The sequence below is a fragment of the Pseudomonas sp. TE12508 genome (assembly GCF_056279485.1).
This window is the reverse complement of sequence record NZ_JBWCCN010000003.1, coordinates 1-112,658: the sequence shown is the minus strand read 5'-3', so window position 1 is coordinate 112,658 and position 112,658 is coordinate 1. Positions and strand designations below refer to the sequence as shown.

108 protein-coding genes and 2 tRNA genes (1 of these 110 running past the window's edge) are annotated in these 112,658 nt (G+C 58.8%); 39 read left to right on the top strand and 71 right to left on the bottom strand.

Going from position 1 to position 112,658, the window contains the following annotated elements:
• The 8 genes from ACZ9IM_RS04850 to ACZ9IM_RS04815 all read left to right on the top strand — a co-directional run.
• A protein-coding gene (locus ACZ9IM_RS04850; RefSeq protein WP_476223466.1) for a penicillin acylase family protein crosses the window boundary here: on the top strand, positions 1-2,435 show its 3' portion. Its footprint begins 16 nt before the window's first position; the window shows 2,435 of its 2,451 coding nt (coding positions 17-2,451); its start codon lies off the left edge, out of view; its stop codon occupies positions 2,433-2,435.
• 343 nt (positions 2,436-2,778) lie between these two features.
• Complete coding sequence (locus tag ACZ9IM_RS04845) at positions 2,779-3,810, top strand: ligase-associated DNA damage response exonuclease (RefSeq protein ID WP_476223465.1); 1,032 nt, start codon at positions 2,779-2,781, stop codon at positions 3,808-3,810.
• Positions 3,807-5,495 (top strand): ATP-dependent DNA ligase, encoded by a 1,689-nt coding sequence (locus ACZ9IM_RS04840; RefSeq protein ID WP_476223464.1) that lies wholly within the window; start codon positions 3,807-3,809, stop codon positions 5,493-5,495. Before ACZ9IM_RS04845 ends, ACZ9IM_RS04840 begins: the two co-directional genes overlap by 4 nt.
• A 375-nt stretch (positions 5,496-5,870) precedes the next feature.
• Complete coding sequence (locus ACZ9IM_RS04835) at positions 5,871-6,653, top strand: transporter substrate-binding domain-containing protein (RefSeq protein ID WP_476223463.1); 783 nt, start codon at positions 5,871-5,873, stop codon at positions 6,651-6,653.
• A 56-nt stretch (positions 6,654-6,709) separates the two neighbouring features.
• Positions 6,710-7,438, top strand: a complete 729-nt coding sequence (locus ACZ9IM_RS04830) for an ABC transporter permease (protein ID WP_427625772.1) — start codon at positions 6,710-6,712, stop codon at positions 7,436-7,438.
• Positions 7,435-8,145, top strand: a complete 711-nt coding sequence (locus tag ACZ9IM_RS04825; RefSeq protein ID WP_007904660.1) for an ABC transporter permease — start codon at positions 7,435-7,437, stop codon at positions 8,143-8,145. Before ACZ9IM_RS04830 ends, ACZ9IM_RS04825 begins: the two co-directional genes overlap by 4 nt.
• Before the next feature lie 12 nt (positions 8,146-8,157).
• The gene (locus tag ACZ9IM_RS04820) at positions 8,158-9,276 is read left to right on the top strand and encodes a succinylglutamate desuccinylase/aspartoacylase family protein (protein WP_427625773.1); all 1,119 of its coding nucleotides are present in this window, start codon (positions 8,158-8,160) and stop codon (positions 9,274-9,276) included.
• Positions 9,277-9,289: 13 nt separating this feature from the next.
• A complete protein-coding gene (locus ACZ9IM_RS04815) occupies positions 9,290-10,054 on the top strand; it encodes an ABC transporter ATP-binding protein (protein WP_427625774.1) in 765 nt (254 codons plus the stop codon).
• A gap of 63 nt (positions 10,055-10,117) precedes the next feature.
• Here ACZ9IM_RS04815 and ACZ9IM_RS04810 read toward each other — a convergent pair whose 3' ends face one another.
• A complete protein-coding gene (locus ACZ9IM_RS04810; RefSeq protein WP_427625775.1) occupies positions 10,118-10,327 on the bottom strand; it encodes a hypothetical protein in 210 nt (69 codons plus the stop codon).
• A 107-nt stretch (positions 10,328-10,434) separates the two neighbouring features.
• On the bottom strand, positions 10,435-11,001 hold the full coding sequence (gene dcd, locus ACZ9IM_RS04805; protein ID WP_008030058.1) for a dCTP deaminase: 567 nt from the start codon (positions 10,999-11,001) through the stop codon (positions 10,435-10,437).
• A gap of 354 nt (positions 11,002-11,355) precedes the next feature.
• On the opposite strand from dcd, the gene ACZ9IM_RS04800 reads away from it, so the two are divergent.
• Positions 11,356-11,565 carry a cold-shock protein gene (locus ACZ9IM_RS04800; protein WP_002554837.1) on the top strand — a complete coding sequence of 70 codons (210 nt, stop codon included), beginning with the start codon at positions 11,356-11,358 and terminating at the stop codon, positions 11,563-11,565.
• A gap of 109 nt (positions 11,566-11,674) precedes the next feature.
• Here ACZ9IM_RS04800 and ACZ9IM_RS04795 read toward each other — a convergent pair whose 3' ends face one another.
• Entirely contained in the window at positions 11,675-12,682 is a 1,008-nt protein-coding gene (locus ACZ9IM_RS04795; RefSeq protein ID WP_427625776.1) for a DUF481 domain-containing protein, read from the bottom strand.
• Positions 12,683-12,849: 167 nt separating this feature from the next.
• Here ACZ9IM_RS04795 and ACZ9IM_RS04790 point away from each other — a divergent pair, with 167 nt between their 5' ends.
• The 4 genes from ACZ9IM_RS04790 (at position 12,850) to ACZ9IM_RS04775 (ending at position 17,635) form a co-directional block, all read left to right on the top strand.
• Entirely contained in the window at positions 12,850-13,203 is a 354-nt protein-coding gene (locus ACZ9IM_RS04790; RefSeq protein ID WP_007940587.1) for an MGMT family protein, read from the top strand.
• 44 nt (positions 13,204-13,247) lie between these two features.
• The gene (locus ACZ9IM_RS04785; RefSeq protein WP_427625777.1) at positions 13,248-14,807 is read left to right on the top strand and encodes an AmpG family muropeptide MFS transporter; all 1,560 of its coding nucleotides are present in this window, start codon (positions 13,248-13,250) and stop codon (positions 14,805-14,807) included.
• A gap of 141 nt (positions 14,808-14,948) precedes the next feature.
• Positions 14,949-16,664 carry a proline--tRNA ligase gene (locus tag ACZ9IM_RS04780; protein WP_123360588.1) on the top strand — a complete coding sequence of 572 codons (1,716 nt, stop codon included), beginning with the start codon at positions 14,949-14,951 and terminating at the stop codon, positions 16,662-16,664.
• Positions 16,665-16,681: 17 nt separating this feature from the next.
• Positions 16,682-17,635 carry a hypothetical protein gene (locus ACZ9IM_RS04775; RefSeq protein ID WP_008072742.1) on the top strand — a complete coding sequence of 318 codons (954 nt, stop codon included), beginning with the start codon at positions 16,682-16,684 and terminating at the stop codon, positions 17,633-17,635.
• Between the two features lie 116 nt (positions 17,636-17,751).
• Here ACZ9IM_RS04775 and dinB read toward each other — a convergent pair whose 3' ends face one another.
• Positions 17,752-18,813 carry a DNA polymerase IV gene (gene dinB / locus ACZ9IM_RS04770; protein WP_476223462.1) on the bottom strand — a complete coding sequence of 354 codons (1,062 nt, stop codon included), beginning with the start codon at positions 18,811-18,813 and terminating at the stop codon, positions 17,752-17,754.
• Positions 18,814-19,113: 300 nt separating this feature from the next.
• Here dinB and ACZ9IM_RS04765 point away from each other — a divergent pair.
• The 4 genes from ACZ9IM_RS04765 (at position 19,114) to ACZ9IM_RS04750 (ending at position 23,702) form a co-directional block, all read left to right on the top strand.
• Positions 19,114-19,190, top strand: a tRNA-Met gene (locus tag ACZ9IM_RS04765).
• A gap of 220 nt (positions 19,191-19,410) precedes the next feature.
• Positions 19,411-19,487 (top strand) — tRNA-Met (locus ACZ9IM_RS04760).
• 277 nt (positions 19,488-19,764) lie between these two features.
• Complete coding sequence (gene mprF, locus ACZ9IM_RS04755) at positions 19,765-22,407, top strand: bifunctional lysylphosphatidylglycerol flippase/synthetase MprF (protein WP_427626088.1); 2,643 nt, start codon at positions 19,765-19,767, stop codon at positions 22,405-22,407.
• Positions 22,407-23,702 carry a virulence factor family protein gene (locus tag ACZ9IM_RS04750; protein ID WP_427626089.1) on the top strand — a complete coding sequence of 432 codons (1,296 nt, stop codon included), beginning with the start codon at positions 22,407-22,409 and terminating at the stop codon, positions 23,700-23,702. The genes mprF and ACZ9IM_RS04750 overlap by 1 nt, the downstream gene beginning before the upstream one ends.
• A gap of 204 nt (positions 23,703-23,906) precedes the next feature.
• On the opposite strand, the gene ACZ9IM_RS04745 is transcribed toward ACZ9IM_RS04750, so the two are convergent.
• Both ACZ9IM_RS04745 and ACZ9IM_RS04740 read right to left on the bottom strand, forming a co-directional pair.
• Complete coding sequence (locus ACZ9IM_RS04745) at positions 23,907-24,194, bottom strand: type II toxin-antitoxin system RelE family toxin (RefSeq protein ID WP_123360592.1); 288 nt, start codon at positions 24,192-24,194, stop codon at positions 23,907-23,909.
• Positions 24,195-24,205: 11 nt separating this feature from the next.
• Entirely contained in the window at positions 24,206-24,496 is a 291-nt protein-coding gene (locus tag ACZ9IM_RS04740) for a Phd-YefM (RefSeq protein WP_008010129.1), read from the bottom strand.
• A 515-nt stretch (positions 24,497-25,011) separates the two neighbouring features.
• Between ACZ9IM_RS04740 and ACZ9IM_RS04735 the strand changes: the two genes are divergently transcribed.
• On the top strand, positions 25,012-25,338 hold the full coding sequence (locus tag ACZ9IM_RS04735) for a DUF3077 domain-containing protein (RefSeq protein ID WP_476223461.1): 327 nt from the start codon (positions 25,012-25,014) through the stop codon (positions 25,336-25,338).
• Positions 25,339-25,580: 242 nt separating this feature from the next.
• Here the strand turns inward: ACZ9IM_RS04735 and ACZ9IM_RS04730 are convergent, their stop codons facing one another.
• Positions 25,581-27,482 carry a potassium transporter Kup gene (locus tag ACZ9IM_RS04730; protein ID WP_476223460.1) on the bottom strand — a complete coding sequence of 634 codons (1,902 nt, stop codon included), beginning with the start codon at positions 27,480-27,482 and terminating at the stop codon, positions 25,581-25,583.
• A 290-nt stretch (positions 27,483-27,772) separates the two neighbouring features.
• On the opposite strand from ACZ9IM_RS04730, the gene rimO reads away from it, so the two are divergent.
• From rimO to tsaA, 6 genes are all read left to right on the top strand, one after another.
• Positions 27,773-29,110: a 30S ribosomal protein S12 methylthiotransferase RimO gene (gene rimO, locus ACZ9IM_RS04725; RefSeq protein WP_123499342.1), complete on the top strand. Its 1,338-nt coding sequence runs from the start codon at positions 27,773-27,775 to the stop codon at positions 29,108-29,110.
• Between the two features lie 104 nt (positions 29,111-29,214).
• Positions 29,215-29,688: a GNAT family N-acetyltransferase gene (locus ACZ9IM_RS04720; protein ID WP_427626091.1), complete on the top strand. Its 474-nt coding sequence runs from the start codon at positions 29,215-29,217 to the stop codon at positions 29,686-29,688.
• A gap of 187 nt (positions 29,689-29,875) precedes the next feature.
• A complete protein-coding gene (locus tag ACZ9IM_RS04715; protein ID WP_008072721.1) occupies positions 29,876-30,586 on the top strand; it encodes an rRNA pseudouridine synthase in 711 nt (236 codons plus the stop codon).
• A gap of 75 nt (positions 30,587-30,661) precedes the next feature.
• The gene (locus ACZ9IM_RS04710; protein WP_008010137.1) at positions 30,662-31,132 is read left to right on the top strand and encodes a YehS family protein; all 471 of its coding nucleotides are present in this window, start codon (positions 30,662-30,664) and stop codon (positions 31,130-31,132) included.
• A 163-nt stretch (positions 31,133-31,295) separates the two neighbouring features.
• Positions 31,296-32,066 (top strand): SDR family oxidoreductase, encoded by a 771-nt coding sequence (locus tag ACZ9IM_RS04705; RefSeq protein WP_476223459.1) that lies wholly within the window; start codon positions 31,296-31,298, stop codon positions 32,064-32,066.
• A 186-nt stretch (positions 32,067-32,252) separates the two neighbouring features.
• On the top strand, positions 32,253-32,957 hold the full coding sequence (gene tsaA, locus ACZ9IM_RS04700; protein ID WP_427626094.1) for a tRNA (N6-threonylcarbamoyladenosine(37)-N6)-methyltransferase TrmO: 705 nt from the start codon (positions 32,253-32,255) through the stop codon (positions 32,955-32,957).
• Between the two features lie 98 nt (positions 32,958-33,055).
• Here tsaA and fpr read toward each other — a convergent pair whose 3' ends face one another.
• Entirely contained in the window at positions 33,056-33,835 is a 780-nt protein-coding gene (gene fpr / locus ACZ9IM_RS04695) for a ferredoxin-NADP reductase (RefSeq protein WP_003443014.1), read from the bottom strand.
• A gap of 121 nt (positions 33,836-33,956) precedes the next feature.
• Here fpr and ACZ9IM_RS04690 point away from each other — a divergent pair, with 121 nt between their 5' ends.
• Positions 33,957-34,883, top strand: coding sequence for a LysR family transcriptional regulator (locus ACZ9IM_RS04690; protein ID WP_007907288.1), 927 nt, complete (start codon positions 33,957-33,959; stop codon positions 34,881-34,883).
• Here the strand turns inward: ACZ9IM_RS04690 and ACZ9IM_RS04685 are convergent.
• The 3 genes from ACZ9IM_RS04685 to ACZ9IM_RS04675 form a co-directional block, all read right to left on the bottom strand.
• Positions 34,880-35,242: a diacylglycerol kinase gene (locus tag ACZ9IM_RS04685; RefSeq protein WP_007907286.1), complete on the bottom strand. Its 363-nt coding sequence runs from the start codon at positions 35,240-35,242 to the stop codon at positions 34,880-34,882. The genes ACZ9IM_RS04690 and ACZ9IM_RS04685 overlap by 4 nt on opposite strands.
• A gap of 75 nt (positions 35,243-35,317) precedes the next feature.
• Positions 35,318-35,968 carry a response regulator transcription factor ErdR gene (erdR, locus tag ACZ9IM_RS04680; RefSeq protein WP_007907284.1) on the bottom strand — a complete coding sequence of 217 codons (651 nt, stop codon included), beginning with the start codon at positions 35,966-35,968 and terminating at the stop codon, positions 35,318-35,320.
• Positions 35,969-36,207: 239 nt separating this feature from the next.
• Positions 36,208-36,951, bottom strand: coding sequence for a tRNA-uridine aminocarboxypropyltransferase (locus tag ACZ9IM_RS04675; protein WP_427626096.1), 744 nt, complete (start codon positions 36,949-36,951; stop codon positions 36,208-36,210).
• A gap of 189 nt (positions 36,952-37,140) precedes the next feature.
• Between ACZ9IM_RS04675 and ACZ9IM_RS04670 the strand changes: the two genes are divergently transcribed.
• Complete coding sequence (locus tag ACZ9IM_RS04670) at positions 37,141-37,566, top strand: PA3611 family quorum-sensing-regulated virulence factor (protein ID WP_008072709.1); 426 nt, start codon at positions 37,141-37,143, stop codon at positions 37,564-37,566.
• Here the strand turns inward: ACZ9IM_RS04670 and ACZ9IM_RS04665 are convergent, their stop codons facing one another.
• On the bottom strand, positions 37,567-37,761 hold the full coding sequence (locus ACZ9IM_RS04665) for a hypothetical protein (protein WP_007907277.1): 195 nt from the start codon (positions 37,759-37,761) through the stop codon (positions 37,567-37,569).
• A 488-nt stretch (positions 37,762-38,249) separates the two neighbouring features.
• Between ACZ9IM_RS04665 and ACZ9IM_RS04660 the strand changes: the two genes are divergently transcribed.
• The gene (locus tag ACZ9IM_RS04660) at positions 38,250-39,368 is read left to right on the top strand and encodes an LOG family protein (protein ID WP_427626097.1); all 1,119 of its coding nucleotides are present in this window, start codon (positions 38,250-38,252) and stop codon (positions 39,366-39,368) included.
• 42 nt (positions 39,369-39,410) lie between these two features.
• Here ACZ9IM_RS04660 and recX read toward each other — a convergent pair whose 3' ends face one another.
• The 27 genes from recX to ACZ9IM_RS04525 all read right to left on the bottom strand — a co-directional run bounded on the left by recX (position 39,411) and on the right by ACZ9IM_RS04525 (position 60,697).
• A complete protein-coding gene (gene recX, locus ACZ9IM_RS04655) occupies positions 39,411-39,878 on the bottom strand; it encodes a recombination regulator RecX (RefSeq protein ID WP_201114285.1) in 468 nt (155 codons plus the stop codon).
• A gap of 8 nt (positions 39,879-39,886) precedes the next feature.
• Positions 39,887-40,939, bottom strand: a complete 1,053-nt coding sequence (recA, locus tag ACZ9IM_RS04650; RefSeq protein ID WP_007907270.1) for a recombinase RecA — start codon at positions 40,937-40,939, stop codon at positions 39,887-39,889.
• A gap of 83 nt (positions 40,940-41,022) precedes the next feature.
• Positions 41,023-41,523 (bottom strand): CinA family protein, encoded by a 501-nt coding sequence (locus ACZ9IM_RS04645; RefSeq protein ID WP_008072702.1) that lies wholly within the window; start codon positions 41,521-41,523, stop codon positions 41,023-41,025.
• Between the two features lie 80 nt (positions 41,524-41,603).
• Positions 41,604-42,122, bottom strand: coding sequence for a lysis protein (locus tag ACZ9IM_RS04640; RefSeq protein ID WP_476223458.1), 519 nt, complete (start codon positions 42,120-42,122; stop codon positions 41,604-41,606).
• Positions 42,104-42,667: a glycoside hydrolase family 19 protein gene (locus tag ACZ9IM_RS04635; RefSeq protein WP_476223457.1), complete on the bottom strand. Its 564-nt coding sequence runs from the start codon at positions 42,665-42,667 to the stop codon at positions 42,104-42,106. Before ACZ9IM_RS04635 ends, ACZ9IM_RS04640 begins: the two co-directional genes overlap by 19 nt.
• Positions 42,668-42,677: 10 nt before the next feature.
• Complete coding sequence (locus ACZ9IM_RS04630) at positions 42,678-42,875, bottom strand: hypothetical protein (protein ID WP_427626100.1); 198 nt, start codon at positions 42,873-42,875, stop codon at positions 42,678-42,680.
• Positions 42,876-42,887: 12 nt separating this feature from the next.
• Entirely contained in the window at positions 42,888-44,096 is a 1,209-nt protein-coding gene (locus ACZ9IM_RS04625; protein WP_476223456.1) for a carbohydrate binding domain-containing protein, read from the bottom strand.
• A 106-nt stretch (positions 44,097-44,202) separates the two neighbouring features.
• Entirely contained in the window at positions 44,203-44,649 is a 447-nt protein-coding gene (locus ACZ9IM_RS04620; protein ID WP_427626102.1) for a phage tail assembly chaperone, read from the bottom strand.
• Entirely contained in the window at positions 44,650-45,546 is an 897-nt protein-coding gene (locus tag ACZ9IM_RS04615; protein WP_063342661.1) for a gp53-like domain-containing protein, read from the bottom strand. It lies immediately after the preceding gene.
• An 85-nt stretch (positions 45,547-45,631) separates the two neighbouring features.
• A complete protein-coding gene (locus ACZ9IM_RS04610; protein WP_063342660.1) occupies positions 45,632-46,204 on the bottom strand; it encodes a tail fiber assembly protein in 573 nt (190 codons plus the stop codon).
• 7 nt (positions 46,205-46,211) lie between these two features.
• Complete coding sequence (locus ACZ9IM_RS04605; protein ID WP_427626103.1) at positions 46,212-47,252, bottom strand: phage tail protein; 1,041 nt, start codon at positions 47,250-47,252, stop codon at positions 46,212-46,214.
• Positions 47,253-47,389: 137 nt separating this feature from the next.
• Positions 47,390-47,905: a phage tail protein gene (locus ACZ9IM_RS04600; RefSeq protein ID WP_427626104.1), complete on the bottom strand. Its 516-nt coding sequence runs from the start codon at positions 47,903-47,905 to the stop codon at positions 47,390-47,392.
• The gene (locus ACZ9IM_RS04595; protein WP_063342657.1) at positions 47,902-49,050 is read right to left on the bottom strand and encodes a hypothetical protein; all 1,149 of its coding nucleotides are present in this window, start codon (positions 49,048-49,050) and stop codon (positions 47,902-47,904) included. The genes ACZ9IM_RS04600 and ACZ9IM_RS04595 overlap by 4 nt, the downstream gene beginning before the upstream one ends.
• Positions 49,051-49,061: 11 nt before the next feature.
• Entirely contained in the window at positions 49,062-49,661 is a 600-nt protein-coding gene (locus ACZ9IM_RS04590) for a YmfQ family protein (protein ID WP_007907236.1), read from the bottom strand.
• Positions 49,649-50,692, bottom strand: coding sequence for a baseplate J/gp47 family protein (locus tag ACZ9IM_RS04585; RefSeq protein ID WP_427626105.1), 1,044 nt, complete (start codon positions 50,690-50,692; stop codon positions 49,649-49,651). The genes ACZ9IM_RS04590 and ACZ9IM_RS04585 overlap by 13 nt, the downstream gene beginning before the upstream one ends.
• The gene (locus ACZ9IM_RS04580; protein ID WP_123719829.1) at positions 50,682-51,080 is read right to left on the bottom strand and encodes a phage GP46 family protein; all 399 of its coding nucleotides are present in this window, start codon (positions 51,078-51,080) and stop codon (positions 50,682-50,684) included. Before ACZ9IM_RS04580 ends, ACZ9IM_RS04585 begins: the two co-directional genes overlap by 11 nt.
• On the bottom strand, positions 51,080-51,589 hold the full coding sequence (locus ACZ9IM_RS04575) for a phage baseplate assembly protein V (protein WP_427626106.1): 510 nt from the start codon (positions 51,587-51,589) through the stop codon (positions 51,080-51,082). Before ACZ9IM_RS04575 ends, ACZ9IM_RS04580 begins: the two co-directional genes overlap by 1 nt.
• A 228-nt stretch (positions 51,590-51,817) precedes the next feature.
• Positions 51,818-52,861, bottom strand: a complete 1,044-nt coding sequence (locus tag ACZ9IM_RS04570; protein ID WP_476223455.1) for a phage baseplate assembly protein — start codon at positions 52,859-52,861, stop codon at positions 51,818-51,820.
• A gap of 3 nt (positions 52,862-52,864) precedes the next feature.
• Positions 52,865-54,103 (bottom strand): DNA circularization protein, encoded by a 1,239-nt coding sequence (locus ACZ9IM_RS04565; RefSeq protein ID WP_476223454.1) that lies wholly within the window; start codon positions 54,101-54,103, stop codon positions 52,865-52,867.
• A complete protein-coding gene (locus ACZ9IM_RS04560) occupies positions 54,090-55,865 on the bottom strand; it encodes a phage tail protein (RefSeq protein ID WP_427626109.1) in 1,776 nt (591 codons plus the stop codon). Before ACZ9IM_RS04560 ends, ACZ9IM_RS04565 begins: the two co-directional genes overlap by 14 nt.
• Positions 55,866-55,995: 130 nt before the next feature.
• Positions 55,996-56,292 (bottom strand): phage tail assembly protein, encoded by a 297-nt coding sequence (locus tag ACZ9IM_RS04555; protein WP_427626110.1) that lies wholly within the window; start codon positions 56,290-56,292, stop codon positions 55,996-55,998.
• Positions 56,289-56,636: a phage tail tube protein gene (locus tag ACZ9IM_RS04550; RefSeq protein WP_007907215.1), complete on the bottom strand. Its 348-nt coding sequence runs from the start codon at positions 56,634-56,636 to the stop codon at positions 56,289-56,291. The genes ACZ9IM_RS04555 and ACZ9IM_RS04550 overlap by 4 nt, the downstream gene beginning before the upstream one ends.
• A gap of 67 nt (positions 56,637-56,703) precedes the next feature.
• On the bottom strand, positions 56,704-58,200 hold the full coding sequence (locus ACZ9IM_RS04545) for a phage tail sheath subtilisin-like domain-containing protein (RefSeq protein WP_427626111.1): 1,497 nt from the start codon (positions 58,198-58,200) through the stop codon (positions 56,704-56,706).
• The gene (locus ACZ9IM_RS04540; protein WP_192344230.1) at positions 58,200-58,382 is read right to left on the bottom strand and encodes a DUF2635 domain-containing protein; all 183 of its coding nucleotides are present in this window, start codon (positions 58,380-58,382) and stop codon (positions 58,200-58,202) included. The genes ACZ9IM_RS04545 and ACZ9IM_RS04540 overlap by 1 nt, the downstream gene beginning before the upstream one ends.
• Complete coding sequence (locus ACZ9IM_RS04535) at positions 58,379-58,963, bottom strand: phage tail terminator protein (protein WP_192344229.1); 585 nt, start codon at positions 58,961-58,963, stop codon at positions 58,379-58,381. The genes ACZ9IM_RS04540 and ACZ9IM_RS04535 overlap by 4 nt, the downstream gene beginning before the upstream one ends.
• A gap of 129 nt (positions 58,964-59,092) precedes the next feature.
• Entirely contained in the window at positions 59,093-59,440 is a 348-nt protein-coding gene (locus ACZ9IM_RS04530) for a phage holin family protein (protein WP_427626113.1), read from the bottom strand.
• A gap of 522 nt (positions 59,441-59,962) precedes the next feature.
• On the bottom strand, positions 59,963-60,697 hold the full coding sequence (locus tag ACZ9IM_RS04525) for an XRE family transcriptional regulator (protein WP_008072692.1): 735 nt from the start codon (positions 60,695-60,697) through the stop codon (positions 59,963-59,965).
• A gap of 198 nt (positions 60,698-60,895) precedes the next feature.
• On the opposite strand from ACZ9IM_RS04525, the gene mutS reads away from it, so the two are divergent.
• Both mutS and fdxA read left to right on the top strand, forming a co-directional pair.
• Positions 60,896-63,475 (top strand): DNA mismatch repair protein MutS, encoded by a 2,580-nt coding sequence (gene mutS, locus ACZ9IM_RS04520; protein ID WP_476223453.1) that lies wholly within the window; start codon positions 60,896-60,898, stop codon positions 63,473-63,475.
• A gap of 142 nt (positions 63,476-63,617) precedes the next feature.
• Positions 63,618-63,941: a ferredoxin FdxA gene (gene fdxA / locus ACZ9IM_RS04515; RefSeq protein WP_008154011.1), complete on the top strand. Its 324-nt coding sequence runs from the start codon at positions 63,618-63,620 to the stop codon at positions 63,939-63,941.
• 485 nt (positions 63,942-64,426) lie between these two features.
• On the opposite strand, the gene rpoS is transcribed toward fdxA, so the two are convergent.
• From rpoS to ACZ9IM_RS04475, 8 genes are all read right to left on the bottom strand, one after another.
• Entirely contained in the window at positions 64,427-65,434 is a 1,008-nt protein-coding gene (gene rpoS, locus ACZ9IM_RS04510) for an RNA polymerase sigma factor RpoS (RefSeq protein ID WP_008072688.1), read from the bottom strand.
• A gap of 106 nt (positions 65,435-65,540) precedes the next feature.
• A complete protein-coding gene (locus ACZ9IM_RS04505; RefSeq protein ID WP_218398415.1) occupies positions 65,541-66,398 on the bottom strand; it encodes a peptidoglycan DD-metalloendopeptidase family protein in 858 nt (285 codons plus the stop codon).
• Between the two features lie 211 nt (positions 66,399-66,609).
• Complete coding sequence (locus tag ACZ9IM_RS04500; protein ID WP_177318845.1) at positions 66,610-67,245, bottom strand: protein-L-isoaspartate(D-aspartate) O-methyltransferase; 636 nt, start codon at positions 67,243-67,245, stop codon at positions 66,610-66,612.
• Positions 67,246-67,286: 41 nt separating this feature from the next.
• A complete protein-coding gene (gene surE / locus ACZ9IM_RS04495; RefSeq protein WP_427626115.1) occupies positions 67,287-68,036 on the bottom strand; it encodes a 5'/3'-nucleotidase SurE in 750 nt (249 codons plus the stop codon).
• Positions 68,024-69,082: a tRNA pseudouridine(13) synthase TruD gene (gene truD / locus ACZ9IM_RS04490; RefSeq protein ID WP_008072681.1), complete on the bottom strand. Its 1,059-nt coding sequence runs from the start codon at positions 69,080-69,082 to the stop codon at positions 68,024-68,026. The genes surE and truD overlap by 13 nt, the downstream gene beginning before the upstream one ends.
• A complete protein-coding gene (gene ispF, locus ACZ9IM_RS04485) occupies positions 69,079-69,552 on the bottom strand; it encodes a 2-C-methyl-D-erythritol 2,4-cyclodiphosphate synthase (RefSeq protein WP_038979164.1) in 474 nt (157 codons plus the stop codon). The genes truD and ispF overlap by 4 nt, the downstream gene beginning before the upstream one ends.
• Positions 69,553-69,605: 53 nt before the next feature.
• Positions 69,606-70,451: an S-formylglutathione hydrolase gene (fghA, locus tag ACZ9IM_RS04480; protein WP_427626116.1), complete on the bottom strand. Its 846-nt coding sequence runs from the start codon at positions 70,449-70,451 to the stop codon at positions 69,606-69,608.
• 8 nt (positions 70,452-70,459) lie between these two features.
• On the bottom strand, positions 70,460-71,572 hold the full coding sequence (locus ACZ9IM_RS04475) for an S-(hydroxymethyl)glutathione dehydrogenase/class III alcohol dehydrogenase (protein ID WP_007907184.1): 1,113 nt from the start codon (positions 71,570-71,572) through the stop codon (positions 70,460-70,462).
• Between the two features lie 106 nt (positions 71,573-71,678).
• On the opposite strand from ACZ9IM_RS04475, the gene ACZ9IM_RS04470 reads away from it, so the two are divergent.
• Positions 71,679-72,575, top strand: a complete 897-nt coding sequence (locus ACZ9IM_RS04470; protein ID WP_008072678.1) for a LysR substrate-binding domain-containing protein — start codon at positions 71,679-71,681, stop codon at positions 72,573-72,575.
• Between the two features lie 154 nt (positions 72,576-72,729).
• Here ACZ9IM_RS04470 and ispD read toward each other — a convergent pair whose 3' ends face one another.
• From ispD to rpsB, 23 genes are all read right to left on the bottom strand, one after another.
• Positions 72,730-73,437, bottom strand: coding sequence for a 2-C-methyl-D-erythritol 4-phosphate cytidylyltransferase (ispD, locus tag ACZ9IM_RS04465; protein ID WP_427626117.1), 708 nt, complete (start codon positions 73,435-73,437; stop codon positions 72,730-72,732).
• Positions 73,434-73,712 (bottom strand): cell division protein FtsB, encoded by a 279-nt coding sequence (gene ftsB, locus ACZ9IM_RS04460; protein WP_007907178.1) that lies wholly within the window; start codon positions 73,710-73,712, stop codon positions 73,434-73,436. Before ftsB ends, ispD begins: the two co-directional genes overlap by 4 nt.
• Before the next feature lie 171 nt (positions 73,713-73,883).
• A complete protein-coding gene (gene eno, locus ACZ9IM_RS04455) occupies positions 73,884-75,173 on the bottom strand; it encodes a phosphopyruvate hydratase (RefSeq protein ID WP_008072676.1) in 1,290 nt (429 codons plus the stop codon).
• 155 nt (positions 75,174-75,328) lie between these two features.
• Positions 75,329-76,174: a 3-deoxy-8-phosphooctulonate synthase gene (gene kdsA, locus ACZ9IM_RS04450; protein ID WP_008072675.1), complete on the bottom strand. Its 846-nt coding sequence runs from the start codon at positions 76,172-76,174 to the stop codon at positions 75,329-75,331.
• A 5-nt stretch (positions 76,175-76,179) separates the two neighbouring features.
• Positions 76,180-77,811, bottom strand: coding sequence for a CTP synthase (locus ACZ9IM_RS04445; RefSeq protein ID WP_008072674.1), 1,632 nt, complete (start codon positions 77,809-77,811; stop codon positions 76,180-76,182).
• Between the two features lie 274 nt (positions 77,812-78,085).
• Positions 78,086-79,414, bottom strand: coding sequence for a tRNA lysidine(34) synthetase TilS (tilS, locus tag ACZ9IM_RS04440; RefSeq protein ID WP_476223452.1), 1,329 nt, complete (start codon positions 79,412-79,414; stop codon positions 78,086-78,088).
• A gap of 147 nt (positions 79,415-79,561) precedes the next feature.
• Positions 79,562-80,509 carry an acetyl-CoA carboxylase carboxyltransferase subunit alpha gene (locus ACZ9IM_RS04435; RefSeq protein WP_007907168.1) on the bottom strand — a complete coding sequence of 316 codons (948 nt, stop codon included), beginning with the start codon at positions 80,507-80,509 and terminating at the stop codon, positions 79,562-79,564.
• A 152-nt stretch (positions 80,510-80,661) separates the two neighbouring features.
• Entirely contained in the window at positions 80,662-84,183 is a 3,522-nt protein-coding gene (gene dnaE, locus ACZ9IM_RS04430; RefSeq protein ID WP_008072672.1) for a DNA polymerase III subunit alpha, read from the bottom strand.
• 82 nt (positions 84,184-84,265) lie between these two features.
• Positions 84,266-84,907: a ribonuclease HII gene (gene rnhB / locus ACZ9IM_RS04425; protein WP_427626120.1), complete on the bottom strand. Its 642-nt coding sequence runs from the start codon at positions 84,905-84,907 to the stop codon at positions 84,266-84,268.
• Entirely contained in the window at positions 84,907-86,034 is a 1,128-nt protein-coding gene (gene lpxB, locus ACZ9IM_RS04420; protein ID WP_008072670.1) for a lipid-A-disaccharide synthase, read from the bottom strand. The genes rnhB and lpxB overlap by 1 nt, the downstream gene beginning before the upstream one ends.
• A gap of 2 nt (positions 86,035-86,036) precedes the next feature.
• The gene (lpxA, locus tag ACZ9IM_RS04415; RefSeq protein WP_063342640.1) at positions 86,037-86,813 is read right to left on the bottom strand and encodes an acyl-ACP--UDP-N-acetylglucosamine O-acyltransferase; all 777 of its coding nucleotides are present in this window, start codon (positions 86,811-86,813) and stop codon (positions 86,037-86,039) included.
• Positions 86,810-87,250 carry a 3-hydroxyacyl-ACP dehydratase FabZ gene (fabZ, locus tag ACZ9IM_RS04410; RefSeq protein WP_007907157.1) on the bottom strand — a complete coding sequence of 147 codons (441 nt, stop codon included), beginning with the start codon at positions 87,248-87,250 and terminating at the stop codon, positions 86,810-86,812. Before fabZ ends, lpxA begins: the two co-directional genes overlap by 4 nt.
• Before the next feature lie 108 nt (positions 87,251-87,358).
• Entirely contained in the window at positions 87,359-88,414 is a 1,056-nt protein-coding gene (lpxD, locus tag ACZ9IM_RS04405) for a UDP-3-O-(3-hydroxymyristoyl)glucosamine N-acyltransferase (protein WP_427626121.1), read from the bottom strand.
• 3 nt (positions 88,415-88,417) lie between these two features.
• Positions 88,418-88,921 carry an OmpH/Skp family outer membrane protein gene (locus tag ACZ9IM_RS04400; protein ID WP_007907155.1) on the bottom strand — a complete coding sequence of 168 codons (504 nt, stop codon included), beginning with the start codon at positions 88,919-88,921 and terminating at the stop codon, positions 88,418-88,420.
• Positions 88,922-88,966: 45 nt separating this feature from the next.
• A complete protein-coding gene (gene bamA, locus ACZ9IM_RS04395; protein WP_476223451.1) occupies positions 88,967-91,342 on the bottom strand; it encodes an outer membrane protein assembly factor BamA in 2,376 nt (791 codons plus the stop codon).
• Positions 91,343-91,414: 72 nt separating this feature from the next.
• On the bottom strand, positions 91,415-92,767 hold the full coding sequence (gene rseP / locus ACZ9IM_RS04390; RefSeq protein WP_476223450.1) for a sigma E protease regulator RseP: 1,353 nt from the start codon (positions 92,765-92,767) through the stop codon (positions 91,415-91,417).
• A gap of 52 nt (positions 92,768-92,819) precedes the next feature.
• Positions 92,820-94,010 (bottom strand): 1-deoxy-D-xylulose-5-phosphate reductoisomerase, encoded by a 1,191-nt coding sequence (gene ispC, locus ACZ9IM_RS04385; protein ID WP_427626123.1) that lies wholly within the window; start codon positions 94,008-94,010, stop codon positions 92,820-92,822.
• Positions 94,007-94,813, bottom strand: a complete 807-nt coding sequence (locus ACZ9IM_RS04380; protein ID WP_427626124.1) for a phosphatidate cytidylyltransferase — start codon at positions 94,811-94,813, stop codon at positions 94,007-94,009. The genes ispC and ACZ9IM_RS04380 overlap by 4 nt, the downstream gene beginning before the upstream one ends.
• Positions 94,813-95,568 (bottom strand): polyprenyl diphosphate synthase, encoded by a 756-nt coding sequence (gene uppS, locus ACZ9IM_RS04375; protein WP_427626125.1) that lies wholly within the window; start codon positions 95,566-95,568, stop codon positions 94,813-94,815. Before uppS ends, ACZ9IM_RS04380 begins: the two co-directional genes overlap by 1 nt.
• Before the next feature lie 13 nt (positions 95,569-95,581).
• Positions 95,582-96,139, bottom strand: coding sequence for a ribosome recycling factor (gene frr, locus ACZ9IM_RS04370; RefSeq protein ID WP_007907979.1), 558 nt, complete (start codon positions 96,137-96,139; stop codon positions 95,582-95,584).
• Positions 96,136-96,879 (bottom strand): UMP kinase, encoded by a 744-nt coding sequence (pyrH, locus tag ACZ9IM_RS04365; RefSeq protein WP_003172271.1) that lies wholly within the window; start codon positions 96,877-96,879, stop codon positions 96,136-96,138. The genes frr and pyrH overlap by 4 nt, the downstream gene beginning before the upstream one ends.
• 210 nt (positions 96,880-97,089) lie before the next feature.
• Positions 97,090-97,953: a translation elongation factor Ts gene (tsf, locus tag ACZ9IM_RS04360; protein ID WP_476223449.1), complete on the bottom strand. Its 864-nt coding sequence runs from the start codon at positions 97,951-97,953 to the stop codon at positions 97,090-97,092.
• Between the two features lie 192 nt (positions 97,954-98,145).
• The gene (gene rpsB / locus ACZ9IM_RS04355) at positions 98,146-98,883 is read right to left on the bottom strand and encodes a 30S ribosomal protein S2 (protein ID WP_007907989.1); all 738 of its coding nucleotides are present in this window, start codon (positions 98,881-98,883) and stop codon (positions 98,146-98,148) included.
• A gap of 373 nt (positions 98,884-99,256) precedes the next feature.
• Here rpsB and map point away from each other — a divergent pair, with 373 nt between their 5' ends.
• The 8 genes from map (at position 99,257) to ACZ9IM_RS04315 (ending at position 108,590) form a co-directional block, all read left to right on the top strand.
• The gene (gene map, locus ACZ9IM_RS04350) at positions 99,257-100,039 is read left to right on the top strand and encodes a type I methionyl aminopeptidase (protein WP_008070337.1); all 783 of its coding nucleotides are present in this window, start codon (positions 99,257-99,259) and stop codon (positions 100,037-100,039) included.
• 45 nt (positions 100,040-100,084) lie between these two features.
• Positions 100,085-102,787 (top strand): [protein-PII] uridylyltransferase, encoded by a 2,703-nt coding sequence (locus ACZ9IM_RS04345; protein WP_476223448.1) that lies wholly within the window; start codon positions 100,085-100,087, stop codon positions 102,785-102,787.
• 231 nt (positions 102,788-103,018) lie between these two features.
• On the top strand, positions 103,019-104,218 hold the full coding sequence (gene dapC / locus ACZ9IM_RS04340; RefSeq protein WP_476223447.1) for a succinyldiaminopimelate transaminase: 1,200 nt from the start codon (positions 103,019-103,021) through the stop codon (positions 104,216-104,218).
• A gap of 166 nt (positions 104,219-104,384) precedes the next feature.
• Entirely contained in the window at positions 104,385-105,116 is a 732-nt protein-coding gene (locus ACZ9IM_RS04335; protein ID WP_427625710.1) for a M12 family metallopeptidase, read from the top strand.
• 266 nt (positions 105,117-105,382) lie between these two features.
• Positions 105,383-105,745 carry an ArsC family reductase gene (locus ACZ9IM_RS04330; protein ID WP_007907995.1) on the top strand — a complete coding sequence of 121 codons (363 nt, stop codon included), beginning with the start codon at positions 105,383-105,385 and terminating at the stop codon, positions 105,743-105,745.
• Positions 105,746-105,778: 33 nt separating this feature from the next.
• The gene (gene dapD / locus ACZ9IM_RS04325; RefSeq protein WP_008070343.1) at positions 105,779-106,813 is read left to right on the top strand and encodes a 2,3,4,5-tetrahydropyridine-2,6-dicarboxylate N-succinyltransferase; all 1,035 of its coding nucleotides are present in this window, start codon (positions 105,779-105,781) and stop codon (positions 106,811-106,813) included.
• Positions 106,814-106,983: 170 nt separating this feature from the next.
• Complete coding sequence (locus ACZ9IM_RS04320) at positions 106,984-108,189, top strand: aminotransferase class V-fold PLP-dependent enzyme (protein WP_476223446.1); 1,206 nt, start codon at positions 106,984-106,986, stop codon at positions 108,187-108,189.
• Positions 108,186-108,590, top strand: coding sequence for a SufE family protein (locus ACZ9IM_RS04315; protein WP_476223445.1), 405 nt, complete (start codon positions 108,186-108,188; stop codon positions 108,588-108,590). The genes ACZ9IM_RS04320 and ACZ9IM_RS04315 overlap by 4 nt, the downstream gene beginning before the upstream one ends.
• A gap of 126 nt (positions 108,591-108,716) precedes the next feature.
• Here ACZ9IM_RS04315 and tcdA read toward each other — a convergent pair whose 3' ends face one another.
• Positions 108,717-109,529 (bottom strand): tRNA cyclic N6-threonylcarbamoyladenosine(37) synthase TcdA, encoded by an 813-nt coding sequence (gene tcdA, locus ACZ9IM_RS04310; protein WP_161794720.1) that lies wholly within the window; start codon positions 109,527-109,529, stop codon positions 108,717-108,719.
• Positions 109,530-109,817: 288 nt separating this feature from the next.
• Here tcdA and ACZ9IM_RS04305 point away from each other — a divergent pair, with 288 nt between their 5' ends.
• Positions 109,818-112,409, top strand: coding sequence for a glycosyltransferase (locus tag ACZ9IM_RS04305; protein WP_476223444.1), 2,592 nt, complete (start codon positions 109,818-109,820; stop codon positions 112,407-112,409).
• The last annotated feature ends 249 nt before the right edge of the window (positions 112,410-112,658 follow it).

The following is a 112,658-nucleotide window of genomic DNA, read 5'->3' as shown; positions in this document are numbered from 1 at the left end:
TCACACATTTTCTTCCCCGGTTCGGCGTTGCCGCAGCAGTGGCCGGTGTTTTAAGCCTGACCGGTTGTCAGACCTGGAACACTCAAGACACCCTCCCGCCTACCTCCGGCGTGCAACCGCTCAAAGGCCTGGCGCAGAACGTTTCGATTCGACGCAATGCCATGGGCATGCCGCTGATCGAGAGCAATAGCTTCCACGATGCGCTGTTCACCCTCGGCTACGTGCATGCCAGCGACCGCATCAGCCAAATGGTCACTCTGCGTTTGCTGGCCCAGGGCCGTCTGGCGGAGATGTCCGGTTCGGACTTGCTCGACGCCGACCGCTACATGCGTGCGGTCAACCTGAAGAAAAGCGCGGGTGAGCTGTACAAAGCCTCTTCGCCGCGCCTCAAGCGTTTCTTCGAAGTCTATGCCCGTGGGGTCAACGCCTACCTGTTCCGCTACCGCGACAAACTGCCTGCGGACCTCGCGGCCACTGGCTATAAGCCGGAATACTGGAAACCTGAAGATTCGGCGCTGATTTTCTGCCTGCTGAATTTCAGTCAATCGGCGAACCTGCCGGAAGAAATTTCCTCATTGATGCTGGCCCAGACAGTCAGTACCGACAAGCTGGCGTGGCTTGCGCCGTCCGCTCCCGATGAAAAACTGCCAGTCGCAGAAGCGGAAAAACTTCAGGGCATCAAACTCAATGGGCAAATCCCGGGGCTGAGCGAAATCAGCAAAGCCACGGGCCAACTGTCCGACCTGAATCTGCTGGGCGCCACGTCTTCTAACAACTGGGCGATTGCCCCGCAACGCAGCCGCAGCGGCAAAAGCCTGTTGGCCAGCGACAGCCATGGGCCGCTGGGCGTGCCGTCGCTGTTCAATTACGTGCAGATTCGCGCGCCGAAATACCAGGCCTCCGGCGTGACTATTGCCGGGTTACCCATGGTGCTCGGTGGTTTCAACGGCAAAGTGGCGTGGAGCATGACCACGGTCATGGGCGACAACCAGGACCTGTTCCTGGAAAAAATCAAACGCCAGGGCAACGGCCTTTCTTACGAAGTCAGCGGCAAATGGCAGCCGGCGATCGTGCGCAACGAAACCTACTTCGTCAAAGGCCAGAAGCCGATTCGCGAAGCGGTGTACGAAACCCGCCATGGACCGCTGCTCAACAGCGCCCAAGGCACCGCGTTGGCGAATGGTTTCGGCTTGGCCTTGCAGACGCCGAACTTCACCGACGACAAAACCCTGGACGCCTTTTTCGATCTGTCCCGAGCACAGAGCGTCGAGAAAGCCTCGGACGCCAGCCGTGAGATCCGCGCCATCGCCCTGAATCTGGTGTTTGCCGATGCCAGCAACATCGGCTGGCAAGTCACCGGTCGCTACCCGAACCGTCGCGAAGGCGAAGGCTTGCTGCCGTCGCCGGGCTGGGAAGGTCGCTACGACTGGGACGGTTACGCCGACCCAATGCTCCATCCGTATGACCAGGACCCGGCTCAAGGCTGGCTCGGCACCGCCAACCAGCGGGTCATTCCCCATGGCTACGGCATGCAACTGTCCAATTCCTGGTCGGCGCCGGAGCGCGGTGAACGCATGGCCGAACTGGCGGGCGTGGGCAAACACGACACGCGTAGCCTGATCGCCATGCAATACGACCAGACCACCACCTTCGCTGCCAAGCTGAAGAAGATGTTTGAAGCACCGGGCATGTCCCAGCCACTCAAGCAAGCCATCGAAGCGTTGCCGGTGGCCGATCGCGGCAAGGCTCGCGAGGCTTATACGCGTTTGATGGCTTTCGACGGCAAACTCAGCCCGACCTCCGCCGACGCGGCGATCTACGAGCTGTTTTTGCAGGAAAGCACCCAGCAGATTTTCCTCGACGAACTGGGCCCGGAAAGCAGCCCGGCGTGGAAAGCCTTTATTGCCAACGGCAAGTTGTCTTACGCGGCTCAGGCCGATCACCTGCTGGGCCGTGAGGACAGTCCGTTCTGGGACGACCTGCGCACCTCGCAGAAAGAAGACAAACCGGCGATTCTCGCCCGTAGCCTGGCGGCCGCGATCAGTGCGGGGGACAGCCAGTTGGGTGGCGATCACAAAGCCTGGCAGTGGGGCAAACTGCATCGCTACGAATGGAAGAACGCCAGTGGCCAGACCGTGCGCGGTCCGCTGCCAGCCGGCGGCGACCACACCACGCTCAACACCGCCGCGTTCACCTGGGGTCAGGACTTCAACACCACGCTGGCGCCGGCCATGCGCTTTATCGTCGATTTTGGCCAGGCCGAACCGCTGATGGGCCAGAACGGTAGCGGCCAGTCCGGCAACCCGGCCAGCGCGCACTATCTCGACAGCGTTGAGCCATGGCTCAAGGGGCAATACATCAGCCTGCCGATGCAGCCGCAGAACTTTGACAAAGTCTACGGCAAGACGCGGTTGACCCTCACGCCTGGCAAGTAACCTCAAGAGGGACCGGGCAGGCTCGCGAAAGCATGCTGCCGGTCCCATTGATGCTGAAAATCCATTGTGGCGAGGGAGCTTGCTCCCGCTCGACTGCGCAGCAGTCGCAAAACTGACGTCGGTGTTCTAACTGGATCTGCGCGGTGGCAGATTCGGGGCCGCTGCGCGCCCCAGCGGGAGCAAGCTCCCTCGCCACAAGTGCGATAATTCCTCTCTAAAAAGCCTTAACTGGCTTGCTCGCAAAAGCGGCCTGTTTAACGCCTCCATTCTTCCCGAAAATAAATAGAACTTCTCGTCTCGCGCAAACCTCCTAGCTAACAGGCATCTCCATTCTGGTAACAATATGGACCTTGTTATCGCTCGTCCTGAAGGTTTGTACTGCCCGCCCGGTGATTTCTATATCGACCCATGGCAGCCGGTCGAACGCTCGGTCATCACCCACGCCCACAGCGACCATGCTCGCCGTGGCAATCAACATTATCTGGCAGCGGCACCGGGGGCAGCCATCCTGCGTGCGCGTCTGGGCCAGGACATCAACCTGCAAACCTTGCCTCATGGCGAGCCATTGCTGCACCGCGGTGTAAAACTGAGTTTTCACCCCGCGGGCCACGTACTCGGCTCTGCCCAGGTACGTCTGGAATATGGCGGGGAAGTCTGGGTCGCCTCGGGGGATTACAAGACCGAGCCCGATGGCACCTGTGCGCCATTCGAACCGGTGCGTTGCCACACGTTCATCACGGAATCGACGTTCGGCTTGCCGATTTACCGCTGGCAACCCCAGACGCAGATCTTTGCCGAGATCAATCAGTGGTGGCGGGCCAATGCGGCGGCCGACAAGACCAGCGTGCTGTTCTGCTATGCCTTCGGCAAGGCTCAACGGATTCTCCACGGCATCGATGCCAGCCTCGGCCCCATTCTGGTACATGGCGCGGTTGAACCCATCAATCGGATTTATCGCGAGAGCGGCATTTATTTACCGCCAACGATCTATGCCGGCGAAGTTAAAAAGCATGACCCGATGATGCGCAAGGCCTTGGTCCTCGCACCTCCTTCTGCGGGTGCCAGCCCTTGGGTACGGCGTTTCGGTGATTACAGCGATGGCTTCGCCAGCGGTTGGATGCGCTTGCGCGGTACACGACGCCGGCGCAGTGTGGACCGCGGTTTTGTGCTATCGGATCACGCCGACTGGCCCGGCCTGCTTTGGGCCATCGAACAAACCGGAGCCGAACGCGTGATCGTCACCCATGGTTCAATCGGGGTATTGGTGCGCTATCTGCGCGAACAAGGCCTCGATGCCATGAGTTTCAGCACCGAATATGGCGATGATGAAGAAACCACAGTCCTCGAACCCGAGAGCGCCGAGGTGCTGGCATGAAAGCCTTCGCCGACTTGTATGCCGAACTCGACGCCACCACCTCGAGCAACGCCAAACTGGCGGCGATGCAGAGCTATTTCGCCCAAGCCGCACCTGAAGATGCCGCTTGGGCGGTGTACTTTCTGTCCGGTGGGCGCCCTCGACAATTGGTGCCGGTACGAATGCTGCGGGAAATGGCCACAGCGTTTTCCGGACTCTCGCCCTGGCTGTTCGAAGAAAGTTATCAGGCCGTAGGTGATCTGGCGGAAACCATCTCGCTGGTGCTGCCCGAAATGCCCCACACCTCTACCGATGGGCTGGCGGTGTGGATTGAAGACAAACTGCTGCCGCTGCGTAACGCGCCCCCGCTGACCCTTGCCGAATCCTTGCCCGCCTTGTGGGCGCAACTGGATCGCCAGAGTCTGATGCTGTGCATCAAATTGATCACCGGCAGTTTCCGTGTCGGGGTCTCCAAATTGCTGGTCACCCGCGCCTTGGCGGCGATGGCCGGGCTCGACAGCAAACGCGTGGCCCAGCGGCTGGTGGGTTACACCGATCTGTCCAACCGCCCAACCGCCGCCAGTTACCTGAAGCTGATCGCCCCCGAATCACCCAATGAGCATGCCCAACGGGGTGGTCAGCCCTACCCGTTTTTCCTCGCCCATGCGTTGTCGCACCCGATCGAGCAGTTCGACGCCCTGCTCGGCCCCGTCAATCAGTGGCAAGTGGAATGGAAGTGGGACGGCATCCGCGCTCAAGTGGTCAAGCGCGATGGGCGCTTGTGGATCTGGTCACGAGGTGAAGAGCTGTTAAGCGAGCGCTTCCCCGAACTGGACAGCCTGGTTCATGACTTACCCGACGGCACGGTGATCGACGGTGAAATCGTCGCCTGGAAAGCCGCACAACCAGGCACCGAGGACGCCTTCGACCCGAAGTCGACGTCGTCACCCGCCGTGCAACCCTTCGCTCTGTTGCAACAGCGGATCAGCCGTAGAACGCTGAGCAAGAAAATCCTCGATGAGGTGCCCGTGGTGATCCTGGCCTATGACCTGCTGGAATGGCAGGGTGAGGATTGGCGTAACCAGACCCAAGCCACGCGCCGCACTCAGCTGGAGCAACTCATCCTCAACTGCGCAAACCCGGTATTAATGAGCTCGCCCGTGCTGACCGGCGAAGACTGGTTCGACCTTGGCCGTCAACGGGAAGCCTCCCGCAGACTGGGCGTCGAAGGCATGATGCTCAAGGCCCGCGATGCGCTGTATGGCGTCGGGCGGACCAAGGACATGGGCGTGTGGTGGAAATGGAAAGTCGACCCGTTCAGCGTTGATGCGGTGCTGATCTATGCCCAGCAGGGCCATGGCCGCCGGGCCAGCCTCTACACTGATTACACGTTCGCGGTGTGGGACGGTCCTCCTTCTGCCCGCGAGCGAACGCTGGTGCCTTTCGCCAAGGCTTACTCCGGGTTGACTGACGAAGAAATGCGTCAGGTCGACAGCATCGTACGCAAGACCACGGTGGAAAAATTCGGACCGGTGAGTAGTGTGAAACCGACTTTGGTGTTTGAGCTGGGATTCGAGGGTATTGCCCTGTCGAAGCGGCATAAGAGCGGGATTGCGGTGCGGTTTCCGAGAATGCTGCGTTGGCGGCAGGACAAATCGGTGGAGGAGGCTGACAACTTGGCGACGTTGCAGGATTTGCTCGCCTGACCTGATTTCTGTGTTGCACCAATGCAGATCAGTAAAGTTGCAGAACCTATGGGAGCGGGCTTGCTCGCGAAGGCGGTGTGTCCGGCAACATTAATGTTGACTGACACTCCCTCTTCGCGAGCAAGCCCGCTCCCACATGGATTGTGGCTTAGCTGATCTGGCGGTGGGCTCCCCACACTGCGCACCATCCAGGCGCAGGGATCTGGCGATGCCCGTTTTCGTGCATAAAATCCCGCTTTACCGCTTCTTGTATTACCTTTTAAACGCTTGTTCGGGACTCTGGTTCGGAAATTGCTACTTTTAATAGGTCTTACGCTTTTCAGTAACAGTACTTCTGCGCCACAAGCGCTCATATTGGTTCTTAGGGATTGAATAATGAAAAAAGCATTGCTGACCCTTTCTGCACTGGCGTTGTGCATGGCTGCCGGCTCCGCGCTGGCCAAGGAATACAAAGAATTGCGTTTTGGCGTTGACCCTTCTTACGCGCCGTTCGAGTCCAAAGCAGCCGACGGTAGCCTGGTAGGCTTCGACATCGACCTGGGCAATGCAATTTGCGCCGAGCTGAAGGTCAAGTGCAAATGGGTCGAAAGCGATTTCGACGGCATGATTCCGGGCTTGAAAGCCAATAAATTCGACGGTGTGATCTCTTCGATGACCGTCACCCCGGCCCGCGAAAAAGTCATCGATTTCTCCAACGAGTTGTTCTCCGGCCCAACCGCTTACGTGTTCAAGAAAGGTTCCGGCCTGACCGAAGACGTCGCTTCGCTGAAGGGTAAAACCGTCGGTTACGAGCAAGGCACCATCCAGGAAGCGTACGCCAAAGCGGTGCTGGACAAGGCTGGCGTGAAAACCCAGGCCTATCAGAACCAGGATCAGGTGTATTCCGACCTGACTTCCGGCCGTCTCGACGCAGCGATCCAGGACATGCTGCAAGCCGAACTGGGCTTCTTGAAGTCACCAAAAGGCGAAGGCTACGAAATCAGCAAGCCGGTCGACAGCGAATTGCTGCCGTCGAAAACAGCGATCGGTATCTCGAAAGGTAACAAAGACCTCAAGGCACTTTTGGATAAAGGTATCAAAGCGTTACACGACGATGGCACCTACGCCACCATTCAGAAGAAACACTTTGGCGATCTGAATTTGTACAGCGGCAAATAATGCCCGGCGCCCATCTCGCGATGGGCGCTTTTTTCACCCGATCAGGTTGCTGATTTATGTTCGAAAACCTATTACAAAACCTGGGGCTCTCAGCCTTCAGCCTCCAGGGCTTCGGTCCGTTGCTGATGGAAGGCACCTGGATGACCATCAAATTATCGGTGTTGTCGCTGTTGGTGGCCGTGTTGCTCGGCTTGCTGGGCGCCAGTGCCAAGCTGTCAAAAGTCAAACTGGTACGTGTTCCGGCCCAGATCTACACCACGCTGATTCGTGGGGTGCCCGACCTGGTGCTGATGCTGCTGATCTTCTACAGCCTGCAAACCTGGCTGACCTCGTTTACCGACTTCATGGAATGGGAATACATCGAGATCAACCCGTTCAGCGCCGGGGTCATCACCCTGGGCTTCATTTACGGTGCGTACTTCACCGAAACGTTTCGCGGGGCGATCCTCGCCGTGCCACGGGGCCAGGTTGAAGCCGCCACCGCCTACGGTCTCAAACGCGGCCAGCGTTTTCGTTTTGTGGTGTTCCCACAAATGATGCGCTTCGCCCTGCCGGGTATCGGCAATAACTGGATGGTGATGCTCAAGGCCACCGCGCTGGTCTCGATCATCGGCCTGGCCGACCTGGTCAAAGCCGCGCAGGACGCCGGTAAAAGCACCTATCAACTGTTCTACTTCCTGGTGCTGGCCGCACTGATTTACCTGGTGATCACCAGCGCCTCCAACGTCGTCCTGCGCTGGCTCGAACGCCGCTACGCCGCCGGCTCCCGGGAGGCCGTACGATGATCGAACTCTTGCAGGAATACTGGAAACCCTTCCTTTATACCGACGGTTACAACATCACCGGCCTGGCCATGACCATGTGGCTGCTCAGCGCTTCGATCTTCATCGGCTTTCTGGCGTCGATCCCGCTGTCCATCGCCAGGGTTTCGCCCAAGATCTACATCCGCTGGCCAGTGCAGTTTTACGTCTACCTGTTCCGGGGTACGCCGCTGTATATCCAGCTGCTGATTTGCTACACCGGTATCTACAGCCTGGCGGCCGTGCGCGCCCAGCCGGTCCTCGATGCGTTCTTTCGCGATGCGATGAACTGCACGATCCTGGCCTTCGCCCTGAACACCTGCGCCTACACCACGGAGATCTTCGCCGGGGCGATTCGCAGCCTGCCTCACGGAGAAATCGAAGCGGCCAAGGCTTATGGTCTGTCAGGCTGGAAGCTCTACGCCTACGTGATCATGCCGTCAGCCCTGCGTCGCTCGTTGCCTTATTACAGCAACGAAGTGATTCTGATGCTGCACTCGACCACCGTGGCGTTCACCGCGACCATCCCGGATGTATTGAAAGTCGCTCGCGACGCGAACTCTGCGACCTTCCTGACATTCCAGTCGTTCGGCATCGCCGCGCTGATCTACCTGACCGTTACCTTTGCGCTGGTCGGCCTGTTCCGTCTCGCCGAACGCCGATGGCTGGCCTTCCTCGGGCCGACTCACTAGGACAACTCGTACATGCGCCACCAGATTCATGACCTGCTGGCCCCGCTGCCGGGGACCGTGCGACAGATTCACAGTTTCCACTTCGGCCCGTCGTCGGCCAAAGGCAAGATTTACATTCAGTCCTCCCTGCATGCCGATGAATTGCCCGGCATGTTGGTGGCCTGGCACCTCAAGCAGCGTCTGGCGGAGCTGGAAGCCGCCGGCCGGCTGCGCAGCGAAATCGTGCTGGTGCCCGTGGCCAACCCGGTCGGCCTGGAACAAGTGTTGATGGACGTTCCACTGGGCCGCTACGAGCTGGAAAGCGGGCAGAACTTCAATCGCTGGTTCGTCGACTTGAGTGAAGAAGTCGGCAACGAGATCGAAGGCCTGCTCGGCGACGATCCACAACGCAACCTCGAATTGATCCGCGACAGCCTGCGCAAGGCGTTGGCGCGGCAGACCGCAGGCACTCAACTGCAATCCCAGCGCCTGACCCTGCAACGGCTGGCCTGCGATGCGGACATGGTGCTGGACCTGCATTGCGATTTCGAAGCCGTGGCGCACCTTTACACCACGCCCGAGGCCTGGCCCAGGGTCGAGCCACTGGCGCGCTACATCGGTTCTGAAGCCAGTCTGCTGGCTACCGATTCGGGTGGCCAATCGTTCGATGAATGCTTCACCCTGCTCTGGTGGCAGTTGAAAGAGCGCTTCGGCGAGCAGTTCGAGATTCCGCTGGGCAGTTTTTCAGTCACTGTCGAATTACGCGGCCAGGGTGACGTCAATCACCCGCTGGCCAGCCTCGACAGCCAGGCGCTGATCGATTATCTGATTCATTTCGGCGCGATTGCCGGTGAGCCGGCGCCATTACCGGAACTGCCCTACCCGGCGACACCGCTGGCCGGCGTCGAACCGGTGGCTACACCGGTGGGCGGGCTGCTGGTGTTCACGGCTCTGCCCGGGGAATACCTGGAAGCCGGGCAACTGATCGCCGAAGTCATCGACCCGATCAATGATCGCGTCACCCCTGTTCATTGCACCGCCGCCGGCCTGATGTACGCCCGTTCGCTGCGGCGCATGGCCACTGCCGGCATGGTGATCGCCCACGTCGCGGGCACCGAAGCCTATCGCAGCGGCTATCTACTTTCGCCTTGAGGATGCATGCCCCATGTACAAACTGACCATTGAAGGCCTGCATAAAAGCTATGGCGATCATAAGGTGCTCAAAGGCGTTTCGCTCAAGGCCAAAACCGGCGACGTCATCAGCCTGATCGGCGCCAGCGGCTCGGGCAAAAGCACCTTTTTGCGCTGCATCAACTTTCTCGAACAACCCGACGACGGCACCATGAGCCTGGACGACCAGAACATCCGCATGGTCAAGGATCGCCATGGCATCCACGTGGCCGACGCCGATGAGCTGCAACGGATTCGCACCCGGCTGGCCATGGTGTTCCAGCACTTCAACCTGTGGAGCCACATGACGGTGCTGGAAAACATCACCATGGCCCCGCGCCGGGTCCTGGGTTGCAGCAAGCAAGAAGCCGAAGACCGTGCCCGACGTTACCTCGACAAGGTTGGCCTGGCGGCGCGCGTAGCGGATCAGTACCCGGCGTTCCTGTCGGGCGGCCAGCAACAACGGGTAGCCATTGCCCGCGCACTGGCCATGGAACCGGAAGTCATGCTGTTCGACGAACCGACCTCGGCGCTCGACCCGGAACTGGTGGGCGAAGTGCTCAAGGTCATCCAGGGCCTGGCCGAAGAAGGCCGGACCATGATCATGGTCACCCACGAAATGAGCTTCGCCCGCAAGGTATCGAGCCAGGTGCTGTTCCTGCACCAGGGGCTGGTGGAAGAAGAAGGTGCGCCGGAGGATGTACTGGGTAATCCGAAGAGTGAGCGGTTGAAGCAGTTCCTCAGCGGCAACCTGAAGTAAAAATCGCAGGTTTCGCCCACTGCTACGGATCACCGTAGCAGCCTTCGGCAGCTCCTACAGGTATCAGACAACAGGCGCGGGAGGCGGCTCATCCGGCAGGGTGGGCTCTCCGGGTTCTGTCGGTTGTTCGTTGGGGGTATCGGGATCAGGCTGGCCGGGGATGCCCCCTGCCGTGCTGACTGGTGGATGTGCCAACAAGGACCAGGCCAGCATGCCAACCTGATTGGGCTCAAGCCTTGCCAGTTCGGCACTTATTCGCGGATCGATCTTCATGAAGCACTCCTGAGCGATGGCCCGATCCGCCTTGCGCGAATCGGAGCAGTACACTCCATAGAGTGTACGCCCGCTCAGGAATTCCAACGGTTTGTCAGACGGCTGACTCAGGTACGCGGCAGGGTCACGCCACGCTGTCCCTGGTACTTGCCGCCACGGTCCTTGTAGGAGACTTCGCACTCTTCGTCCGACTCAAGGAACAACATCTGCGCCACGCCTTCGTTCGCGTAGATTTTCGCCGGCAGATTGGTGGTGTTGGAGAACTCCAGGGTCACGTGACCTTCCCACTCAGGCTCGAGCGGCGTGACGTTGACGATGATGCCGCAACGCGCGTAGGTGCTTTTACCCAGGCAAATGGTCAATACGTTACGCGGGATGCGGAAGTATTCGACGGTGCTGGCCAGAGCGAAGGAGTTCGGCGGAATGATGCACACGTCGCTGTGGATGTCGACGAAGCTGCCAGCATCGAAGTTTTTCGGGTCGACGATCGCCGAATTGATGTTGGTAAACACCTTGAAGTGATTGGTGCAACGCACATCGTAGCCGTAGCTGGACACGCCGTAGGAGATCACACGGCTATCGTCGCTACCGCGCACCTGGCGCTCGACGAAAGGCTCGATCATGCCCTGTTCCTGCGCCATGCGGCGAATCCACTTGTCCGATTTGATGCTCATGGCGGGTGTCCTGAATAGCGAGGTGGAAAAATTCTGTCCGGCATCTTACCGGGCAGGCGCGCCGGGTTCAAAGTCCGGGAGACAATTCTCGCCAATCGCCCGTGAATCCCGGGTCTTCACCGCCATTCAATGCACCGTCAGTCATGAAAACAGAGAAACCTTCGCAAGAAACATTGGCACGTTCCGGAAAAAGGGTTAAGGTGGCGCCACTGTGCTGCTTGTGTCACTGAGAATCTCTACACGATATGTTGAATTTCGATCCAACCATCTACAAGAATTTTTCCTGCTCTTTGCACTCAGTCTCGGCCAGGGTTCTTCCTGCGTCGCAGTTATCTTTGTTCAAGGAGTTACACCATGTCTAATCGCCAAACCGGTACCGTTAAGTGGTTCAACGATGAAAAAGGCTTCGGCTTCATCACTCCACAATCCGGTGACGACCTGTTCGTTCACTTCAAAGCTATCCAATCCGACGGCTTCAAAAGCCTGAAAGAAGGCCAACAGGTTTCTTTCATCGCTACCCGCGGTCAGAAAGGCATGCAAGCTGAAGAAGTTCAAGTTATCTAACTTGTACTTGCTTTAGTAAAAAGCCCCGCCCTTAAAAGCGGGGCTTTTTTGTGCCTGTGTGTTTTGCAGGCAAAAAAAATCGCAGCCCATGGCTGCGATTTTTTGCGTCTTACCAGGCCACGCCAAACCCAGCGGTGTAGCGGGTCTTGTCCAAATCAGCATCGTCGGTGCCGCTAATGATGTCTCTCTCGGCCTTCAGGTTAAGCGATGCCCATTCGGTCACCTTGTAGCGCAAGCCCATCTCGGCATCGAGCGCGTAGTCGGCCACGCCCGACAACGGCTTGCCCACTTCGCCATTGGTGAAGAACTCCACCTTCTTGCCGATCAGGTAGCGGTTGTAATCCCACTTCATCGCCAGGGAGTAGAAGTTTTCCTTGCTGCCATCGCTGAACTCATAGTCCGTGCGGTTGACCAGCGAGCCCAGCGAGAATGCGCCCAGCTCATCGTCCCAGAATTGGTAACCGGGGCCGGTACCGACTGTGCGCTGGCGGGCCAGTTCTTCGACCTTGTCGCGCTTATAGACCGCGCGCCCTTGCCAGAACCATTTTTCGGTCAGGAAGCGGTCGAGCGAGTATTCGCCCCGCCAGTTGTCGGTAGTGACCACGTCATCCTGAAATTCGCGGTTGTACTCACCTTCTGCGGTGTGTCGCCATCTGCCATGACGCGCAGTGGTCTTGAAGTCGATATCGTAATCGTCGGTGTCTTTCTCGGCCCGCTGATAATCCAGCGCTGCATCGATATTACCCTTCCACACCAAATCCTCGACGACAGGCTTGGGCTTGAGAATCTGCTGGATGCTTGCCAGCTCCACAGTCTTGGGGCCATCGCCGTTGGCCAGGGTGACCTTGCCGTCTTCTGCTGCATGCAGCGCCTTGGCCTTTTCACCGGTGTAGGCATCCTGCTTGACCAGCAACTGCTGATCACTTTCCAGGGTTTTGACCTGCTTCCAATCGATCGGGACCGCGCCAGCGTACTCGGTCTGAATCAGCAGCTTACCGCCATCGAAGACGGTGATTTTGCCGCTCAATTTGTCACCGTTTTTCAACCAGACGGTATCGGCGAGCAAGGGAGTGGAAGCACTGGCGACAGCGAGGCACAGCAAGGTTCTGGACAACATAAGCGAATCGAAGGCTCAACTTTGCGAAAAAAAGTCGGCATTATCCTTACGAATAAGGCCATGACAAGGACTGACCCGACTTTTTCTATTGAGTTCATTTCTCAATAGGCGATCCTGGATTTACTCTACAGACGGTCAATTGCGCATTTTTTCAGGAAGCCCGGGACGTGACCGACTCAACCGCTGAAACCGAAAGCGCAGCGCAAATCCGACGCACGGCGCTCTACCTGACCCTGGCGCAAGTGCCCGAGGGCAAAGTCGTGAGTTACGGCCAGCTCGCCGAGCTAGCCGGACTGGGTCGTGCTGCCCGCTGGGTCGGGCGAACACTGAGCCAATTGCCCGGTGACACCAAACTTCCCTGGCACCGGGTACTGGGTGCCGGCGGTCGGATCAGCCTGCCTGTGGGCAGCCCTTCGGGGGATGAACAACGGGCCCGATTGCGCATGGAAGGCATCAGTGTCCTGAACAATCGTGTTGATATTCAGCGCCATGGGTGGCGCCCGGTAGAGCACAGCGGTTAGAGTGCGCGCTTTGTTTCCGTAATCCTTGAGGCAGACTCCAGCCCATGCCCCGTAAAACCTGGCGCGCCGCGCTCGCCGCCTATGCCAGCCCCTCGACGCTCGTGCTGTTGCTGCTTGGTTTCGCCGCCGGCTTGCCCTACATGCTGGTGTTTTCGACGCTTTCAGTCTGGCTGCGCGAGGCCGGTGTTGCCCGCGAAACCATCGGCTATGCAAGCCTGATCGGCCTGGCCTACGCCTTTAAATGGGTCTGGTCCCCGCTGCTCGACCAATGGCGCCTGCCACTTCTTGGCAAGCTTGGTCGACGACGCTCCTGGCTGGTCCTGGCCCAGGCACTCGTAATCCTGGGCCTGATCGGCATGGGATTCTGCGACCCGCAAAAGCACCTGTCCTGGTTGATCGCGATCGCCGTGGTCGTCGCCTTCGCCTCGGCGACGCAAGACATCGCCGTCGACGCTTATCGCCTGGAAATCGCCGACGAAACCCGCCAAGCTGCGCTGGCGGCCAGTTACATGGCCGGTTATCGGGTCGCGGCCCTGCTGGCGACTGCCGGCGCACTGTTCTTCGCCGAAGGCTTCGGCTCCACCGGTTTCAACTATAAGCATGCGGCGTGGACCGGCACCTACGTGCTGTTCGGCGTCTTGATGGTCCCGGCGCTGCTGACCACCCTGTTCATGCGCGAACCGCCGGTACCTCTGCGTACTCAATTACAGGCCGGACGCTACAGCTTTGTGCACCAATTGGCGTCGGTGTTCGTGCTGATCGTGCTGCTGGTGTCCGTACCGGCCATGTTCACCCAGCTCTACAACACTGACTTCGCCAGCGTACTGTTCAACGGCGTCAGCGTACTGGACCTGCTGCTCGAAGACCGTGCGTTCCTGCGGGCGATTCTCTATATCACGCTTACCGGCCTGTGCCTGTCGGCCATGGGCCGCCGTGGCCTGGCCCCGGTGCTGACACCGGTCAACGACTTCATCCTGCGTTACCGCTGGCAAGCCCTGCTGCTGCTCGGGCTGATCGCCACCTATCGGATGTCCGATACGGTCATGGGCGTGATGGCCAACGTGTTCTACATCGACCAGGGGTTCACCAAGGATCAGATTGCCAGCGTCAGCAAGATATTCGGCCTGATCATGACGCTGGTCGGCGCCGGCATGGGCGGCCTGCTGATCGTGCGCTTCGGCATTCTGCCTATCCTGTTCATTGGCGGCGTTGCATCGGCCGGTACCAACCTGCTGTTCCTGATGCTCACAGATATGGGTGCCGATCTGCAGATGCTGATTGTCACTATTTCACTGGATAACTTCAGCTCGGGCCTGGCGACTTCGGCATTTGTCGCTTACCTGTCGAGCCTGACCAATCTCAAGTTCTCCGCCACCCAGTACGCCCTGCTCAGCTCGATCATGCTCCTGCTGCCCCGCCTCATCGGCGGCTACTCAGGGGTTATGGTGGAAAAATTCGGCTATCACAACTTCTTCCTGATCACTGCCCTGCTGGGTGTTCCGACTCTCCTGTTGATCGCGCTGCACTGGTTCCAGGAAAACCGCCGAGCCGGTCCGACACCGACGCCGGAACCGGTGCAGTCCCAGGTCGCGGAAGAGTCGTAGGCACTTAAGCCAGAAGTGTCGCAGAGGGCGGGCAGATTCTCGCCCTCTGCGACACTGCCGGCCGCACTCCTGTACGCCAGCTGATCTCGCCCGTACAATGTTCCGTCATTTCTCGTCATCAGCAACCGACAACGGCCAACCATGCGCACCAGTCAATTTTTGCTCGCCACACAGAAAGAAACGCCTTCCGACGCGGTTGTCATCAGCCATCAGCTGATGCTGCGCGCCGGCATGATCCGCAAACTCGCCTCGGGCCTGTACACCTGGCTGCCCATGGGCTTGCGAGTGATGCGCAAGGTTGAAGCCATCGTGCGTGAAGAAATGAACGCCGCCGGCTCTCTCGAAGTGTTGATGCCGAGCACTCAACCGGCTGAGCTGTGGCAGGAATCCGGTCGCTGGGAAGAATACGGTCCTGAATTGCTGCGCTTCAAGGATCGCCACGGTCGCGACTTCTGTGCCGGCCCGACTCACGAAGAAGTCATCACCGACCTGATGCGTAACGAGCTGAGCAGCTATAAACAGCTGCCGATCAACCTGTATCAGATCCAGACCAAATTCCGTGACGAAATCCGCCCACGCTTCGGTTTGATGCGCGGCCGCGAATTCATCATGAAGGATGCCTATTCGTTCCACGCTGATCAGCCTTCGCTGCAGATCACCTACGACCGCATGCATCAGGCGTACTGCAACGTGTTCACCCGCCTGGGCCTGAAATTCCGTCCGGTTGAAGCCGACAACGGCTCGATCGGTGGCGCCGGCTCCCACGAGTTCCACGTGCTGGCCGAATCCGGCGAAGACGACATCGTCTTCAGCAACGGTTCCGACTACGCAGCGAACATCGAAAAGGCCGAAGCCGTACCGCGCGAAACCTCTCGTGCCGCGCCTACCGAAGAGCTGCGCCTGGTCGACACGCCGAACGCCAAGACCATTGCGCAACTGGTCGAAGGCTTCAATCTGCCGATCGAAAAGACCATCAAGACTCTCGTGGTACACGCTGAAGAACAAGGCAAACTGATTGCCCTGATCATCCGCGGCGACCACGAGCTGAACGAAATCAAGGCCGCCAACCAGCCTGGCGTTGCCAGCCCGCTGGTCATGGCTTCCGAAGCTGAACTGCGCGACGCCATCGGCGCCGGCGCCGGTTCCCTTGGCCCGTTGAACCTGCCACTGCCAATCATCATCGATCGCTCCGTCGAGCTGATGAGCGATTTCGGCATCGGCGCGAACATCGACGACAAGCACTACTTCGGCGTGAACTGGGAACGTGATCTGCCGGTTCCGACCGTCGCCGACCTGCGTAATGTCGTGGCCGGTGATCCGAGCCCTGACGGCAAAGGCACCCTGGAAATCAAGCGCGGCATCGAAGTCGGGCACATCTTCCAGCTGGGCAACAAGTACAGCAAAGCGATGAAGTGCGAAGTGCTGGGCGAGAACGGCAAGCCGGTCACCCTGGAAATGGGCTGCTATGGCATTGGCGTATCTCGTGTAGTGGCGGCCGCCATCGAACAGAACAACGACGAGAACGGGATTATCTGGAGCGACGCCCTGGCCCCGTTCCAGGTTGCTCTGGTACCGCTGCGCTACGAAACCGAGCAGGTTCGCGAAGCTACCGACAAGCTCTACGCAGAACTGACTGCCGCTGGCTTCGAAGTGCTGCTGGACGACCGCGACAAGAAAACCAGCCCGGGTATCAAGTTCGCGGACATGGAGCTGATTGGCATTCCACACCGGATCGTGGTCAGTGACCGCGGCCTCGCCGACGGCAATCTGGAATACAAGAGCCGTACAGAGGCCGAGGCGCAAGCGCTGCCGGTCGCTGACGTGCTGTCTTTCCTCCAGGCCCGTATCCGCCGCTGACACCAGATAGAGACGTCATGTTCAAGCGAAACACCTTAGGCCTCGGTAGCGCCGCCCTGTGCGGCGCGCTGCTGGTCAGCGGCTGTGCCAATCAGATGTCACAACGCAACGAGCACGAGGAGCGGGTCGAGCGCAAATTGCTTGATCACAGCCTGCAGATCGATGTCGGCGAGCCCAAGGTGCTTGAGCTGCCACAACGTCGGGTGAAAATCCACGAGCAGAAGACTTTCGAAGTCACCGAGTTCGAAGTCACGCGTCACTACGATCGCTACACGCCTTACCAACCCTGGAGGGAGGTCTATGAGATCCCGCTGGGCGCGGTGGCCGTGGTGGCCGGTGTCGGTGCGAACGTGGTCAACGTGTTCGCCCTCGGCAATCTGCCGGACAGCGTGACGAAGGACTGGCTCAGCTATGGTTTCGCCGGGCTCAACCCGTTCATGAACGCGCAGTCTCATGGTCGGGCACAACAGAACCTGGCGGGCATCGACGAAGTCCAGCGCGACAAGCGCACGGAGTACTCGAGCCTGCCGTGGAGCGAGCGCCCGGTGCAGGTCAAGGCGGCCAAGAACACCTTCGAACTGACCACCGATCGTAACGGCGTGTTGCGCCTGAACCTGCTGGACAGCCCGTTCGCCGAACATGACCTCAATCATCTGGGCAAACTGCAGATCAGTGTCGAGGACAACAAGGACGATGTGCACACCGACTCGTCCCTGGCGATCAGCAGCAACTTGCGCGGCAAGCTGCTCGAAGCGCATGGGTTGATTTACGATGACCTCGAAGACGACGAAGTGAGCCAGTGGGTACACCGGGTCAAACGTCTGTCGGAACTGGGGCTGGAAGAAGAAGCCAGCGAGCTGGAACAGAGCCTGATCGAACTGACCCGCAACGATCCCGAGTTGCAGGCCGAATTCCTCAAGTCATTGACCAAGGATGCCGGGCGACTGGTGGCGGATCCGGGACCGAATTAAACCCTTAAAGCATCGCGAGCAGGCTCGCTCCCACAGTTGACCGAGTTGTTCAGACGAACGCGGTCTAATGTGGGAGCGAGCCTGCTCGCGATGAGGCCCTTAAATTCACCCCTGAACTACCGCTCAAACAACTCCATCTGCTCAAACCCGCCCCGCAAATCCTCCAGCCTCACCCCAATCCCCAACAACCGCACCGGTTTCCCGCCACGGTTAAAGGCCTGGGTCAGCAGCAACTGATAACTCCCCAGATCCCGCCCAGCCCCGGCCTGCTCCAAAGTAGTCTGGGTAAAGTCATGAAATTTCACTTTGACGAACGGCTTGCCCGGCCGATAACTGCTGTCGATCCTTGCCATGCGGCCATTCAGGGAGTCCAGCAACTCGGGCAATTTATCCAGGCAACTCACCAGATCCGGCAGGTCCGTGTCGTAGGTATTTTCGACGCTGATCGACTGCCGCCGACTGTCGTTATGCACCAACCGCTCATCGATCCCACGGGCGAGGCCCCAGAGTCGCTCGCCGAAGCTGCCGAATTCGCGCACCAGCGCCAACTTGTCCCATTCGCGCAAATGCGAGCAATCGACGATGCCGAGCCTGCCGAGTTTGTCGGCGGTCACTTTGCCAACGCCGTGCAGCTTGCTCACTGGCAAACCACTGACGAAGTCTTCCACCTGATCCGGCGTGATCACGAACAGGCCGTTAGGCTTCTTCCAGTCGCTGGCGATTTTGGCGAGAAACTTGTTCGGCGCCACGCCGGCCGACACGGTGATGTGCAACTGGTTGGAGACACGGCGGCGAATGTCCTGGGCGATTCGCGTGGCGCTGCCGCCAAAACGCGCGCTGTCCGACACGTCGAGGTAGGCCTCATCCAGGGAAAGCGGCTCGATCAGGTCGGTGTAATCGCGAAAGATCGTATGAATTTCCTTCGACGCTTCTCTATAGGCATCCATGCGCGGCTTGACGATGGTCAGGTCCGGACAGAGTTTCAAGGCATGTCCGGAAGACATGGCCGAGCGAACGCCATAAGCCCGCGCTTCATAGTTACAGGTGGCAATCACCCCACGCCGATCCGCCGAGCCGCCCACCGCCAATGGCTTACCGGCCAGGCGCGGGTCGTCACGCATCTCGATAGCGGCGTAGAAACAGTCACAATCGACGTGGATGATTTTTCGCTGCGTCATATAAAAGCAGTGTTCATGGCGAAGAAATGAGGTGTGGGTGAGTCATATCGGCAGTATCTCACTGACACCTGTATATAGCACCAGTACTCTGAATGTTCTTTTTCCTTTGTAGGAAAAGCACACAGGAATTTATTTTCTCAATCGAAAGAGCCCTCTCAATAGAGCCACAAGCCTTGCCCTGCCTGCGTTTCAGACCGGTCAGCCGTTGCTTTTTTCACCTAAGCGCTTGAACAGGAACAGGTTTTACCGAGATTGAAGGTTGACAGCCCTGCGATCCTCTGTAGAATGCCGACACACAGACGCGGGATGGAGCAGTCTGGTAGCTCGTCGGGCTCATAACCCGAAGGTCGTCGGTTCAAATCCGGCTCCCGCAACCAAACATCAAAAAAGGCTACTCGAAAGAGTGGCCTTTTTTGTGCGCGTCTGTTTTATGAAAATCGGCGGTCTATGCCTTTCGGCACAGAAACAAGAAATCGTTCTGATTCCGAAACTTAGGTCTCCCCTGCGACCGTTCACCGTCGTTTTACACTTATTTGAGCCATACTGGGATTAACGGTTGACACTCCGGCGTTCGCCTGTAGAATGCCGCCACACAGACGCGGGATGGAGCAGTCTGGTAGCTCGTCGGGCTCATAACCCGAAGGTCGTCGGTTCAAATCCGGCTCCCGCAACCAAACATCAAAAAAGGCTACTCGAAAGAGTGGCCTTTTTTGTATCTGTTGAAAAAGTCCTTTCGCAACAATGATCTGTCACTGTGCAGTGAGCCGTTCGGGATCGCCGGACTGTGAGTTCAGTCCAGGCTGAACCACAGGCAGAACCCTCTACGACTGATAACGCGCCATCGCCCACATCTGGTGAGAGGCGTTAATATTTGTGATTATTTTTTTCCACAGGGATTGGTAACTTGGCTGGATACCTCCATCCTGTCGCGCACAATCCAAGAGGTGATTGATGCGCGCCAACTCGTCTGATCCACAAGACACCGTCACAGCGACACAACCGATCAAAGCCGAGCGCCTGCGCTTGCTGGATCGAATCAGCAAATATCGCCAACCCATCGGTCTGGCGGTCACTTTGCTGTTGTTCGCCATTGCGCTGATTGCCTGTCGTCACCTGCTGAGCGAACTCGATCTGTACGCGCTGCATGACTCAATCCTGGAAGTGCCGAAACCGGCCTTGCTGGGCGCGCTCGCCGCGACTGTCATCGGCTTCATCATTCTGCTGGGTTACGAATGGTCGGCCAGCCGTTATGCCGGCGTGACGCTGGCGCCGCGAATACTGGCATTGGGCGGCTTCACCGCATTTGCCATTGGCAATGCCATCGGCCTTTCGCTGTTGTCGGGAGGCTCGGTTCGCTACCGTTTATATGCACGGCATGGTGTGGGGGCTTCGGAAGTCGCGCACATGACTTTGTTTGCCAGCCTCTCACTCGGCTGCGCCCTTCCGCCCCTGGCCGCCCTCGCCACCCTCAGCAACCTGTCCGCTGCTTCCGTGGCCCTGGGTTTTTCCGAGACATTGCTGGGTGCGATTGCAGTGGCCGTGCTGCTGCTCTCAACAGTACTGGCCATCGGCATCTATCGCCGTCGCTTGCCTGAACAGCCTTATCCCGACAACCTGCTGGTCAAGGTCGGTCGCCGCACCTTGCGCCTGCCGGGTCGCCGCCTGACGTTCCTGCAATTGGTCATCACCGCTCTGGACGTGGCCGCCGCCGCGACGGTGCTCTACCTGTTGCTGCCGGAAGCACCGCCCTTTGGTGCCTTCCTGCTGGTCTATCTATTGGCCCTGGCCGCTGGCGTGCTCAGCCATGTACCGGGTGGTGTCGGGGTGTTCGAAGCGATTTTGCTCGCCGCCTTCGCCGACAAGCTCGGCGCCGCACCACTGGCCGCCGCCCTGTTGCTCTACCGCCTGATCTACGTGGTGTTGCCGCTGCTGGTGGCTTGCGTACTGCTGCTGATCAACGAAGGCCAGCGCCTGTTTCAGACGCGCCAGTCGTTGCGTGCTGCATCTGGCATGGCCGCACCGATTCTGGCGGTGCTGGTGTTCCTGTCCGGCGTGGTGCTGCTGTTTTCCGGCGTGACGCCGGAGATCGATACCCGCCTTGAACACATCGGTTTTCTGATACCACATCGACTGGTCGACGCTTCGCACTTCGGCGCCAGCCTGGTGGGCGTGCTCTGCCTGCTGCTGGCTCAGGGGCTGCGTCGCCGCCTGTCAGCCGCGTGGATGCTGACCACTATTCTGTTGTTGGTCGGCGCCCTGCTCTCACTGCTTAAAGGGTTCGACTGGGAAGAGGCTTGCCTGATGACCCTGACGGCGAGTTTGCTGGGGGTTTTCCGGCGCTCGTTCTATCGCCCCAGCCGCCTGACCGAAGTGCCGTTTTCGCCGCTGTATCTGGTGGCCAGCCTCTGCGTACTCGGCGCATCGATCTGGTTGCTGCTGTTCGCCTATCAGGATGTTCCGTACAGCCATCAACTCTGGTGGCAGTTCACCCTCGACGCCGATGCCCCGCGAGGCCTGCGCTCGCTGCTCGGCGCCGCGGTCCTGCTGGTGGTGGTGTCCCTGACCTGGCTGCTGCGCACCGCGCGCCCGGTGATCCATCTGCCAACGCCCGATGAACTGGACCGCGCGGTAAAGATTCTCATGGCCTCGGCCCAACCGGATGGCGGCCTGGCCCTGACCGGTGACAAGGCGCTGCTGTTTCATCCCAACGACGAGGCGTTTCTGATGTACGCCCGCCGTGGCCGCAGCCTGGTGGCGTTGTATGACCCGATCGGCCCGACCCAGCAACGGGCGGAAATGATCTGGCAGTTCCGCGACCTCTGCGATATCCACCACGCCCGCCCTGTGTTCTATCAAGTGCGCGCGGAGAATCTGCCGTATTACATGGACATCGGCCTGACCGCGATCAAGCTCGGCGAAGAAGCCCGGGTTGACCTCAAGCGTTTCGATCTCGAGGCCAAAGGCAAAGAGATGAAGGACCTGCGCTACACCTGGAACCGCGGCACCCGTGACGGCCTGTCACTGGAGATCCATGAGCCGGGGCAAGCGCCGATGGATGAGCTCAAGGTGATTTCGGACGCCTGGCTGACCGGCAAGAACGTGCGCGAGAAAGGCTTCTCGCTCGGGCGTTTCAGTGATGACTACCTCAAACACTTCCGTGTCGCGGTGATTCGTTTCGAAGGGCGCCCGGTGGCGTTCGCCAACCTGCTCGAGACCTACGGCCATGAACTGGCCAGCCTCGACCTGATGCGCGCACACCCCGACGCCCCCAAGCTGACCATGGAGTTCATGATGGTCGGCCTGATTCAACATTATAAAAATCATGGATACGCGCGCTTCAGCTTGGGCATGGTGCCGTTGTCGGGGTTACAACCCCGGCGCGGCGCACCACTGACCCAGCGCCTGGGCTCGATGGTATTCCGCCGTGGTGAGCAGCTGTACAACTTCCAAGGTTTGCGCCGCTTCAAAGACAAGTTCCAGCCCGACTGGGAACCCCGTTATATGGCTGTGCCCGCCGGACTCGATCCGCTGGTTGCCCTGGCCGACACTGCCGCCCTGATTGCAGGCGGCTTGACTGGATTGGTGAAACGCTGATGATTCAACGCTCCCTGCGGTACGTACTGGCCACACTGGTAGTGCTGGCCCTGATTGTCGGTGGCGGTTACTGGTACCTGAAACGCCCGGCACCAGAACCGACCCTCGAACTGCTTACGCCGGCCGATGGCGCCGCGATGACCCGCGTCATCCCCGGCAACACGCCGCGCGCCCAGGTGCTGGTGGCAGTCAATGAAGACCAGAAGCTCAGCGACAAACAATTGCTGACCCTGAGCCGCAGCGGCTCAGCGCAGATCGTCCAGGTGATCCTGCCCAAGGACTGCATCCAGCAAGGTCGCGCCTTGCAAGCAGGCCTCAAGCAACTCAAAGGCCCGGCAACCCTGGTCAGCGGCATCGGCCCTGGCGCCGTGCTGGCGTGGCGCTGGCTGGCCGAACAGAAGGACGACAAGGCCCAGGCCATTTCGGTTGACCTGGCCCTGGAAAAACCCGGCTGCACGCACCTGCTGCCAAAAATTGCCGCTCACGGTCACTGGCTGGTGGCCTGGAACGACAACCCGGACGATACCAGCGCCGGCTTCGTGCGTGACCAGCCCAACGCCGAAACCAGCATCAGCGACTACGACATCAACCTGCCGCAAGTGCTGAACAACGAACTGCGCAAAATCCTCGTCGGCGGCGATAAAGCTGCTGGTGGCCTGCAGATCCCGGTGGTCGAAGTCCCGGCCGGTCAAGCCAAGGACACCGTCACCCTGTTCCTTTCCGGCGACGGCGGCTGGCGCGACCTGGACCGTGATGTAGCCGGCGAAATGGCCAAGATCGGCTACCCGGTGGTCGGCATCGACACCCTGCGCTACTACTGGCAGCACAAGAGCCCGGAACAAAGCGCGCTGGACCTGACCGAACTGATGCAGCACTACCGGCAGAAATGGGGCACCAAGCGCTTCATCCTGACCGGCTACTCGTTCGGCGCCGACGTACTGCCCGCCATCTACAACCGCCTGCCGGAAGCCGAACAACAGCGCGTCGACGCAATCATCCTGCTGGCCTTCGCCCGCACCGGCAGCTTCGAAATCGAAGTCGAAGGCTGGCTCGGCAACGCCGGCAAAGAAGCCGCCACCGGCCCGGAAATGGCCAAGCTACCGCCTGCAAAAGTGGTGTGCATCTACGGTGAAGAAGAAGTCGACGAGAGCGGCTGCACCGACAAGACCGCCGTGGGCGAAGCGATGAAACTGCCTGGCGGCCATCACTTCGACGAGAACTACCCGGCTTTGGCCCAGCGGTTGGTGGATGCTATCGAGAAGCGTCAAGCGAAGGAGACGGCCGCTCAGGAGTGAGCTGAGCCGCGCTCACGAAAAAGCCCCCGCTGCCTTATGGTTGCGGGGGCTTTTTTCATTCTCACAGACGCCACAGATCCCTTGTGGGAGCGAGCCTGCTCGCGATGCGGCCGTCACCTTCAACATGTGCGTTGGCTGACACTCCCCAATCGCGAGCAGGCTCGCTCCCACAGGGGATAACCTCTAACTGCAAGAATTTCGTCGTTAGAGACGGCGCTCTGCCGCGTCGTAAACCTCTTCATCTCGTCGCGCACCGACGGCGACGATCAAAACCTGGATAGCCTGTCCATCGACTCGATAAACAATCCGCGTGTCACCTGTGCGGATCCGTCTGCAACCTGCAAGACTGGCTCTTAGAGGCTTGCCGCTCTTGTCCGGCTCGCCGTTGATGATCCGCTCTTCGATAACATCAAGAATGCGATTCGCCGCCACAGCTCCCAGCAGATCCAGATCCTTCTGGACCTCCGGATGATAGATAACGCCCCAAACCATCCACAGCTCCTTTAGTCTTTCCTGGCGTACCGCGCCCGCATATCGTCGTGGCTGATGGCCTTGGCCTGATCAAAACCGATCAATCGCTCCCGAGCCGCTGCTTCAACCCGAAGGTCCTCAAGTTCGTCGAGCATTTCCTGATACGCATCGACATTGATAATGACCGCCGCCGGCTGATTATCCTTGAAAATGACCAGCCGCTCAGTGGCTCGGCTGGAAATCTCTTTTAGCCTCGCGCTGAACCCCCTGACCATTGCCGTCACAGAAATCGCTTGGTCAGCACGCTCCAGTAATGCCGTCATACTCACCTCTCTACACATTCATGCAAATTTGAACACACATTTCTACGCAGAGTATCGCGTCGAATTATACATACAGCAAGCTGCAAAAAACGCGAATCTACCAACCTGCGTTTTTCCATGCCTACAAAAAATGAGCCGAACGACTTGTGAATTCTTTCGCCACGTTTAGTTTCGTTTACTTAAGGTATCGCAATATCGGATGACGCCCGCAGACCCTGTAGGCAAACTCCTAATCGTCCTTTTTGGGCTCTTTGATGCCTTGTTGCGCTTTTCTTCGACGGGATACTCTCCGGACGTCGCTGACCTTTCAGCGATCGGGCTTGGAAACCCGTCGGATACTAGCCGCAACAGCGCCCCGTCATGATTGCATGCGTTTTGTGATCATGAGTTATGGCAGCTGTGCGTGGGACGTCCTCGGGCGTGCCGGTTCCTAGTTCCCGGTTTTCCAACCTGCGTACAGCTGTCACCCATTCGCTTGGAAACGAATGTGTCAGCTCCTCGACTAGGATTTTGATATGACTAAAATAGATTCATCCGCGATTTCAGAACTAAAAACCATAGGCTACACCCCACTCATCTACTGCTCGGATCAGGCGCTACTCAACGTCCGCGCCGGCGTCCCCATCGTTGATGCCTTGTCGCAAGCCTCCGACCTGCTGTTCCTCGCCAAATCATTTACCGAGGATGCAGCCTATATAAAAGACACCGACCGCCACGCCTGGGCCGCGCATTACCTGACGGCAATGAGTAAGGCAGTGATTGATGATGTGGTGAAGGTGCTGACACCGCGACCTGCCCGGACAAAGGCTGAATCTGAAGAAGAGCTACCTGAAAGCCAGTAAAGGCGCCAACACCGCAGATCCCTTGTGGGAGCGAGCTGTGGCGAGGGGGCTTGCCCCCGTTTGAGTGCGTAGCACTCACCAAATTTTTGGTACATCAGAGATTTGGGGACTGCTTCGCAGCCCAACGGGGGCAAGCCCCCTCGCCACAGCTCGCTCCCACAGGGGATTGTCAGTGGACTCAAGTCATCGGACACAAAAAAGCCCCCGCTACCTTCATGGCAACGGGGGCTTTTCGTTGTGGCTTACATCTCGACCTGTGTACCCAGCTCAATCACCCGGTTCAACGGCAAATTGAAGAACCGCAGATTACCGTTGGCATTCTTCAACATGAAGGCGAACAACGTCTCGCGCCAGCGGGCCATGCCTTCGAGTTTGGAGGCAATAACCGTCTCGCGGCTGAGGAAGTAGGTAGTGCGCATCGGGCTGAAATTCAGGTCATCCAGATGGCACAGTTTCAAGGCCTCAGGCACGTCCGGCTCGTCGGTGAAGCCGAAGTGCAGGATCACCCGGAAGAACCCTTCGCCATAGGAATCGACCGCGAAACGCCGTTGCGGCGGGACGCGCGGGATGTCTTCGTACACCACTGTCAGCAACACTACTTGCTCGTGCAGCACCTGGTTATGCAGCAGGTTGTGCAACAGCGCGTGAGGCACGGCGTCCGGACGGGCGGAGAGGAACACCGCCGTGCCCTGGACCCGATGCGGCGGTTGCACGCGGATGCTGCTGATGAAGATCGGCAGCGGCAACCCGCCCTCGTCCATTCGCTCCACCAGCAGTTGCTTGCCGCGTTTCCAGGTGGTCATCAACACGAACAGCACGATACCGGCAATCACCGGGAACGCACCGCCCTGAATGATTTTCGGCACGTTGGCGGCGAAGTACAGACCGTCTACCAACAGGAAACCCAGCAACACCGGAACAGCGAGGATCGGTGGCCACTTCCACAGCAGCAGCATCACCGCCGACACCAGGATGGTGGTCATCAGCATCGTGCCAGTCACCGCCACGCCGTAGGCCGAAGCCAACGCGCCGGAGGACTCGAAGCCCAGCACCAGCAGGATCACGCCAACCATCAGCGCCCAATTCACCGCGCCAATGTAGATCTGGCCTTGCTCGGCACTGGACGTGTGCTGGATGTGCATGCGCGGAATGTAGCCGAGCTGGATCGCCTGACGAGTCAGGGAGAACGCACCAGAAATCACCGCCTGAGAGGCAATTACCGTGGCCAGGGTCGACAACCCCACCAACGGAATCAGCGCCCAGCTTGGTGCCAACAAGTAGAAAGGGTTACGGGCGGCTTCCGGATCACCGAGCAGCAACGCGCCCTGACCGAAGTAGTTCAGCACCAAGGCCGGCAGCACCAGAATGAACCAGGCCCGGGCGATCGGCTTGCGACCGAAGTGGCCCATGTCGGCGTACAACGCCTCGGCACCGGTCAATGCCAGCACCACAGCGCCAAGAATCGCGATCCCCATGCCCGGGTGGACCATGAAGAAGCGCACGCCCCACACCGGATTCATCGCCTGCAACACTTCCGGATGCTGACTGATGCCATACACGCCCAGCGCGCCCAGCACCAGAAACCAGGTGACCATGATTGGCCCGAACAGAATGCCGATCCGCGCCGTACCGTGACGCTGAATCAGGAACAATGCCACCAGCACGATCAACGACAGCGGCACCACCCAATGGTCGATGCCCTCGAATGCCAGCCCAAGGCCTTCAATCGCCGAGAGGACGGAAATCGCCGGGGTGATCATGCTGTCGCCATAGAACAGCGCCGCGCCGATCAGCCCGCAGACCACCAGCAAGGTACGCAACTTCGCATGCCCCGCCGCTGCCCGCCGCGCCAGCGCGGTCAAAGCCATGATTCCGCCCTCACCCTGGTTGTCGGCACGCAGCACGAACATCATGTATTTGATCGAGACGACCCAGATCAGCGACCAGAAGATCAGCGCCAGAATGCCCAGCACGCCGTCATGGTTGACCGGCACGCCATAGCCACCGGAAAACACTTCTTTGAGGGTGTACAGCGGGCTCGTGCCGATATCGCCATAAACTACCCCGACTGCTGCGACCAGCATGCCGATCGGCTTCGCCGCCGAATGCTCGTTGGCCGCCACCTGACTACTTGCCTGCCCCATCCAAAAACTCCTACTGCTCAGACTCGGACTTCTTATAAAAAGCACTATGCTTTGTGGCGCAGCATGCGCTGTTTTACGTGTTGTTACAGACGTTTTATTGACTATAGAAAATCGGTAAAGCGTAACGGCGCGAAGCATAGCGCAGCACTCGTCGTATTTCCCTGCATAAAGCTGGTCAAGTGCGCCTCTCATCGCTAGAATTGCGCACTTTTTGACCAGAGACGCAACATAGCGTCCGTCTGTCGCCTTGCCGACTTCGGCTGGAGGCGTCCCAAATACCGAGGTTAGACATGTCCACCACTCCTGCGCCGGCCAATCCAAAGGTTGGCTTCGTATCCCTGGGTTGCCCGAAAGCACTGGTCGACTCCGAGCGCATCCTTACCCAGCTGCGCATGGAAGGCTATGACGTTGTGTCCACCTATCAGGACGCCGATGTCGTGGTGGTCAACACCTGCGGCTTCATCGACTCGGCCAAGGCAGAGTCTTTGGAAGTGATCGGCGAAGCCATCAAGGAAAACGGCAAGGTCATCGTGACCGGCTGCATGGGCGTCGAAGAAGGCAACATCCGCAACGTACACCCAAGCGTGCTGGCCGTGACCGGTCCGCAGCAGTACGAGCAAGTGGTCAACGCCGTGCACGACGCCGTGCCGCCGCGCCAGGATCACAACCCGCTGATTGACCTGGTGCCGCCGCAAGGCATTAAGCTGACCCCGCGCCACTACGCCTACCTGAAGATTTCCGAAGGCTGCAACCACAGCTGCAGCTTCTGCATCATCCCGTCGATGCGCGGCAAACTGGTCAGTCGCCCGGTCGGCGACGTGCTTGACGAGGCTCAGCGCCTGGTCAAGGCCGGCGTCAAAGAGCTGTTGGTGATCTCGCAAGACACCAGCGCCTACGGCGTCGATGTGAAATACCGCACCGGCTTCTGGAACGGCGCGCCGGTGAAAACCCGCATGACCGAACTCTGCGAAGCCCTGAGCACCCTCGGTGTCTGGGTGCGTCTGCACTACGTTTACCCGTACCCGCACGTCGACGAGCTGATCCCGCTGATGGCCGCCGGGAAAATCCTGCCGTACCTGGACATCCCGTTCCAGCACGCCAGCCCGAAAGTCCTGAAAGCCATGAAACGCCCGGCCTTCGAAGACAAGACCCTGGCACGAATCAAGAACTGGCGCGAAATCTGCCCGGACCTGATCATCCGTTCGACCTTCATCGTCGGCTTCCCTGGCGAAACCGAAGAAGACTTCCAGTACCTGCTGAACTGGCTGACCGAAGCCCAGCTGGACCGCGTTGGCTGCTTCCAGTACTCGCCGGTCGAAGGTGCACCGGCCAACCTGCTGGACGCGGCCATTGTGCCGGACGACGTCAAGCAAGACCGTTGGGACCGCTTCATGGCGCACCAGCAGGCCATCAGCTCGGCGCGCCTGCAAATGCGCATCGGCCGTGAAATCGAAGTGCTGGTCGATGAAGTCGACGAGCAAGGCGCGGTCGGCCGCTGCTTCTTCGATGCCCCGGAGATCGACGGCAACGTGTTCATCGACAACGGCAGCAACTTGAAACCAGGCGACAAAGTCTGGTGCAAAGTGACCGACGCCGACGAATACGACCTGTGGGCTGAACAGATCTAAACGCAAAAAATGTAAAAAGCCCCGCTCTCTTGACGAGATGCGGGGCTTTTTTACGTCTATCGTTTTGTGAGAGAAAGAACTCCACGGAAGAGAGGCCAGCGGGCATGCGCCAACACTCGGTCATTCACACACCGAAACAGAGCGACTACGAAGAACTCACCCAAGTGTGGGAAGCCTCGGTGCGCGCCACCCATGACTTTCTGCCCGACAGCTACATCGACCTGCTGAAGAATCTGGTGCTGACCCGCTACCTCGACGCGGTGATGCTGATCTGTACCAAAGACTCACGCCAGCGCATCACCGGGTTCGCCGGCGTGGCGGCGGGCAAGGTCGAAATGCTCTTCATCGACCCGGCGCATCGTGGCAAAGGCCTGGGCAAGCAATTGCTGCGCTATGCCCTGGAACACCTGAACGCCGATGAGCTGGACGTCAACGAGCAAAATCCGCAGGCCTTGGGGTTTTACTTCAAGCAGGGTTTTGAGGTGATCGGTCGCTCCGAGCACGACGGTATGGGTCAGCCGTATCCGTTGCTGCACATGCGCTTACGTCAATCTCAACAACTGACGCGTAATGGCTGACACACCATAGAACAAATGTGGGAACTGGCTTGCCTGCGATTGCATCACCTCGGTGCAACTGACATACCGCGTCGTCTGCATCGCAGGCAAGCCAACTCCCACAAAAAACGATACTGCGCAAATGGAGCCGGGATTAACCGGCGCCCAGCAGGTACAATGCCCACCCTTTTTTTGTTACGGCCCTGTCATGACTGACCCGATTCGTCTCTCCAAACGCCTCATCGAACTCGTCGGCTGTTCCCGTCGGGAGGCTGAGCTGTTCATCGAGGGCGGCTGGGTCACCGTGGACGGCGAAGTCATCGACGAGCCGCAGTTCAAGGTCGACACCCAAAAAGTCGAGCTCGACCCAGAGGCCAAGGCCACTGCGCCGGAGCCGGTGACCATTCTGTTCAACGTCCCTGCGGGCATGGACGCGGAAACGGCCATGGCGACCATCAGCGCCGAGACCCTGAGCGAAGAACACCGCTACGGCAAACGCCCGCTCAAGGGCCACTTTCTGCGCCTGACCGCCAGTACCGATCTGCAGGCCAATGCCAGCGGTCTGCTGGTGTTCACCCAGGACTGGAAGATCCTGCGCAAACTCACCGCCGACTCCGCCAAAATCGAGCAGGAATACGTGGTGGAAGTTGAAGGCGACATGGTGGCTCACGGCCTCAACCGCCTGAACCATGGCCTGACCTACAAGGGCAAGGAACTGCCGCCGGTCAAAGCCAGCTGGCAGAACGAAAACCGTCTGCGTTTTGCGATGAAGAACCCACAACCGGGCGTGATCGCCCTGTTTTGCCAGGCCGTGGGCCTGAAGGTCGTCGCCATCCGCCGCATCCGCATCGGCGGCGTGTCCATCGGCAAAGTGCCGTTGGGGCAATGGCGCTACCTGTCCGGCAAAGAGAAGTTCTAAGACTTTTCACGCCGCCATACATTTCGGCGCCGCGGCTTATGCGACGCCCACTGCTGAATATCAGGACTGCACACCATGATTCATAACGACGTACTGCGCAGCGTGCGCTACATGCTCGACATCAGCGACAAGAAAGTCATCGAGATCATCAAGCTCGGCGGCATGGACGTGTCCATGGAAGACCTGCTGACGTACCTCGACAAGAAAGAGGAAGACGAGGAAGGCTTCGTACGCTGCCCGGACGAGGTCATGGCGCATTTCCTCGATGGCCTGGTGATCTTCAAGCGCGGCAAGGACGAAAGCCGTCCGCCGCAGCCGATCGAAGTGCCGGTGACCAACAACATCATCCTGAAAAAACTGCGCGTAGCCTTCGAACTGAAAGAAGACGACATGCACGCGATCCTCAAGGCCGCCGAGTTCCCGGTGTCCAAGCCTGAGCTGAGCGCGCTGTTCCGCAAGTTCGGCCACACCAACTACCGCACCTGCGGCGACCAGTTGCTGCGCAATTTCCTCAAGGGTCTGACCCTGCGCGTTCGCCCGCAGTAACGTGCGGGACGGATCTGATCTGTGAACGCTGTGTAGGAGCTCGACAGCTCCTACACAGCTCCTACAGGGCTATATGGCCGCTCATTCCTCGCAAAAATAGTGGCTCCGCTTCTGGCGGCTGACGGCTAGGGTGTACTGACCCTTTGCCCTCAGGACTCGCCCTATGCATCCCTACTTTTCCCTGCAAGGCCGCACCGCTCTGGTGACCGGCGGCACCCGCGGTATCGGCAGAATGATCGCCAAGGCTTATGTCGAGGCTGGCGCCACTGTGTACGTGTGTGCCCGCGATGCCGACGCCTGCCAGCAAACTGCCAAGGAACTGAGTGCCTTCGGGGTTTGTCACGCGGTAGCTGCCAATCTGGCCCACGAAGAAGGCGTCCAGCAATTGGCTGCGCACCTGAGTGAGCAGATCGGTCAGCTGGATATTCTGGTGAACAACGCCGGCACCACCTGGGGCGCGCCGCTGGAGAGTTACCCGGTCAAGGGCTGGGAAAAGGTCATGCAGCTCAACGTGACCTCGGTGTTCAACTGCATCCAGCAATTTCTGCCGCTGCTGCGCAAGGCCGGTTCGGCGGCGAATCCGGCACGGATCATCAACATTGGTTCGGTCGCCGGGATTTCATCCTTCGGCGAACAGGCGTATGCCTACGGCCCGAGCAAGGCTGCCCTGCATCAACTGTCGCGGATTCTGGCGCGGGAGCTGGTGAGCCAACACATCAACGTCAATGTGATTGCACCGGGACGGTTCCCGAGCAAGATGACGCAGCACATTGGCAATGATGAGCAGGCATTTGCCGAGGACACGGCGCTGATTCCGATGAAGCGTTGGGGGCGGGAGGAAGAGATGGCTGCCTTGGCGATCAGTTTGGCGAGTACGGCTGGCGCGTATATGACTGGGAATATTATTCCTTTGGATGGTGGGTTCAGTCTCTGAGATTGGCGGTGCGACCATCGCGAGCAGGCTCGCTCCCACAGGGGCCTGCTGTGACCACAACATTTGTGCCCGCCGCAAATCAAATGTGGGAGCGAGCCTGCTCGCGATGACGGACTGACAGTCGCCACCGATCTCGCGACCGCTCGGGTTATCATGCCCACCTCAACTCCGCCTCGACCCCAAACCATGACCTACAGCGTTTCCCCCATCGGCTTCGTGCGCTCCTGCTTCAAGGAGAAGTTCGCCATTCCGCGCCAACCGCAACTGGCCCCGGCCGCTCGAGGCGTGCTGGAACTGGTGGCGCCGTTCGATCAAGGTGATGCGGTGCAGGGGCTGGAACAGGTCAGTCATGTCTGGCTGCTGTTCCTGTTCCATCAGGCCCTGGAAGAAAAACCACGCCTGAAAGTCCGCCCTCCCCGCCTGGGCGGCAACAAATCCATGGGCGTATTTGCCACTCGGGCGACACATCGACCCAATGGCATCGGTCAATCGGTGGTCAAACTGGACAAAGTCGAAGCCAATCGGCTGTGGATCTCCGGCATCGACCTACTCGACGGGACGCCGGTGCTCGACATCAAACCCTATGTGCCTTATGCAGACATCATCGATACGGCGTCCAACAGCATCGCCAGCGCCCCGCCATCGCTGATTCCCGTGCAGTGGACAGATTCAGCACTGCAACAGGCTCACAGCCACGCTCAGCGGCTTGATGAGCCCTTGGTCGAGCTGATCGAGCAATGCCTGGCACAAGACCCACGCCCGGCGTACCAGATTCCTACGCCAGAAAGGGAATACGGAGCGCAGTTCTGGGATGTGGATGTACGCTGGCATTATCCCACGCCTGACCTGATCCGCGTCCTCGAAGTCATTCCCGTATCCAATCAGGCATAAAAAAGCCCCCATTGCCTGCACAGGCAATGGGGGCTGATCGTTCCCACGCTCCGCGTGGGAATGCATCCAGTGACGCTCTGCGTCACCCAAACAACGGCTTACTTCTCGACGAACGCACGCTCGATCAGGTAATCACCCGGCTCGCGCATCCGCGGCGAAACTTTCAGGCCGAAGCTGTTCAACACTTCGCTGGTTTCGTCGAGCATGCTCGGGCTGCCGCACAGCATGGCGCGGTCGTCCTGCGGGTTGATCGGTGGCAGACCGATGTCGCTGAACAGCTTGCCGCTGCGCATCAGGTCGGTCAGGCGGCCTTCATTCTCGAACGGCTCGCGGGTCACGGTCGGGTAGTAGATCAACTTGTCACGCAGGGCTTCGCCGAAGAACTCGTTCTGCGGCAGGTGCTCGGTGATGAACTCGCGGTAAGCGACTTCATTGACGTAACGCACGCCGTGGCACAGGATCACTTTTTCGAAACGCTCGTAGGTTTCCGGGTCCTGGATGACGCTCATGAACGGCGCCAGACCGGTACCGGTGCTGAGCAGGTACAAATGTTTGCCAGGCTTCAAGTCATCCAGCACCAAGGTGCCGGTAGGCTTCTTGCTGATGATGATCTCGTCGCCTTCCTTCAGATGCTGCAACTGGGAAGTCAGCGGGCCATCAGGCACTTTGATGCTGAAGAACTCGAGATGCTCTTCCCAATTCGGGCTGGCAATCGAGTAAGCGCGCATAAGCGGGCGGCCGTTGGGCTGTTGCAGGCCGATCATCACGAACTGACCGTTCTCAAAGCGCAGGCCCGGATCGCGGGTGCACTTGAAGCTGAACAGAGTGTCGTTCCAGTGGTGAACACTGAGGACACGCTCGTGGTTCATGTTGCTCATGTACGTGGGACTCCTGGAGATTTGCCTGCGCCGATGATGTGCGCAATTGCAGCGCATTCTAATGGCAGCGACAATATCTGTTAACTGGATTATTAAGATAAGGGTTATCGGTTATATCGATATGCGATTTACTCTCCGTCAACTTCAAGTATTCGTCGCCGTCGCCCAGCAGGAAAGCGTATCCCGTGCTGCATTAACGCTCAACCTCTCGCAATCGGCGGCCAGCACCTCGATCACCGAGCTAGAGCGTCAGTGCAGCTGCCAACTGTTCGATCGCGCCGGCAAACGGCTGAGCCTCAACGCCCTCGGCAAACAACTGTTGCCGCAGGCGGTGGCCCTGCTCGATCAGGCCAAGGAGATCGAAGACTTGCTCAACGGCAAGTCCGGTTTCGGCTCCCTGGCGGTCGGCGCGACCCTGACCATCGGCAATTACCTCGCCACCCTGCTGATCGGCAGCTTCATGCAACGTCATCCGGAAAGCCAGGTGAAACTGCATGTGCAGAACACTGCCAACATCGTGCAACAGGTCGCGCATTATGAAATTGATCTGGGTCTAATCGAAGGCGACTGCAGCCATCCGGACATCGAAGTGCAGAGTTGGGTCGAAGATGAGCTGGTGGTGTTCTGCGCGCCCCAGCATCCGCTGGCCAAACGTGGCATCGCGACCATGGAGGAGCTGAGTCATGAGGCGTGGATTCTCCGCGAACAAGGCTCGGGCACACGGCTGACGTTCGACCAGGCCATGCGACACCATCGCAGCGCGCTGAACATTCGCCTGGAGCTGGAACACACCGAAGCGATCAAGCGCGCGGTGGAATCAGGTTTGGGGATTGGCTGCATTTCGCGCCTGGCGCTGCGCGATGCGTTCCGCCGCGGCAGCCTGGTGCCAGTGGAAACACCGGATCTGGACCTGGCGCGACAGTTCTATTTCATCTGGCACAAACAAAAATATCAAACATCGGCGATGCGCGAATTCCTCGAACTGTGCCGCGCGTTCACCGCCGGGGTTCAGCGCAGCGACGAGATCGTTCTGCCCACCATCGCTTAAAGCAGAATCACCGCCCACACTAGCGCGATCATGCTCAACGCCACGAATTGAGCAGCGCTGCCCATGTCCTTGGCGTTCTTGGACAGTGGATGCAACTCAAGGGAAATGCGGTCGATGGCCGCTTCCACCGCCGAATTGAGCAACTCGACGATCAAGGCTAACAGGCAGACCGCAATCAGCAGCGCCTGCTCGACACGGCTGACGTTGAGGAAGAATGACAACGGAATCAGGATGGCATTAAGCAACACCAACTGCCGGAAGGCCGCTTCACCGGTGAAGGCCGCCCGCAGGCCGTCCAGGGAGTAACCAGAGGCGTTGAGGATGCGTTTGAGGCCGGTCTGGCCTTTGAAAGGTGACATAGAGTAGGCAACTGACCAAAAAGGAGTGGGAAAGCTAGATTAAGCAAAGTCAAAAAAGCGTGAACACATAGCTCCTTAGTTGCTCGAAATTGACTCAAGTTGTTGCAAGAGCAGCGCTGCCTGAGTCCGGGTCCGCACATTCAGCTTACGGAAAATGGCCGTGACGTGGGCCTTGATCGTCGCTTCGGAAACGCTCAACTCGTAAGCAATCTGCTTGTTCAGCAAACCTTCACAGACCATGGTCAATACCCGGAACTGCTGGGGTGTCAGGCTGGCAAGGCCCTCGCTGGCGGCTTTGGCTTCGGCGGAAACGCTCACCGCTTCAAAGGCCTGTGGCGGCCAGAAAACGTCGCCATCCAGCACCGCGCGTACGGCTTTCTGAATGACACTCAAATCACTGGACTTGGGAATGAAACCGCTGGCGCCGAATTCACGGGATTTCACCATGATCGACGCTTCTTCCTGAGCCGACACCATCACCACCGGAATCTGCGGGTACTGCCCACGCAACAGCACCAACCCGGAAAAACCGTAAGCCCCCGGCATGTTCAGGTCCAGCAATACCAGATCCCAGTCGGCCTTTTCGTCCAGACGGGTTTCCAGCTCGGCAATGCTCGCCACTTCCACCAGACGGACATCCGGGCCCAGGCCCAGGGTCAACGCTTGATGCAGGGCGCTACGAAAAAGAGGGTGGTCATCGGCAATCAGGATTTCGTATGTGGCCATTTTTCAAATGATCCTGTTTTTTTATGGGACGCCTGATGCATTCAGGCCTCGCCAAAACAACTCGAGGTGCAGCCACGCAGCAGCACCAACAGGGCACGTTCAACGCCAATTACGTAAAAAAAGCAGCGTTTCAAACCTTGGCCGCGCCCTAATCGGCGCCAAGCATGCCCAGCGAAACCGGGGTGGTCAAGTTGCGTGGCCCTGCCAGCGAGCCTGGTTCCTTGCAGTATGGGCGATGCTCAGCAGATCACGGGCGCCGCGTGCTGTACAAAGGGCATCAGCTCGGCATGGGCCGGTGTTGCAACATTCATATCCAGCTGATGTTTAGCGTCCAGATAATGCTGGCTGAACACATCAAAATAAGCGTCCAGCGCCGAAGCAGCGTCTGTATCACCGGCAAGATCGAGGCACAGCGCCGCCACTTCGGCCGTGCACAGGTGCTCGCTGCGAGTGGACCTGCGCAATCGGTATCGTGAAAGTTTCTCAGGAAGCAGGCTCAGAATCGGGAACGCATCAAAATAGGGGCTTTTGCGGAAAATCTTCCGGGCTTCGGTCCAGGTGGCGTCCAGCAGAATGAACAATGGGCGCTTGATGCTATCAACCTCGACGCTGTGGGTAACTCGCTCGGGCTCGACGTATTCGCCAGGAAACACCAGATAGGGTTGCCATTGCGGGTCGGCCAACAGCGCCAGCAGTTGTTCATCGACTTCCGTGCGCGACCAGATGAATGCATGGTTGTCGCGCACCACATCGGCAATCAGCCAACCGGTGTTGCTTGGCTTGAACACTTCTTTATTGGTCATGATCAGGCACACGCCGCTACGGGTGTCGACCTGTGGGCGCCAGGCGCATAGGCAGTGACTCTCGATCACACGGCAGGCACGGCAACGGGTTGCGCGCCAGCCACGGGCCTGAATCGGCTTGATGCCCTCTTCCTCTCGCTGATCGCGCAAGCGGGCTACGGCGTTGGGGGCGTGGTTCATCGTTGGCAACACCGGCAGACAGGAAAACTCGACACAAACGGCACTCGGCAAGGCAATAAAGGCCAGCAGTTTACCAGAGCGGCCAGCGCAAGCCTGTACCGTCCAGGCGGGCTCCCCTATAATTCGCCGCCACTGAACGCACAGTCACGTGGCTGGTCGAACCACCAGTCACTGAACCAGGAGAGTTTCATGCTGCGCCTTATCGTTCCCACCGCTGCCATTCTGCTGGCGTCGTCCTTCAACGCTCAGGCTGCGTCCTTGAGTGAGCAGAATCTCAACAGAGAGCTGCGAAACGTCGCCGTACAAAGCAGTGTCGGCACGCCACGGGCGATCAACGAAGACATTCTTGATCAGGGTTATACCGTCGAAGGCAATCAGCTGATCAATCATCTGAGCGTTCAGAGCAGCCACGCCGACAAAATGCGCGCTGATCCGAAAGCCGTGTACTTCCAGCTTGGCGCCTCCGTCTGCAGAAACGACGGGTTCCGCAAGCTGATGGCCAAGGGGGCGGTCATGCGTTATGACTTCACCGAAGTGAAAACCAATCGCCCGGTCGGCTCTGCAAGCTTCCAGGAATCGGATTGCCCGAAAGCCACACCGGCCAAGAAAAAGTAATCAACGGGAATTGGCGCGCCGCTGTTCATCCTCGGCGCGCAATTCTGCCAACAACGCCTGCAAGTAGCGCGAACGTCGCTCCCCGCCCTCCAGACGCCGGCAGCACTCCTCCTCGAGACTCAAATGATTGGTCTCGGCCGATAATTTCAGCAATCGATACAGTTGCGCATCGATCTCCAGAGTGACTCTGGGCATGGTTTCCCGCCTCCCTGCACGCATTGATCGTCGTTGATCACGCGAAAAATCCCTGAATTGCTTGAACGTTGCGTCCTGCCATTGACGCAAAGTTGTCGTGTCACGCCTGTAACTTAGTAAATCAGAGCGCAGGACATACGGCTTGCGTTCAGACGAGCGGTGAAAGCACCTTGCAAATCGTCAATAAGCGGTTGCCAGGAAAGACTTTGCGGCGCAATGATCAAGCAGCAAAAATCGTCGCGAGGGTCTAAATTCAAAGTGTTCATGTGGTTTTTTTCAGGGCAGAAAAGGGGCTGCCCATTGCGTGTCTTATTGTGCGAACGTTTCTTTCATTCAAGGGATAAGCAGAGCCCGTATGGATGGCTCGATTGCAAACGAGTCAGGTGGAGCGCCCAGGCAAGGGCTTGGGCAGACAGCGACACAAGGGGTGTCGCGGCGCCGACGATTGTTTTGTCGGGCCAAGGGTTCTGTGCAGAAGGAGAAGTTGAATGCCTTACCAACCGAATGACCTCCTGAGCCGTCATTTTCAAGAAAGCGGCCACGACCTCACCAGCAAGGTCGAAGAACAACTCAACCTGGTTTCACCCAACAGCCCCAACATCCCGATTTACCGCGACATGATCCTGACTGTGCTGCGCATGGCCCAGGAAGATCACAACCGCTGGAATGCCAAGATCACCCTGCAAGCCTTGCGCGAACTCGAACATGCCTTCCGTGTGATGGAGCAGTTCAAAGGACGACGCAAAGTCACTGTTTTCGGCTCGGCCCGCACGCCGATAGAACACCCACTGTATGGTTTGGCCCGAGAGCTTGGCGCCGCTCTGGCGCGCTCGGACATGATGGTCATCACCGGTGCCGGCGGCGGCATCATGGCGGCGGCTCATGAAGGTGCCGGCCTGGAACACAGCCTGGGATTCAATATCACCTTGCCCTTCGAGCAACATGCCAATCCCACGGTCAATGGCACCGGGAATCTACTGCCCTTCCACTTTTTCTTTACCCGCAAACTGTTCTTCGTCAAGGAGGCCGATGCGCTGGTCCTGTGCCCAGGCGGTTTCGGTACGCTGGATGAAGCGCTGGAAGTGCTGACCCTGATCCAGACCGGCAAAAGCCCATTGGTGCCCGTGGTGCTACTGGATGCGCCGGGCGGCAAGTTCTGGCAAGGCGCGCTGGACTTCATTCATCAGCAACTGGAGGAAAATCGCTACATCCTGCCAACCGATATGAAACTGTTGAGCCTGGTCTACAGTGCCGAAGAGGCAGTGGAGCAGATCAATCAGTTCTACAGCAACTTCCACTCCAGCCGCTGGCTCAAGCATCAGTTCGTGATTCGCATGAACCACAAACTCAGCGACCGGGCGCTCGAACACATGCAGGAGGCATTCGCTGACCTGTGCCTGAGTGACCATTTCCATCAGCACGCCTACAGCGGTGAGGAGCACGACGAAGCACAGTTCAGCCATCTGGCGCGACTGGCCTTCACCTTCAACGCCCGTGATCATGGCCGTCTGCGGGATCTAGTGGACTACATCAACCTGCCGGAAAACTGGGCCCAGTCCAAACCCCAGGCGCAACAACGCACACGGGAACCGTCCAAGGTAACGTGAGGCAAAAAAAACGGCCCGCTATCGAAATAGCGAGCCGTTCATTCAATCGTCCATCCCTCGGCCGCTGAACAAGCGGCTGATCATTTCCATGGAATATCCCCGATAACTCAGGAACCTGCCCTGTTTGGCACGTTCCCGGGCGTCTATCGGCAAGTGCCCGGAGAATTTTCGCCGCCAGGTGTCTTCCAGTTGTTCCTGCCAGTTGATACCGCTCTCGCGCAAGGCGAGTTCGATATCGATACGTTGCAGGCCGCGTTGGCTCAACTCTTCGCGAATTCGCAAAGGGCCATAACCGGAACGGGCACGATAGGAAACAAAGCTCTCGAGGTAACGGGATTCGGACAACAGGCCCTCTTCCGTCAAACGGTCGAGTGCTGTGTCGATCATTTCAGGGAGGGCGCCGCGCTGACGCAGTTTACGCGTCAGCTCGACTCGACCGTGCTCGCGTCGCGCGAGCAGGTCCATTGCGGTTCGCCGCACCGCGACGAGTGTATCGAGTACGGCGGTCATCGGATCAATCAGATATCAGCGTCAGCCAGGTCATCAGCCGTCTCTTTGACCGGCGATGCTTTGACGTCCGGCGCTGGGGTCAGCAACTTGTCACGCAGTTGCTTCTCGAGCTTGGCGGCGATTTCCGGATTGTCTGCCAGGAACTTGGCCGAGTTAGCCTTGCCCTGACCAATCTTGGTGCCTTCGTAGGCATACCATGCACCGGATTTTTCGACGAAACCGTGCAGAACACCCAGGTCGATCATCTCACCGTTGAGGTAGATGCCCTTGCCGTAAAGAATCTGGAACTCGGCCTGACGGAACGGCGAAGCCACCTTGTTCTTCACAACCTTGACGCGGGTTTCGCTACCGACGACTTCATCACCTTCTTTCACCGCGCCAGTACGGCGGATGTCCAGACGAACCGAAGCGTAGAACTTCAGCGCGTTACCACCGGTAGTGGTTTCCGGGCTGCCGAACATCACGCCGATTTTCATACGGATCTGGTTGATGAAGATCACCAGGCAGTTGGCGTTCTTGATGTTACCGGTGATTTTACGCAGCGCCTGGGACATCAGACGGGCTTGCAGGCCCACGTGCATGTCGCCCATTTCGCCTTCGATTTCAGCCTTTGGCACCAGAGCGGCCACGGAGTCGACGATGATCACGTCTACCGCGTTGGAACGCACCAGCATGTCGGTGATTTCCAGGGCCTGCTCGCCGGTGTCCGGCTGGGAAACCAGCAGGTCGTCGACGTTGACGCCCAGTTTGCCGGCGTACTCAGGGTCGAGGGCGTGTTCGGCGTCGACGAATGCGCAGGTCGCGCCGGCTTTTTGAGCCTGGGCGATCACCGACAGTGTCAGGGTGGTTTTACCGGAGGATTCAGGACCGTAGATCTCAACGATACGGCCTTTTGGCAGACCGCCAATGCCGAGCGCGATATCCAGACCCAGAGAGCCAGTGGAAATAGCCGGGATCGCCTGACGGTCCTGATCGCCCATACGCATTACGGCACCCTTGCCGAATTGACGTTCGATCTGACCCAGGGCCGCAGCCAAGGCTTTCTTCTTGTTGTCGTCCATTAAAGTCCTCACGTAATCAATAAGGCCTGACGGCCAACACCTGTATAAGTAGCCAGTATTATTCCACAGCGTTTCAGGATCGCCTACCCCTGATTTGAGATTTCTCCAGCGGCATGGCGCAGCAGCCCCTCTAGCGCGGCCTTCACCGTTTGTCGGCGGACCTCGTCACGGTTACCGGCAAAGTACTGCACCTCGCTGAACACCTGCTCACCCACGCCCCAGGCCAGCCACACCGTGCCCACGGGCTTGCTCGGCGAACCGCCATCCGGCCCGGCCACACCGCTGACCGCCACGGCAAAACGCGCCCGGCTTTTTTCCTGCGCGCCGCGGACCATGGCCTCGACCACCTCGCGACTGACCGCCCCGACAGTTGGAAACAACTCGGCCGGGACATCCAGTTGCTGGGTTTTCTGGCGGTTGGAGTAGGTGACATAACCGGCCTCGAACCACGCCGAACTCCCCGGAATACGGGTGATCGCCTCGGCAATCCCGCCACCGGTACAGGATTCGGCGGTGGTGACGTGGGCATTGAGAACCTGCAAGCGTCTGCCAAGTTCAGCGGCCAGCTGAGTGATATCTTTCACGGCTCTCTCCTGATCGAGCGGAATGAGGCCTACCGTACACGAGCCGATCACGCTTGCAAGGTTCAGGATCGATCAAAATGTTAGCGAACGAGGGCTCTGACATAGGCCTGACACGCCTGCAGGGCAATCAGCCCGCTATCGCCTGCGTCGGTGATGGCGATAATTCGTTGAGCATGCGCCGGGTCAAGTCGGGCTCGCGGGGGGCCATGATCCACGCCGCCGGCGCTGGAGGCGGCTGACATTGCACAGGTTGCGGCAGCGTCATGGGCATCGAGGAGGACTGACAAGCGCACATCAGCAGTGGCAAGACGATCGCGCAAGCGACCTTGATCACGTTCGGCATCGCTAAGCGCTCGATAATGGGTTTGCTCACTGGTCGAAAGCCGCTGCTCCAGGGCCAGATACTTGTTCTGCTCGGCCTGTTGCTGGGTAGCGGCGGCCAGAGTCAGTTGATTGAGGGTTTTGGCGTGCAGCCTGGCCTGCTCCGCCAGTTGCCGGCCGTAGCGCCAATCCTGAAGCTGCCAGGCCAGTGCCGCCGAACAACCGGCCAACACCAGCAGACCGATCAGTCGCCAGCCGATCAGACCGAAGGCTGGCATAACACCGCCCTCGCCCGCGCCCAGATTTCCAGACGACCCTGCAAGCCGTTTAACCCACCGTTGATACGGCGGGTGATGCTGTTGAACTGGTCGCGGTCGGCCAACTCATTCAAACCATTTTGCTCCCAAAACCATGCCGCTGATTCGGTGGCCCATTGGGGCTGTTCCAGCAATTCAGGCAGAGACAGCAGACGTTCATCGCCGAACAGACCGAGGCTGCACTGCCGGTAGTTGTTGCGACCGGTGATCTGGATCAGCCCTCGGCCACGGTACTTTTGACCGTCGCCGTCGGGCTCTGGAGTGTTGCCCAAGCGGGCGGCCAGGGTGCCGGTGTCGTATTTGCCCAGGTATTGAGTGCTGCCCAGTTCACGTACGTACTGTAATTGCCCCGATTCGTGACCGACTTGCGCGAGGAAGGCGGCGATGCGTTTGGGGGTGTTGATGTTGCGGTGAGACATGGCGGTGTTCAGGGCAGAAATGAAAACGCCCGCTTGGTGGCGGGCGTTGGGCATAACGATCTGTAGTTGTTGCTGCGTAACGCTCATAGAACCCCAATCAGATAATCCGTTTAAGAAAACCAAAAACACTTTGCTCTGTTCCCTTGCTTCCCTGAAGCGATTCCATCGGCAAAGGCTCACCTCCCGATGAAACCCAGTCCAGATAATCAAGCCAGTCTCGATTATCCGGATCTTGAGGAATAAAGGCTGAGTCAGAAAGACGAAGTACGCCGTTGGCGGTTAGTTGATAGCTCATCGTGTTCGATTCCTATAGTTCAGCGTCAGCTGTCCATTCAAGCTGTAACGTTTGACCCGGCACGCTTCCGACGGCGGTAACTGTTGCAAACGACATGCTTCGATTCGTCAGGCTTTGAAGGGTCGTCCCTGTGCAGGCCCTGCCCAGCGTCAGGTTCCAGACCTGACTGCTGTTTTCTCCAGGACAAAACGCCAACACAGTTGGCTGAGCCCTTTTCTGTACCAGGAAGCCAATCGTCATTCCATATTGACCGGTATTCCCTGCCGGGATCTGAGTAAAGGTCGACAAGCACGTATTTGAACCATTACCTGCTTGCACCGGGAGCCAGGTATTAAAAGACTTTTCGTAATACCGCTGACAATTGATCAGCTCTTGGGCCGCCGTGCGATATTCAAACGGCGTCGCAATTGGCCCTTCTTCAAGCTGGACCTGCGCCAGATCAACCGTTTGCAATGCGTTCAGCGGCAAGTCGAAGGCCAGGCGCAAACAGTCACCGTTGGTGTTACCCAACATTTTTCCGGCGAGCGAGGGAACCTGGAAGGTCGTGGTATAGCGCGCCCATGAAGTTGTCAGCAGAAAATCACCGACGTTTTTTTCAACAGATTCCGAACCGCTCGGTCCGAAGTACTGGGCAATGCTTACCTTCAATGGACGTGCCGCATCGGATTTCGCCCAGAAGGACACTGTGGCGGTTTTTCCGGCCAGCGTTCTGACCGATTCAATGTTCTGGGAAATCTTGTGGATAGTAGCGCCGGCGCCGGCAGTCACTTGTTGCCACCGAAGAAAGTATCGTGGTTCATCCGGCACTTCGGTTTGCCCCAATACAAAACCCTGTCGGGAAATATTGACCCCGGCATTTCCGTTCCAGTCGCAACGAAAACGATCAGCCACGTACCCTCCCGTGTTAGGCGCTAGGTTCGCAGCACCGCGCTGCCAAATATCAAAACCACCGTTAATCAGCAGGTTTCTACGATAGACCTGAACCGGAAAATGTTGCAGGGGGTCAGGTTTCGAAAGTTGCCTGATCGCCATTGCCAGTTGATTGTTCTGATTTTCTGTCGGGGATAAACCCGCTTCGCTAATCGCGCTCAAAATCTCTTGTGTAACAGCATTCCCCCAACTTGCAGGAATTAGCGAACCCGGGGTCCCGGCGATCGGATCTTCGTCCACAAACTGTCCGTTAACCATCCCGGCGCTGGGTACGCTCTTTGGATAATCCATTTGTTTTGATTCCTGTATTACCTGATAAAGCCCAGCGCACGCATGTCAAAACGCTCAGAAATAACGCGTTGGCAGATGTATGACCGGTAGTGATATTCAGGTCGTGTCAAAGATATCCAGCCAGCCAAAGTGGCGTACCGGGTCGATGCTCGCTGAAAGGAAAGAATGACCCTTGCGGCCAATCCCGAAGTGCACGGCGATAGGCCTGCAATTCGGCGTATTGATCGGTACTCAATGTGGTGCCGCCGCCGTCCTCCAGCTCGTCCCTGTCGCGGGCGACCATACTGTCAGTGGCCGATAACTGGCTATCACGCCAAAGACGCTCGGCCTTCGCGGCTTCCTCCGGCGCAAGGGGTGGTGTATCCACAAGGACGGGATAGCCGTTATCGGCCCGCACCGAAATCATTTTCGGGGTTACAGCCAACTGTTGGAGTAACGAAATCCAATAAGCCTGAGGGATTCCTATGACATCGGAAGGGATATCCGACGCATTGATTCCTGGAACATAAACACCACAGGTACTTGCGCTAAACAAAACATTGAACGCGTTCATTCAATAGCCCTTTGCAAAATAATTCACGCTCCATCCCGCTTGCACTTGACCGGAAAAACTCCGGACTTTCAGGCGGCAGCCCTGTTTGGTCCCGGTGCCCCCAATCAGGATGACCATCGCCCCGTCGCCGCCCACGTGGGTGGCCACAAGCGAAGAAAAAGACGTCGGGAACGAGATAGGGAAAGTGATATAGACATCGCCATTGGCATCCGTGGTGCCAACGCCCCATTGTTCAATGTTGCCACTGGGATACTTTTGGTAACCGACGTTGCCGTAGACGCCGGAGAAGGACGAAGCGTACTTGTCGCTGACCGAGCCTCCATACAGGCGCCACTCGCTACCCAGTTTGATGAAGTGAGCGGAATCACCGAGGCCGAGCTTGACCGGCCCGAACGTGCCGTTACAGGTCTCGATGAGTTCGACGCCAGCCGGGTTGATGGTCAGCACGCCGTTTCCGGCGTTGATGACATGGATCGTGCTGGCATGGGCAAGTCCATTGATGGACGGCAACGTCGCCGTGATCGGCGTGGCGCTGGCAAAACTCGCCACCCCGCCCACGTTGGCCGCGGTCAGCGCAGCGCTCGCGGGAAAGACGTTGAAACCTGAAAACTGTAGACCGCTACGGGTCACAAATTCAGTGGTGGCGACCGACTGATCGCTGTCGAACTGTGGCGCAGTCACAAACAGTTTGTTACTGCGCAACGCCGTCAACAGTTGATCGTTACTCGCCTCTGACGGTTTGATACCGGCAGCTTCGATAATCTTCAACAACTCCAGCGTGACACCGTTTCCCCAGCTGGCTGGGATCAAAGAACCCGGAGTCCCAGTGATCAGGTTTTCATCGACAAACTTGCCGTCCACCAGACCGGCGCTGGGAACGCTATTGGGATAATCCACGGTATATCCTTCCGTTGGTATTTTGCAGGCAGCCGCGTGCTCGCAACACAAGACTGCACTTGCAGTTATTAATAAGTTTCAGGGCTTATACGGCCAGGACGCTGACAGGTGAAGCTGGCCAGTCAATGATCAGCGGAAAGTCCGGTTGCTGTTCAATGTTCATCAACTTGAGCGTATAGCGTTTCCACTCTTGCAGAGTGGCCAGTTGAACATTGGTGGCCTCGCCCAGTTCATAGGCGTATTGCAGCGGTGCGACGCGAATAACCACCTCACGCAGACGATTGTCTCGCTCGGCACCGGCTTGAGCGGTTTTGCCTGTTCGTTCGGCAGCCAAGTCCAGCGCCCAGTCATCATTGAGCCAAACATAGTATTCGCCGGGGCGAGGTTTGACGGTCAGATAGTCAGGCAACGGGCCCAACTCGTACCAGAATTTAAGGTCACCCGTGTCTTTGCGATACACCGGGCGGTTGCGCAAATCGATCAGTTGCGAAACGGCACCGTTACGCCAAACCCATACATAACCGGTTTCGGCGGGTGGCAGAATTTCAGGCAACTCGATCGCATTGCCCGGCAATACAACGCCCATACCAGGAATGACCGGCAACTCGACGGGACCGGTCAACTCTTGAGAACTTTCATTTAAATAGTAATAAGCCATATGCCCCTCAAATCAGTTTCAATCGACCTGGATAAGCAATGTTCCTGGGGCGAGTCATCCCCCAGTAAGTACTGCCCAGATTCTCGGTCATGGTGGCCGATACGTAGTAACAGAGACCGGTAAAGGTTGTTGGGTCAGCCCCTACTGTCGCGATGTTGGCAATCCCCTGAACCGCTGGAGCGGCGCCGTTATCACCCGTGATGTTGGTACCCATCTGCCAGGTGCCGGCTGCGCGCGCAGTATCGACACCGCGTTGTTCATCGAGAACGCGGACAAACTCACCTCGAACTTCCGGGGCGCGGAACGTCTTGATCCCATCGCCACTGCTCCAACCTCCGGCGCGGTCGACTTCTGCACGCAACATTCCGGACTGAACGGCGTGATCCCAAAGCCAGGGCCATTCGGAGCGAAGAAACTCCCTGCCGTTCAACGCGCCATAACCGCCGGGACTGAACGCGGTTGTCGTCTCAAGAACAATCCTTCCCAATGGCGTTGCATCGAAGCGCCCGACGGGCCACCAATTGCTCGCTCCATCGCTTCGTAAGTGCCACCAATCACCCGCCCCCATCAAAACCAGAAACGGGTATCCGTTTGGCGACAAATGAGTGTGGAACTTGATTCGATCATTACCCGAGGCCTGTACTACCAAGCGGTTAACACTGTTGTCAGTCCGTCGAACAACGACATCCCGAACACCTGACAACGAACTCGCTGCCGGCAGGGAAACAGTCGTCTCCGTCGCACTGGCGTTAATCAGTACCAGCCCCAACTCTTCTGGCATCAACACCTTTGATGTCGATACTTCAGTCACCCGCGAAGACATGGGACTGGCCAGATTCAGGAGCGTCTTCAAGGCTGCCAACAATTGATCGTTAACACCCTCGGATGGCGTCATTCCGGCCGCTGTAATAACAGCCAGAAGCTCTTCGGTCACACTGTTTCCCCACACCGCCGGAATCAACGATCCCGGCGTCCCGGCGACGGGGTTTTCATCGACGAACTGGCCATTGACCAGTCCGACGCTGGGGACGCTTTTTGGATAATCCATACGTCTTTTGTTCCTCTGAAATAACAAATGAACCGTATCGATGCGGTTGTCGGTGCACCCTCATCCACGATTTTTTCTGGAAATAAAAAAGCCCACATTGAAGTGGGCTTAGGTCAAGCAGAACGAAGGGCTAGCGGCTAGTCGGCCTGACCGCTGGCGAGTTCTCGAATGGCCAGCAAGGCCTCATCGCCAACGCTACGGGCCAGATCGATCTTGCCCTTGGCCACGTGCGCGCGGATTTGTGTCTTGGCCTTGAGGCGCAATGTGCGCAGGGTCAACAGGTTGTCGCTCAGCTGTGCAGCTTTGCTCAGGATCTGCTCGGCGGCTTGTTTGGCCGTCCGGCCTTTAACGACCCATGCGGAGACGGCCAGCGGCACGTCTTTTTTCGGGTAACCCGCATCCTGAAAAGCTTGGGCGTCGACGGCGGCCTGGGCGTATTCCATGGCTTTGAGAGGATCACCGGCCAGAGCAGTGCGCGCGCTGTCTGCGGCAGCATCGACTTTGGCGCACAGGCGTTCGGTTTCATGTTGTTCCAGCAGGGCGACTTTCGCGGCATCAACCACCCATTTTTCACCGTCCCAATCATGGGCTGCAGAAGGCTGCGCAGGACGTAGTCCGTCCTCGAACTGATGAAGCTCTTGAATAACATTCATCGAATCAACTCCCAAGAAAGACTGACATTGACTGCCGCCGAGAAGTTGACCGCGATTCCAGTGGCGTAATCAGACACGGGGTGGTTTTTGATCCCCATACTGAACAGCAATTCATCGCTGACGGCGCTGGTCGAACCGAGCATGTGTTCGGCCTGATAGGACTGCCACAACGAGCGCAATTGCAAATGGTCGAAACTGGCGGTCAGGGTCGTGACCGTGGCGTCGTTGACAAAGTTATTGGTAAAGATCACGCACGGCATCGGGTTCGTCCAACCACCATCGTGATTGGAGCTTGTGGTCAGCGCCGGTGAGAGAAAGCAGTAGTTGCCGCCAACCCAACCCGTTGGCGCAAACGACACCCCAGTGATCTCGGTCGCCGAAGGCGTCGGGTTCCCCACCACCAGACGTGCCGCCCGGGCATGAGGATCCAGAGGCAGGTAAACCACACCGCTGCCGTTGACGGTTTGCGTCCACGCCAATCGGTTACGGTTGTAGATCGGCCTGACGACCGGAACGGACCCCGGTGCTCCCGTCATCACCCAGGCAATGCAGATGTCCAGCGGCGTGGATTGAAAACCGCCCCCCGCTCCGCCATTGACAGCGCCCTTCAGACCTTCGGGCGCGACGTCATAGATTGTTCCTCGTTGCATGTAGAACGTCAGCGCACCACCGATCACCTGCGCCCGCAGGAAGTAGCTGGAGGTCGCCAACAAATCACTGCTCCACGCTTGGGTGGTAAACGTCCGCGCCCTGCCCAACTGTCCCGCGACGACTTCCTGTCCAATGCTGACCAATACCCCCGCCGGAATCGACACCCGGCCGCCGCTGGTCGAAACTGCCGCCGGGGTTACCGCCAAACGCCCATCCGCCGTAGCCACCGTGGCCGACGGCAACGAGCCGATCGGCAATGCCGAATCCAGATTCCAACCCTTGGCGGACACGCTCTGAATTGCTTGCAGCAACTGATCGTACTTCGTCTCATCCGGCATCAAATCCCCGGCCTTGATGACGTTCACAATCTCCTGCGTAACCCCATTCCCCCAATCCGCCGGAATCAACGACCCCGGCGTCCCGGTCAGCGGGTTCTCATCCACAAACTTCCCATTCACCAGCCCGGCGCTGGGCACACTTTTCGGATAATCCATCTCTCTATTCCCTAGTCATAATTGATGTGCACCTTGGTGTGCGCCGGTGCGCTGCGGTGGATCAGGCATTCCAGTGCCGAGCCCGGGTTCACGCCGAAGCGCTCGCCCCAGTAACTGGCGCCAAAACGTCGTCCCAGCAGCAATCGCCCACCGGTGTTGAGCGTCCACATGAACTGCGCTTCCCAAGTGCCCCAGTGCGCCGCACCGAAACGCGAGCGCCCCATGCGCGGGGCTTCCAGTTCGGTGATGGTGGCGTTCGGGTAGCCCTGGCTTTTGGCGATTTCGAGGTAGTAGCCGACGGCCTGGCTACCGACCGCGAGCAGGCGGCGGCGTACTGCGAGGCGGCGGTCATCGAACAGTGGTGTGGCGCCGAGGCACGGGTCGGGCAGGTTCATCACCCGCTCCCAGTCCGGCACCAGTTCGCTGACGCCGGCCGGGTCCATTTCGTTGAGCAGGTCGGCGGCACGGGCGTCGAGGCGGGCCAGTTCCTGGGCGACGCCTTCAAGGACTTCTTCGAGTTCCGGCACCCGTTCAGGGTCCCAGGCCGGGCCGCTGGGCAGCAGGCTGCGCAATTGGGCGTGGTATTGCGCGGCGGTTCTTATGCCCCCCATACGCAACCTCCGAAGGTCAGCAGTTCGTTGGGTTCGGCTTCTACATCAGCGACGGGCGTGATGAGTGTGTGGTCGTTTTCACCGCTGGTGCTGCTGATCGCTTCACGGATGTGACTGATCAATAACTTCTGGCCAAGGTCGGCTTCGCGGTTGTGCAGGTCGCGCAGTTGCGCTTCGACGGCGGCGCGTATGGCACTGGTGTCGGGGGTCAATGTCAGGCGATACGTGACCGGCACCTGCACTGGCGGGCGCACATGTACTTCGGCGGTGACAGGGCGCAGCGGCTCGATGTAAGCCTGGACTTCGGCCAGTTGCTCTTCATTCGGCACCGGTTGCGGATCGTCGTCACGCATGATGTACAGACCGACCGTACCCGGCCCCAGAAAGCCGCCACGACACCAGGCGCGGGTCACGCCCGGGCATTCGAGCGCCCAGGTTTCATAGTCCTGGGCCGAACCGCCATGGGGGATGATGCGGTAGGAGCGAATCACGCGCGAACGTAGAGACTCCAGGCTTTCCCGCGCCACACCGCCGTTCAGTCCCGGCGCCAGAACGGTAAAGCTATTGCCGACAATGCCGGCAATCGGCTGCACCGGAATCAGCGCCATGCCAGCCTCGGCATTGCCCAGGCTGCCGGCCTCAAGCGCGGCGATGGTGGTGCTGTTGAGGCCATTGCTGGTGGTGCGCGCGGCGGTCACTTTGTAGGTGCGACCGTCGCTCGATTGCAGCAAGGTGTCGACGTCCAGCACGGCACCGGCGCTGGCGGTAAAGCTGACGCTGCCGCTGGCCGCTTGTGCGGGTTTGCGCGGCTGGTTCAGACGCAGTGCGGCGATCCGTTCCAGGGTCGATTCATCGGCCTTGTCCGGGAGGATCTGCTCGGCGATCCAGTCCAGGTAGCCATACAGGCCATAGGCGGCGCCACCGAGGGTGCGGGCCAGCACTTGCGCATCGGACTGGCGCAGCGAATCGCTGGCCAGGTCGCTTTGGGTGCGCTTGATCAGCACCGGCAGCGAAGGGGTTTCAAACGGCATAGATCACCTGCCAACTGTTATCGGGGTTGATGTCCAGGCGTTCGCCGTCGGCCAGGGTCAGGACCGTGCGCAGGTTCAGGCGCTGGGCGTCGAGGCGTTCGCTGATGATGTCGATGGCGCTGCAATGGCCGTCATCGATCAGCCATTGCAGGGCTTCGCGGGCATAGAACTCGGCGTCCATCTGGGTTTGTCGGGTCAGCTTGACCCGGCGCAACAGCCACAGGCGCGAACCGATGCGGTCGTCGGCAACGGTAGGAAAAGTGTCGCCCCACCAGCCGAAACGTTCTTCGTCATCGAGGGCATCGTCATCGGCGGCGCGGCGCCAGGTGAACAGGCTGATCAGTACTGAACGGGTCAGCGCAGCGTGGAGGTTTTGGCTGATCAACATCACTGCCCTCCTGCCGGTACGCCGGTCTGGCCGTTGCCTGCTTGAACGCCGACATGCACGTGTTTGATCTGGCTGATGCCGCCGGCAATCTGGTCGCCCTGGGAGACGATCTTGCCGGTCTGGTTGATGACCGGCGTGTCGATGTTCACCGCGCTGCTGGCGCGGATATTGAGCGTGGTGGTTTCGATGTCGATGACCCGCCCGCGCTTGAAGTGAATTTTGTCGCCTTCGTCGGTGTAGATCGCCACTTCGCCAGCGGCCAGGGACTGCAGGCGATAGCGACGGTCGGCGACCACCAGCACGATGGCGTGGGAGCGATCACCGCCCAGGAACGTGGCGATACCCTCGGCACCGGCCAGCGGATTGCTGGTGAAACCGTAGGGTTCGAAGTGCTCCATGTCGTCGTTCACTTCGCCGGCGGTGAGGCGCATTTGCAGCGATTGAAGCTTGGTGGCCGAGTTGGCGAGCACGACAGTGCCGCGCGCCAGGAGGCGTGTCAGTAGGCTCATTGGGGGTCCTTCAATGATCAGGTCGGACGCAGCCGAGTGTGGGAGCGGGCTTGTGTGGCGAGGGGGCTTGTCGGAACGCCGCATCGCCCCGTTCGACTGCGAAGCAGTCGCAAAACCGGTAACTGCTTTCTAATTCATGATCGCGTTGACTGGTTTTAGGTGTGCTTCGCACCCCAACGGGGGCAAGCCCCCTCGCCACACCCGCTCCCACAGGGTCGGGTGCCGGGCTCAGGCCTTTTTGGGGGGCTCTGGATTGGCGTCAAAGGTATGCGGCGGTGCGACTTGCAGGGTGGTGACCGAGCCTTGCGCCGATAGCGAATAGGTCACCTTCGAGATCAGCATGTCGTCATCGACCCCCAGCACCGGATCCTTGACCCGCACCAGCGTGTTGTGACGCCACAGATCGCCGTTCGATTGCCGCCAGCCCTGCACCTGATAGGTGGTGGCTTTGGCCTTGCCCACTCGGGTGGCGCTTTCCCAGTTGGCCCGTTGCAAGGCGAGATCGGGATTGATCTGCATGCCTTCGTTGATCACCGTGACCCGCCGACGTTTGTAGCTCAGGTCGGCAGACACCGATTCAACCTCGCTGACCGCTGCCCCGCTCTTCTTGTCGGTGCCCTTGTGCTGACCGATTACCCGGTATTCGGAGAACACCTGGCTGTAATCCATTGGCGCGTTGGCCGACAGAATATTTTTGCCCAACTCCAGCGCATCGCTGGCCCGGCCACCACTGCCTGGCTGGGCCAGCACCAGCCGGCCTTGGGCATCATCGGTAGAAAACACCCGGAACAAGGTCAGCAAGCGGTCGATGGATTGAAACACCGTTTCCCCCGGCACGATGGTGTGACTACTGAGCCGGGCAGTTTCGGGAATTTCGCTGACCACAAAGACCTTGTAGGTGATCGCCAACGCTTCGACGATGCTCAACAGCGATTGCTCATGCCATTGGTTCGGGCGGTTGGTCGCGGCGCAATCCACCAGGTCCTGGGTGCAGGAACTGCCTTCGATGTTCAGGCTGATCTGCCGTCCGTCATAACTGATCGGGGCCTTGAACACATACCCGGTCAGCACCAGATCCTGGCCGATGCGCACTTCACAGGCGTCACCGGGCTGGATCCGTTTGTCCACGGTCTGCCCCGGCCATTGCCAGGTGATGTTGAGTTTAAAGGTGCGGAACTGGCGCTCCAGATCCGCAGTGATTTCCACGCTTTTCCAGCCACCGTATTCCAGGCCGCCGACGGTCAGGGTGACCCGGTTATCCATGTCGTTCATGGTTCACTTCCCGGAAACTTTCACATCGTTCGGCGGCAGGAACAACGGATGGGCAACACCGTTGCGTTGAGTCACTTCCGTGACCCGCGTGGCATCGGCAAATTGCCGATAGGCCACGACGACGGCAGGCAAGCTCCCCTGAAAGGATTTACTGACCAGCCGCACGCCGGACGACGCCACCGCCTTGAGGTGCGCGTTCAAGTTCTGCTTCAGGTCATTGATGGCTTGATAGTGCGCGGGACTGGCCTTGTTCAGTGCCAGTTGGATCGCTTCGTTCAACTCCTTTTGCAACAACTGCAAATCGTCGGTGACCGGCACTTCCTGACGGGTGACCGGCTGCAGCGTCTGATGATCCAGCGACGGCTGCGACGTCAGTTTCACCGGCGTCGACGCCACTGGCATCGACGCGACCCATTGCGCCACTTTCACCAGCAGCGTGTCTTGCACCAGATCGGCCATGGCTTGCGCCGCGGCCGTGGTGTCCTTGCCGGTGGTGAGCTTCGGTGCATCGGCTTTGCGGATGGCTTCGATCTGCTGGGAAACGTTGGCAATCACGCCACGATAGCCCTCCTTCGCGAAGTCCTTGAGTTCCTGGATGTCGCCGAGCAAGCCCTTGAATTCCGCCGCCACTTCCTTGGGCAACTCCTTGACCGCTTTGACCAGCTCGCTGATCTGCCGGTACTCCTCGATCAACGGTTTGAGCTGTTCCTGGATCACTTCATAGACCCTGGTCAGGCTGTTGCGCAGATTGGCGATGCCGATCCGCGCGGCCTTGATCAGGATCATGGCCTGTTCGAAACGCGCCACCGCCGAGCCCAGCAGCGTGTCCGCCGATGACAGCAGCACCTTTTGCGTGCTGACCGTGGCCGTCGGAAATTGCAGCGGTTGATCGGGGTAGAACTTCAGGGCGAAAGTCACCAGCCCGCCGTCCTGGCGGGTCTGTATCATGTCGCATTCACCGACCTTGACTTGCATCCGCCCCAACCACGGATGGACCAGTTCACCACTGCCCTGCTCCAACGCCTTGAGCAGTTTGTCGCGCTGCTCCAGGCAGTCGGCACCGACAATGAATGCCGTCAGGTCGTGGATCTTCGCCTGCTGGCCAAGGCCCTCGAAAAACGGCTGGTCACGTTGTGGATACTCATGCAACTGGCCTTTGTGGCCGACCGGAGTTTTCGCCTGATCGACCCAAAAACCGACTCCCCGAAAGGATGCCGGCAACAAACGGTCACGCCAGTTCATTGGAACCTCCCAGAGACAGCGAGCGATAGCCGATGCGCGAATTGAGCGACAGCCCCGGTTGATTGGTTTGCGGTTGGTCGGTGCGCAGCCCGGCCGGCGCGTTTTCGAAGCGCACGGTCAGGCCGCCTTCGAGTTGCGTGCGGTTGTTGGCGGCGGTTTGCTGCACCAAGGCGTTGGAACCTTGGGCCAGGTTGTTCGGCAGCAGCGCCGTGTCATTGCTGGCACCAAAGAACGCAGGTGAGAGCTCGCCCTTGCCTTCGGCATTGGTTTTCTGTTGCGCCGCGGTCAGGCCTTCGACCTGACCGGTAACACTGGTAATGAAACCGCCAAAGCCACCGTTGAACATTTCCTTGACCGGCGCGATCAGTTCTTGCAGCTTGCCCCACCAAGTGGAGAACCATTCGGTGACCGGCTCCCAACCTGCCTTGAACATGTCCAGGGGTGACCAATCAAAGAGTCCCTTGAAGTAATCCACTGTCGGTTGCGCCAGCACTTGCAGGTTCTGCCACATCCCCGAGAAGTAATTGCTCACCGGGTCCCAGGCTGCACGAAACACTTCAGACGGCGACCAGTCGAACAGGCCTTTGAAAAAGTCCACCGTCGGTTGCGCCAGCACTTGCAGGTTCTGCCACATCCCCGAGAGGTAAATGCTCACCGGGTCCCAGGCTGCACGGAACGCCTCAGACGGCGACCAGTCGAACAGGCCTTTGAGAAAATCGACCGCCAACGCGGCCAGCGCACGAAGCACATCCCATGTCGCCGAAAAGAACGCAACCACCGGTTGCCAGGTACGGGCGACGTTGTCCAGCACGCTCCAGTCAAAGAGCTTCTTGAAAAAGCTGATCACCGGTACCGCCAAAGCCCTGAGCAAATCCCAGAGCGCGGAGAACAACCCCACCAGCGGCTGCCAATTACTGGCAACGATGACGAGCGGATGCCAGGAAAACAGCGTCTTGAAAAAATCGAAGATGGGTGCGGACAGGTTTTTTACTTCCTGCCAGAGCGAACCGAAAAAGCCACTGATCGGTGCCCACGCCTCCTTCAGCGCCTCGAGCGGCTTCCAGTTGAACAGGCTCTGGAACGCTGCAAACGTCGACTCCGCCGCCCCTTGCATCGCTTGCCAGATACCTTTGAAGAATCCCGATATCGGCTTCCAGTAAGCCACAATCAAACCCGCTGTCAGGGCAATCACTGCCGCGACGATGCCAATCGGCGAAGTCAGCAGCCCCATCACAGCAACGAGCCCCATGGCCCCAGCGGTGACCACCGTAAAGGCCACGGCTGCCGCCGCCAACCCTTCGACCAGTGAAGGGTTATTGGCGACAAATTCGCCAACGGCAGTGATCAACGGCATCAGGCCGGTGACCACACTGTTGACGGCCGGCAGCAGCGCCTGCCCCATTTTCAAGGAAATACCATCTACCGCATCGTTGAACTGCTTGAGGTTGGTCGCTGTATTACCGAGCGAGACCTCAGGCGCTTTCAGCGTCGTGGTTTTACTGGATTTTCCCTCGAGTTCATCTTCTGCCTTGATTGCCTTTTTGATGCCGCTGATGAAGGGCTCCAGCAGCCCGCCCCCATTGATGAAAGCGCCCGCATCGAGAGTGCCGAGACTGTCCTCGATGCTTTTCTTGAATGCGCCGATCCTGGCCTTGATGCCCTTGAGCTGGGTGTCCAGTTTCTGGGCGTTAATCACGACCACGGACATGTTCACCGTGGTCTGAATGTTCGTCAGGTTCATGCTTTGTTGTATGTTCGCCATCACTGCACCTGCTGCATCGCATTGATCCGTTGCGCGTGCTCCAGCGATTCGCGGAGCACATCCAGTGGCCTGGCCATCATCTGTTCGGGGTCAACCTTCCAGAACCAGGCCAGGTCATAGGCGACTGCGATCAGGTCGGTGATGGCGCCGACGCCGCACTCATGAAAAAACTCGCGACGGCCCAACTCAGCGCGTTGAGGTCAGCCAGATCCAGCTGGTTGACCGACGACGGCGGAATGCCGGCGCACACGGCGATGTATTTGGCCGCGACGTCCATGTCGAGGCTGACCTCTTCGCTCTTGTCGATCTTGTACGGCAGCGCCTTGATCGCCCGCACTTCCTGCACCGTCGGACGGCGCAGGTTGAGTTCGGTCAAGGACTCGCCGTGGGCTTCGATCGCCACTTGAAGCTTCACGGCGCTGCTCATTGCCAGGTCCCCTTGATGCCTTCGAATTTCAGTTCGATGGTGGCGTCATCGCCTTTCGATACCGGTTCTTCCACCAGATAGGCGCCGGCCAATACGTAAACTTTGCCGTTGCTGAATTCGCAGGTGACGGTCATGTCAGTGCCTGCGATCAGTTGCTTGAGCGGGAAGTCCGCGGTGTGCAGCGCCGTCACTTTGAACGACGGCGCGATATCGGTTTCCTTGTAGAAGCCCGGCACGACGGTTTCCCGTTTAACGGCCATCAAGGGCGCTTCGCAGCCGCCGTTGATGGTCAGTTGAGCGCCGTCCACTTTGACGTAGCAGGTGCCCGCAATCAGTTGACCCATGGTGTTTCTCCCTTCAAATAAAAAGCCCACGCGAGGTGGGCTGAAATCACACAGTCAAAGGCAGCGATCAGGCTGCGTCGTCGTACTGCAGACGGAACTGGTTGAGCAGCGCGAACACGCGCAGGCCGTTGATGTAATCCGGCGGGAACAGCACGTTGACCCGGCTCGGGTCCTGCACGTCGCGCTCGACGATCAGGTGCTCGGCGAACAGTTCGGCGTTTTCCACGTGGCCTTCCAGTTCGAGCTTGGCGTACTGGGCGATCAGCTCACCGCGAATTGTGCTTGGGGTCACGATCGGCTGGCCGGCGCCGAAACGAGTACCGTCGGAGGCCAGTTTGTGGCGACCGTATTTGCTGGTGATCACGCTTTGCAGACGACGCACGATGAACGCCGACTGGTGCATGGTTTCGCTGTCCAGGTAGGAGTTATCTGCCTGGCCGTAGGCGTTCTTCTGATAGGTGGTGATCGAACGCTGAATGCGCACGTAGCCGCCTTCGTAGTACGCGGTGGCGATGCCGTAGTTGAGCAACGACTGACGCTCGGTCAGGGTGAAACGCTCACTCGCCGGTGCCGGGTCGAGACCGGGCAGGCTGCCGCTTTGGGTCGGACGGCTGGCGTCGGCAGAGATGAACACCGAAGTGCGCGCAGCCAATGCAGCGGCCTGCACCCAGAACGGTTGCGGTACGCCCGGTTCCAGCGCCTGAATGGTCATGTGCTGATCGTTACGCGCCTGACCGGCCGCCACCAGAGTACCGATGGTGCCGCGCTTGGCGCTGTAGACGTGACCGAACAATTGCTTGGCCCAGGACCAACGTCCGGTGCTGTCATCCATGACGGCTTGCCAGGTGTTGAGGGTCGACAGATCCGACCACGGCATGCAGATGAACTCGAACGGTTCATCGCCCAGCGCCGCCACAGCGGCCACTTGATCCGGCACACCGGCACCGCCAGTCATGGCGGTGATAGCCGAGGTCAAGCCTGCCGGGGTTTCTTCGCCGTTGCTCTTGCCCAGGCGATTGAATTGCAGACTGATGTCGTTGCCGCTGTCGCCAGTCCATTTGGCGCTCAGGGTGACCACACCTTCGACCGCTGCAGCGCTGACCGGCAGGTCGGCGGAGGCATTGATTTTCAGCGCCAGGGCCGTGGCCGCTTGCGCCGCAGTGGCACCGTTGACGATGGCCGCCTGAACACGAACGCCGCCGACATACAGGTTGAGCACACCGCTCTGGGTCGCCGCACCGGTCAGGGTCAGCACGCCTTTGGCAATGCTGCCTTCAGTGTTGTGCAGCGGCAGGCACCAGATCTCGCCGATCGGGTCGGTCTTGCGCCAGGTTTCGTACATCGAGGCGAGCATCGAGCCCTGGCCGCCAATGCTTTTGGCCAGCGCCACGCTGGACACCAGCACCAGTTTGCCGACATCGGCCGGCGCAATGTTGTCGTTGACCTGAGCGACGATCAGGCGGCGCATGGCCGACGACGCGCTATTGGCGGCCGAGTTGTCCATTTCGGCATAGAACAGCGGAACACGAATGTCCGCGGGGATGTTGCTGAATCCGATCGCCATTATTTGGCTCCCTGTGGTTTCGCCGCTTTCACGGCTTTGGTAGTGATATCGCCATCGGCCAGACGTCGACGCCACCAGGCGTTGTCCGGCACTTCACGGCCCTCCGGGGGCAACAGATCGCCCGCTTCCGGGTCCGGCACGACACGGCCAGGGGCCGGCAGCACGGTGATGCGTTTGCTCATGGGGTTACGTCTCCAGAGAAAGTCAGTTCCAGGCGCCCGTCGGGGCCTGGGCGTTGCAGATTGGGGTCCGCCGGATCGATCGCATCGACCCGCACGGTGACCCCGGTAAAGGACGACAAACCGTCCAGTTCACGCTCGTGCCAGCTCTCCGCCGGTTGACCCGGCAGATTGCGCCCGAGCTGGAATTCGGCGAAAAAGCGCAGGCGATACAGCACGCGGCTGCTGTTGATGGAAACCAGTTCGCCGCCGTCGTACTCGATGGCGTCGTAGTCGCTGCCGGGCTTGAAACCCACCAGTGCGCGCCACAGCTCGGCACGCAAGTTGTGCAATTGATCCAGCGCTGCTGCGGCGTCCGCGGTATCGAGCACCAGCGTCACTTCGAAGCGGTCGCGGATTGATTGCAGCATCAGGTTTTGCGCGAGGCTCTTGCTCGCCACATCGGCGAGGGGCACCACATAAGCGCAAGGTGTTTGCAGCGGGGTGTTGGCTTGTAACGTGGCGAGGTCGATGCCGGCCGCGATGCGATTGGCCAGAGTCGGGCATTGCTCACGCAACTGCGTGATCAGGGCTGTGATCTTCATAAAATTTCACCGGGCAATAAAAAAACCCGTCGCGGCGGGTTTGAGTGAACGGTACTGGCCGTGGGAAACCCGCGTCCTTGCGGGTCAGTGCGGTTTGCACTGTGGATGACGCTCCTTCAGGTTGGGGTCTCAATGATCCTGAGGCGTATCGCGCGGTGGCACTTCACAAACACCGATGCGCTTGGCTGCCCAGCGTTCGTAAAGCCCGATGGCCACGTCCGCCCCGGCCATCGCCGTCAGGCAGCCAAAGGCCCCTGCGGCCCAGATCGATACGCCGGCGGCGTACAACAGCATGATTGCCGAGACCCCGCAGATCATGCAGGCCCCGGAGCGCAGCGCCAGGCGCCGCAGCAGCGACCAGCCACGGGCGCCCTCCTTGTCGGCCCGCCACATTTCGCCGGACACCCCGCCCACCAGGGCGAGAACGATGACCAGCCAGATCGGCATGTCCAGCAACGCTTGTTGCTCGTTTGTCATGTCACGCCTCCTGGGGGTGATTGATGAGTGATGTGTGTTGGATTCAAGCGATGTCTCTTGAGGCAGGCATTCCAAAAAGCCCGGTCGCCCAGGCTTTTCAGTAATGCGGTCCTTCGCCTTCCTTTAATCCTGTGTACAAAAAAGGAAGCTGACCTTTCGGCGCTACTGGCGCGGTACGAGTCCATTCAAATTGTTTTTCCGACCGCGGTCCCTGCCCGCCGGATAACTGCTTCTGGTGCTTTACGCTGCACACCCGGGTCAGTTGCCAACCCTCTGAACCGTTGAGGCCGGTTCATCGCTGCCTTTGTGGTGGAACTAAAGAGCTTCGTTTCGAGCCGCCTTGTTGGGCGGCTTGAGACAAAGAATATGCATGGATGCATATACAGTCAATGCATAAATGCATTTATTTATGCACAAGAAATGCACAGACGCATGAAAGCCCCACAAGCAAAGGCGTTGGCGGTTGTTCGATAGGCGAAAAAAAACCCGCCGGGCAGCGGGTTTTATCTGACAGCGGTGAGGTTAACGGGCGTACATGCCCCACCAGAAGACGTGACCGAGGATGACGATCTGCTCTTCCTGGATTTCCTGGAAGCTGTAGTCCTCGTCCGGGTGCTCATCGCGGTTGAAGCTGCGCAGGCGAATCCCTGTCGGCAGGCGATAAAGCTGTTTCACCCGCAACTGGCCGTTGTGGTTGATGGCGTAGAGGTCACCGTCGACGATGTCGCCAATCCCGCATTTACCGGCATTCACCCCGACCGTGGCGCCATCACGCAGCACCGGCAACATGCTGTTGCCGCGCACAGTCACGCATTTGGCCTGGTCGAACTGCACGCCGTTGTGGCGCAAGCTGCGCTTGCCGAAGCGCAGGCTAGAGCGTTCGCTCTCTTCGATGACGAATCTTCCTGATCCAGCAGCCAATTCAACCTCGCGAAGAAAGGGGACCGACACCTCGTCGTCATCGACTGGCGTATCGTCGTCCCACAGGCTTATGTCCTTGAGTTCCGAATGCGACTCATCGCGCCCGGCGCTGGCGGCGTGCGCGACATCCGCACGGCCACGCAACTGGTCGGTGCTCACGGCGAAGTATTCGGCAATCTTCGAAATATGTTTATCCGAAGGATCGACGATCTTCCCGCTGAGGATCCGCGAGAGAGTGGATTGAGGCACGCCGGTGCGACGGTGAAGCTCCGTGGGGGAGATCCCGTGCTGATCGAGCAGTGCTCTTAAGACGGTAGAAACGTTGCGTTTTTGCATAACGCGCATAGTGCTTGATCTTTTTTCGGAAGACAAATGCTGATTTGCATAGATCGTGCATAGACAGCAGAAATGTGCCTTGGAGCTTTCATGCCTGCGTAGGTCGGACTGCCCATGTTAACCTTGCGCCCATCGCGGAAAAGCCGGGCCGATGCCCTCCTTTTGCCCCACACCTTTCAACGAATTTGCCTATATCCGATGAATAAAGCCCTCTCCGATCTGTCCTCCCACACGCCGATGATGCAGCAGTACTGGCGCCTGAAGAACCAGCACCCTGATCAGCTGATGTTCTATCGCATGGGTGACTTCTACGAGATCTTCTATGAAGACGCGAAGAAGGCCGCCAAGTTGCTGGACATCACCCTGACGGCTCGTGGGCAATCGGCGGGTCAGGCGATTCCGATGTGTGGGATTCCTTACCACGCCGCGGAAGGTTATCTGGCGAAACTGGTGAAGCTCGGCGAGTCAGTGGTGATTTGTGAGCAGGTCGGCGACCCGGCCACCAGCAAAGGCCCGGTGGATCGTCAGGTGGTGCGGATCATTACCCCCGGCACAGTCAGCGATGAAGCGCTGCTGGATGAACGTCGGGATAACCTGATCGCAGCGGTGCTGGGTGATGAGCGTCTGTTCGGTCTGGCGGTGCTGGACATTACCAGCGGCAACTTCACCGTGCTGGAGATCAAAGGCTGGGAAAACCTGCTGGCGGAACTGGAGCGGGTCAATCCGGTAGAGCTGATGATCCCGGACGACTGGCCGAAAGACCTGCCGGCGGAAAAACGTCGTGGGGTTCGTCGCCGTGCGCCGTGGGATTTTGAACGTGACTCGGCACTGAAAAGTCTTTGCCAGCAGTTTTCCACCCAGGACCTGAAAGGTTTCGGCTGCGAGAACCTGACCCTGGCGATCGGCGCCGCCGGTTGCCTGCTCAGCTACGCCAAGGAAACCCAGCGCACCGCCCTGCCGCATTTGCGCAGCCTGCGTCATGAACGTCTGGATGACACCGTGGTGCTGGACGGCGCGAGCCGTCGCAACCTGGAACTGGACACCAACCTGGCCGGCGGTCGTGACAACACCTTGCAATCGGTGGTCGACCGCTGCCAGACCGCCATGGGCAGCCGCCTGCTGACTCGCTGGCTGAACCGTCCGCTGCGGGATTTGACCGTATTGCTGGCGCGTCAGAGTTCGATCACCTGCCTGCTCGATGGTTACCGCTTCGAAAAACTGCAACCGCAGCTCAAGGAAATCGGTGACATCGAGCGGATTCTGGCGCGGATCGGCCTGCGCAATGCCCGTCCTCGTGACTTGGCGCGCCTTCGCGACGCCCTCGGTGCACTGCCAGGGTTGCAAGTGGCGATGGCCGAGCTTGAAGCCCCGCACATCATTCAATTGGCGACGACCACCAGTACCTATCCGGAACTGGCGGCATTGCTGGAAAAAGCCATTATCGATAACCCGCCCGCCGTTATCCGTGACGGCGGTGTGTTGAAAACCGGTTACGACAGCGAACTCGACGAATTGCAATCGCTCAGCGAAAACGCCGGGCAGTTCCTGATCGATCTCGAAGCGCGCGAAAAGGCCCGCACCGGCCTGTCGCACCTTAAGGTCGGCTACAACCGGATTCACGGATACTTCATCGAGTTGCCGAGCAAGCAGGCCGAATCGGCGCCCGCAGACTATATTCGCCGGCAGACCCTCAAAGGTGCCGAGCGCTTCATCACGCCGGAGCTAAAGGCGTTCGAAGACAAGGCGCTGTCGGCCAAGAGCCGCGCCCTGGCCCGCGAGAAGATGCTCTACGAAGCGTTGCTCGAAGACTTGATTGCCCAGCTGCCGCCCTTGCAAGACACCGCCGCCGCATTGGCCGAGCTGGACGTGCTGAGCAACCTCGCCGAGCGTGCACTGAATCTGGACCTGAACTGCCCACGCTTCGTCAGCGAGCCGTGCATGCGCATCACCCAGGGTCGTCACCCGGTGGTCGAGCAAGTACTCACTACGCCATTCGTGGCCAATGACCTGAGCCTTGACGACAATACCCGCATGCTGGTGATCACCGGTCCGAACATGGGCGGTAAATCCACCTACATGCGTCAGACCGCGTTGATCGTGCTACTGGCGCATATCGGCAGTTTCGTGCCGGCGGCCAGTTGCGAATTGTCCCTGGTCGACCGAATCTTCACCCGGATCGGTTCCAGCGATGACTTGGCGGGCGGGCGTTCGACCTTCATGGTTGAAATGAGCGAAACCGCGAACATTTTGCACAACGCCACCGAACGCAGCCTGGTGCTGATGGACGAAGTCGGTCGCGGCACCAGCACCTTCGACGGTCTGTCCCTGGCCTGGGCGGCGGCTGAGCGTCTCGCGCACCTGCGGGCCTACACCCTGTTCGCCACCCACTATTTCGAGCTGACGGTGCTGCCGGAAGCCCAGCCACTGGTGGCCAACGTGCACCTCAATGCCACCGAACACAACGAACGCATCGTGTTCCTGCACCACGTGTTGCCTGGGCCTGCCAGCCAGAGCTATGGCCTGGCGGTTGCGCAGTTGGCCGGTGTGCCGAGCGAAGTGATCGTGCGTGCTCGCGAACATCTGAGCCGACTGGAATCCACAGCGCTGCCTCATGAAGTTCCGAAGCCTGCCAAAGGCAAACCGGTTACGCCGCAGCAGAGCGACATGTTCGCCAGCCTGCCACATCCGGTGCTGGATGAACTGGCCAAACTTGATCTGGACGACATGTCACCGCGTCGTGCGCTCGAAATGCTCTATACACTAAAGACACGGATCTAACGCACTTGCCTGCAAGCTGTTAGAATCTCGCGCGGTTTGGGATGCTGCAGGCCAATAGCCTGACCTGCAGACTATCGCTCCCGAACCTGGCGACCCCAACGTGAAGGGGCTCCGCTGCCGCCGCCTGAGGAGAAAATTAGAAATGACCTTCGTCGTCACCGACAACTGCATCAAGTGCAAGTACACCGACTGCGTAGAAGTCTGTCCGGTGGACTGCTTTTACGAAGGCCCGAACTTCCTGGTGATTCACCCGGATGAGTGCATCGACTGCGCACTGTGCGAACCAGAATGCCCTGCCGTGGCCATCTTCTCCGAAGATGAAGTTCCGGAAGATATGCAGCAATTCATTCAGCTGAACGTTGAGCTGGCGGAAATCTGGCCCAACATCACCGAGAAGAAAGAATCGTTGCCCGATGCCGAAGAGTGGGATGGCGTCAAAGGCAAGATCAAAGACCTCGAACGCTGATTACCCCGTGTTCTCGAAAAGGCCCCTTGTGGGCCTTTTTGCTTTTCTGCAGGCAAAAAAAAGGGGCGGTATGACCCGCCCACATTTTTTCCCTATTCCTTGTGTTCCTTTTCATCGTCCTGATGAATCGCTTCCTGCGATGTCCGTTCCCCTCTTCCTTGAAGGGCGTGTCTATCCGTCGACACAGTTCAGATACTAGAGAATTTCCCATTAAGAGCAATCGGCCTCTGTCGCTGAAAGCGTCTGTCACACGCTGTTAATCTAAAAAAATAATCATATAAATCAATGGCATAAACGAATACCGCAAGTCAAATAGACAACTGCCAGGGTGTAAAAATAACGAACACTTACGAAAGAGTAAGCAAAGACTTACAACACGAGACTACAAACCTGAGGTGGTGCAAAAAACAACGCACCTCTCATATTCCCGGCAACAAAAAGCCCCAAACCAGTCGGGGCTATTTGTTACCGGTTGAGCGAATTGCTTATTGGAACAGCGACTCACTCGACAGGCCGTTTTTCTCGAGAATCTCCCGAAGACGCTTGAGGCCTTCAACCTGAATTTGCCTGACCCGCTCCCGGGTCAAGCCGATTTCCAGGCCTACGTCTTCAAGCGTGCTGCTCTCGTGACCTCGCAAGCCGAAGCGGCGAATGACCACCTCGCGTTGCTTGTCGGTCAGCTCCGAGAGCCACTGATCGATGCTCTGTGACAGATCGTCGTCCTGCAACAGTTCGCATGGATCGGTCGGGCGGTCATCGGTAAGGGTGTCCAGCAGGGTTTTATCCGAATCCGGACCCAGCGAGACGTCGACCGAAGAAACCCGCTCGTTCAGGCCTAGCATGCGCTTGACCTCGCCTACCGGTTTCTCCAGCAGGTTGGCGATTTCTTCGGGTGAGGGTTCATGATCGAGCTTTTGAGTCAGCTCCCGTGCAGCCCGCAAGTACACATTGAGCTCTTTGACCACATGGATCGGCAACCGGATGGTCCGGGTCTGATTCATGATCGCGCGCTCGATGGTCTGACGAATCCACCAGGTGGCGTAGGTCGAAAAGCGGAAACCGCGTTCAGGATCGAACTTTTCTACTGCCCGGATCAGGCCGAGGTTGCCCTCTTCGATCAGGTCCAGCAGCGACAGCCCACGATTGACGTAACGACGGGCGATTTTCACCACCAGCCGCAGGTTGCTTTCAATCATGCGCTTGCGCCCGGCCGGATCGCCACTTTGCGACAAGCGCGCAAAATGAACTTCTTCCTCCGGGGAGAGCAATGGGGAAAAGCCGATTTCGTTGAGGTACAGCTGAGTGGCATCGAGTGCCCGTGTGTAATCGATGTACTTGTGTTGCTTAAGCGAAGCGGAGTGTTTGGATTTGGCACGAACGGAAGGTGGTGCATCCCCTTCATCATTCGACATCGAATCCGTGGCGATGCCGGTCTCCATCAGGAGAACCTCATCGTCGATGTCAAACTCCGGCACTTCTTTACTGAGAGCCATTGTTATAGTCCTTTGGTGAGTTCGACCTCAAGCTCAAGCGGCGCCTTGATCCCTGGCAACGCTGGAGCCTGTTCCCTCTACGTGACGGAACAGGCTGGCTAACAAATCAACGACGTGGCAGGAATTGCAGCGGATCTACAGGTTTACCTTGTCGGCGAATCTCAAAATGCAGTTTCACCCGGTCTGTACCCGTTGACCCCATTTCGGCAATTGTCTGTCCGACTTTGACCTGCTGCCCCTCCCGAACCAACAGCCTGCGGTTATGTCCGTAGGCACTGACGTAGGTATCGCTGTGTTTGATGATGACTAATTCGCCGTAGCCCCTTAAGCCACTCCCGGCGTATACCACCGTCCCATCAGACGCAGCTAAAACAGGCTGTCCCAAATCTCCGGCGATATCAATTCCTTTATTCAAACTACCGTTTGAAGAGAATTTACCAATCAGAATGCCATTAGAAGGCCACCCCCAGCCCGTCGGGGCCGGACCGGCAGGAGGCAGTGGAGCGGGTGCCGGCTTGTTGGCGACGGACGGTGCAAGCACTGTTGTAGTGGTTGTAGCGCCATTTGCCTGGCGCCGAATTACGGTGGTTTTACTCGACGACGAAGGCGAGGAACTGGACGAACTCACTACCGCCGTCGGCGTTGAACCGCTGCGACCGTCGAAGCGAATCGTCTGACCCGGATGGATCGTGTAAGGCGTAGGAATGTTGTTCCGTGCTGCGAGGGCTTTGTAGTCCCAACCGTAGCGAAAAGCGATGGAGAACAAAGTGTCCTTGGGTCGGACAACATATTGGCCGGTGGTCACGGCCGGACGCTGGGCGACCGCGTTGTTGCGATCGACGACGCTCGCACTACCTGATTTGGTGCTGGAACATCCGACCAGCAAGGTACTCAAGACAAGGCCAGTCACCAGACGCTGAAAGCTCGTTATACCCATTCGCTGCGCAATGACTGTGAGACTCACCCGCCGCTCCCTTTGTGGTGGCTGAAAATATGGATTGCCGTGCTCCGGCACGAAATGTCGCAAGTATAACGGGCCGAACAGGCTTTAACTTTAATGAAGCGGATTCGCTTCGCGCACACGTTTGCTGCCTGAAGATGAATTGCGTTTAACCAATCGATGCCGCTGTAAGACCCGGGCATTCGAAGAGAATTCAGCGTGCTTAAACAAATGCTCAGGCCAACGGCCCATTGAGCAATGGCACAAAGCGCACAGCCCCCAGAACACGTCTGGAAAAGCCCTGTTCCTCACGGATGATCAACATCAATTGTTGAACTTCACCGGAGCCGACCGGAATCACCAGTCGCCCACCCGGTGCCAACTGATCGAGCAGTGCCTGAGGCACATCGGTGGCCACGGCGGTGACGATGATGCCGTTGTAAGGCGCCAATGCCGGCCAGCCTTCCCAACCATCGCCCCAGCGAAACACCACGTTGCGCAGGTTCAGTTCCACCAGGCGCTCCTTGGCCCGGTCCTGCAGAACCTTGATGCGCTCCACGGAAAAAACCCGCTCGACCAATTGCGACAGCACGGCCGTCTGGTAACCCGAACCGGTACCGATTTCCATTACCTTGTCCAACGGACCGGCCTCCAGCAGCAACTCGCTCATGCGAGCCACCATATAAGGCTGGGAAATGGTCTGGTTATGCCCGATCGGCAACGCTGTATCTTCGTAGGCGCGATGAGCCAGCGCCTCATCGACGAACAGGTGACGCGGGGTGCGGCGGATGACTTCCAGCACCTTGGCGTTGGATATTCCCTCTTCATAGAGGCGCTGAATCAGACGCTCACGGGTCCGTTGGGAGGTCATCCCGATACCGCGATGCAGAATATGGTCTTGTTCACGAGACATTAACGCAGACCCTCCAGCCAGCCATCGAGACTTCTGAAGGCATCATTAAAGGTGCGGTCCAGTTGCAGTGGCGTGATTGAAACATAGCCTTGCATCACCGCATGGAAATCGGTACCCGGGCCACCATCTTCAGCGTCCCCCGCCGCGGCGATCCAGTAACCGGATTTACCACGCGGGTCGACCACTTTCATCGGTGCCGCGGCGCGGGCGCGATGGCCGAGGCGGGTCAGCTGGATACCGCGGATGTGCTCCAGCGGCAAGTTGGGAATGTTCACGTTCAGTACCGTGCGCGGTGGCAGATCAAGGTCCGCGTGAGCCTCTACCAGTTTGCGCGCAAAATAAGCGGCTGTGGGAAGGTTCTCTACTTGCCGTGAGACGAGCGAAAAGGCAAACGAAGGACGCCCAAGGAAACGTCCCTCGAGGGCCGCCGCCACAGTGCCGGAATACAGCACATCATCCCCCAGGTTGGCCCCCAGGTTGATGCCGGAAACCACCATGTCCGGCTCAAGCTCCAGCAAGCCGTTAAGGCCCAGGTGCACGCAGTCGGTGGGTGTGCCGTTAAGACTGATAAAGCCGTTCACCAGGGTTTGCGGGTGCAAAGGACGGTCGAGCGTCAGCGAGCTGCTGGCGCCGCTTTTGTCCTGGTCCGGGGCGATAACCACGCATTCGGTGTAATCCGCCAGCGCAGCATAAAGCGCGGCGAGACCGGGTGCGGTTACCCCATCGTCGTTAGAAATCAGAATACGCATGGGCTGTCCGTCTGCCCCACCGGCACCAGATCGACGAGTTCACGCACCAATACGGTGGCGAAGCATCCGGCCGGCAGGACGAATTCCAGTTGCAGAATGTCAGGCTCGGGATAATGCCACGTCAACCCGCCAATGGGCAGCCGCAGGATGCGACGTTCGTGGCTCATTCCGGCGTTAATCAACCAATCGCGCAGATCCGCTTCGCGCGCGGCGATTGCCTGCTCCAGTTCATGGACTGCGCCTGACGTCGGCGAGTCACCTTCGCCCCACTGCGGGCCGGTCGGGTGCAGGTCGAGAATCGCCAGACGAGGATCGCTGCATTCGGCTTCACCCGCCGGGAAGAAACTGCGGCTGTCGGTGAACGCCAGCAGATCACCCACCTGCGCGCGCTGCCAGGTGCCATCGGCGACGCGCGCCGCCAACACTTGATTGAACAGAAAACTACGGGCGGTGGAGAGCAGCCGCGAACGCACATTGCGTTGCTCCGGCAGGGCCTTGCGCGCGGCCCAGGCACGGGCGTCGACGACGTTGCCGCCATCAAAGCCGAATCGCTGGGCACCGAAATAATTGGGAATACCTTGTTTGGCGATCAGTTGCAGACGCTCTTCGATAGCCGCCTTGTCACCGGTGAACTGGGTCAAGCGCAAGGTGAAGCCGTTGGCCGAGTGGGCACCGCGTTGCAGTTTGCGTTTATGCCGACCGGTCTTGAGGATTTTCAGCGTGTCGTTTTCCGCCGCCGACAGATCAGGATCAGCCTTGCCCGGCAGTTGCACACTGAACCACTGGCGCGTCAGCGCCTGACGGTCCTTGAGGCCGGCATAGCTGACGGTGCGCAACGGCACACCCGCTGCCTTGGCGATGCGCCGTGCCGCTTCTTCAGTATTCAGACCGCGCTTTTCCACCCAGATCCACAGGTGTTCGCCGTCACCACTGAGGGGGATATCAAGGACTTCGTCGACCTGGAAATCTTCTGCTGTGGCTTTCAGTACCGCGCTGCCCAGGGCTTCACCATAGGCCCGGGGGCCAAGCAATTGCGCCTCGTTCATGCGCGCAGCAACAAGGCAACGGAGTGCACGGCAATGCCTTCTTCGCGACCGACGAAGCCAAGCTTTTCGGTGGTGGTAGCTTTCACGTTCACTTGATCCAACTCAACTTGAAGATCCGCGGCAATCAGCGCGCGCATCGATTCGATATGCGGGGCCATTTTCGGGGCCTGGGCGACGATGGTGTTATCGACGTTGCCGACTTTCCAGCCCTTGGCGTGGATCAGCGCGACAACATGACGCAACAGCACACGGCTGTCGGCGCCCTTGAATTGCGGGTCGGTGTCCGGAAAATGCTTGCCTATATCACCCAGCGCGGCAGCGCCGAGCAACGCGTCGCTCAAGGCGTGCAGCAGGACGTCGCCGTCGGAATGGGCGAGCAGCCCGAAGCTGTGTGCAATCCGCACGCCGCCCAGAGTGATGAAATCGCCTTCAGCGAAACGGTGCACATCATAGCCGTGGCCAATACGCATAAAAAAACGCCCCGATTTTTGTCAGGGCGTGATTCTACCTGCTTTGTCGGACATTAGGCGCTTAGCGCGCGCGCATGATGTTGCAGGTGGTCGTCAATGAAGCTGGCGATGAAGAAATAACTGTGGTCGTAGCCCGGCTGCAGACGCAACGTCAGCGGATGCCCCGCCAGTTTGGCGGCCTGTTGCAAGGCGTCAGGCTTGAGCTGGGTGGCCAGGAAATCATCGCGATCACCTTGATCGACCAGCAGTGGCAATTTCTCTTCCGCCTCGGCGATCAACACACAGGCATCCCACTCGCGCCACTTCGAACGGTCTTCGCCCAAGTAACGGGAAAAGGCTTTCTGGCCCCAAGGGCAATCAATTGGATTGTTGATCGGCGAGAACGCCGACACCGATAGATAACGCCCCGGATTGCGCAACGCGCAGACCAGCGCACCGTGGCCACCCATGGAGTGACCGCTGATGCCACGCTTGTCCGATGCCGGAAAATGCGCTTCGACCAATGCCGGCAATTCCTGCACGACATAGTCATGCATCCGATAGTGCCGGGACCACGGTTCCTGCGTAGCATTCAGATAAAATCCGGCACCGAGACCGAAGTCCCAGGCGCCATCCGGGTCACCCGGCACATCTGGGCCGCGTGGGCTGGTATCCGGTGCGACGATGATCAGCCCCAGCTCGGCGGCCATGCGCATGGCGCCGGCCTTTTGCATGAAGTTCTCGTCGGTGCAGGTCAGGCCGGACAACCAGTACAGCACCGGCAGCTTACCGCCCTGCTCCGCTTGCGGCGGCAAGTACACGGCAAACACCATGTCGCAACCGAGCACGTCGGAGCGGTGCCGATAGCGCTTGTGCCAGCCGCCGAAGCTTTTCTGACAGGAGATATTTTCCAGGCTCATGACCGACCTCAGAAATGAATGACGGAACGGATGCTCTTGCCTTCATGCATCAGGTCAAACGCCTTGTTGATATCTTCGAGGCCCATCGTGTGGGTGATGAAGGTATCCAGCGGGATCTCGCCGGTCTGGGCCATTTCGACATAGCTCGGCAACTCGGTACGCCCGCGCACACCACCAAACGCCGAACCGCGCCAGACTCGACCGGTCACCAACTGGAACGGACGGGTAGAGATTTCCTGACCGGCGCCGGCCACGCCGATGATTACCGACTCCCCCCAACCTTTGTGGCAGCACTCAAGTGCAGCACGCATCAACTGGACGTTTCCGATGCATTCGAAGGAAAAGTCGACGCCGCCATCAGTCATGTCGACGATCACTTCCTGAATCGGACGATCGAAGTCTTTCGGGTTTACACAATCGGTAGCGCCCAATTGCTTGGCGATCTCGAACTTGGCCGGATTGATGTCGATGGCGATGATCCGCCCAGCCTTCGCTTTGACCGCGCCAATCACAGCCGACAGACCGATGCCACCCAGACCGAAAATGGCGACGGTGTCACCCGGTTTGACCTTGGCGGTGTTGATTACCGCGCCGATGCCTGTGGTGACGCCACAACCCAGCAGGCACACTTTTTCCAAGGGTGCTTCTTTAGGAATTTTGGCGACGGAGATTTCCGGCAGCACGGTGTACTCGGAAAAAGTCGAGGTACCCATGTAGTGGAAAATCGTTTCGCCCTTGTAGGAAAAACGAGAAGTGCCATCCGGCATCAGGCCTTTACCCTGCGTCGCACGAATTGCCTGGCAGAGGTTGGTTTTGCCCGACAGACAGAATTTGCACTTGCCGCATTCCGGGGTGTACAGCGGGATCACATGGTCGCCGACCGCGACCGAAGTCACGCCCTCGCCAATCGCTTCGACCACCGCGCCACCTTCATGACCCAGGATCGACGGGAAGATACCTTCCGGGTCAGCGCCCGAGAGGGTGTAGGCATCGGTATGGCAAACACCGGAGGCGACGACGCGCAGCAGAACTTCCCCAGCCTTGGGCATGGCGACATCGACTTCAACGATCTCGAGGGGTTTCTTGGCCTCGAAGGCAACGGCGGCGCGCGACTTGATCATGCTGACTCTCCAGTGAATAAAAACAAGACAAGGAGTGTAATACAGCGGCTTACGATGAATAATCAGGACAAAAGCAAAACATTATTGCCACACAGGGATAATCCTGATGTCCGAAAACCGCTGGGAAGGCATCGATGAGTTCGTCGCCGTCGCTGAGTGCAGCCAATTCACTGCCGCGGCCGAACGCCTTGGGGTGTCTTCTTCTCATATCAGTCGCCAAATCGTACGGCTGGAAGAGCGCCTGCAAACCCGTTTGCTCTATCGCAGCACCCGCCGAGTCACGCTGACCGAGGCCGGGCAAACCTTTTTGCAACATTGTCAGCGTTTGCAGGACGGTCGCGAAGAAGCCTTGCGCGCTGTCGGCGACCTGACCAGCGAACCCAAGGGCATGCTGCGCATGACCTGTGCCGTGGCCTACGGCGAACGATTCATCGTGCCGCTGGTGACGCGCTTCATGGGGCTGTATCCACAACTGCGCGTCGACATCGAGCTGAGCAATCGCCCGCTCGATCTGGTGCATGAAGGGCTGGACCTGGCCATCCGCCTCGGCCGCTTGCAGGATTCCAGGTTGGTCGCGACGCGCCTGGCACCACGGCGCATGTACCTGTGCGCCTCACCGTCCTACCTGGAACGGTATGGACGCCCACACAGCTTGTCGGAACTGAGTCGTCATAACTGCCTTATTGGCAGTTCGGATATCTGGCAACTGGAACAGAACGGGCGGGAATTTTCCCAGCGAGTACAGGGAAACTGGCGCTGCAACAGTGGGCAGGCAGTGCTGGATGCCGCATTACAAGGGGTTGGGTTGTGTCAGTTACCGGATTACTACGTGCTGGAATACCTGAAAAACGGCGAATTGATTTCGCTGCTGGAAGCCCATCAGCCGCCGAACACCGCCGTGTGGGCGCTTTATCCGCAGCAACGGCATCTGTCGCCGAAGGTGCGCAAGTTGGTGGACTACTTGAAGGAAGGGTTGGCTGAACGGCCGGAGTATCGTGGTTAGACCTGCCAATGCATTCAGCGATAGATTCGTTGACTGGACCACCGCTTTCGCGAGCAAGCCCGCTCCCACATTGGTTCTGTTTCATACCCCAAACACGTAACCGACGGAGATCAAATGTGGGAGCGGGCTTGCTCGCGAAAGGCGCGACTCGGGCTTAGCGACGGTTAGCCCATCGCTGGCGCAACCATTCAAGGTCTTCGGGGCGAGTGACTTTGATGTTATCGGATCGCCCTTCAATCAGGCGCGGCGCCAAACCCGCCCATTCCATGGCCGAAGCTTCATCGGTGATGACAACGTCGGCCACCAGACTATCGGCCAATGCCCGATGCAACGCGCCAAGGCGAAACATCTGCGGCGTATAGGCCTGCCAGATCACGCTGCGATCCACCGTTTCCAGCACGCGCCCATGCTTGTCGACCCGCTTGAGGGTGTCGCGCGCAGGCACCGCCAATAGACCGCCAACCGGATCATCAGCCAGCTCACTGAGCAATTTATCGAGATCATCACGCGCCAGATTCGGTCGTGCAGCATCGTGCACCAACACCCAATCCTCATCGTCAGCGCCTTGGGCATGCAAATGTAGCAAGGCATTGAGTACCGACCCGGAGCGCTCTGCGCCACCTTCGACCCGCTGAATACGCGGATCGCCAGCACATGCCAGGTTCGGCCAGTAAGGATCATCGATAGCAAGACTGACCACCAACCCCTTCAGGGCAGGATGATCGAGGAAACAGCCGAGGCTGTGTTCGAGAATAGTGCGCCCGCCCAGTTGCAAGTATTGCTTGGGACGGTCCGCGGCCATACGGGCACCAACGCCCGCGGCAGGAATCACGGCCCAGAAGGCCGGTAACGAATTCATCATTGGGCCAACTGGTAAAGGGTTTCACCGTCCTTGACCATGCCCAACTCATGACGAGCCCGTTCTTCAACGGTCTCCATGCCCTTTTTCAATTCGCTGACTTCGGCGTCCATCACCCGATTGCGCTCCAGCAACGCCTCGTTCTCGGCGTGTTGATCCGCAATCTGCTGCTTCAGCTCGGCCACTTGCGCCAGACTGCCATTACCCACCCACAGGCGGTACTGCAGGCCGGCCAGCAGCAAGAGCAAGACGAGAAACAACCAATTGGGACTGCGCATCGAATATCAGGTATCCAGTGAAAAAAGACAGCCATGCCATAACTTTGAAGCTTCTGATAGCACGAAGCCTGGAAGAACCAGGCTTGTGCTAATAAGGCATCAGATTAGTGGCAAATTCATCGCTGTCGCGATTTTTCGACACAATCCGGTGTCTTTTTTACTCTTTGCTATTCAGCCGCGAAACTCGCTACGACCGTTGTACTTGGCTTTGCCATTCAACTGCTCTTCGATACGCAGCAGTTGGTTGTACTTGGAAACACGGTCGGAACGGCACAGGGAGCCGGTCTTGATCTGGCCAGCCGCAGTGCCCACAGCCAGGTCGGCAATGGTCGAATCTTCGGTTTCGCCGGAGCGGTGCGAGATGACGGCGGTGTAACCAGCGGCCTTGGCCATCTGGATCGCTTCCAGGGTTTCGGTCAGGGTGCCGATCTGGTTGAACTTGATCAGGATCGAGTTGGCGATCTTTTTATCGATGCCTTCTTTCAGGATCTTGGTGTTGGTTACGAACAGGTCGTCGCCCACCAGCTGAGTCTTCTCGCCGATTTTGTCGGTGAGGATTTTCCAGCCCGCCCAGTCGGACTCGTCCAGACCGTCTTCGATGGAGATGATCGGGTAACGCTCGGTCAGACCTTTCAGGTAATCGGCGAAACCTTCAGCGGTGAACACCTGGCCTTCGCCGGAGAGGTTGTACTTGCCGTCTTCGTAGAATTCGCTGGCCGCGCAGTCCAGGGCCAGGGTCACGTCGGTACCCAGCTTGTAACCAGCGTTGGCCACGGCTTCGGAGATCACTTTCAAAGCGTCTTCGTTGGAGGCCAGGTTCGGCGCGAAACCACCTTCATCACCAACGGCAGTGCTCAGGCCACGAGCCTTCAGTACAGCTTTGAGGTGATGGAAAATCTCGGTGCCCATACGCAGACCTTCCGAGAAAGACTTGGCGCCGACTGGCTGAACCATGAATTCCTGGATGTCGACGTTGTTATCGGCGTGCTCGCCACCGTTGATGATGTTCATCATCGGAACCGGCATCGAGTAAACACCCGGGGTGCCGTTCAGGTTGGCGATGTGAGCGTACAGCGGCAGGTCCTGGTCCTGAGCTGCTGCCTTGGCCGCGGCCAGGGAAACGGCGAGGATCGCGTTGGCGCCCAGGGTCGCTTTGTTTTCGGTGCCGTCCAGCTTGATCATCGCGTGATCCAGCGCTTTCTGGTCGCTTGGGTCTGTACCCAGCAACAGATCGCGGATCGGACCGTTGATGTTGGCGACGGCTTTCAGAACGCCTTTGCCCAAGTAACGGCTCTTGTCGCCATCACGCAGCTCGAGTGCTTCACGCGAGCCAGTGGAAGCACCGGATGGCGCGCAAGCGCTGCCGATGATGCCGTTATCGAGAAGCACATCTGCTTCCACAGTGGGATTGCCACGGGAGTCGAGAACTTCACGACCTTTGATGTCGACGATTTTTGCCATTGTTGTGAACACTCCAAAGTTGACGAAAACGACGCAGCTGAAGGAAATCTTTATCGTCGGCAAGTGACAGACAGGGGGCAGGCTTGCGGACGATAAGGCTCAAGCCCGAGGGCCTGAGCGTTAAACCGTGCAGTACTTTACCGGAGAATCGGGGTTTACGCGGTTTCTACTGTCGGAAAACTTTTAACCAATTCGTCCAGTGCCTTGAGCTGGGCCAGGAAGGGTTCCAGTTTGTCCAGGCGCAAGGCGCAAGGGCCGTCGCATTTGGCGTTGTCCGGGTCCGGGTGCGCTTCGAGGAACAGACCGGCCAGCGACTGGCTCATGCCTGCCTTGGCCAGGTCGGTGACCTGGGCACGACGACCGCCGGCTGAATCGGAGCGACCGCCAGGCATTTGCAGCGCGTGGGTCACGTCGAAGAACACCGGGTATTCGAACTGCTTCATGATGCCGAAGCCAAGCATGTCGACGACCAGGTTGTTGTAGCCGAAGCTCGAACCACGCTCGCAGAGGATCAACTGATCGTTACCGGCTTCTACGCATTTGTTCAGGATGTGTTTCATTTCCTGAGGCGCGAGGAACTGGGCTTTCTTGATGTTGATCACCGCGCCGGTCTTGGCCATAGCGACCACGAGGTCGGTCTGGCGCGACAGGAAGGCCGGCAACTGGATGATGTCGCAGACTTCAGCGACGACCGCGGCCTGATCAGGCTCGTGGACGTCGGTGATGACCGGCACACCAAAGGCTTGCTTGATGTCCTGGAAAATCCGCATGCCCTCTTCCAGGCCGGGGCCACGGTAAGAAGTTACAGAAGAACGGTTCGCCTTGTCGAAACTGGCCTTGAACACGTAAGGGATACCGAGTTTTTCGGTGACCTTTACGTACTCTTCGCAGACCTGCATCGCCATGTCGCGGCTTTCCAGCACGTTCATGCCACCGAACAGCACCATTGGCTTGTCGTTGGCAATTTCGATGTTGCCTACGCGGATGATCTTCTGTGCCATCTGGTTTACGCCTTCTTCTGGTGTTGGGCCAAAGCGGCTTTGACGAAGCCGCTGAACAACGGGTGACCGTCGCGCGGTGTCGAGGTGAACTCAGGGTGGAACTGGCAAGCGACGAACCATGGATGATCCGGTGCTTCGACCACTTCAACCAGCGCGCCATCACCGGAACGACCGGAGATTTTCAGACCGGCCTCGATGATTTGCGGCAGCAGGTTGTTGTTCACTTCGTAGCGATGACGGTGACGCTCGACGATCACGTCCTTTGCATAGCAATCGTGCACCAGGGAGCCTGGCTCAAGCAGGCAATCCTGAGCGCCGAGGCGCATGGTGCCACCCAGATCGGAGGTTTCGGTACGGGTTTCGACTGCGCCGGTGGCATCTTCCCACTCGGTGATCAGACCCACCACCGGGTGACCGCTGGTGCGATCGAACTCGGTGGAGTTGGCGTCTTTCCAGCCCATGACGTTACGAGCGAACTCGATAACGGCCACTTGCATGCCCAGGCAGATACCCAGGTATGGAATCTTGTTTTCACGAGCGTATTGAACGGCAGTGATCTTGCCTTCAACGCCACGCAGACCAAAGCCGCCCGGAACCAGAATCGCGTCGACGCCTTCCAGCAGCGCGGTGCCCTGGTTTTCGATGTCTTCGGAATCGATGTAGCGCAGGTTGACCTTGGTGCGGTTGCTGATGCCGGCGTGACTCATCGCTTCGATCAGCGACTTGTAGGCGTCCAGCAGTTCCATGTACTTGCCGACCATCGCGATGGTGACTTCGTGCTCCGGGTTGAGCTTGGCATCTACCACCGCTTCCCACTCGGACAGATCGGCGCTGTCGCATTGCAAGCCGAAACGCTCGACGACGAAATCATCCAGGCCCTGGGAGTGCAGGATGCCCGGGATCTTGTAGATGGTGTCGGCGTCTTCCAGCGCGATCACCGCACGTTCTTCAACGTTGGTGAACTGGGCGATCTTGCGACGCGAAGAGATGTCGATCGGGTGATCGGAACGGCACACCAGCACGTCTGGCTGCAGGCCAATGGAACGCAGTTCCTTGACCGAGTGCTGCGTCGGCTTGGTTTTGGTTTCGCCAGCAGTGGCGATGTACGGCACCAGCGTCAGGTGCATCAGCATCGCGCGCTTGGCGCCGACTTCGAAACGCAATTGACGGATCGCTTCGAGGAACGGTTGCGATTCGATGTCACCCACGGTGCCACCGATCTCGACCATGGCCACGTCGGCATCGCCGGCGCCCTTGATGATCCGGCGCTTGATTTCGTCGGTGATGTGCGGGATCACCTGAATGGTTGCGCCCAGGTAATCACCACGGCGCTCTTTGCGCAGGACGTGTTCGTAGACACGGCCGGTGGTGAAGTTGTTGTTCTGGGTCATGGTCGTGCGGATGAACCGCTCATAGTGGCCCAGGTCCAGGTCGGTCTCGGCGCCGTCGTGGGTGACGAACACTTCACCGTGCTGGAACGGGCTCATGGTGCCCGGGTCAACGTTGATGTACGGGTCCAGCTTCAGCATGGTGACCTTAAGTCCCCGCGCCTCCAGGATGGCCGCCAATGAAGCCGAGGCAATGCCTTTCCCCAATGAAGAAACAACACCGCCCGTGACGAATATGTAGCGCGTCATGAAAAACCCTAGAAGTCTGCGTTAAAGCGGTCCGAGCCGCCGGGGAAAGCGAAGGAAGGCCGAAGCCCCCGATCACCTGCATTAATCACAGTGCATCTTTCAAAAAAACCGCCGCGTTGGGACAGACCGGTAGATGAAACACCGGAAGGTTGCTCGCTACACATTTTTTGGAATCGCCCAGCAAAGACTGCTTGGTAATCGGCAACTCCTGCGATTCAGGCGAATCCACAGAAGTTGTATCAAGAAGGGAGCGTAGTCTACCGGAAAGCCCCTTTCAGCTCAAACCTTGATCTTCGATCTGCGGCTGCCAATGCAAATGCCAGCCACTTTGCTCACCGCCATTTAGCCCCCGCAGGTTCGCCACCGCCAGCAATTGCGGGCCTCTGTAGACCAGCGGCAATCTGCCACGGGCGAAGCCCGGCACACCGCGTTCGTTGAGTAAACGCTTCAGGTCACGGTGGCCGCGATCGGGCAGGTTCATCACCTCGCCTCCCTCACGATAGCGGATCTGCAGCGGGCCAACGGGGATCTGACCGGTGAACGTGAGTACACCGTTATCCGGCAACGCCAGTGATACCGAGGGATCAGCCCAAGACACCGGGGATGGCGGAGTGCGCAGCCAGCCACCCGACAACCACCAGACACGCCTACCCGCGCGATGCAATTCACCCGCCGCCAGCCGCCAGACCGGACGCGCATCGCCGGTCGCATCACGAAAATTTTCCCAACCCGACCAATGGTCACTGTCCGGCAAAGTCGTCAGCGGTTTGAGCCAATGACTTAGCGCATTGCGCTGACGCGCATCAGACAGTTTTTCCAGTGGTGCCAGCGCCAGCGACGGCAAACCCAGCCAATCGAAATCGCTGACCGTGGTGGCACGGGCCAGATCGATTTGCGCCAATTCGTCGAGCAGTTCTTGCGCTTCGCTCAGATGCGCAGCGCTGCGTGCCATGGTCGCCACCGCTTGCGGCCAGCGCGCAGTCAACACAGGGAACACCTGATGACGCAGATAATTGCGCGAGAACTGGCGGTCCTGGTTCGACGGATCCTCGATCCAGCCCAACTGATATTCAGTCGCGTAGGCCTCAAGCTCGGCACGCGTTACGTCGAGCAACGGCCGCAACAGATGCCCCCGACCCAAAGGACGCTCGCTCGGCATTCCCGACAACCCTCTCACCCCTGCCCCACGCATCAGCCGAAACAACAGGGTTTCCGCCTGATCGTCGCGGTGTTGGCCCGTGAGCAGCACGTCACCGACGTGAGTCGCCGCGATGAAGGCGCCATAACGCGCATCCCGCGCCGCACGCTCAAGGCTGGCGCCGGGTTCAACCTGAACGCGCACGACTTCTAGCGGCACCCCCAACGCATCACAGACCGACTGACAATGTTCCGGCCACGCATCAGCCGCAGTCTGAAGGCCGTGGTGGACATGGATGGCGGTCAGCGTCGGCAGGGATTGGGTTTTTGCGAGATGGGCGAGTAGGTGCAGCAGGACGGTGGAGTCGAGACCACCGGAGAAGGCGATGCGCCAGGTTGTGGCGTTGCGCCACGGTGCAAGTTTCAGCAGGAGTCTGGCAGGCAAATCAATCGTGGGCTGACTCATATCGATCACTTCGCACAAATCAAATGTGGGAGCGGGCTTACTCGCGAAGGCGGCGGAACAGCCAACAAATTCGTTGAATGTTACATCGCTTTCGCGGGCAAGCCCGCTCCCACAGTTTTTTCTATTGTCAGCCGAATCTGCGTCAGATCAGAGACCGTAGCTCATCAGACGCTCGTAACGACGGGCCAACAGCGCCTTGTTATCGAACTTCTTCAACATCGCCAGTTGCGAGCTCAGCTCGGCGCGGATCGAGGCAGCCGCAGCGGCCGGATCACGATGAGCGCCGCCCAATGGCTCGCCGATCACTTTATCGACAATGCCCAGGCCCTTCAGACGCTCGGCAGTAATGCCCATGGCTTCAGCAGCATCCGGAGCCTTCTCGGAAGTTTTCCACAGAATCGAAGCGCAACCTTCCGGCGAAATCACCGCGTAGGTCGAGTACTGCAGCATGTTCAGCTGATCGCAGACGCCGATCGCCAATGCACCACCGGAACCACCTTCACCGATCACGGTGGCAATGATTGGGGTTTTCAGGCGAGCCATGACGCGCAGGTTCCAGGCAATTGCTTCGCTCTGGTTGCGCTCTTCGGCGTCGATGCCTGGGTAAGCACCCGGGGTGTCGATGAAGGTCAGGATCGGCATTTTGAAACGCTCGGCCATTTCCATCAGACGGCACGCCTTGCGGTAGCCCTCCGGACGCGGCATGCCGAAGTTGCGACGAACCTTCTCGCGCACTTCGCGGCCTTTCTGGTGACCGATGATCATCACCGGCTGATCATCCAGACGGGCAACACCACCTACGATGGCAGCGTCGTCGGAGAAGTGACGGTCGCCGTGCAGTTCGTCGAACTCGGTGAAGATGTGTTCGATGTAGTCCAGGGTGTACGGACGTTTCGGGTGACGCGCCAGACGTGCGATCTGCCAGCTGGTCAGCTTGCCGAAGATGTCTTCGGTCAGCGTACTGCTCTTGTCCTGCAGGCGGGAGATCTCATCGCCGATATTCAGCGAATTGTCATTACCGACCAAGCGCAACTCTTCGATCTTGGCTTGCAGGTCGGCGATCGGCTGTTCGAAATCTAGAAAATTCGGGTTCATAGGCGTCCGTCTTGGGTCGACCTTCCAAGAGAGCTTGGGCCGGCCGGTTGTCTATTCGCGCCCTACCTTAAGGGACAGGCGCGTTCAGGTCGAGATTAAAAATTCGGGTCGGGATCAGGCGCGCTCTAATGGTAAAGAATGGCACCTGACCGTCAACGGTATTGGAGGAAGACGTTGTCTCGCCCGAACTGGTCACGCAGGGCTTGAATCAAGGCATCCGCCGGATCGATCCGCCAGGTCTCGCCGAACTGCAACAAGGCCTTCGCATCGGGACTGGTGTACTCCATGGTGATCGGGCACGCGCCGCGGTGGCGCTTGAACAGCTCACCCAGCCAGCGTAGCTGATCGCCCTTCAAATCCTTGGTGTGCAATTTCAGGCGCAGGCTTTCGGCCAGGTTGGTGCGCGCATCTTCCATGCTCATCACGCGCTTGACCCGCAGCCGCAGGCCGCCAGAGAAGTCGTCATTGCTGACTTCGCCTTCGACCACCACCATCGCGTCGGTCTGCAACAGCGACTGCGCGGAGTGGAAGGCGTCGGCGAACAGCGAGGCTTCGATCCGGCCGGAGCGATCGTCGAGGGTAATGAAACCCATCTTGTCGCCCTTTTTGTTCTTCATCACTCTCAGGGCGATGATCATGCCCGCGACTGTCTGGGTATCGCGAGCCGGCTTCAGATCGATGATGCGCTGACGGGCGAAGCGACGGATCTCGCCTTCGTATTCGTCGATCGGGTGACCGGTCAGGTACAGGCCCAGGGTGTCTTTCTCCCCTTTCAGCCGTTCCTTGAGGGTCAGTTCCTTGGCCTTGCGATGATTGGCGTAGACGTCGGCGTCTTCCTCGACGAACAGGCCGCCAAACAGGTCGGCGTGGCCACTATCGTGGGTGCGAGCGGTTTGTTCGGCAGCCTTGATCGCCCCTTCCATCGCGTTCAACAAGACCGCGCGGTTCTGGTCGATGCTGGCTTGATAGGCTTTTGGTTCGTCATGGAAATACGGGCCCAGACGATCCAGCGCGCCGCTGCGGATCAAACCGTCCAGGGTGCGCTTGTTGATCCGCTTGAGATCGACACGGGCGCAGAAATCGAACAGATCCTTGAACGGCCCGTCCTGACGCGCCTCGGTGATCGCTTCCACCGGCCCTTCGCCCACCCCCTTGATTGCGCCGAGGCCATAAATAATGCGGCCTTCGTCATTCACCGTGAACTTGAACTCCGAAGTATTCACATCCGGCGCGTCGAGACGCAGCTTCATGGTGCGAATTTCTTCGATCAAGGTCACGACCTTGTCGGTGTTGTGCATATCCGCCGACAGCACCGCGGCCATGAACGGCGCCGGGTAGTGGGCTTTCAGCCAGGCGGTCTGGTACGACACCAGGCCATACGCGGCGGAGTGGGATTTGTTGAAGCCGTAACCGGCGAACTTTTCTACCAGGTCGAAGATGTTACCGGCCAGGTCGGCGTCAATATTGTTGGTGGCGCAACCTTCAATGAAACCGCCACGTTGCTTGGCCATTTCTTCGGGTTTTTTCTTACCCATGGCTCGACGCAGCATGTCTGCACCGCCAAGGGTGTAACCGGCCATGACCTGAGCAATCTGCATCACCTGTTCCTGATACAGGATGATGCCGTAAGTCGGCGCCAGGACTGGCTTGAGGCCCTCGTACTGGTAATCCGAGTGCGGGTACGCGAGCTCCGCGCGACCGTGCTTACGGTTGATGAAGTCATCCACCATGCCTGATTGCAACGGGCCCGGACGGAACAGGGCCACCAGTGCGATCAAGTCTTCCAGGCAGTCGGGCTTGAGCTTTTTGATCAGCTCTTTCATGCCGCGCGACTCGAGCTGGAACACCGCAGTGGTTTCAGCTTTTTGCAACAGCGTGTAGGTCGGTTTGTCGTCCAGCGGAATGAACGCGATATCCAGCGGCGGCTCGTTGACCTTGGCGCGATCGCGGTTGATGGTTTTCAGCGCCCAGTCGATGACCGTTAGCGTCCGCAGCCCCAGGAAGTCGAACTTAACCAGACCGGCCGCCTCAACGTCATCCTTGTCGAACTGGGTTACCAGGCCATCGCCCGCTTCGTCGCAATAAATCGGCGAGAAGTCGGTCAGCTTGGTCGGCGCGATTACCACACCACCGGCGTGTTTGCCGACGTTACGCACAACGCCTTCAAGCTTGCGCGCCATTTCCCAGATTTCCGCAGCCTCCTCATCGACCTTGATGAAGTCGCGCAGGATTTCTTCCTGCTCGTAGGCTTTTTCCAGGGTCATGCCGACTTCGAACGGAATCATCTTCGACAGACGATCCGCCAAACCGTAGGACTTGCCCTGCACCCGCGCCACGTCACGGACCACGGCTTTCGCCGCCATGGAACCGAAGGTGATGATCTGGCTAACCGCGTTACGGCCGTATTTTTCGGCCACGTAATCGATCACGCGGTCACGGCCGTCCATGCAGAAGTCGACGTCGAAGTCGGGCATGGAAACCCGTTCCGGGTTAAGGAAACGTTCAAACAGCAGGTCATATTCCAGCGGGTCGAGGTCGGTGATCTTCTGCACATAGGCCACCAGCGACCCGGCACCCGACCCACGACCCGGACCTACCGGCACGCCGTTGCTCTTGGCCCACTGGATAAAGTCCATCACGATCAGGAAGTAACCGGGGAAGCCCATCTGGATGATGATATCCAGCTCGAAATTCAACCGGTCGACATAAACCTGACGCTTGGCTTCGTAGTCTTCAGTGGTGTCCTTGGGCAGCAGAACGGTGAGGCGCTCTTCCAGACCGTCGAAGGAAACCTTGCGGAAGTACTCGTCGATGGTCATGCCGTCGGGAATCGGGAAGTTGGGCAGGAAGTGCTTGCCCAGCTTCACGTCGATGTTGCAGCGCTTGGCGATCTCGACGGTGTTTTCCAGCGCCTCGGGCAAGTCGCTGAACAGCTCGGCCATTTCCTCGGCGCTTTTGAGGTATTGCTGATCACTGTAATTCTTCGAACGCCGCGGATCGTCGAGGGCGCGGCCCTCACCGATGCACACGCGGGTTTCGTGGGCTTCGAAGTCTTCCTGCTTGATGAAGCGCACGTCGTTGGTCGCCACCAGCGGCGCGCCGATCTTCGCCGCCAGCGCCACGGCGCCGTGCAGTTGTTCTTCGTCATTGGGGCGGCTGGTGCGCTGGACTTCCAGATAGAAGCGATCCGGGAACACCGCCATCCACTCGCGAGCCAGGGTTTCGGCTTCGTCCGGGTTGCCGCTGAGCATGGCCAGGCCGATCTCGCCCTCTTTCGCCGCCGACAGCATGATCAAGCCTTCGCTGGCTTCAGCCACCCACTCGCGCTCGATGATCACCGACCCATTGCGCTGGCCGTCGATGAAGCCACGGGAGATCAGCTCGGTGAGGTTGCGATAACCCACCGCATTCATCGCCAACAGGCTGATCCGGCTCAAGGAGTTGTCCGGATCCTTGTTCGACAGCCACAGGTCGGCGCCGCAGATCGGCTTGATCCCCGCACCCATGGCAGCTTTATAGAATTTGACCAGGGAACACATGTTGTTCTGGTCAGTGACCGCCACGGCAGGCATGTTCATGCCGACCAGGGTCTTGACCAGCGGTTTGATCCGCACCAGACCGTCGACCAGGGAATATTCAGTGTGCAGGCGTAGATGAACGAATGAAGCCGGCATAGTGATCCTGTCTAGAAACTAGAAACGTGAAGACAACAAGGCCCGGATTGTACCGGGCCTTGAGTAAAACATCAGCCTGCGACTAACTCCCGATCAGGTTTTCCCGCGCTTCATACGCCAAGCGTACCGGGGCGAACGAGCGACGATGGATTGGGGTCGGCCCCAAGCGGGCCAGCGCTTCCAGATGAACGGGTGTCGGGTAGCCTTTATGGCCTCCGATCCCGTAACCCGGATAAATCAGTTCGAATGCCGCCATTTCTCGATCACGGCTGACCTTGGCCAGAATCGATGCCGCGGCAATGGCTGGCACCTTGCCATCACCCTGGATCACCGCTTCGGCGCGCATCGAGAGCTTCGGGCAACGGTTGCCGTCGATCATCGCCAGTTTCGGCTGAATATGCAGCCCCTCGACAGCACGCTGCATGGCCAGCATGGTGGCGTGAAGAATGTTCAGCTCATCGATTTCTTCTACTTCAGCCCGAGCGACATACCAGCTCAGGGCTTTTTCGCAGATTTCGTCGTAAAGCGCTTCGCGACGGGCTTCGGTGAGCTTTTTGGAATCGTTGAGGCCCAGGATGGGGCGGCCCGGATCGAGGATCACTGCCGCCGTCACCACCGCACCGCACAGCGGGCCGCGACCGACTTCATCGACACCCGCCACCAGATCTACAACCTCATCGACCAGCATAAAATCCAGGCCCAGCTGCTTGCTTGCTTTGCTCATTATGCTCTGCCAATCAGGTTCAGTACCGCGTCCGCTGCCTGATTGGAGGCGTCCAAGCGCAGGGTTCGGTGGATTTCGTCAAAGCCTCGGGTCTGCTCCTGGCCACCTTCGATCAGTGGCGACAGGGTCTGGGCCAAGGCCTCAACCGTCGCATCGTCCTGCAACAACTCCGGCACCAGCAGGCGCTGGGCCAGCAGATTCGGCAACGAGACGTAGGGACTCTTCACCATCCGTTTGAGAATCCAGAACGTCAGCGGTGCCAAGCGATAAGCGACCACCATCGGCCGCTTGTACAACAAGGCTTCCAGCGTAGCGGTGCCCGAAGCGATCAACACGGCATCGCAAGCAGCCAGGGCCAGATGGGACTTGCCGTCGAGCAAGGTCAGTGGCAGATCACGACCGGCCAGCAGCTCTTCAAGCTGGGCCCGGCGCTGCGGGCTCGCGCATGGCATGACGAACCGTACGCCCGGGCGCATGGCACGCACGCGCTGGGCGGTGTCGAGGAACAGCGCACCAAGGCGCCCGACCTCACCACCCCGGCTACCCGGCATCAGGGCGACCAGCGGCCCATCCGGCAAGCCAAGTTCGGCCCGCGCTGCGGCGCGATCAGCCTCAAGCGGAATCGCATCGGCCAGGGAATGGCCGACAAACCGCACCGGCACGCCCTTCTCTTCATAAAATTTAGCTTCGAACGGGAACAGCGTCAGCATCAGGTCGCAACCTTCGCGAATCTTCAGCACCCGCTTCTGTCGCCAGGCCCAGACCGACGGGCTGACGTAATGCACGGTCTTGATCCCGGCCTGACGCAGCTTGAGTTCGATATTGAGGTTGAAGTCCGGGGCATCGATACCGATGAACACGTCCGGCTTCTCGGCGATCAGGTCTGCGACCAGTTTCTTGCGACGTGCCAACAGCTCGCGCAAACGGCCCAGCACTTCCACCAGCCCCATGACAGAAAGGCGTTCCATCGGGAAATACGACGTCAAGCCTTCGGCCTGCATCAGCGGACCGCCGACACCGATGAACTCGACCGCCGGATGCTGAACCTTGAGTGCGCGCATGAGGCCCGCACCCAGAATGTCACCGGAAGCCTCTCCCGCCACCAGCGCAATACGCAAATTGGCCATGGTTAACGGGTGATGCCGCGGGTCGAAGACTGGATGGAGTCACGGAACACCGCGACTTCCGGGAACTGCAGCGAGGGTTCGGCCAGCTCGACAAGCGCCTGCTCGACCGTCAGGCCCTGGCGGTAAACCACCTTGTAGGCACGACGCAGCGCGTGAATCGCATCTTCGCTGAAACCGCGACGGCGCAGGCCTTCGAAGTTCATGCTGCGGGCTTCGGCCGGGTTGCCGAAAACCGTGACGTAGGCTGGAACGTCCTTGCCAATGGCAGTACCCATACCGGAAAAGCTGTGGGCGCCAATGTGGCAATACTGGTGAACCAGGGTAAAACCGGACAGGATCGCCCAGTCTTCAACGTGTACATGGCCCGCCAACGCGGTGTTGTTGACCAGGATGCAGTGGTTGCCGATAACGCTGTCGTGACCGATGTGGGCATAGGCCATGATCAGGTTGTGATCGCCCAGGGTCGTTTCCGAACGGTCCTGAATGGTCCCGCGGTGAATCGTCACGCCTTCACGGATGACGTTGTGGTCACCGATGACCAGACGGGTTTCTTCGCCCTTGTATTTCAGATCGGGCGTGTCCTCGCCTACCGAAGAAAACTGGTAGATGCGGTTGTGCTTACCGATTCGGGTCGGGCCCTTGAGAATCACATGCGGCCCGATCACTGTCCCCTCGCCGATTTCCACACCTGCGCCGATGATCGACCAAGGGCCGACTTCGACGTCGTCGGCCAGAATGGCCGTCGGATCGATGATTGCGCGAGGGTCAATCAAACTCATAGTTTGCGTTCCGCGCAGATGATTTCAGCGGAGCAGACTGGCTTGCCATCGACCGAAGCCTGGCATTCGAACTTCCAGATCTGACGCTTGCAGCTCAGGAACTTGGCTTCCAGGATCAACTGATCGCCCGGCAGCACAGGCTGACGGAAGCGCAGTTTGTCGGAGCCGACGAAGTAATAAAGCGTGCCGTCGGCAGGCTTCACGTCGAGCATTTTGAAACCAAGGATCCCGGCAGCCTGAGCCATCGCCTCAATGATCAGTACGCCCGGCATGATTGGATGCGCAGGGAAGTGACCATTGAAGAACGGTTCGTTGATGCTGACATTCTTGTAGGCGCGAATGCGCTTGCCTTCCACATCCAGATCCACGACCCGGTCCACCAGCAGGAACGGGTAACGGTGAGGCAGGTATTCGCGAATCTCGTTGATGTCCATCATTTCGGGGGGAAGCCTATGTAAAGATTGGGAGCGCGCGACTGACGCGCACTCCTCTAGCAAATCAAGGAGGCAGTCTAGCGGCTGTGCACACTTGATATGGAAATGGTATCAGCCATCTGATGAAGCATTACCGCCAGGGGTCACGTCCCCTACACGCTTTTCCAGCTGTCGCAAACGTCGCGCGATGTCATCAAGCTGACGGATACGGGCCGCGCTTTTACGCCATTCGGCTGCCGGTTGCATCGCCGTACCGGAAGAATAGGAACCCGGCTCGGTAATCGAGTGGGTCACCATGGTCATCCCGGTCAGGAAAACGTTGTCGCAAATCTCGATATGTCCCACCAGCCCTACGCCACCGGCGAGCATGCAATGCTTGCCGATTTTGGTGCTGCCGGAGATCCCCACACAGGCGGCCATGGCAGTGTGATCACCGACCTGGACGTTGTGAGCGATCTGAATCTGGTTGTCGAGCTTCACACCATTGCCGATAACGGTATCGGCCAGTGCGCCGCGATCGATAGCGGTATTTACGCCTATTTCCACGTCATCGCCGATCGAGACACCGCCGATCTGGGCGATTTTCTGCCAGACACCTTTCTCGTTGGCAAAACCGAAGCCTTCACCGCCGAGCACGGCACCGGATTGAATCACCACCCGTTTACCGATGCGCACATCGTGATACAGCGTGACGCGCGGGGCCAACCAGCCACCTTCGCCGATTTCGCAGCGCACACCGATGAAGCAATGAGCTCCAACGGTCACACCTGCGCCAATACGCGCTGCACTTTCGATGACCGCAAAGGCACCGATGCTCGCCGCTGGATCGACCACTGCATCCGCTGCCACCACCGCTGTCGGGTGAATACCGGCAGGCGCCTTGGGTTTGGGATCGAACAAGTGGGAAACGCGCGCGTAGGCCAGATACGGATCCGGCACCACCAGTGCATCACCGGCAAAACCTTCTGCGTCAGCGGCCTTCAGCAATACGGCTGCGGCCCGACTGTCAGCCAGGTATTTACGGTATTGAGGATTTGCCAGAAAGCTCAACTGAGCTGGGCCAGCCTCTTGCAAAGTGGCTAGCCCAGTAATTGCTTTCTTCGGGTCGCCACGCAAGGTGGCGCCGAGGAACTCGGCCAACTGGCCGAGCTTTATAGTCGCTGTCATGGGTTACTTCAGCTGATTCATGCGCTCGATAACCTGGCGAGTGATGTCGTACTGAGGCTTGACATCAATCACTGCGCCACGCTCGAAGACCAGGTCAAAGGCACCTTTCTTGATGACTTCTTCCACAGCGCTGTCCAGTTTCGGCTTGAGCTGCTTCAGCATTTCACGGTCGGCAACGGCTTTGGCTTCGTTCAATTCCTTGGACTGGAACTGGAAATCACGGGCCTTTTGCTTGAACTCGAGTTCCAGACGTTCGCGCTCGCCTTGCTGCATCTTGTCGCCACCGGCCATCAGACGGTCCTGAATACCCTTGGCGCTGCTTTCCAGGCTCTTGAGCTTGGTCAGTTGCGGGCCAAACTTCTTCTCGGCATCCACGGCGTATTTTTTCGCCGCGTCAGATTCCAGCAGTGCCATCTGATAATTCAGTACGGCAATTTTCATATCGGCAAAAGCCGGTCCTGCAACCAGTACGGTCGCCAGGAGAACCAATTGAGTCAACTTACGCACGATGCACTCCTACAAAATCCATTGTCGTTATCTTGGGTCAGATGCTTAGAACGTCTGGCCGAGGGAGAATTGGAACACTTGAGTTTCAGCGTCATCCGGTTTCTTGACCGGCATCGCCAGTGCGAAGCTCAGAGGACCGAGCGCGGTAACCCATGTCACGCCGATACCAACGGAACTGGCCATGTTGCTCAGGCTAATGTCGTTGCACTGCGTATTGGACTTCGAACCGTCAGCGTTCCTGGTCTCTTTGCACGTCGAGTCGAACACGTTACCCACGTCCCAGAATACCGAAGTACGCAGGGAACGCTGATCCTTGACGAACGGTAGAGGGAACAGAACCTCAACACCGCCCTGGATCAGGACATTACCACCGAATGGCAGTGGATCCTGGTCAGGATCTCGAGACGTACCCGGGTTAGTGCCCTGGCTTGGCGTACTGCGAGGACCAAGGGTACTGTCCTTGAAGCCACGAACCGAGTTGAAACCACCAGCATAGTAGTTTTCATAGAACGGCAGGCCGTCGGTCGAACCGTAACCATCGCCGTAACCCAGTTCAGTGTGCAGGCGCATGGTGTAGTTTTCAGTCAATGGCTGGAACAACTGGCCACGGTAATCAAGTTTGAAGAACGACAAGTCGCTGCCAGGGGTGGTGGCTTCCAGAGTCAGGCTCTGGGAACGACCACGGGTCGCCAATACACCTTTGTTCAGCGTGGACTCGGACCAACCGGCCGAGGCCTTGAAGTTCAGGTAATTGTCGCCTTCCTGATTAACGAAGTCGAAAATCTCATCAACCGTGTATCGGCCAGTCTTGATCTTGTCCTGTTGCGCGGTCAGGCCGAAGGTCAGGCGCGAAGTCTCACTGATCGGGTAGCCGACGCTCACGCCCGCACCCAGGCTGTCTACGGCATAGCTGGCCACGTCGACGTCGAGGTCGTCATAGTCGGTGGTGCGATAGAAAGCGTTGTAACCCAGGCTCACACCGTCAGCAGTCCAGTACGGGTCGACATAACCGAAGTTATAGCGGCTCTGGTATTCACTGCGGGTCAAACCGACGCTGACCTTGTTACCGGTACCCAGGAAGTTGTTCTGGGTGATCGAACCACCAAGGATCAGACCGGCACTCTGGGCGAAACCGACGCTGGCGGTAATCGAGCCGGACGCCTGCTCTTCAACGCTGTAGTTCACATCAACCTGGTCATCGACACCGGGCACGGCCGGCGTCTCGACGTTGACTTCCTTGAAGAAGCCCAGACGTTCCAGACGGGTCTTGGATTGATCGATCAGGTAAGTCGAAGCCCAACCGCCTTCCATCTGACGCATTTCACGACGCAGCACTTCGTCTTCGGACTTGGTGTTGCCACGGAAGTTGATACGGTTCACATAAGCACGCTTGCCCGGATCGACAGCGAACGTGATATCGACCGTGTGATCGTCATCGTGAGGCTGAGGCACGCCGTTGACGTTAGCGAAGGTGTAACCCTCGTTACCCAAGCGACGGGTGATCAGTTCAGACGTGGTGGTCATCAGCTTGCGCGAGAACACCTGGCCTTTCTGAACCAGCAGCAGGGACTTGATCTGGTCTTCAGGGACTTTCAGGTCACCGCTGAGCTTGACGTCACGAACGGTGTACTTCTCGCCTTCGTTGACGTTGACGGTGATGTAGACGTGTTTCTTGTCCGGGGTGATGGACACCTGGGTCGAAGCGATATCCATATTGATATAGCCGCGATCCAGATAGTAGGAGCGCAGACGCTCCAGGTCACCGGAGAGTTTTTCACGAGCGTACTTGTCGTCATTCTTGAAGAACGACAACCAGTTGCTGGTCTTGAGTTCGAACAGGTCGATGAGGTCTTCATCAGGGAAAACAGTGTTACCCACCACGTTGATGTGCTGGATAGCTGCAACGGTGCCTTCGTTGATATTGACCTTCAGGCCCACGCGGTTACGCGGCTGTGGCACCACTTCGGTATCGACGGTAGCGGAGTAGCGGCCCTGAGCGACGTACTGACGCTGCAGCTCGTTACGCACACCTTCAAGGGTGGCGCGCTGGAAGATCTCGCCTTCGGCCAGACCGGATTGTTTGAGGCCCTTCATCAGGTCTTCAGTGGAGATCGCCTTGTTGCCTTCGATCTCGATACTGGCGACCGACGGACGCTCGACTACAGTGATGACGAGGACGTTGCCATCGCGACCCAGCTGGATATCTTGAAAGAACCCGGTTTTGAACAACGCACGAGTGGATTCCACCAGGCGACGATCATCCGCCTGTTCGCCGACGTTCAACGGCAAGGCACCAAAGACGCTACCCGCGGAGACCCGCTGTAGGCCATTGACGCGAATATCAGAGATAGTGAAGGACTCGGCGTGAACTTCGGCGATCATCAATACGGTGAGAACCGCAGTTAGCAGCAGACGTTTCATGAAGTCCTTTCTTATTCCAACTGGCAATAAAAACTGCCGCAAAATGCGGCAGATTCGCAATTCAGCGAAGCGTTACAGTCGGCCCAGATCATTAACCAGAGCAAGTAACATCACCCCGACCACCAAACTGATACCGATCTGTATCCCCCAACCTTGCACCCGATCCGACAAGGGACGACCACGCGCCCACTCGATCAGATAAAACAACAAATGCCCCCCATCCAGTACAGGAATGGGCAACAAATTCAGAACCCCAAGACTAATACTCAGATAAGCAAGGAAATTCAGGAAATCAGCGACGCCCGACTGGGCAGAAGCGCCCGCCACTTTAGCAATGGTTATCGGTCCACTCAAGTTTTTTACCGAGAGCTCACCGAACAACATTTTCTTGAGCGAATCGAGGGTCAGTACACTCATGGTCCAAGTGCGTCGGGCACCCTCGCCAATCGCAGCCACCGGACCGTAACTGACTTCGCGAATCATCTCTGGTGGCCAATCGACCGCTTTCACCCCGGCGCCCAGATAACCACTGGGCGATTTACTCTCGCCGCGAGCGGCCAACGTCACAGGGACGTCGATTTGAGCACCATCGCGCTCGACGCGCAGCATGATTTTGGTATCCGGATGCATACGGACGATGTCGACTACCTGCTGCCAGTCGTCCAGCGCCTTGCCATCAAGGGCCAACAAGCGGTCACCCGTTTTCAGGCCGGCAGCCTTAGCCGGCCCTTTCGGATCAAATTCGGCCAGGACGGGTGGCAACGCCGGACGCCAAGGACGAATGCCCAGCGAGCGAATCGGATCTGGCTCCTCAGCCCCCTTGAGCCACTTGTCCAGCACCAGCTCACGGGGCGAGTCCACCGTGGAGCCCTGTTCGCGGACCAGCAATTGAAGGGAACCGCTCTCACCCAAGCGACGGATCAGTTGCAGATTCACCGCAGCCCAGCCGGAGGTTGGCTCGCCATCGATGGCCATGATTTCCTGGCCCGGGCTCAAACCTGCCTTGGAGGCAATACTGCCAGACTCTACCGCGCCGATAACCGGCCGCACCTGCTCGCTGCCCAGCATTGCCAATGCCCAGAAAAACACCATTGCCAATAGAAAGTTGGCGATCGGGCCGGCCGCGACGATGGCGATGCGCTGACGGACAGATTTGCGATTGAAGGATTGATCGACCTGCTCGGCCGGGACCTCGCCTTCGCGCTCGTCGAGCATCTTCACGTAGCCACCCAACGGGATGGCGGCGATTACGAACTCAGTGCCTTTGCTGTCGTGCCAGCGCAACAACGGCATGCCAAAGCCCACGGAGAAACGCAGCACTTTGACCCCACAGCGACGTGCGACCCAGAAATGGCCGAACTCGTGGAAGGTGACCAGCACACCCAGCGCTACCAGGGTGCCGACAATCATATAGAGCGCGCTCATGTACTTTCTCCGCAATCCTATCAGTGCTGCATGGGGCAACGTATTGCAGCACTTATCGCCCGTGACGGCTCAACCATTGCCCGGCCAGTACCCGTGCTTTCGCATCAGCCGTAAACACTGCCTCGAGATCATTCACTGCAACCACAGGCTCGAGGTTCAACACTTCCTCGATAATACTCGCGATTTCCAGGTAGCGAACCCGCCCGTCGAGAAACGCCGCCACAGCCACCTCATTCGCGGCATTGAGCATGGCCGGCGCGCTATTGCCAGCTTCGGCGGCTTGACGCGCAAGGCGCAGGCACGGAAAACGTTCCTCATCGGGCGCCTGGAAATCCAGGCGAGCGATGGCAAACAGGTCCAGCGGCGCAACCCCCGAGTCGATTCGTTCCGGCCAGGCCAGGGCATTGGCGATCGGCGTGCGCATGTCCGGATTGCCCAACTGCGCCAATACCGAACCATCGATGTAGTCGACCAGTGAATGGATCACGCTCTGCGGGTGAATCACCACTTCGACCTGGGACGGCGTGGCATCGAACAGCCAGCAGGCTTCGATCAGCTCGAGCCCTTTGTTCATCATGCTGGCCGAATCCACTGAAATCTTGCGCCCCATGGACCAATTCGGATGGGCACACGCTTGTTCGGGGGAAACATGCTCCAGTTCGGCCATGGGCGTCTGCCGGAACGGGCCGCCAGAGGCTGTCAGTAAAATCCGACGCACCCCGACCGCGCCAAGTCCACGAGCGAAATCCTGTGGCATGCACTGGAAAATCGCGTTGTGTTCGCTGTCGATCGGCAGCAGCACTGAACCGCTTTTGCGCACAGCCTGCATAAACAGCGCACCGGACATCACCAGCGCTTCTTTATTGGCCAGAAGAATCTTCTTGCCAGCCTCGACCGCCGCCAGAGTCGGACGCAAGCCCGCCGCACCGACAATAGCCGCCATTACCGCATCGACTTCCGGATCGGAGGCGACCTGACACAAGCCCTCCTCCCCTACCAGAACCCGGGTCGACAGACCGGCCGCGCGCAAATCGTCCTGCAAGCGTCGGGCAGCGCCAGATTCCGGCACGACGGCGAAGCGCGGCACATGACGCACACACAGCGCCAACAGTTCACTCAAACGAGTGAAACCGCTCAAGGCGAAAACCTGATAACGCTCGGGATGACGAGCGATGACGTCAAGGGTACTCAGACCAATCGAACCGGTCGCTCCCAGCACGGTAATCTGTTGTGGGCGGCTCACGGTGCGGCCATCCACAGCAGCACGGCGAATACCGGAATCGCCGCCGTCAGGCTATCGATTCGGTCCAGCACGCCGCCGTGGCCAGGCAGCAGATTACTGCTGTCCTTGATCCCCGACTGGCGCTTGAACATGCTTTCGGTGAGGTCGCCCACCACCGAAATGAACACGATTATTGCGGCACCGAACAGCCCCATCAGCATCTGAGCGAAACTCCAGTCCCGCACAAAACCGACGATTGCTGTAATCATCAGACTCACCAGCAAGCCGCCGTACACGCCTTCCCAGCTCTTGCCAGGGCTGACCTGTGGCGCCAGCTTGCGTTTGCCGAAGGCCCGACCGGAAAAGTACGCACCGATATCAGCCCCCCAGACCAGCACCATCACCGCCATGATCAGCCAGTTACCCAAGGGCTGCTGCTTGATCAGAACCAGGCCTTGCCACGCCGGTAACAGAATCAACAAACCGATCACCAGTTTGCAGGCAGCACTGGCCCAATGTTCGCTGGACCGGGGATAGGTCAGCACCAGATACGTGGCCACGCCCCACCAGAGCACTGCAGCGCCCAACACCCAAGGCGCGAGCCCCGGCAGGATATGCATGAAAAACAGCATCAACGCGACCACAGCGGCATAGGCAAGGCGAATCGACTGAGCAGCGAAACCTGCCAACCGCGCCCACTCCCACGCCCCAAGCGTCACCACCAGCCCGATGAACAGCGCAAAACCGGACCCTTCGAGCAGGAAAAACCCGCCCAGGGCAATCGGCAGCAGAATCAGTGCCGTGATGATTCGTTGTTTAAGCATTAAACCCGGGCTCCAGCCTCGACCTGCTCGCTCGTTTTACCGAAGCGACGCTGGCGAGAAGCGAAATCGGCTAGCGCATTGCGCATGGCGTCGTGTTTGAAGTCCGGCCAGAACAGGTCGGAGAAGTACAACTCGGCGTAAGCCAGCTGCCACAGCAGGAAATTGCTGATGCGATGCTCGCCACCGGTACGGATGCACAAGTCTGGCAACGGCAGATCACCGGTCGCCAGGCAGGTTTGCAACAGCTCGGGGGTAATGTCCTCCGGACGCAGATGCCCGGCCTGAACTTCACGGGCCAGACGCTGCGCGGCTTGCGCGATATCCCACTGACCGCCGTAGTTGGCAGCGATCTGCAGGACAAAGCGGTTGTCACCGGCAGTCATCGTCTCGGCTTCGCGCATGGCCGCCTGAAGCTCCGGGTGAAAACGCGAGCGATCACCAATGATGCGCAAACTGATGTTGTTGTCGTTGAGACGCTTGGCCTCGCGACGCAACGCCTTGAAGAATAAATCCATCAAGGCACTGACTTCATCTACCGGGCGCTGCCAGTTCTCACTGGAGAAGGCGAACAAGGTCAGTACTTCGACCTTGGCCTCGGCACACACCTCAATCACCGCACGCACCGCATCCACGCCCGCTTTATGCCCGGCGACACCCGGCATAAAGCGTTTTTTCGCCCAGCGATTATTACCATCCATGATGATCGCGACATGGCGCGGCACCGCGGACGGCGCAGTCTGCTTTGTCTTATCCATTAAAACGTGACCCTTATACGGCCATCAGGTCTTTTTCTTTCTGCGCCAAATTCGCGTCAATTTCAGCCACGTATTTTTTGGTCAGATCATCAATTTCGCCAGTAGCGCGACGCTCTTCGTCTTCGCTGATTTCCTTTTCCTTGACCAGATCCTTGAGTTGGCTGTTCGCATCACGACGGATGTTGCGTACCGCAACGCGGGCATCTTCAGCGACATCGCGAGCCTGCTTGGTGAAGCCCTTGCGGGTTTCTTCGGTCAGGGCCGGCATGGAGATCAGCAGCAACTCGCCGAGGTTGGTCGGGTTGAGGTTCAGACCCGCGCTACCGATGGCTTTGTCGACGGCACCCAGCATGTTGCGCTCAAAGGCAACCACTTGCAGGGTACGGGCGTCTTTCACGGTGATGTTAGCCACTTGCTTGATCGGCGTGTCGGAGCCGTAGTACGGAACCATGACACCTTCCAGAATGCTTGGGTGCGCCTGGCCCGTACGAATACGGCCGAAGTTGTGCGCCAGCGATTCGACGGATTTTTTCATGCGCTCTTGAGCGTCTTTCTTGATTTCGTTGATCATTGTTGGCCTTCCTCGATCAGAGTCCCTTCAGCGCCGCCATGTACGATGTTCAGCAGGGCGCCGGGCTTGTTCATGTTAAATACGCGCAACGGCATCTTGTGGTCGCGGCACAGGCAAATAGCCGTCAGATCCATCACGCCCAGCTTGCGATCCAGTACTTCATCATAAGTCAGATGATCGAACTTCTCGGCATGCGGGTCTTTGAATGGATCAGCCGTGTAAACGCCATCGACCTTGGTTGCCTTGAGCACGACGTCAGCGTCGATTTCGATTGCACGCAAGCAAGCTGCCGAATCCGTGGTGAAGAACGGATTACCGGTACCGGCCGCAAAAATCACGACTTCCTTGGCGTTCAGGTGGCGCATGGCTTTGCGGCGATCATAGTGATCGGTCACGCCAACCATGGAAATGGCCGACATCACGATGGCCGAGATATTGGCACGTTCCAGCGCATCACGCATCGCCAGGGCGTTCATCACAGTGGCCAGCATGCCCATGTGGTCGCCAGTGACCCGATCCATGCCGGCCGCGCTGAGCGCCGCACCGCGAAACAGGTTACCCCCGCCGATCACCAGACCAACCTGAACACCGATGCCGACCAGTTGGCCAACTTCCAGCGCCATGCGATCCAGAACTTTCGGATCGATCCCGAACTCTTCCGAGCCCATCAGGGCCTCGCCGCTAAGCTTGAGTAGAATGCGTTTATAGCGAGCCTGATAACCACTGCCCTGCTGAGCCATTGCGAATCTCTCCTGCGGCGTATTTTAAAAAATTCTTTGCGGGCTGTTTGCAGCCTGCGTTCACTCTAGCTTGACGCTATCACAGCGCCATCGGAACACGGCTTTGTAAGCCAGTTCCGACGAGAAGCCAAATAAATTGGCATCCCCATCTGAAAAGAGGCTGCGCGCGTGAGCGGGCAGCCTCTTCAGGGCGACAGTTAAAAAACCGTCTTATTGCTTGGCAGCAGCCAGTTGGGCAGCAACTTCTTCAGCGAAGTTGTCGACCGGCTTCTCAATGCCTTCGCCTACTTTGAAGTAGGTGAAAGAAACGATTTCTGCACCGGCTTTCTTGGCCAGTTCGCCGACCTTGATTTCAGGGTTCTTGACGAACGCCTGCTCAACCAGGCTCGCTTCAGCCAGGAACTTGCTGATACGGCCTTTGACCATGTTTTCAACGATGTTTTCTGGCTTGCCGGCGATCTTGTCAGCGTTGAGAGTCAGGAACACGCCCTTCTCACGCTCAATCGCTTCAGCGGAAACTTCCGACGGCAGCAGGAATTCAGGGTTGGTCGCCGCTACGTGCATAGCGATGTCCTTGGCCAACTCAACAGTGCCGCCTTTCAGGACAACTGCAACACCGATCTTGTTGCCGTGCAGGTAACCACCAACAACATCACCTTCAACACGAGCCAGGCGACGGATATTGACGTTTTCGCCAACCTTGCCGACCAGTACCAGGCGATCAGCTTCTTGAGCTTCGATCAACGGAGCAGCTTCAGTCAGCTTGTCAGCGAACGCTTTTTCTACGCTGGAAGCAACAAATGCCTTGAAATCATCCTGCAAAGCCAGGAAGTCGGTCTGCGAGTTCACTTCCAGCAGAACGGCGGATTTACCGTCTTCTTTAAGAGCGATCGCGCCTTCAGCGGCAACGTTGCCAGCTTTCTTGGCTGCCTTGATGGCGCCCGAAGCACGCATGTCATCAATGGCTTTTTCGATGTCGCCGCCGGCCTTGGTCAAGGCCTTTTTGCAGTCCATCATGCCTTCGCCAGTACGCTCGCGCAGTTCTTTGACCAACGCTGCAGTAATCTCTGCCATTTTCAAATTCCTCTTGGATAGGTTTTCAACCATTCCACCCGATCGAACGGGCGATCAATTCTTCCCGAACCACCCTTGTTAGCCGCTGCACGTTACAGATGCTGTAGCTGCGCTGCTCACAAATGGTTTTCGAGGTGGCAAAAAGGGGGCCAAGCCCCCTTTTTGCTTACTGAGTCAACGCCAGGGCGTCAATTACTCAGCTGCAGCTGCCGGAGCTTCTTCAACAAACTGCTCGGTACCGCCAGCAACGTGGTTGCGACCACGGATTACAGCATCAGCCATCGAACCCATGTACAGCTGGATAGCGCGGATTGCGTCATCGTTGCCTGGGATGATGTAGTCAACGCCTTCCGGGCTGCTGTTGGTATCGACTACGCCGATAACCGGGATGCCCAGCTTGTTGGCTTCGGTGATCGCGATGCGCTCGTGATCAACGTCGATAACGAACAGAGCGTCTGGCAGACCGCCCATGTCCTTGATACCACCCAGGGAACGATCCAGCTTCTCAAGATCGCGAGTGCGCATCAGCGCTTCTTTCTTGGTCAGCTTGGCGAAAGTACCGTCTTCGGCTTGTACTTCAAGGTCACGCAGACGCTTGATGGAAGCACGGATGGTTTTGAAGTTGGTCAGCATGCCGCCCAACCAGCGGTGATCGACGTACGGCGAACCGCAACGTGCTGCTTCTTCAGCAACGATCTTGCCAGCGGAACGCTTGGTGCCGACGAACAGGATCTTGTTTTTGCCCTGGGCCAGACGCTCTACGAAAGTCAGAGCTTCGTTGAACATTGGCAGGGTTTTTTCAAGGTTGATAATGTGGATCTTGTTACGCGCGCCGAAAATGTACTTACCCATTTTCGGGTTCCAGTAACGGGTCTGGTGACCGAAGTGCACACCGGCCTTCAGCATATCGCGCATGTTGACTTGGGACATGATAGTTCCTTAATAAGTCGGGTTTGGCCTCCACGTATCCCAATGACCAACCAGCAGCATCAGCTGAAGGCACCCAGGTCATCGTGTCGACACGTGTGTGGATTTAAGCTTCCTAGGGTATCCCCGGAAAGCGGCGCATTTTATACCACAAGGCAGAAAAAAACGGAACCCGGATTCTGAAAACCTGAGCAATGCTTTTGGCCCCTGCCTTGGAATCTCCCCAGAATGCGCCATCCTATAGATAGAAGCGATGCACAGAGGCTCAGATTTGCGCTGATCGTCTGGTAGAATCGCGTTTTTCAGGGCTGCGAAGATCGCTCACGCAATGCCCATTTCGTTTTAGAAGGCGCCATTGAGCGCAGAGAGAGCCTGTATGACCGTCACCCTCAAAACCCCAGAGGACATCGCAAAAATGCGGATCGCCGGCAAATTGGCCGCCGATGTGCTGGAAATGATTGCCGATTATGTCAAACCGGGTGTCACCACCGAAGAACTGGACCGCATCTGCCACGACTACATCGTCAATGAGCAGAAAGCCATCCCTGCCCCGCTCAACTACAAGGGCTTCCCGAAGTCGATCTGCACCTCAATCAACCATGTGGTCTGCCATGGCATCCCGAACGAGAAACCGTTGAAGGATGGCGACACGCTGAACATCGACGTCACCGTGATCAAGGACGGTTACCACGGCGACACCAGCCGCATGTTCCACGTCGGTACCGTGCCGGTCTGGGCCGAGCGTCTGTCCCAGGTGACCCAGGAATGCATGTACAAGGCCATCGAGCTGGTCAAACCCGGCTGCCGCCTGGGCGATATCGGTGAAGTGATCCAGAAGCACGCGGAAAAGAACGGCTTCTCGGTGGTTCGCGAGTTCTGCGGCCACGGCATCGGCAAGGTGTTCCACGAAGAACCGCAGATCCTGCACTACGGCCGCGCCGGCACCGGCATGGAACTGAAAGCAGGCATGACCTTCACCATCGAGCCGATGATCAACCAGGGCAAGGCCGATACCAAGGTATTGGGCGACGGCTGGACCGCTATCACCAAGGATCGCAAGCTGTCGGCGCAGTGGGAGCACACCCTGTTGGTGACCGAAACCGGCTACGAGATCTTCACCCTGCGCAACGACGATACCATCGCGCGCGTTTCGGCCTGATCCTGCCCGCTCCGTTCCCAGCCTTATAGAAAGGAAAGCCAATCGATGCCGCAGGTGGATCCCGAACTCTTCGACCGCGGCCAGTTCCAGGCTGAACTGGCCCTGAAGGCAAGCCCTATTGCTGCTTTCAAGAAGGCGATCCGTCAGGCCCGCGAGGTGCTCGACGAGCGGTTCCGCAGTGGCCGGGACATTCGCCGGCTGATCGAGGATCGCGCCTGGTTTGTCGACAACATCCTGCAACAAGCCTGGGAACAGTTTAACTGGAGCGAAGACGCCGATATTGCCCTGGTGGCAGTCGGCGGCTACGGTCGCGGCGAGCTACACCCCTATTCCGACATCGATCTGCTGATTTTGCTGGACAGCGCCGATCACGAAATTTTTCGGGATTCCATCGAACGCTTTCTGACGTTGCTGTGGGACATCGGCCTGGAAGTCGGCCAGAGCGTTCGTTCGGTGGACGAATGCGCCGTCGAGGCCCGTGCCGACCTGACGGTCGTCACCAATCTGATGGAAAGCCGCACCATTTGCGGCCCCGAGCGGCTGCGCCAGCGCATGCTGGATGTCACCAGCACCGCGCACATGTGGCCGAGCAAGGAGTTCTTCCTGGCCAAGCGCGCCGAGCAAAAGGCCCGTCACCACAAATACAACGACACTGAATACAACCTGGAACCCAACGTGAAAGGCTCGCCCGGTGGCCTTCGGGATATTCAGACGATTCTCTGGGTGGCCCGTCGCGAATACGGCACCCTGAACCTGCGGGCCTTGGCGGGCGAAGGTTTCCTGGTGGAGAGCGAAAACGCCCTGCTGGCCTCGTCCCAGGAGTTTTTGTGGAAGGTACGTTACGCACTGCACATGCTCGCCGGCCGTTCCGAAGACCGCCTGTTGTTCGACCACCAGCGCTCCATCGCCGGGCTATTGGGGTTCGAAGGCAACGACGCCAAGCAAGCCATCGAAAACTTCATGCAGCAGTATTACCGGGTAGTCATGAGCATTGCCCAGCTCAGCGACCTGATCATCCAGCACTTTGAAGAAGTGATCCTGGCCCCCGAAGACGAAGCACCACCACAGCCGATCAACTCGCGGTTCCAGCTGCACGACGGCTACATCGAAGCGCGTAGCGACAACGTGTTCCGCCGTACGCCATTCGCCATGCTCGAGATCTTTGTGCTGATGGCTCAGCAACCGGAAATCAAAGGTGTACGCGCCGATACCATCCGTCTGCTGCGCGAGAATCGTCATCTGATCGATGACGACTTCCGCAACGATATTCGTAATACCAGCCTGTTCATCGAGCTGTTCAAGTGCAAAATCGGCATCCACCGCAATCTGCGGCGGATGAACCGTTACGGCATCCTTGGGCGCTATCTGCCGGAGTTCGGCTTCATTGTCGGGCAGATGCAGCATGACCTGTTTCATATCTATACGGTCGACGCGCACACCCTGAACCTGATCAAGCACCTGCGTAAGCTGCAGTACACCCAGGTGTCGGAAAAATTCCCGCTGGCCAGCAAGCTCATGGCCAAACTGCCCAAACCCGAACTGATTTACCTGGCCGGCCTTTATCACGACATCGGCAAGGGCCGGCATGGCGATCACTCGGAAATCGGCGCCGTGGATGCCGAAGCTTTTTGCCAGCGCCACCAGTTGCCGATCTGGGACAGCCGCCTGATCGTATGGCTGGTGCAGAACCATTTGGTGATGTCGACCACGGCCCAGCGCAAAGACCTGTCCGACCCGCACGTGATCCACGATTTCGCGCAGACCGTCGGCGATGAAACCCGCCTCGATTATCTGTACGTGCTGACCGTTGCCGACATCAACGCAACCAACCCGACGTTGTGGAACTCCTGGCGCGCGAGCCTGTTGCGCCAGCTCTACACCGAGACCAAGCGCGCCTTGCGTCGTGGCCTGGAAAACCCGGTGGATCGCGAAGAGCAGATCCGCCAGACCCAGAGCGCGGCGCTGGACATCCTGGTACGCGGCGGCAACGATCCGGACGATGTCGAGCAGCTCTGGGCGCAATTGGGCGATGACTATTTCCTGCGCCACACCGCTGGCGACGTGGCCTGGCACACTGATGCGATTTTGCAGCAGCCGGCAGACGGCGGCCCGCTGGTGCTGATCAAGGAAACCACCCAGCGCGAGTTCGAGGGCGGTACGCAGATCTTCATCTATGCACCGGACCAGCACGACTTCTTCGCCGTGACCGTGGCGGCGATGGACCAGCTCAACCTGAACATTCACGATGCCCGGGTCATCACCTCCAGCAGCCAGTTCACCCTCGACACCTATATCGTGCTCGACACCGATGGCGATTCGATCGGCGACAACCCGGCGCGGGTCAAGCAGATCCGCGAAGGCCTGACCGAAGCCCTGCGCAACCCGGACAACTACCCGACCATCATCCAGCGTCGGGTGCCGCGCCAGCTCAAGCATTTCGCGTTTGCGCCACAGGTCACAATCCACAACGATGCTCAGCGTCCGGTGACCGTGCTGGAGCTCAGTGCGCCCGACCGTCCGGGGTTGCTGGCGCGGATCGGCACGATCTTCCTGGAGTTCGACTTGTCGCTGCAGAACGCCAAGATCGCCACCCTGGGCGAGCGCGTGGAAGACGTGTTCTTCATCACCGACGCGAACAATCAGCCGCTGTCCGACCCGTTGCTGTGCAGCCGCTTGCAGGATGCCATCGTCGAACAGCTGAGCGTCAGCCAGGAACCCGATATCAAACTTTCGCGCATCAACATCTGAATTAATAACTTCCCCCTGTGGGTATGGACTTCCTGTGGACAGGGGGCTTGTTGTGGCGAGGGGGCTTGCCCCCGTTGGGCTGCGAAGCAGCCCCAAAACCTGCACCGCGATGTATCAGATACACCGCATACAAAGGTTTTACGACTGCTCCGCAGCCGAACGGGGGCAAGCCCCCTCACCACAACAAGCCCCCTGCACCACATTAGCCCTCCCACATTGAACGAGGCCCTCATGAACAACGCTCTGAACCAGTTGCAGCCCTACCCGTTCGAAAAGCTCCGCGCCCTGCTCGGCAGCGTCACGCCAAACCCGGACAAACGCGCCATTGCGTTATCCATCGGCGAACCGAAGCACCGTTCGCCGAGCTTCGTCGCCGAAGCGCTGGCGAGCAATCTGGATCAGATGGCCGTGTACCCGACCACCCTCGGCATCCCGGCCTTGCGTGAAGCCATCGCCGCCTGGTGCGAACGCCGCTTCAGCGTCCCGAACGGCTGGCTCGACCCGGCGCGCAACGTGCTACCGGTCAACGGCACGCGCGAAGCGCTGTTCGCGTTCACCCAGACCGTAGTTAACCGTGGCGAAGACGCGCTGGTGGTCAGCCCGAATCCGTTCTATCAGATCTATGAAGGCGCGGCGTTCCTTGCCGGAGCCAAGCCGCATTACCTGCCGTGCCTTGATGAAAACGGCTTCAACCCGGACTTCGACGCTGTTTCGCCGGACATCTGGAAACGCTGCCAGATCCTGTTCCTGTGCTCGCCGGGTAACCCGACCGGTGCACTGATTCCGGTCGACACCCTGAAGAAGCTGATCGCCCTGGCTGACGAATACGACTTCGTGATCGCCGCAGACGAGTGCTACAGCGAGCTGTATTTCAACGAACAAACCCCACCGCCAGGCCTGCTCAGCGCATGCGTCGAACTGGGTCGCAAGGACTTCAAGCGTTGCGTGGTGTTCCACAGCCTGTCCAAGCGTTCCAACCTGCCGGGCCTGCGTTCGGGCTTCGTGGCCGGTGATGCCGATATTCTCAAAGGCTTTCTGCTGTATCGCACCTATCACGGCTGCGCGATGCCGGTTCAGACCCAACTGGCCAGCGTTGCCGCATGGAATGATGAAGTGCATGTACGCGCCAACCGTGCGCTGTACCGCGAGAAATACGATGCGGTGCTGGAGATCCTCAGCCCGGTGATGGACGTACAGCGTCCGGACGGTGGTTTTTACCTGTGGCCGAATGTGAACGGTGATGACGCGGCGTTCTGCCGTGACCTGTTCGAACAGGAACACGTGACCGTGGTACCGGGCTCCTACCTGTCCCGCGATGTCGATGGCGTCAACCCGGGTGCCGGACGCATACGCATGGCGCTGGTTGCGCCGCTGGCTGAATGCGTGGAAGCGGCCGAGCGCATTCGCGCGTTCATTACCCGCAACAAATAGTCTCCCCGCCCGCACTGTGCAATACAGTGCGGGAGCTTTTTTATAACCAGTAACACATCACTCGCAATTAAGATTCACTGAACTGCAGAGACCTCTTACTCTCATGCAGCGCATTACTGTGCGCACTCACACAACTTTAGCCTTTACTTCATGGAAGAAGTACCTAATGAACAATATTGAAAACTGCACCCTTATCCAATGGCCCGACGACCAGCAATCCTACGACGCGGCTATCAATGAAAACCCCGGAAATGCAGGATCCACCCTCGGCACACGTCGCAAGCGCTCTCTGATCGCTTATTCGAAGTTGTGGGCAAATGGACGCACGCTCAAAATCGCATTTATCGACGATCCCGACGATGAACACAAACAGAAGATCATCAGGGCGGCCAGTCAGTGGCTGCCCTATATCAATCTGAATTTCGATTTCGTCGAAGGGCTGGAAGGTGATATCCGAATTGCGACAAAAAACCCTATTAACAGCTCGATGTTGGGCACCGATGCGCTATTGATTCATCCAGACTGGCCAACCATGGATCTGGGCGTCGAACCTGAACATGAAGATTTCGAAGTGATCGTGACTCATGAATTCGGACATGCATTAGGGGCGATGCACGAACATCAACACCCCGAAGCCAATATTCCTTGGGATAAACCGAAAGTGTATGAGTTCTACCAGAATCGAGAGATGAATCCACTGACCAAAGAACAAGTCGATATGAACCTGTTTCAGCCCTTCGATACCATCGAAGCGATTTATACGCCTTACGACAGGAAGTCCATCATGCATCACCCCGTGGCTAACACACTGACACTGGGCGATTGGGAAATTCCTATCAACCGCAAGATCAGTAGAAAAGACAAACAACTCATGAAGTTGCTTTATCCAAAACGTTGACAGCCCAACACTTCCCGCAATGCGTCATCACCGATCTGGTGATGACGACCGAGGCTATGCCACTCCAGCCGTTGCCCCCACAGATGTGTACCAGCGGCGGCTGCAGGGGGCAGCCGTCCGATGCCGCTGACTGTTGCCCCCATGTCGCACGACACAGCTGATCGCCATGGCCTACAGACAAACCCGACCACAGCCGACGCGAAACCGTTCGGTCATGGCATAATCCGTCACCTTTTATTTTCAGCACCTGCAAAGGGGGCAATTCCTTGACCGCTTCAAGCAAAACGTTGCACCTTTTCGGCATCAAAGCCTGCGACACCATGAAAAAGGCGCGCACCTGGCTCGATGAACACGCTGTCAGCTATGACTTCCATGATTACAAAACGGTCGGAATCGACCGTGAACACCTGAGCCAATGGTGCGACGAGCACGGCTGGCAAGTGGTGTTGAACCGTGCAGGCACGACCTTTCGCAAGCTCGACGACGAACGCAAAGCCGATCTCGACCAGCGCAAAGCCATCGAACTGATGCTCGCACAACCTTCGATGATCAAGCGCCCGGTGCTCGATCTCGGTGACCGAACCCTGATTGGCTTCAAGCCAGATATCTACGCGGCAGCGCTCAAGTAAGGCAGCCCGTTCCATTTTGTTAGAGGTATCAACATGTCCACTACCCTGTTCAGCCTGGCCTTTGGTGTCGGCACTCAAAACCGTCAAGGCGCATGGCTGGAAGTGTTTTACGCGCAGCCACTGCTCAACCCGTCGGCCGAACTGGTCGCCGCCATTGCGCCGGTTCTGGGCTACACCGACGGCAATCAGGCCATCGCCTTCAGCACCGCTCAGGCGTCCCAACTGGCCGAAGCGCTGAAAAGCGTCGACGCTGCACAAGCGGCACTGCTGACCCGTCTGGCCGAGAGCCACAAGCCGCTGGTCGCCACGCTGCTGGCCGAAGATGCACAGCTGAGCTCCACGCCTGAGGCTTACCTCAAGCTGCACCTGCTGTCCCATCGCCTGGTCAAGCCGCACGGCCTGAACCTGGCCGGGATCTTCCCGTTGCTGCCGAACGTGGCCTGGACCAGCCAGGGCGCGATCGATCTGGCCGAACTGGCCGAGCATCAACTGGAAGCCCGTCTGCGCGGCGAGCTGCTGGAAGTGTTCTCGGTGGACAAGTTCCCGAAAATGACCGACTACGTGGTACCGGCCGGCGTGCGTATCGCTGACGCGGCGCGTATTCGCCTGGGCGCTTACGTGGGCGAAGGCACCACCGTGATGCACGAAGGTTTCGTCAACTTCAACGCCGGCACCGAAGGCCCGGGCATGATCGAAGGCCGTGTGTCGGCGGGCGTTTTCGTTGGCAAGGGTTCGGACCTGGGCGGCGGCTGCTCGACCATGGGCACCCTGTCGGGTGGCGGCAACATCGTGATCAAGGTCGGCGAAGGCTGCCTGATCGGCGCCAACGCCGGTATCGGTATCCCGCTGGGCGACCGCAACACCGTTGAGTCGGGCCTGTATGTGACCGCTGGTACCAAAGTGGCGCTGCTGGACGAAAACAACAAACTGGTCAAAGTCGTGAAGGCGCGTGAACTGGCCGGTCAACCTGACCTGCTGTTCCGCCGCAATTCGGAGACCGGTGCCGTGGAGTGCAAAACCCACAAATCGGCCATCGAACTGAACGAAGCGCTGCACGCTCACAACTAAGCAGAGCGTCAAACGATCACCTGAACTTGTAGGAGCGAGGCTTGCCCGCGAAGCTTTTGGCGCCAGTAATGACGCCTTCGCGAGCAAGCTTCGCTCCTACATAGATCCGGCGTAGACCCGACCATCAGGTCAGGCGTACACCCCGCCCATGTTCACCAGGGCCCGATAGCATGATGATTCCCTCTCCCTGGCGCGCCGATTTCCCGGCCATCGCCGCCCTGCAACGGCAAGACCAGACTTATCTGGACAACGCCGCCACCACGCAAAAACCTCAAGCCCTGCTGGATGCCCTGGCGCATTACTACGCCAACGGCGCGGCCAACGTGCATCGGGCGCAACACTTGCCCGGCGCCCATGCCACCCAGGCGTTCGAAGACAGCCGCAGCAAAGTCGCGCAATGGCTCAATGCCGGCGATTGCGGGCAGATCATCTTTACCCACGGCGCGACGTCCGCGCTGAACCTCCTGGCCTATGGCCTGGAACACGTATTCAATCCGGGCGATGAAATTGTCATCAGCGCTCTGGAGCATCACGCCAACCTGTTGCCATGGCAGCAACTGGCCCAGCGTCGCGACTTGAAACTGGTGATCCTGCCGCTGGATGCCGACGGCTTGATTGACCTTGAAGCCGCCGCTCACCTGATCGGCCCGCGTACCCGTCTGCTGGCGGTCAGTCAGCTGTCCAACGTGCTCGGCGCCTGGCAGCCGTTGCCCGCGTTACTGGCGATGGCCAAAGCGCACAACGCGCTGACCGTGGTCGACGGCGCTCAAGGCGTGGTGCATGGTCGGCATGACGTGCAGGCGCTGGGTTGCGACTTCTATGTGTTTTCCAGCCACAAGCTCTACGGCCCGGATGGCCTGGGTGCGCTGTTCGGTCGTCATGAAGCGCTCAAGCAACTGCGCCCGTGGCAGTTCGGCGGCGAAATGGTGCTGGATGCCAACTACCACGACGCACGCTTTCGTCCTGCGCCGCTGGGGTTCGAGGCGGGTACGCCACCGATTTCCAGCGTGATTGGCCTGGGGGCGACCCTGGACTATCTGGCCGGGCTGGATCAGGACGCCGTGTCCGCCCATGAAGCGGCGCTGCATGACTATTTGCTCAAAGGCCTTGAGGCGCGCAACGGCATTCGTCTGCTGGGCAAGCCGCAACTGGCACTGGCCAGCTTTGTCGTCGAAGGTGTGCATAACGCTGATCTGGCGCATTTGCTGACCGAACAGGGAATCGCCGTTCGCGCCGGTCATCATTGCGCCATGCCGTTGCTCAAAAGCTTTGAACTGGCCGGGGCGATTCGGGTGTCGTTGGCGTTGTACAACGACTCCGAAGACCTTGAGCGCTTTTTTGAAGCGCTGGATCAGGCCCTGGAGTTGTTGCGATGACCTTGCCCGCCGATGCCGTCACCGCGCTGGATACTTTTCAGAAGGCTGCGAGCTGGGAACAGCGGGCGCGGTTGCTGATGCAATGGGGTGACCGTCTGCCGCCGTTGAGCGATGTGGATAAAGTCGAGGCCAACCGCGTGCATGGCTGTGAGAGTCAGGTATGGCTGGTCGGCACGTTGCAGGACGGGCACTGGCAATTCAGCGCCAGCAGCGATGCGCGCTTGATTCGCGGGTTGGTGGCGCTGCTGCTGGCACGGGTCAACGGGGTGTCCGCAGTTGAGTTGCAGCAGGTGGATTTGGCGGATTGGTTTAATCAGCTGGGGTTGGGCCGCCAGTTGTCCCAGTCCCGCAGTAATGGCCTGAATGCCGTGTTACAGCGGATGCGTGAACTGGCCGCCTGACCGATCGTTCCCACGCTCTGCGTGGGAACGCCTCAAGGGACGTTCCGCGTTCCAGCTCTAGAAAGGGACGCGGAGCGTCCTGGGCTGCATTCCCACGCAGAGCGTGGGAATGATCAGTAACAACCATTAAACCTCAGGCTTGACCCGATCCGCCGGGCGCCGAACTCCAGCCACAATCTTATCCACAGCCTTGGTCGCCGCGACCATGCCGAACGTCGCCGTCACCATCATCACCGCGCCAAAGCCCCCGGCGCAGTCGAGCTTCACGCCATCACCGACAAAACTCTTCTGCAAGCAAATGCTGCCATCCGGTTTCGGGTAACGCAGTTGCTCGGTGGAAAACACGCACGGGACGCTGTAGTGGCGGGTCACGGTGCGGGAGAAGCCGTAGTCGCGGCGCAACGTGGAGCGCACTTTCGAGGCCAGGGGATCGTTGAACGTGCGGTTCAGATCGCAGACCTGGATCAGTGTCGGGTCGATCTGCCCGCCCGCGCCGCCAGTGGTGATGATCTGGATCTTGCGCCGCTTGCACCAGGCGATCAGCGCGGCTTTGGCGTTGACGCTGTCGATGCAGTCGATCACGCAGTCGATGTTCGGCGTGATGTACTCGGCCATGGTTTCACGGGTGACGAAGTCCGCCACCGCATGCACCGTGCAATCCGGGTTGATCCCGCGCAGACGCTCGGCCATCACCTCGACCTTGGGCTTGCCGACGGTGCTGTCCAGCGCATGCAGCTGACGGTTGACGTTGCTGACACAGACGTCGTCCAGGTCGAACAGCGAAATCTCGCCCACGCCACACCGGGCAACAGCTTCCGCCGCCCAGGAACCGACGCCACCGACGCCGACGATCGCCACATGGGCCGCACGCAAGCGCTCAAGGCCTTCGATGCCATACAAGCGGGCAATGCCAGCAAACCGCGGATCTTCTGTACTCATGACCATTACCCCAAAAACCGGCGCGCATTATAGGGCCGTCGGCGGCCAAGAGCATCTTTGGGTCTATAAACGGCGGTCTTGACTGCCTTAATTGCCTACAAATTTATTGGAATTGGGCTACAACGCCCCGGTCAAAGAACTTAAGTCGACTTGGATTGCCCAACGTCCGGCATTTCCCTGTCCGCTGTACGGTCAGTGAACGCCCAGTGTAGGATGCGCGCCCCCGCCCCTTGGCAGCCGGCCGCCGACCGTTCCTTCGTTCAGTAGCCCCTGGAACCTGAAATAGCTATGTCATCGCGTAAATTTGGACTCAACCTGGTCGTGGTTCTTGCAATCGCCGCCTTGTTCACCGGTTTCTGGGCGCTGGTCAATCGCCCCGTCACCGCCCCCAACTGGCCTGAGCAGATCTCCGGCTTTTCGTACTCGCCGTTTCAACAAGGCCAGTACCCGCAAAAAGCCCAGTACCCGACCGACGATGAAATGCGTCGCGACCTGGAGATCATGAGCAAGCTGACGGACAACATCCGGACCTACTCGGTCGACGGCACGCTGGAGAACATTCCCAAACTGGCGGAAGAATTCGGCCTGCGGGTGACCCTGGGTATCTGGATCAGCCCGGATGAAGAGCGCAACGAGCGCGAGATCACCCGCGCCATCGAAATCGCCAACACCTCGCGCAGCGTGGTTCGCGTGATTGTCGGTAACGAGGCGATCTTCCGTAAGGAAATCACTGCAGCAGAGCTGAGCCTGATCCTGGATCGCGTCCGCGCGGCCGTAAAGGTTCCGGTCACCACCTCTGAACAGTGGCACGTCTGGGAAGAAAACCCGAGCCTGGCCAAGCACGTTGACCTGATCGCGGCTCACGTTCTGCCCTACTGGGAGTTCGTTCCGGTGGACAAGGCCGGTCAGTTCGTTCTTGACCGCGCCCGTGATCTGAAAAAGATGTTTCCGAAAAAACCGCTGCTGCTCTCCGAGGTCGGCTGGCCGAGCAACGGCCGCATGCGCGGTGGCGCCGATGCGTCGCCGGCGGACCAGGCGATTTACCTGCGCACGCTGGTCAACAAGCTCAACCGCCAAGGCTTCAACTACTTCGTGATCGAAGCGTTCGACCAACCGTGGAAGGCCAGTGACGAAGGTTCAGTGGGCGCGTACTGGGGCGTGTTCAACGCCGCACGCCAGCAGAAATTCAACTTCGAAGGCCCGGTCGTCGCGATCCCGCAATGGCGCGTATTGGCTATCGGCTCGGTAGTGCTGGCACTGCTGTCGCTGACCCTGCTGATGATTGACGGCTCGGCCCTGCGTCAACGCGGCCGCACCTTCCTGACCTTTATCGCGTTCCTGTGCGGTTCGGTATTAGTGTGGATCGGTTACGACTACAGCCAGCAATACAGCACCTGGTTCAGCCTGACGGTGGGCTTCTTGCTCGCCCTCGGTGCACTCGGGGTGTTTATCGTTCTGCTGACCGAAGCCCACGAACTGGCCGAAGCGGTCTGGACCCGCAAACGCCGGCGTGAATTCCTGCCAGTGGTGGGTGATTCGCACTACCGACCGAAGGTGTCGATTCACGTACCTTGCTACAACGAGCCGCCGGAGATGGTCAAACAGACCCTCAACGCCCTGGCTAACCTCGACTATCCGGACTTCGAAGTCCTGATCATCGACAACAACACCAAAGACCCGGCGGTCTGGGAACCGGTGCGCGATTATTGCGAAACCCTCGGCCCGCGCTTCAAGTTCTTCCACGTGGCACCGTTGGCCGGTTTCAAGGGTGGCGCGCTGAATTACCTGATTCCGCATACCGCCAAAGATGCCGAAGTGATTGCGGTGATCGACTCGGATTACTGCGTCGACCCGAACTGGCTCAAGCACATGGTGCCGCATTTCGCGGATCCGAAAATCGCCGTGGTGCAATCGCCACAGGATTACCGCGACCAGAACGAAAGCACCTTCAAGAAGCTCTGCTACGCGGAATACAAAGGCTTCTTCCACATCGGCATGGTCACCCGCAACGACCGTGACGCGATCATCCAGCACGGCACCATGACCATGACCCGGCGCTCGGTGCTCGAGGAACTGGGCTGGGCCGACTGGTGCATCTGTGAAGACGCCGAGTTGGGTCTGCGCGTGTTCGAAAAAGGCCTGTCGGCGGCGTATTACCACGACAGCTACGGCAAAGGCCTGATGCCCGATACCTTTATCGACTTCAAGAAACAGCGTTTCCGCTGGGCCTACGGGGCGATTCAGATCATCAAGCGTCACACCGCCAGCCTGCTGCGCGGCAAGGACACCGAACTGACCCGTGGCCAGCGTTACCACTTCCTCGCGGGCTGGTTGCCGTGGGTGGCGGACGGCATGAACATCTTCTTCACCGTCGGCGCACTGTTGTGGTCGGCAGCGATGATCATCGTGCCGCAACGGGTCGATCCGCCGTTGTTGATTTTCGCGATCCCGCCATTGGCGCTGTTCGTGTTCAAGGTCGGCAAGATCATCTTCCTGTACCGCCGTGCGGTCGGGGTCAACCTCAAGGATGCGTTCTGCGCGGCATTGGCAGGGCTGGCGTTGTCACACACCATCGCCAAAGCGGTGCTGTACGGTTTCTTCACCAGCAGCATTCCGTTCTTCCGTACCCCGAAAAACGCCGATAATCACGGCTTCTGGGTAGCCATTTCGGAAGCGCGCGAAGAGGTGTTCATCATGCTGTTGTTGTGGGGCGCGGCGCTGGGGATCTTCCTGGTGCAGGGCCTGCCGAGCAACGACATGCGCTTCTGGGTGACCATGTTGCTGGTGCAGTCGCTGCCATACCTGGCGGCGCTGATCATGGCGTTCCTGTCGTCGCTGCCCAAACCGGTAGCTGAAGCCACGACCGCACCGGCTGTCTAAATCAGTACAGATGCACTAAACGGCGGCCAATGGCCGCCGTTTTGCTTTAAGATAACCGCCATTTTGCAGGCCTTGGCCGGGCACGTACCAACGGCCGAACGCCATACCTGTGGGAGCGGGGGGGGGGGGGGCGGCGGGGGGGGGGGGGGGGGGCCCCCCCCCCCCCCCCCCCCCCCCCCGGCCCCCCCCCCCCCCCCCCCCCCGGGGTTTTTTAAGGCCCCCCCCCCGCGCACCCGGGACCGACACCCC

What these genes read in the sequence shown, in the direction of transcription:
- ACZ9IM_RS04845 (WP_476223465.1), top strand. Translation starts at nt 2,779, where the DNA reads ATGGACCTTGTTATCGCTCGTCCTGAAGGTTTGTACTGCCCGCCCGGT.
- ACZ9IM_RS04840 (WP_476223464.1), top strand. Translation starts at nt 3,807, where the DNA reads ATGAAAGCCTTCGCCGACTTGTATGCCGAACTCGACGCCACCACCTCG.
- ACZ9IM_RS04835 (WP_476223463.1), top strand. Translation starts at nt 5,871, where the DNA reads ATGAAAAAAGCATTGCTGACCCTTTCTGCACTGGCGTTGTGCATGGCT.
- ACZ9IM_RS04830 (WP_427625772.1), top strand. Translation starts at nt 6,710, where the DNA reads ATGTTCGAAAACCTATTACAAAACCTGGGGCTCTCAGCCTTCAGCCTC.
- ACZ9IM_RS04825 (WP_007904660.1), top strand. Translation starts at nt 7,435, where the DNA reads ATGATCGAACTCTTGCAGGAATACTGGAAACCCTTCCTTTATACCGAC.
- ACZ9IM_RS04820 (WP_427625773.1), top strand. Translation starts at nt 8,158, where the DNA reads ATGCGCCACCAGATTCATGACCTGCTGGCCCCGCTGCCGGGGACCGTG.
- ACZ9IM_RS04815 (WP_427625774.1), top strand. Translation starts at nt 9,290, where the DNA reads ATGTACAAACTGACCATTGAAGGCCTGCATAAAAGCTATGGCGATCAT.
- ACZ9IM_RS04810 (WP_427625775.1), bottom strand. Translation starts at nt 10,327, where the DNA reads ATGAAGATCGATCCGCGAATAAGTGCCGAACTGGCAAGGCTTGAGCCC.
- dcd (WP_008030058.1), bottom strand. Translation starts at nt 11,001, where the DNA reads ATGAGCATCAAATCGGACAAGTGGATTCGCCGCATGGCGCAGGAACAG.
- ACZ9IM_RS04800 (WP_002554837.1), top strand. Translation starts at nt 11,356, where the DNA reads ATGTCTAATCGCCAAACCGGTACCGTTAAGTGGTTCAACGATGAAAAA.
- ACZ9IM_RS04795 (WP_427625776.1), bottom strand. Translation starts at nt 12,682, where the DNA reads ATGTTGTCCAGAACCTTGCTGTGCCTCGCTGTCGCCAGTGCTTCCACT.
- ACZ9IM_RS04785 (WP_427625777.1), top strand. Translation starts at nt 13,248, where the DNA reads ATGCCCCGTAAAACCTGGCGCGCCGCGCTCGCCGCCTATGCCAGCCCC.
- ACZ9IM_RS04780 (WP_123360588.1), top strand. Translation starts at nt 14,949, where the DNA reads ATGCGCACCAGTCAATTTTTGCTCGCCACACAGAAAGAAACGCCTTCC.
- ACZ9IM_RS04775 (WP_008072742.1), top strand. Translation starts at nt 16,682, where the DNA reads ATGTTCAAGCGAAACACCTTAGGCCTCGGTAGCGCCGCCCTGTGCGGC.
- dinB (WP_476223462.1), bottom strand. Translation starts at nt 18,813, where the DNA reads ATGACGCAGCGAAAAATCATCCACGTCGATTGTGACTGTTTCTACGCC.
- mprF (WP_427626088.1), top strand. Translation starts at nt 19,765, where the DNA reads ATGCGCGCCAACTCGTCTGATCCACAAGACACCGTCACAGCGACACAA.
- ACZ9IM_RS04750 (WP_427626089.1), top strand. Translation starts at nt 22,407, where the DNA reads ATGATTCAACGCTCCCTGCGGTACGTACTGGCCACACTGGTAGTGCTG.
- ACZ9IM_RS04745 (WP_123360592.1), bottom strand. Translation starts at nt 24,194, where the DNA reads ATGGTTTGGGGCGTTATCTATCATCCGGAGGTCCAGAAGGATCTGGAT.
- ACZ9IM_RS04740 (WP_008010129.1), bottom strand. Translation starts at nt 24,496, where the DNA reads ATGACGGCATTACTGGAGCGTGCTGACCAAGCGATTTCTGTGACGGCA.
- ACZ9IM_RS04735 (WP_476223461.1), top strand. Translation starts at nt 25,012, where the DNA reads ATGACTAAAATAGATTCATCCGCGATTTCAGAACTAAAAACCATAGGC.
- ACZ9IM_RS04730 (WP_476223460.1), bottom strand. Translation starts at nt 27,482, where the DNA reads ATGGGGCAGGCAAGTAGTCAGGTGGCGGCCAACGAGCATTCGGCGGCG.
- rimO (WP_123499342.1), top strand. Translation starts at nt 27,773, where the DNA reads ATGTCCACCACTCCTGCGCCGGCCAATCCAAAGGTTGGCTTCGTATCC.
- ACZ9IM_RS04720 (WP_427626091.1), top strand. Translation starts at nt 29,215, where the DNA reads ATGCGCCAACACTCGGTCATTCACACACCGAAACAGAGCGACTACGAA.
- ACZ9IM_RS04715 (WP_008072721.1), top strand. Translation starts at nt 29,876, where the DNA reads ATGACTGACCCGATTCGTCTCTCCAAACGCCTCATCGAACTCGTCGGC.
- ACZ9IM_RS04710 (WP_008010137.1), top strand. Translation starts at nt 30,662, where the DNA reads ATGATTCATAACGACGTACTGCGCAGCGTGCGCTACATGCTCGACATC.
- ACZ9IM_RS04705 (WP_476223459.1), top strand. Translation starts at nt 31,296, where the DNA reads ATGCATCCCTACTTTTCCCTGCAAGGCCGCACCGCTCTGGTGACCGGC.
- tsaA (WP_427626094.1), top strand. Translation starts at nt 32,253, where the DNA reads ATGACCTACAGCGTTTCCCCCATCGGCTTCGTGCGCTCCTGCTTCAAG.
- fpr (WP_003443014.1), bottom strand. Translation starts at nt 33,835, where the DNA reads ATGAGCAACATGAACCACGAGCGTGTCCTCAGTGTTCACCACTGGAAC.
- ACZ9IM_RS04690 (WP_007907288.1), top strand. Translation starts at nt 33,957, where the DNA reads ATGCGATTTACTCTCCGTCAACTTCAAGTATTCGTCGCCGTCGCCCAG.
- ACZ9IM_RS04685 (WP_007907286.1), bottom strand. Translation starts at nt 35,242, where the DNA reads ATGTCACCTTTCAAAGGCCAGACCGGCCTCAAACGCATCCTCAACGCC.
- erdR (WP_007907284.1), bottom strand. Translation starts at nt 35,968, where the DNA reads ATGGCCACATACGAAATCCTGATTGCCGATGACCACCCTCTTTTTCGT.
- ACZ9IM_RS04675 (WP_427626096.1), bottom strand. Translation starts at nt 36,951, where the DNA reads ATGAACCACGCCCCCAACGCCGTAGCCCGCTTGCGCGATCAGCGAGAG.
- ACZ9IM_RS04670 (WP_008072709.1), top strand. Translation starts at nt 37,141, where the DNA reads ATGCTGCGCCTTATCGTTCCCACCGCTGCCATTCTGCTGGCGTCGTCC.
- ACZ9IM_RS04665 (WP_007907277.1), bottom strand. Translation starts at nt 37,761, where the DNA reads ATGCCCAGAGTCACTCTGGAGATCGATGCGCAACTGTATCGATTGCTG.
- ACZ9IM_RS04660 (WP_427626097.1), top strand. Translation starts at nt 38,250, where the DNA reads ATGCCTTACCAACCGAATGACCTCCTGAGCCGTCATTTTCAAGAAAGC.
- recX (WP_201114285.1), bottom strand. Translation starts at nt 39,878, where the DNA reads ATGACCGCCGTACTCGATACACTCGTCGCGGTGCGGCGAACCGCAATG.
- recA (WP_007907270.1), bottom strand. Translation starts at nt 40,939, where the DNA reads ATGGACGACAACAAGAAGAAAGCCTTGGCTGCGGCCCTGGGTCAGATC.
- ACZ9IM_RS04640 (WP_476223458.1), bottom strand. Translation starts at nt 42,122, where the DNA reads ATGCCAGCCTTCGGTCTGATCGGCTGGCGACTGATCGGTCTGCTGGTG.
- ACZ9IM_RS04635 (WP_476223457.1), bottom strand. Translation starts at nt 42,667, where the DNA reads ATGAGCGTTACGCAGCAACAACTACAGATCGTTATGCCCAACGCCCGC.
- ACZ9IM_RS04630 (WP_427626100.1), bottom strand. Translation starts at nt 42,875, where the DNA reads ATGAGCTATCAACTAACCGCCAACGGCGTACTTCGTCTTTCTGACTCA.
- ACZ9IM_RS04625 (WP_476223456.1), bottom strand. Translation starts at nt 44,096, where the DNA reads ATGGATTATCCAAAGAGCGTACCCAGCGCCGGGATGGTTAACGGACAG.
- ACZ9IM_RS04620 (WP_427626102.1), bottom strand. Translation starts at nt 44,649, where the DNA reads ATGAACGCGTTCAATGTTTTGTTTAGCGCAAGTACCTGTGGTGTTTAT.
- ACZ9IM_RS04610 (WP_063342660.1), bottom strand. Translation starts at nt 46,204, where the DNA reads ATGGCTTATTACTATTTAAATGAAAGTTCTCAAGAGTTGACCGGTCCC.
- ACZ9IM_RS04605 (WP_427626103.1), bottom strand. Translation starts at nt 47,252, where the DNA reads ATGGATTATCCAAAAAGCGTCCCCAGCGTCGGACTGGTCAATGGCCAG.
- ACZ9IM_RS04600 (WP_427626104.1), bottom strand. Translation starts at nt 47,905, where the DNA reads ATGAATGTTATTCAAGAGCTTCATCAGTTCGAGGACGGACTACGTCCT.
- ACZ9IM_RS04595 (WP_063342657.1), bottom strand. Translation starts at nt 49,050, where the DNA reads ATGGATTATCCGAAAAGTGTGCCCAGCGCCGGGCTGGTGAATGGGAAG.
- ACZ9IM_RS04590 (WP_007907236.1), bottom strand. Translation starts at nt 49,661, where the DNA reads ATGGGGGGCATAAGAACCGCCGCGCAATACCACGCCCAATTGCGCAGC.
- ACZ9IM_RS04585 (WP_427626105.1), bottom strand. Translation starts at nt 50,692, where the DNA reads ATGCCGTTTGAAACCCCTTCGCTGCCGGTGCTGATCAAGCGCACCCAA.
- ACZ9IM_RS04580 (WP_123719829.1), bottom strand. Translation starts at nt 51,080, where the DNA reads ATGTTGATCAGCCAAAACCTCCACGCTGCGCTGACCCGTTCAGTACTG.
- ACZ9IM_RS04575 (WP_427626106.1), bottom strand. Translation starts at nt 51,589, where the DNA reads ATGAGCCTACTGACACGCCTCCTGGCGCGCGGCACTGTCGTGCTCGCC.
- ACZ9IM_RS04570 (WP_476223455.1), bottom strand. Translation starts at nt 52,861, where the DNA reads ATGAACGACATGGATAACCGGGTCACCCTGACCGTCGGCGGCCTGGAA.
- ACZ9IM_RS04565 (WP_476223454.1), bottom strand. Translation starts at nt 54,103, where the DNA reads ATGAACTGGCGTGACCGTTTGTTGCCGGCATCCTTTCGGGGAGTCGGT.
- ACZ9IM_RS04560 (WP_427626109.1), bottom strand. Translation starts at nt 55,865, where the DNA reads ATGGCGAACATACAACAAAGCATGAACCTGACGAACATTCAGACCACG.
- ACZ9IM_RS04555 (WP_427626110.1), bottom strand. Translation starts at nt 56,292, where the DNA reads ATGAGCAGCGCCGTGAAGCTTCAAGTGGCGATCGAAGCCCACGGCGAG.
- ACZ9IM_RS04550 (WP_007907215.1), bottom strand. Translation starts at nt 56,636, where the DNA reads ATGGGTCAACTGATTGCGGGCACCTGCTACGTCAAAGTGGACGGCGCT.
- ACZ9IM_RS04545 (WP_427626111.1), bottom strand. Translation starts at nt 58,200, where the DNA reads ATGGCGATCGGATTCAGCAACATCCCCGCGGACATTCGTGTTCCGCTG.
- ACZ9IM_RS04540 (WP_192344230.1), bottom strand. Translation starts at nt 58,382, where the DNA reads ATGAGCAAACGCATCACCGTGCTGCCGGCCCCTGGCCGTGTCGTGCCG.
- ACZ9IM_RS04535 (WP_192344229.1), bottom strand. Translation starts at nt 58,963, where the DNA reads ATGAAGATCACAGCCCTGATCACGCAGTTGCGTGAGCAATGCCCGACT.
- ACZ9IM_RS04530 (WP_427626113.1), bottom strand. Translation starts at nt 59,440, where the DNA reads ATGACAAACGAGCAACAAGCGTTGCTGGACATGCCGATCTGGCTGGTC.
- ACZ9IM_RS04525 (WP_008072692.1), bottom strand. Translation starts at nt 60,697, where the DNA reads ATGCAAAAACGCAACGTTTCTACCGTCTTAAGAGCACTGCTCGATCAG.
- mutS (WP_476223453.1), top strand. Translation starts at nt 60,896, where the DNA reads ATGAATAAAGCCCTCTCCGATCTGTCCTCCCACACGCCGATGATGCAG.
- fdxA (WP_008154011.1), top strand. Translation starts at nt 63,618, where the DNA reads ATGACCTTCGTCGTCACCGACAACTGCATCAAGTGCAAGTACACCGAC.
- rpoS (WP_008072688.1), bottom strand. Translation starts at nt 65,434, where the DNA reads ATGGCTCTCAGTAAAGAAGTGCCGGAGTTTGACATCGACGATGAGGTT.
- ACZ9IM_RS04500 (WP_177318845.1), bottom strand. Translation starts at nt 67,245, where the DNA reads ATGACCTCCCAACGGACCCGTGAGCGTCTGATTCAGCGCCTCTATGAA.
- surE (WP_427626115.1), bottom strand. Translation starts at nt 68,036, where the DNA reads ATGCGTATTCTGATTTCTAACGACGATGGGGTAACCGCACCCGGTCTC.
- truD (WP_008072681.1), bottom strand. Translation starts at nt 69,082, where the DNA reads ATGAACGAGGCGCAATTGCTTGGCCCCCGGGCCTATGGTGAAGCCCTG.
- ispF (WP_038979164.1), bottom strand. Translation starts at nt 69,552, where the DNA reads ATGCGTATTGGCCACGGCTATGATGTGCACCGTTTCGCTGAAGGCGAT.
- fghA (WP_427626116.1), bottom strand. Translation starts at nt 70,451, where the DNA reads ATGAGCCTGGAAAATATCTCCTGTCAGAAAAGCTTCGGCGGCTGGCAC.
- ACZ9IM_RS04475 (WP_007907184.1), bottom strand. Translation starts at nt 71,572, where the DNA reads ATGATCAAGTCGCGCGCCGCCGTTGCCTTCGAGGCCAAGAAACCCCTC.
- ACZ9IM_RS04470 (WP_008072678.1), top strand. Translation starts at nt 71,679, where the DNA reads ATGTCCGAAAACCGCTGGGAAGGCATCGATGAGTTCGTCGCCGTCGCT.
- ispD (WP_427626117.1), bottom strand. Translation starts at nt 73,437, where the DNA reads ATGATGAATTCGTTACCGGCCTTCTGGGCCGTGATTCCTGCCGCGGGC.
- ftsB (WP_007907178.1), bottom strand. Translation starts at nt 73,712, where the DNA reads ATGCGCAGTCCCAATTGGTTGTTTCTCGTCTTGCTCTTGCTGCTGGCC.
- eno (WP_008072676.1), bottom strand. Translation starts at nt 75,173, where the DNA reads ATGGCAAAAATCGTCGACATCAAAGGTCGTGAAGTTCTCGACTCCCGT.
- kdsA (WP_008072675.1), bottom strand. Translation starts at nt 76,174, where the DNA reads ATGGCACAGAAGATCATCCGCGTAGGCAACATCGAAATTGCCAACGAC.
- ACZ9IM_RS04445 (WP_008072674.1), bottom strand. Translation starts at nt 77,811, where the DNA reads ATGACGCGCTACATATTCGTCACGGGCGGTGTTGTTTCTTCATTGGGG.
- tilS (WP_476223452.1), bottom strand. Translation starts at nt 79,414, where the DNA reads ATGAGTCAGCCCACGATTGATTTGCCTGCCAGACTCCTGCTGAAACTT.
- ACZ9IM_RS04435 (WP_007907168.1), bottom strand. Translation starts at nt 80,509, where the DNA reads ATGAACCCGAATTTTCTAGATTTCGAACAGCCGATCGCCGACCTGCAA.
- dnaE (WP_008072672.1), bottom strand. Translation starts at nt 84,183, where the DNA reads ATGCCGGCTTCATTCGTTCATCTACGCCTGCACACTGAATATTCCCTG.
- rnhB (WP_427626120.1), bottom strand. Translation starts at nt 84,907, where the DNA reads ATGAGCAAAGCAAGCAAGCAGCTGGGCCTGGATTTTATGCTGGTCGAT.
- lpxB (WP_008072670.1), bottom strand. Translation starts at nt 86,034, where the DNA reads ATGGCCAATTTGCGTATTGCGCTGGTGGCGGGAGAGGCTTCCGGTGAC.
- lpxA (WP_063342640.1), bottom strand. Translation starts at nt 86,813, where the DNA reads ATGAGTTTGATTGACCCTCGCGCAATCATCGATCCGACGGCCATTCTG.
- fabZ (WP_007907157.1), bottom strand. Translation starts at nt 87,250, where the DNA reads ATGATGGACATCAACGAGATTCGCGAATACCTGCCTCACCGTTACCCG.
- lpxD (WP_427626121.1), bottom strand. Translation starts at nt 88,414, where the DNA reads ATGACAGCGACTATAAAGCTCGGCCAGTTGGCCGAGTTCCTCGGCGCC.
- bamA (WP_476223451.1), bottom strand. Translation starts at nt 91,342, where the DNA reads ATGAAACGTCTGCTGCTAACTGCGGTTCTCACCGTATTGATGATCGCC.
- rseP (WP_476223450.1), bottom strand. Translation starts at nt 92,767, where the DNA reads ATGAGCGCGCTCTATATGATTGTCGGCACCCTGGTAGCGCTGGGTGTG.
- ACZ9IM_RS04380 (WP_427626124.1), bottom strand. Translation starts at nt 94,813, where the DNA reads ATGCTTAAACAACGAATCATCACGGCACTGATTCTGCTGCCGATTGCC.
- uppS (WP_427626125.1), bottom strand. Translation starts at nt 95,568, where the DNA reads ATGGATAAGACAAAGCAGACTGCGCCGTCCGCGGTGCCGCGCCATGTC.
- frr (WP_007907979.1), bottom strand. Translation starts at nt 96,139, where the DNA reads ATGATCAACGAAATCAAGAAAGACGCTCAAGAGCGCATGAAAAAATCC.
- pyrH (WP_003172271.1), bottom strand. Translation starts at nt 96,879, where the DNA reads ATGGCTCAGCAGGGCAGTGGTTATCAGGCTCGCTATAAACGCATTCTA.
- tsf (WP_476223449.1), bottom strand. Translation starts at nt 97,953, where the DNA reads ATGGCAGAGATTACTGCAGCGTTGGTCAAAGAACTGCGCGAGCGTACT.
- rpsB (WP_007907989.1), bottom strand. Translation starts at nt 98,883, where the DNA reads ATGTCCCAAGTCAACATGCGCGATATGCTGAAGGCCGGTGTGCACTTC.
- map (WP_008070337.1), top strand. Translation starts at nt 99,257, where the DNA reads ATGACCGTCACCCTCAAAACCCCAGAGGACATCGCAAAAATGCGGATC.
- ACZ9IM_RS04345 (WP_476223448.1), top strand. Translation starts at nt 100,085, where the DNA reads ATGCCGCAGGTGGATCCCGAACTCTTCGACCGCGGCCAGTTCCAGGCT.
- dapC (WP_476223447.1), top strand. Translation starts at nt 103,019, where the DNA reads ATGAACAACGCTCTGAACCAGTTGCAGCCCTACCCGTTCGAAAAGCTC.
- ACZ9IM_RS04335 (WP_427625710.1), top strand. Translation starts at nt 104,385, where the DNA reads ATGAACAATATTGAAAACTGCACCCTTATCCAATGGCCCGACGACCAG.
- dapD (WP_008070343.1), top strand. Translation starts at nt 105,779, where the DNA reads ATGTCCACTACCCTGTTCAGCCTGGCCTTTGGTGTCGGCACTCAAAAC.
- ACZ9IM_RS04320 (WP_476223446.1), top strand. Translation starts at nt 106,984, where the DNA reads ATGATGATTCCCTCTCCCTGGCGCGCCGATTTCCCGGCCATCGCCGCC.
- ACZ9IM_RS04315 (WP_476223445.1), top strand. Translation starts at nt 108,186, where the DNA reads ATGACCTTGCCCGCCGATGCCGTCACCGCGCTGGATACTTTTCAGAAG.
- tcdA (WP_161794720.1), bottom strand. Translation starts at nt 109,529, where the DNA reads ATGAGTACAGAAGATCCGCGGTTTGCTGGCATTGCCCGCTTGTATGGC.
- ACZ9IM_RS04305 (WP_476223444.1), top strand. Translation starts at nt 109,818, where the DNA reads ATGTCATCGCGTAAATTTGGACTCAACCTGGTCGTGGTTCTTGCAATC.